Below are 115343 nucleotides of genomic sequence, written 5' to 3'. Positions count from 1 at the left end.
ACAGCAATACTGTGTTGAACTTCAGCTGCTTTTTCCCAATCTTCAGCCATCACTGCATCAAAAAAAGGGATCAGCTGGATAGCACAGGAATGAGCCTTAGCAATATGCGCTTGCATGGGCTGAAATGGAGATCGTGCAAACATCTGCAAAATCGGGTTATTAGTAACCATAAAACCACCGGCGTTAGTGCAAATTTTGCGCGAGTATACGTGGGCTTTACTTCTATTTGTAGTCAAAATGAAACATAAGTGTAACCATTGTAAGGTTAAGGGAAATAGTCACGCCCATGCTCAAGCTGCTATTTCTTTATAACTATTTGTTTTATCAGTTTTTTATCATTCGCCTTTGGCATTATTAATTTTTTATGACGCACTTATCGTTATTAAACCTATCGAGACAAAAAGTGCTTTTTGGTAAGCTGAAACGATCAATCGGTCACCGGACAGAGTACCTCGATTATGCTCAGCCAATTAATTCAACAACTTCCCCCTCTAATTCAAGCCAATACCGCGCTAAATCTCGACAAAGCCTCAGAGGCGGTGAAACAACTCCCAAATCAGAGTACTGACTTCTATAACGACCTAATACGGGTGCTGGCCGGGAGTGATTATGTAGCCGACCAGCTTAGCCGCACCCCTGCCCTGTTGACCGAATTACAGCAGACCAATGACCTTTATCGTGACTACGCCGATTCCGAGTATCCGCAGCAGCTCGCACAGCGCATCACCGGGGTCGACAATGAACCTCTGCTACATAGCATTCTAAGACAGTTTCGCCAGCGGGAAATGGTCCGCATTATTTGGCGTGACCTTACCCGATCGGCCGATATGTCTATGACCACCTCGGACCTATCCGCTTTAGCCGATGCCTGTATCGATCAAGCCTTAAAGTGGCTCTATAACGATTGTTGCGCAAAGTGGGGCACACCTCATGCATCACCGGAAGATGGCGCGCCAAAAAAACCACAGCAACTCGTGGTGCTGGGTATGGGCAAACTCGGTGCCCACGAACTCAATCTATCATCCGATATTGACCTGATTTTTGCCTATCCCGAAAAAGGCATGACCGAAGGTGGTCGGCGTGTACTGGCAAACCAGGATTTCTTTAGTCGTTTAGGCCAGAAACTGATCCAAGCACTAGATAACATCACTGCCGATGGCTTTGTGTTTCGTACTGATATGCGCTTGCGCCCCTACGGTGCTAGCGGCCCATTGGTCTGCAGCTTTCCCGCCATGGAAGATTACTATCAAACCCAAGGCCGGGATTGGGAACGTTATGCCATGATTAAAGCGAGGGTGGTCGCGGGTGACCAACAGGCCGGCGCCGAACTACAGGAAATGCTGCGCCCCTTCGTGTATCGCAAATATATCGATTTCAGTGCCTTCGACTCCCTCCGCTCAATGAAGGAGATGATCAATAAAGAGGTGCGCCGCAAAGGCCTACAAGGCAATGTGAAATTAGGTGCCGGCGGGATCCGTGAAGTGGAGTTTATCGGCCAAGCCTTTCAGCTTATCCGTGGCGGACGAGACCCGCGTTTACAGCAACGGGAGCTGCTAACAATTTTACCGCTACTGCCGGAAACCGTTGGCATCCCGGAACAGGCGGTCGCAGAGTTAGCCGAAGCCTATACCTTTTTACGTAATGCCGAGCATGTGATTCAGGCGGTGGCCGATCGCCAAACCCAAGAACTACCGATGGATACCATCGACCAGGCGCGTATGGCTTATAGCATGGGCTTTGACGACTGGGATACTTTTATGGCCGCATTACAACGGCAGCGTGACCGAGTCACGGAGCATTTTGCAGATGTTATTGCACCCGCAGAGACGCACCTACAACAGGACGACCATCACAGTGACTGGCTGCTGCTATGGAACAGTGAGTTCGAAGCCGAAGAAGGTGAAGCCTTCTTCGCCAAGCATGGCTTAGATAACCCGCAGCAGGCGTGGCAAGCGTTCAACCACCTAAAATCAAGCCGTTCGGTTCAGGTGATGCAAGCGGTTGGCCACGAACGCCTCTTAGCGGTGTTGCCGAAGCTGATGAGCGAAGTCTCGACAGTGGATAACGCCAGCGAAACCCTCGAGCGGGTATTACTGCTAATTCAAGCGATCATTCGCCGCTCATCCTATTTGGTATTGCTAGCAGAAAATCCCGATGCGATGAAACAGCTGGTGCGACTCTGTTCGGCGAGCGCTTGGTTCAGTGAAACGCTGACAAAACAGCCGGTGCTGCTAGATGAGTTAATCGATCAGCGCAGCCTCTACTCCCCGCCCTCGAAAGACACTCTACAATCTGACCTACGGCAACAGCTGCTACGTATTCCCGAAGAGGATGAAGAGCAACTAATGGATACCCTGCGTTATTTCAAGAGTGCTCATGTGTTAAGCGTGGCAGCATCAGATATTACCGGCGCGCTACCGCTCATGAAGGTCAGTGACTATCTCACCTGGCTGGCGGAGGTGATTTTGGATGTCGTCCTCGACATCGCATGGCGGCAGTTATCGGAAAAGCATGGCGTACCGTTGAAATCACCGGGCATTGCCTGTGATCCTGACTTTATTATTGTCGGTTACGGCAAGCTGGGGGGCATTGAGCTATCCTACGGTTCGGATCTCGACCTAGTGTTCATACATGATGCCGATGCTAGCTTATACACCGAAGGTAAAAAGCCAATTGCTAACTCGGTCTTTTTCACCCGCTTAGGTCAAAAAATCATTCATATTCTCAACACCTTTACCACCGGTGGCGACCTCTACGAAGTGGATATGCGTCTACGCCCCTCCGGTAAGTCGGGGCTACTGGTCAGTTCGCTGAAAGCCTTTGCCGAATACCAAGAGAAGGAAGCCTGGACATGGGAACATCAGGCGCTTGTCCGAGCCCGGGTAATTACCGGATCCGCCTCATTAAAGGCTAAATTTGAACAGGTTCGCAGTGATATCCTCAGCCAGCCGCGAGATCTGACACGGTTATCCACAGAAGTGGTTCAAATGCGTGAAAAAATGCGCAACCACCTCGGCACCGCCGAAAAAGATAGCGATGCGTTGTTCAATTTAAAACAGGATCGCGGCGGTATTGTCGATATTGAATTTATTGTGCAGTACAGCGCCTTGGCCTTTGCACATCAATACCCTGAATTGATCGAATATACCGATAACATTCGTATTCTAGACGCCATGGAGAACACCGGTGTGATGGCTGAAGAGGATACCCAGATACTCCGAGAAGCCTATAAAGATTATCGTTCGGTGGGACACCGGCAGGTACTGCAAGGCCGAGCAAATAGTGTTAGCGCAAACGAATTAGAGGAGTATCGACAAGCGGTAACCCGTATCTGGACAGCACAGCTAAATCTCTGATACTCGCCAGAAAGGGCTCCCAGTACAAATGCAGCCCTAACAAAAAACCCCGCCTGATGGCGGGGTTTCAGTAACGCAAGCGCTATAAACCGCTATTACATCCCCTTAACATCGAGGATACCGTCATTCTGCAGGAAATCTTCATCATCTTGCAGGAAGAAGCCGGAATCTTCAGTACCGCCATCGAGTTCAGGGTTTGTTTCAGCGTTAAGCTTAATCATCAAGCGCAGATCGTTAGGTGAGTCCGCATGAGCAATCGCCACATCATAATTGATGGTGCCGGCTTTATACTCATTGAACAATGCCTGATCGAAGGTTTGCATACCTAAGTTAGTGGACTTGCTAATCACCTCTTTCAGCTCATGCACCTCACCTTTACGGATAAGATCCTGCATCAGCGGCGTATTGATCAACACTTCGACCACTGCCCGACGCCCCTTGCCATCTTTGGTCGGCAGCAACTGCTGAGCGACGATCGCTTTCAGGTTAAGCGACAGGTCCATCCAGATCTGGGCGTGATGCTCTGGCGGGAAGAAGCTAATAATACGGTCTAACGCTTGGTTAGCATTATTAGCGTGCAGCGTTGCCATACATAGATGACCGGTCTCAGCGAAGGTCAAGCCGTAACCCATGGTGTCGGAACTACGAATCTCACCCATCAAAATCACATCGGGAGCCTGACGCAGGGTATTCTTCAGAGCTATCTCGAATGATTCCGTATCCAAGCCCACTTCTCGCTGGGTAATCACACTCTGCTTATGCTCGTGGATATACTCAATCGGGTCTTCAATGGTAATAATATGACCGGCGCTGTTGGTATTACGATAATCGATCATCGACGCCAAGGAGGTCGATTTACCGGTACTGGTGCCACCCACAAACAGGATCAGCCCCCGCTTGGTCATGGATAGATCTTTCAACACCTGTGGCAGATTAAGCTCTTCCATTGATGGAATATTGGTATTAATACGTCGCAATACCATGCCAGGCGAGTTTCGTTGGAAAAAGGCGCTAACCCGAAAACGGCCAATGCCATGGGCACTAATAGCAAAGTTACACTCGTGTGTGCCTTCATATTCAGCCAGCTGCTTATCATTCATGGTGCTATACGTCAGCGCCCGTGCCTGAGCAGGCTTCAATGCTTCTTTGGTTAATGGCTTCATTGTGCCATCAACCTTAATACTAGGACGTGCTCCGGCAGTAATAAACAGATCGGAGGCCTCCCGATCGGTCATAACCTTAAGTAGCTGGGTAATATCCACAATAACAGCCCCGTGTTAGAAATTCTTAGAGTTCATGGCTTTAACACGCGCAGTTTCGCGAGTAATGATACCTTTTTTAACTAGGTCGGATAGGGACTGATCCAACGTCACCATACCAAAGCCAGCACCAGTCTGAATCGCGGAATACATTTGCGCGACCTTATCTTCACGGATGAGGTTACGTATCGCCGGTGTCCCCACCATAATTTCATGCGCTGCTACTCGGCCACCTTTGGGCTTTTTCAACAACGTTTGAGAGATAACCCCCTGTAGGGATTCCGACAGCATAGAACGCACCATCGATTTCTCTGCCGCCGGGAACACATCGATAATACGGTCAATGGTTTTAGCTGCTGAGGTGGTGTGCAGTGTACCAAATACCAAATGGCCGGTTTCGGCTGCGGTTAACGCCAGGCGGATGGTTTCCAAATCTCGCATCTCACCCACCAGAATAATATCCGGGTCTTCACGTAGCGCCGAACGCAGCGCTTCATCAAAGCCTAGGGTATCCCGATGCACTTCTCGCTGGTTAACCAGACACTTCTTGCTCTGATGGACAAATTCGATCGGGTCTTCAATGGTTAGAATATGTTCGTTGCGAGTGTCATTGATGTAATCCACCATCGCTGCCAGCGTGGTACTTTTACCGGAACCTGTCGGCCCCGTCACCAGCACCAATCCACGAGGATTATCGGCAAGGGTACGGAACACCTGTCCCATGCCCAGATCATCCATGGTCAGTACCCGACTAGGAATGGTCCGGAAGACGGCTGCGGCACCCCGGTTCTGGTTAAAGGCGTTAACACGAAAACGCGCCAGTCCGGGCACTTCAAATGAAAAGTCGGTTTCAAACCGTTCTTCATAGTCCTTACGCTGCTTATCGTTCATGATGTCGTAAATCAGCGTATGAACCTGCTTATGTTCCAGAGAAGGCAGCTTAATCCTACGGACTTCGCCATCAACCCGAATAACCGGGGGCATCCCCGCGGTGATATGGAGGTCGGATGCTCCCTGCTGAACAGTAAAAGATAAGAGTTCTGTAATATCCATGGCTTCTCAGGTGTTTAGGGAACCGACCAGCAGCTCCATTGGTTATCTGTAAGCGTCACAGCCTTAATATGAAAGGCTTAACAAACCGCGCATGACCCCTTTCCATAATAAAAGCACTCAGCAAGCTTATAAAGGCCTTATTCTGCCTATTTTGCTCAGTGGCGGGGATGATTTACCATAAAACCCTGAAAAAGCACCCCGATATTGATCTGAAAACCCTTTTCGCAACGGCAAATATTCGCGGGTTACGTTAGGTTCTCTGGTATTATAGACGCCTGACCCTAACGGGTTGCTCGCTATAATGAAACTATTGTAGTTCCATTGTAGTTCCGTTTTATCAGAATCATTCATTATAGCCAATCGCTAGTTTTACAATATGACACAGATAACAGACCGTCTCGACCAACTACGTGTACAAATTGCGACGGCGGCAGAACATGCCAAACGTCAACCTCAGAGTATAAACCTGCTGGCCGTAAGTAAAACACGGCAAGCCGATGAACTGCGTCAAGCGTGGTCGGCCAGGCAGCGAGATTTTGGCGAGAATTACCTCCAAGAAGCACTGGATAAGATCGATGCCCTCAGTGACTTGGATATTTGCTGGCACTTTATCGGCCCAATACAGTCGAACAAAACGCGGCCCATTGCTGAAAATTTTAGCTGGGTACACAGTGTTGACCGTTTTAAGGTCGCTCAACGGCTCAATGATCAACGTCCAGCGAGCCTGCCGCCATTAAACATCTGTTTACAGGTCAACATTAGCGAAGAAGCGAGTAAGTCCGGCGTCCTTCCCGCAGAGTTAACCGCGCTGGCCACCGAGGTCGCTAGCCTGCCTAACATTCGCTTACGAGGACTCATGGCGATTCCGGCCAGTGATGCTGACCCGCAGCGCCAACGCGCTCCCTTTGCGCAGCTCAATGCACTCCTGCAAGGTTTGCAACAACAGCTGCCCAATACCCCCCTCGATACGCTGTCGATGGGTATGTCAGGTGATATGGAGGCCGCTATTTTAGAAGGCGCTACTATCGTGCGAATAGGCACCGCGCTGTTTGGCCCTCGCGACTATAGCCAGCAGCAGTGAAAATTGACAGACTAACTTTGATAACTCTTTTTAAGATTAGGAATGTAACGTGAGCACACAACCAACACTGGCATTTATCGGCACAGGTAACATGGCTCGGGCGATCATCGGCGGACTCCTCAGCAACGGCTACCCGGCCGCTAGTATCTGGACCACCGGCACTCAGCTGGAAAAACTGGCTGACCTTAAACAGCAGGGGTTGCATACCACAACCGATAACAACGCCGCCGTCGCCGCTGCAGATATCGTCATTCTCGCCGTTAAGCCGCAGATCTTAAAAACCGTCGCTCAGTCAATGGCTGAAGCAGTACAGCAACATCAACCACTGATCGTGTCAGTAGCCGCAGGTGTGCTTTGTAACAGCTTAGAACAATGGCTCGGCGGCAACATTGCACTGGTACGCTGCATGCCAAATACGCCGTCACTGGTACAAAAAGGCGCCTGTGGTCTCTATGCTAACCCACAGGTTTCAGATAGTCAGCGTCAACAGACTGAACAGGTGATGCAAGCGACTGGGCTGGCCCTATGGGTTGATAACGAACCGCAACTGGATGCGGTGACAGCGGTTTCCGGTAGCGGCCCGGCTTACTACTTCTTAATCATGGAAGCGATGGCTGCTGCCGGCGAAAAACTCGGACTTAGCCGCGAAGTTGCACAACAGCTGACGATTCAGACCGCCTTAGGTGCCGCAGAGATGGCGCGCCAAAGCGATGTTGAGCCCGCCGAGTTACGCCGCCGAGTCTGCTCACCGAACGGCACCACTGAACAAGCCATTAAAACCTTCATCGAGCAAGGACTGCCAGAGATCATCGATAACGGCATGCAAGCCTGTAGCAATAGAGCACAAGAGATGGCTGAAGAACTGGGTAAATAACCAGATGATATAAAAAGCCTTTCTTCGGTTCATAGTCACCGGGAAAGGCTCTATACTCTGGGTCAGTCTTATTGCGGCCCAGAGCCCATAAAAATTCAACTAGATACAGGTAACAGGAACAGAGACAATGGGATCCGATCCGCTCAGTTCAATCATTCAGCTGTTCGGCCAGCTATATGCGTTTATTGTAGTGCTACGCTTTTTACTACAGGTCGCGAAAGCCGACTATTACAACCCGATTTGTCAGGCTGTCGTTAAAATTACGGCAGTGCCATTAGCGCCGTTGCATCGTATCTTGCCACGCCCAGCGAATATCGACATGTCACCGCTGGTGCTGGCATTTGTTATCAACATCGCTACTTGGGCCGCTATCCTGCTGTTTAAGGGCCAGAGTATTGGCGATAACTTCACCGCTATGTTGGTGCTGTCAGGTGTTGGCGTGCTAGACACCATCTTAACCATCTATTTTTATGCGGTAATCGGTTCCGTGATTATCAGCTGGGTTGCTCCAGGAAGTTACCATCCAGGGCCACAACTGATTACGCAACTGACCGAGCCGGTATTTGGTCTGGCCCGTAGGGTTATCCCCTCGCTGGGCGGCCTTGATCTATCACCGATTTTGATCTTTTTCGTGATTCAGATCGCCCGTTCACAGCTCAGCAGCCTGACCCACTTCCTACTCTGAGGTCAGTCATGGCAGACTTTTATAGCTGGCAGGATGATAGCTTAATTCTTCGCTGTCACCTGCAACCGAAAGCCAGTAATGATGCGATTGTTGGCCTACACGATGATAGTGTTAAAATACGCATCACGGCACCGCCGATAGAGGGCAAAGCCAATGCTCATCTGATAAAATTCCTCGCGAAACAGTTTGGCGTAGCAAAGAGTTCTGTCACCATCCTCAAAGGTGAGCTGGGCCGGCAGAAGCGGGTAAAGATCGAACAACCTAAAAAATTCCCTGAAACACTAACGATTGAGCACCACTGAAGTGATACTGATATCTCTGCATAATGACCGCCCGACAGGCTATCTGATCTTGGATAGCAAAGCGCTGTTGTACGAAATGTGAAGCTCGACCAGGTCTGTCAGCAACATTTTTTCAGTTATCTGCGTTAAGAGAACATTATGCCTCAATCATTTCCTGAAGATTCTGTCGGTATCGTCACACCGCAAACGATCTGTTTTGACCAACCGTTACCATTAGCCTGTGGTCGCCAACTCGACCGCTATGAACTCATCATCGAAACCTACGGCAGCCTCAATGCCGATGCTTCCAACGCTATTTTGGTCTGTCATGCACTGTCCGGCAATCAACATCTAGCCGGCTATAACAGCGCCGACGAAAGTAAACCCGGCTGGTGGGATTCGGCGATTGGACCGGGCAAACCGATCGATACCAACACCTTTTTTGTTATCGGCCTGAATAACCTTGGCGGCTGTCATGGCTCCACCGGCCCTCAGAGTATCAACCCAGAAACAGGCAAACCCTTTGGGCCTGATTTTCCCATTATGACCGTTCCCGATTGGGTCGAGAGCCAAGCCCGCCTTGCCGATCACTTCGGTATCAAACAGTGGGCCGCCGTCGTCGGCGGCAGTCTCGGCGGTATGCAGGCGCTCCAATGGGCAATCAACTACCCAAAGCGGTTACGTCACTGCCTGATTATTGCCGCAGCGCCTAAACTCAGCGCCCAGAATATCGCTTTTAATGAAGTTGCCCGGCAAGCGATCACCCGTGATCCCGATTTTAACAATGGCCACTTCTATGAAAACGGCAAGGTACCCAAAACCGGTCTGATGCTGGCGCGCATGCTCGGACACATCACCTATCTGTCCGATGATGGCATGCGGGAGAAATTTGGCCGGGAACTGAGAGAGGGGAAACTCAGCTACGACTTTAACCCTCAGTTTGAAGTGGAAACCTACCTGCACTATCAGGGGGAACGTTTCTCCACCGCGTTTGACGCCAATACTTATCTGCTGATGACCAAGGCGCTGGATTACTTCGATCCCGCCGCCGATTATGGTGATGATCTGGCCGAAGCCGTCCGCAACGCCCGCTGTAAATTTATGCTCATTGCGTTTACCTCTGACTGGCGCTTTGCCCCTCAACGCTCGCGCGAAATTGTCGATGCACTGGTGGCCGCCGAAAAACAGGTAAGCTATGCCGAAGTAGACTCCGATCACGGCCATGATGCGTTTTTGATTCCAACCCCTCGCTATATGGATATTTACGCCGCCTATATGAAACAGGTCGCAAACGATATTCCCAGCACCGCTAAGGAGAACAACTAATGCGCGCTGATCTGGAAATTATTCAAGAGTGGGTCAAGCCCGGCAGTAAAGTACTCGACCTTGGCTGTGGTGACGGTGAACTGCTGTCCTACCTGCACCAGCAGAAACAAACGCGCGGCTATGGCGTGGAAGTGGATCATGACAATATCACTGCCTGCCTCGAAAAAGGGGTCAATGTTATCGAGATCAATATCGACGACGGCCTTGCCAGTATCGATGACCATAGCTTCGACACCGTCATTATGACCCAAGCGCTACAGGTGATGACCCGCCCAGATCAGATAGTCGATGAAATGCTGCGAATTGGTAAAGAGTGCATTGTCACCTTTCCTAATTTTGGTCACTGGCGCGCCCGAGGCTATCTGGCATTTCGCGGCAGAATGCCGGTTTCAAAGTTCCTGCCCTATACTTGGTACAACACGCCCAACATCCATTTCTGTACCTTTAAAGATTTTGAACAACTGTGCGTCGAACGAAACGTCCATATCCTTGACCGCACCGTTGTGGATAATCAACATAAACATCACTGGTCGATCCGACTCTGGCCCAACATGCTAGGCGAAGTCGCCATTTACCGGATCACCCGCTAGGGAGAATGACAATGCAACAACGCTTCAATCACAGAATTTTTACCAAGCTATCAGCCGCTCTGATTATGATGGCGGCGCTATTAAGTACCACGATGAGCAGCACCGCCAGTGCCGAGCAGATGGTCACCCATGGTGACTATATGATTCACTACAACGCCTTTAACAGCAGTTTTATCCAGCCAGATATCGCCGCGTCCTATGGCATTCAGCGCAGTAAAACCAAGGGGTTATTGAATATCTCTGTGCTGCAAAAACAAGCGGATGGCAGCACCAAGCCGGTAACAGCCGTAGTCGCTGGCGATGTGATCAGTCTGACCTCACAAAAGCAGACACTGAATTTTCAAACGATCAAAGAAACCGGCGCGCTGTACTATATCGGTGAGTTTGTCTTTACTGATGATCAAGTACTGCGATTTGACCTGAAAGTGCAGCCAGATCCTAATCTGCCGGCTTACAGCATCAAATTTGAGCAACGTTTTTATATCGACTAAACCGTCGGCTCATCTATTTACAGCATCTACATAAAAAGGTTTTCCATGACCCGCCAAATCGTTCTTGCCAGTGGTAATAAAGGCAAACTGAAAGAGTTTAATCAGGTATTGGGCGACTTAGGGGTTGAAGTCGTCCCTCAATCACAATTCAATGTGCCGGATGCCGACGAAACCGGCCTCAGCTTTGTTGAAAACGCCATTATTAAAGCCCGCCATGCTTGTCAGCTAACCGGACTGCCGGCGCTAGCTGACGATTCTGGGCTTGAAGTAGATGCCCTTAATGGCGCACCGGGCATCTATTCCGCCCGCTTTGCTGGCCTCGGTGCGAGTGACGCCGACAATAATCAAAAACTGTTACAGCAACTAGAAGGTACATCACCCGAGCAGCGTAGCGCCCGGTTTCGCTGTGTCCTCGTGTTTATGCGCCATGCGGAAGACCCAACACCGCTCATCTGTCAGGGTAGCTGGGAAGGACAGATCCTGCCGCTGCCTCAGGGCGATAATGGCTTCGGTTATGACCCTCTGTTTTTAGTGCCAGGGCTGGATATCGCTTCGGCTCAGCTGCCCCCTGAGCAGAAAAACAAAATTAGTCACCGAGGACAAGCCGTACAGCAACTTATCCAGCTAATCCCGGCCTACCTCTAAGATGCTCAGCCTGCCGCCGCTATCGCTCTACATCCATATTCCTTGGTGTGTACGCAAATGTCCCTATTGTGACTTCAACTCCCACGCGGTAACGGGCGAAATTCCGCAGCAGCTTTACATCGATGCGTTGATGCGCGATCTCGATCAAGAACTCCCCGGGGTGCAGGGGCGAGAGATCGAAACCATTTTTATCGGCGGCGGTACCCCCAGCCTCTTTGATGCCGCGGGGATTCAACAGATCCTTAGCGGCATTGCCGCACGCACGCCCCTCGCGGCCAATGCCGAAATCACCATGGAAGCCAACCCTGGCACCTTCGAACAGCAACGCTTTGCCGGCTTTCGAGCCGCCGGCGTCAACCGCTTATCCATCGGTGTACAGAGCTTTGATAGTGCCCGCTTGCAACAACTAGGACGAATTCATAACAGCCAAGATGCCATTCTCGCAGCCAGCAAAGCACGGGAGATCGGCTTTGATAATTTCAATCTCGATCTGATGCATGGTTTGCCACAGCAAACACCCGAAGCGGCACTGGCCGACCTACAGCAGGCGATCGATCTACAGCCAACCCATCTCTCTTGGTATCAACTGACGATCGAGCCGAATACCGAGTTTTTCAGCAAGCCACCAAACCTGCCTGAAGATGAAGCCCTCTGGGCCATACAGGAACAGGGTCAAGCGCTGCTACAGCAACACGGCTACCACCAATACGAGATCTCCGCTTACAGTCAACCGAACCGACAGTCGCGCCATAATATGAATTACTGGCAGTTTGGTGATTACCTCGGCATCGGTGCCGGTGCCCATGGTAAAATCAGCTGGGCCGATCAAAACCGTATTACACGACGCTGGAAACAGCGTCAGCCTAAGGCCTATATGAACGCCCTTGAGCCACTCTCCGGTGAACAAGATATTAGCCTGCAGGAACGTCCGTTTGAGTTTATGATGAACGCGCTACGACTCACTGACGGGGTCGCCGCCGAACTATTTAGCCAACGTACCGGGTTAGCATTAGATAGCATCGCGCCCTTGTTACAACAAGCCCACCATCAGGGTTTGTTGCTAGACGAAACCGAGCAACTAGCCCCTTCTCCCCGGGGCCGACTTTTCCTGAATGACCTACTCGAACTATTTCTCGACGACTAAACACCTCGATTACCGTTAATCACTCAGCAGCGCAAGAATCGGGTAGCCTCCACAAGAAAAATCACCGACACTAAGTTGACCAAGCAATGATGTAACCGGAACTTACCGAATTGCTAAGCCTCGGGCACTTCTCGCCACGGCATTAGCCCTCGCGTTTTACGGGGTTAACCCAGCGAATCAGCGAACTAAACGATGGTGAAACATGGATAAGGCATATGCCACTTAAGAGTTTACTGCAACTACTGTTGCTCGCCGCCCTTTGGGGAGGCTCCTTTCTGTTTATGCGAATTGCTGCACCGGTCATCGGTCCCGCCGTTATGATTGAACTGCGGTTATTCTTAGCTGCGCTGTTTCTCTTACTGATCGCCCGGTTATTGCGTCGTCACCTGCAAGCAGGCCAGCACTGGAAGCATTTTTGTATGCTCGGCTGGTTTAACACCGCCCTGCCGTTTCTGCTGTTGGGGTTTGCCGCGCAGACATTATCCGCCTCACTCTTATCCATTCTCAACGCTACCGCGCCTATCTGGGGCAACCTACTGATTTCGCTACGTTATCGTAAGCCCTTAACGATCAAGACCCTCTGCGGCCTGAGCGCTGGGATAACCGGAGTCGGCCTGATCCTTGGCTTTGATCCGGTGCTGGTTCAAGAAGGTTCCACTGTGGCTATTATCGCTGTTTTGGCCGCAGCGCTCTGTTATGGTATCGCTAGCTGTTATGCACAGGGGGCCGATCATGTTGAGCCTTTTACTAATGCCCATGGCAGCATGTGGGCAGCGACTTTTCTGCTGTTACCACTGCTGCCCTTTTTCCCGGCCCAAGCAAGCGGAGATCCACAGGTTATCGGTGCAGTTCTATTGTTGGGCATCTTCTGTACCGGCTGCGCTTATCTACTGTATTTCAGACTGATCGCCGATGTTGGCGCATCCTCAGCCATCACCGTGGTCTTTCTCGTACCAGCGTTTGGTGTTTTATGGGGCCACCTCTTTCTTGATGAGCAGATCGGCTGGCACACTATTGTCGGCGCCTCGATAGTGCTCTGTGGGGTCGCCCTGGTGACGAACTTTAATCCGCTCGCACTGCTGCGCAAGAGGCGACCTACCGATGTCTAGTCCCCTGTCTACTGAGAATACCCGCACCTATGAGACGATTGCTGCAGCAATTCGCTATATCCGCCAGCATGCCAAACATCAGCCATCGTTGACTGAGGTCGCAACAGCGGTCGATTTAAGCGAACATCACCTACAGCGGGTATTCAGTGCTTGGGCAGGTATCTCTCCTAAGCGCTTCCTGCAATACCTGACCAAAGAACACGCCCTGCAATCCCTAAAAAGCTCTGCCGACAGCCTGACCGCCGCTTACACTGCGGGCTTATCCGGTGGTAGCCGATTACACGATCTGATGATCAGTTGCGAAGCGCTAACTCCCGGCGAGATTAAAGCCGGAGGTGCCGGCGTCGAGCTACGTTATGGCGTAGCTCTTTCGCCCTTTGGGCTGACACTGCTCGGCTGGACCCAGCGAGGCTTGTGCTATTTAGCATTTCTCGATGATGATGCCACCGAGCGCTATACCGAGCTCTGCCAGCAATGGCCTAACGCGATTATGCTGCAGGATAAACCGGGCGCTGATGCGTTATTAAAGAGGATCTTTCCCTCCCACCCACAACCGCAAAAACTGCATCTGCTGTTACGGGGTACTAACTTTCAAATTAAGGTATGGGAAGCATTATTAAATACCCGTTCAGGGCAGTTTTATTCATACTCGCAACTGGCTACCGCGACAGGTTCGCCGAAAGCACAACGGGCGGTGGGCAGTGCCGTAGGGGCAAACAATATCGGCTATCTAATCCCCTGCCATCGAGTGATCCGTGAAAGTGGCGAAAGTGGTCACTACCGCTGGGGGGCTGAACGTAAGCAGGCGATACATGGCTGGGAATATGCTAAAGCGATGCGAGAGTCAGAAGATGATGAAAAGCAAAGCCCTTAATCACTTCGCTCTTAATATAGCTACCTAATGATCAGCAGCTAACTTTAAGCCGTTGATCCTAAACATTAGATGCAAGGGTTACTGATCGGCATAGCCACTCATTAAACCAAGACTGATTGCCATCTGAATGAGTTCCGACAGTGATTGTGCCGCCATCTTACTCATCAGATTTGCCCGATGACCCTCAACGGTTTTACGACTAATGCCCAACACATCGGCAATATCCTGATTACCCAACCCTTGAGCGACCTGTTCGAACACCTGCCGCTCACGCTTAGTCAACGCCGCATAATGCTGCTGTACCGCTTGGCGTTTCTGTTGACTGCTGCGCTGGGCGAGATCCTGCGCCAAGGCTTGCTGCACATGATCGAGCAATAACTGATCATTAAAGGGTTTTTCGATAAAGGTGCGGGCTCCTTGGGTCATGGCAGTAACGGCCATATTCACGCTGCCATGACCCGAGATCATAATGAGGGGAAGATCGACCTGATAATCGGGCAGTTGTTTCTGCGCACTGATACCGCTCAAGCCCGGCATCCGTACATCCATCACAATACAACCACTGGTACCGGGCACAAAGCTATCGAAAAACGCTTGAGCATTGTCAAACGCGGCGACTGTCAGCCCGACAGATTCGAGTAACCATTGCAGTGAATCTCGCACGTCGACATCATCATCGACTACATATACCGTCTGTTTAGCCATATTGCTCTTATCATCGATTCATCATATTGTGACAGGGTTCTACTCGGCGGCTGGCAGTGTAAAACTAAATTTTGCGCCACCCGCCGGACGGTTTTCCGCTTGTAGTTGGCCACCATGACGCTCTATCAGGGTTCGGCTGATCGCCAAACCCATACCGAGCCCATCCGCCTTGGTAGTAAAAAACTGCTCAAATAACTGTTCTGGATCGGCGGGTAAACCCGGCCCCTGATCCAGCACCGAGATTATAACCTGACCCGCTTGATCCGTTGAAGCCTCCAGCCACACCTTGAGTGGTGACTGATGACCTTCACGATGGCAAGCTTCGATGCCATTGAGCAGCAGGTTAAGTAGTATCTGTTCCAACTGAATCCGATCGGCATAAACCTCCGGAAGCGCCCTCGGCAGATTATTTTCCAGCTGCACATGGTGTTTTTTCGCCGCGCTGGCACAAAAACCAAGCAGATCATTCACTAAAGTAGTGAGCGACAGCAACTCCCGCTCTGGTTCGCTTTTGCGAGTAAAATCCATCACCTGTCGGACAATCTCACCGGCCCGCAGCGCAGTATTGGCAATTTTCTCCAGAGGTTGTTCAATCGCCTCCAAGGCGGATTCTCGATCCGTCTGCAGGCGTCGCTGAATCCCGCGCACGTAATTAACCACCGCGGTTAAAGGTTGGTTGATCTCATGGGCCAGCCCCGTGGCCATCTCACCCATGGTAATCAGCCGGGCGGCATGATCGATCTCTTGCTGATACTGCTGCTGTTTGGCTTCGGCCTGTTTAATTACCGTCATATCACGTGCGACGGTAGAGAAATATTCCAGCTGGTTATCCAGTGTGCGATGTGCCAGCACCTCTAGCATGACGGGAATCGCCCGCTGCTGTCGCCGACTAAACATCTGCGCCTCACCTCGCCAACTGCCCCGATCCCGCGCTTGCGGCAAAGCTTGTTGCTGTAACACCGCATAACTATCGGGGGTAAAGAGCCGGTTTAAGGGCAGATCATAGTCATCGACCTCTAATCCTAAGGCATCTCTGGCAGCTTCATTTAATTGGCTAACCCGGTGATCCGGCGTCACGAAGGCGACTAAATCACTACTGTGTTCCAGCACTCGCGCCAAGCGGCGATTCGCTTGTTCGGTATTAATACGCTGACTCACATCCCGCGAGACCACTAAGATCTCTTTTAGCTCATCGGTGTGCGGATCACGAATCGTGCGGCTGGTGCTTTCTAGCCAGGTATAATGGCCATCTTTACAGCGGAACCGGTAGGTATGGGTATATAAGCCCCGCTCATAACTCACACTGGGCGCGCGACGTTTAAAATTTTCGACATCGTCGGGGTGATATAGCTCATAGGCCGACATCCCGACAATTTCATCGACACTGTAGCCCAGCAAATGAGTGACTGCGGGGGAAACATCGATAAAACACCAATCGTCTGGGCTATGCCGCGAGATCATATCGGTCGACTGTTCCGCCATCTCGGCCAAAAGCCGGTTCCGCTCGACCTCCGCCGGCGACATCAGGATCTCCGACGCAGGCTTATGACGATCTGTGATTTTCATCCCGACAGGCTCCGATAGTTGTTAGACATATGATCGCTACCTGACCAAGCCCTACCGAACCCGGCCAATCTGGTAGCAATACAAGATAGACGCTGAATTAGCGTAAGAACTTCATGCTAAAGTCTTTAAATTCAGGCACATCCGAACGCCTCATCCACTCGAAACCAACCATCTCCCGCGTCACGATTTTAACCCCCTCATCGCGCATCCGAGCAATCGCATATTCAGTATCCACAGGATTACGGGCGGAGATTGCATCGGCAACAACATAAACAGTTTTACCTAGCTCCCGTAAGCGCAGTGCGCTCTGCATCACGCAGGCATGGGCTTCCATACCGCAGATCACAAACGTGTCGCAATCCATCGCATCGATACGAGCGCTGCACTCCGGTGAGTCTACACAGGAGAAAAAAGTCTTGGCGATAAAATCATCCGCAGGCAGTAGTGCTTTCAACTCTTCAGTGGTTGGCCCCACGCCCCGTGGATATTGCTCTGTGCCCAACACCGGCACATCAACCAATTGCGCCAATTCCATTAACCAACGACAGTTTTTCACCAACGCTTCACTCTGATGTACACCCGGCAACAATTTAGCCTGAACATCAATAACCAACAGAGCGCATTTTTCTTTATTAATCAGCATCTTGTTTATCCTTTTTGAACTGGACGACGATCGACCATATTAGTCGCCACGCCTTCAGCAACCACCTTGCCTTTGACACTACAGACCGTTTCCATCACCACTCGGCGACGCGCCTCATTGATCTCTATTACCGTTGCCGTTGCCGTCACCGTGTCCCCAATATAGACCGGTGCTTTAAATTTTAACTGCTGATCCACATAGATTGCACCCGGTCCTGGCATGCGCGTCCCCAGTACTGCAGAGATCAGAGCCGCACTAAACATACCATGGACAATACGCTGACCAAACATCGTTTGAGCAGCATACTCGGCGTTAATATGCACCGGGTTATCATCGCCAGACACGCCTGCAAACAGCACCACATCCGCTTCAGTCACGGTTTTGGCATAGCTCGCCGTTTGTCCTACCACTAAGTCTTCCAAGTAAAACCCGTGTAAATCATCCATCGTTTCATCCTCAATCATTGTTATTCTGGCCTTTAAAACAGGCGATGAGATAGCTCTCTGGACCCAACAGTAATGGTTTTCACTTATAAAACCAAGTAGAAACCCTTGGTTTTATTATTCAATCCTGCTACTTTTACTCGAAACAGACCCTGATGCACCGTTAAAAACACAGCGCCCTTAACAATATTAGCGCCGGGAGAAAACGATAATGACCCAGACCACGCTCACCTCAGAGGAAGCTCCATCATTGCTGGGACGCACTATTGGCCACCTGCGACGCATTTGGCGAACCTCCTCGAGTAACGCCCTCGCTGATGAGCTACAACTCAGTCCCGCATTAGAGCCGGGCGACTCTGAACAGCTAATTCAATGGATGGATAGTTGCCTTCGCCAAGAATGCAATGAGATCACCGCCCGCAGCCGTGCCGTCATCCTTGGGCGCAGCTACCTAAGGCTTAACCAACAGGGCCGCAGTCGCTTTTTACTGCTCCTCGCCGAGCACTACGGAATCAATAACGAACAGGTCGAAACCTGTTTCCAACAGTGGCAAAACGCACCGGCAGAACAACGTGCCGAAGCCGTGCAACAATTAAGAGAGTCACTGGACCCACCTCGATTACGCCTACTAACCCAGTTTAATGGTTTACCAGAGGGGGTTAAATTTCTGGTGGATATGCGCGCCGAACTCCTGACGCTGAAAAAAACTTATCCACAGCTAGCCGAATTAGAAGGCGATCTAAAACGCTTACTGATCGGCTGGTTTGATATTGGTTTACTGCAGCTAGAGGAAATTAACTGGCAATCCAGTGCCGAACGGCTAGAAAAACTGATCGCCTATGAAGCAGTACACGAAATTCAAAGCTGGGATGACCTGAAAAACCGACTCGATTCCGACCGTCGCTGCTTTGCATTCTTTCACCCCAACATGCCCAACGAGCCACTGATCTTCGTTGAGGTTGCACTGGTGCAAGGCTTAGCCGATAACATTCAAACATTATTAGATGAAAGCGCGCCTTTACAGGATATACAGCAGGCCGACACCGCGATTTTCTACTCTATCTCGAATGCTCAACAGGGATTAGCCGGTATCAGTTTCGGCAACTTTCTGATCAAGCGAGTAGTTGCCAGACTGCAACAGGAATACCCTCAGCTAACACAGTTTTCAACCCTTTCACCTATGCCCGGCTTCTGTCGCTGGCTAGCTAAACAGGATAGCGCCGAACTCGAACAGCTGCCCGGCGGTAAACAATGGCTACAGCTCAGCACCGATCTCGATATCACCGTTGATGAACCACCCGCTGAAGCCCGCGAGCCCTTATTGAATCTGGCCTGCTACTACCTTAGCCAAGCCAAAAAAAGAGGTCACTTTAGTGCTGATCCTGTGGCCCATTTTCATCTGACCAATGGTGCTCAGATCGCCCAGTTGAACTGGCTGGCTGATTCCTCTGCAAAAGGCTTACAGCAATCCGGCGGCATCATGGTCAATTATCTCTACCAATTACCGCATATTGAATCGCGCAGTCAGGATTACAACCAGCAAGGTTCGGTCGCACTGGCTCAGAACCTGAAATCAAGACTCAAGCGATAACCTCAATACGCAGCCATAACCAATAAATATAATATCGATAGGAGAACAACATGACCCAACGTATAGCAGTCGTCACCGGAGCCAACGGTGGTTTAGGCGAAGCCATGTGTAAAGCGATGTCCGATCAGGGCCATAAAGTAGTGGGAAGCTACTTACCGGGCACCGATAGTGACGCCAAAACTTGGCAACAAGCGATGCAGACAGCGGGCTATGACATCACAATCTATCCCGTTGATGTCACCGATTACGATAGCTGCTGCAATTTTGTCGCGCAGGTGGAACGCGAACTTGGACCGATCGATATTCTGGTGAACAACGCCGGTATCACCCGTGATGCTCCGCTCAAACGTATGCAGCCAGAGCAATGGCAGGCAGTATTGCGCACCAATCTCGATTCCATGTACAACATGTGTCAGCCGGTGTTTGACGCCATGTGCAACCGCGGTTTTGGTCGTATCGTCAATATCTCATCGCTTAACGGTGAACAGGGTCAGTTCGGTCAAGCAAACTATTCTGCCGCTAAAGCAGGTATCTACGGCTTCACCAAGGCAATTGCCAAAGAAGGTGCCCGCAAAGGCGTTACCGTTAACGCGGTATCACCGGGCTTTATCGACACTCCGATGGTGCGCCAAATTCCGGCAAATGTATTAGAGTCTATTGTCGCTGGCATCCCTGTCGGTCGTCTTGGACAGCCGGAAGAGATTTCCCGCGCGGTGGCATTTTTAACCGCTGAGGAAGCTGGCTATATCACCGGGACGAATCTCTCGGTCAATGGCGGCGAGTATATGAGCTAACCTCAAACCACTAAATTAAGGCGTTCCGCTCAGCTGTAAGGCTGTTACAATTCGCGCATGATATCGTCGAATAAACACCTTACGCTGGACCTACGCAGTTACAGCGCTGAGACTAACCGCCACCAGCATGATTACCATCAGTTGGTGCTACCGGTTGCGGGGTTGTTGGAAATGACCGTTGGTCACCGAGCTGGCAAGGTTTCGTCCCAGTCTGCTGCGATTATTGCGGCGGGAGAGGATCATGGCTTTGCGGCCTCGGATGATAACTGCTTTGTGGTCGCGGATATTCCTGCGGCCTTAGCGCCTGAGCTGGAACGCTTGCCCGCCTTTATTCACCTCACACCGGCGTTAATCCAATATGTCGGTTTCCTGCAGCTGCAATTACAACAATCGAACTCCGCCACCAGCCAACGGCAGATGTTGCTCCTATTGATACAGTTATTGCATGAGCAACAGAACGAACCACTCAACCTTGACCGACGTATCACCACCGCACGCCGCTATCTAGATGAACACTATTGTGAAGCCGTCAGTTTGGCCCAGTTAGCGAGCATCGCAAACCTTAGTCCACGTCAGTTAAGCCAACTGTTTCGACAACAATTGGGCATGACGCCGACGCAATACCTGATCGAAAAACGGATGCAACGGGCGTGGCAACTGCTGGAACAACAAAGCCTCAGTATCCAACAGGTCGCCGATGCCACCGGTTATAGCAATCTCGCAGCCTTTAGCGACCGGTTTCGCAAGCACTTCGACATCCCGCCGAGCTACTTCCGCCGTTTCGGCAAATAAAAACGCCATCCGAACAAAGCCTCTCACCAACGAAGCCGCTATGCTAGTGTCATCCTTTACTGAGTGTTCCTTATGCAAAGCAAAACGATACGTGCCACCCTTATTGGCTCAATCTCCATTTTCCTCTGGGGTACCCTTGCCCTATTGACCCGTTTAACCGAAGGCCGAATACCGCCTTTTCAATTAATGGCGATGACCTTTACCTTGGCATTTCTACTGATGTCCGCTAATTGGTGGCGTCAAGGCCATGTTGGACTGCGCCACCTACGACAGCCTGTATTGGCGTGGGTCTTAGGTGTGGGCGGCTATTTTGGATATCACTTTTGCTATTTCCTCGCCATGACCAAGGCACCTGCGGTGAGCGTTAGTCTGCTTGCCTACCTATGGCCGTTACTGATCGTGTTACTGGCGGGACTACTGCCCGGTGAAAACCTGCTCAAACGGCATATGATCGGCGCAGTCATTGCGCTTTTCGGCTGTTGGTTACTCATCGGCCAGGGTGCTGGTGGCTTTAACCCGCAATATCTTGGTGGCTATCTATTGGCCCTGACCTGTGCCTTCATATGGTCGGGTTATTCGGTACTCAGCCGCTTGGTCAAACAGGTATCCACCGATGCCGCTGGCTGGTTCTGCGCCGCCACCGCACTGCTGGCATTGCTCTGTCATTGGCTCTGGGAAACGACGGTTTGGCCGGCATCGACAAGCCAATGGGTCGGTGTCATAGGGTTAGGGGTCGGCCCGGTAGGCATCGCATTCTTTACTTGGGATTACGGTATCAAACATGGCAACTTGCAGTTGCTCGGGGTATTAGCCTATTCGGCGCCGCTGATCTCGGCGCTGCTACTAGTGCTCGCTGGACTCGCCCCAGCGGATATCACCTTAGTGCTGTCCTGCCTAGCAATCGTGATCGGTTCATTGATTGCCGGATATCGCCGCAGCCAACCATAATGCTTATTCTCAGTGGGCTTGAATCGGTTTTTCCGGTACGCCCGCACTATCGTCGGGCTTATCCGGCACCCAGTTAGCAGCCACCATGACCCGTTGCAACATATGCTCGAATGAATAGCGTTGTCCTGGCGGCAAGCTGAGGGTCATACCCTCACCTTCCGCTGGAAGCATCACTAACATCACTAACTTATCGACCGTTTTAATATCGATGCGCTGCACCAAAATACCGTTTTCACCGAGGGGGTAATCGGCAGCATCGGACTGGAACGGCGTCGAAAAATCCGCCTGCTGAACCGCACCATGCTTTTCAATATCACCGAGGTTCTGGCGCTGCTCCGGCTGCAGATGGCTAGCGCTATTTTCGGTGGGAAAAGTATGCTCATTGAATAAGTTATGAATCCGTAACGCCAGACGGCGCGTCCACCAAGCCCGATACTCTTTGCCATTTTCATGTGCGCGAATCAAAATCCGATCTTCGACGGAGTTGTAGCTCAGGTTTATCTGATTCTGCGTCACCGGCGTCGTCTGGCTAGAGTCGGTCATATAGGCTCCTATAGGGTTGCTCGATGATGAGCGTTAGCGGCAATCTGAGCGATACACTCAGGAATATCCCGTAAACAGGTGACATCACCATCCGCCGGATCGGCCTCGGGCCAGATTCGCTGAGTCAGGTTAACCCAGATCGTCCAAAGCCCAGCGTTTTTTGCGCCAACAATATCGTGATGAGGGTTATCACCAATGTGAATCACTTGCTCTGGACGCAGTTGCTGTTGATGCAGCATCTGCTCAAACATCAAAGGGTGTGGCTTCTCTTTACCAACGCCATCGGCATTGAGCGCAAAATCGAAGATGTCCCCTAAGCCGACCCGATTAACATCGGCATTACCATTGCTCAGTGCCCCGATCAGATAACCACTCGCTTTTAACTGCTCCAGCATCGAGCGGGCATGTTCAAACAACTCAACCTGATTACGGGCTTCAATAAAAACGTCGAAGGCCTGATGGGATAGCGCCACCGCTTGTTCGGCGCTATAGCCGGCCTCTATTAGACCAATCTCAAGCTGTTTTAACCGTATCTGAGTCACACTGTGGCTGATGTCGGGAAACACCTCTAAGGCCCGATGCTTTAGCTGCTCGAAATCGCTCAACTGATAGCATTTAACGAACAGTTCTGCGTGTTCAGCCAGCCACTGATACAGTGTTTTATTGGCTTCCACAATAACCGGATCAACCGCCCATAGGGTGTCATCCAGGTCGAAGGTTATGCATTTAATCATCGTCTTGTTGCGCCTTCTTTGTTGACTGTTTATGCGCCCTAGGATGGGCCTTATCGTAAACATCCATTAGGTGTCTAAAATCAAGATGGGTATAGATCTGCGTGGTTGAGATATCGGCATGCCCCAATAGTTCCTGCACCGCGCGCAGATCACCACTGGATTCCAACATATGGCTAGCAAAGGAGTGGCGTAAACGGTGTGGATAAACCTTACCTTGGGTATGTTGCTGTTTTGCCCGCTGGTCGATACGCAGTTGCACACTGCGGCTGCTAATACGGCTGCCTCGCTTACTCACAAACAATGCCATCTCTTCCGGGTGGGCCATGTTGTCACGCAGATCAAGCCAACGATCCAGCGCCTGCATCGCTTGACGACCAATCGGCAGCAGTCGCTCTTTCGAGCCCTTACCCACCACCCGCAAACTCGCATCCTGCCAATCGATGCTGTGCAGATCCAGACTGACTAGTTCGGATAAACGCAGCCCTGATGAGTACAGTAACTCCAGCATCGCCTGATCTCTGCAGGCCAACGGATCAGTGCTATCCGTATCACTTTCCAGCAGATGATTAAGCTGATCAACATCCAATGTTTGTGGTAATCGACGCGGACTTTTCGGGGCTTGAATACCCAATGCAGGGTTTTGCTGTACACGCCCTTCACGATGGAGGTATTTATAGAAACTGCGAATCGCCGAGAGTAGCCGCTGAATACTTTTGCCGCCAAGCCCTTCACGATGAACCCAGGCGACAAAGTTGCGAATATGTTTAGCCTCGATGCGGGCCCAGTCGACCCGGCCATCAGGAAACATAGTGCTGTGTTGCAGATAATCCAGCAGACGCGCTAGATCGCGCTGATAATTGCTGAGAGTGTGGCGCGAGTACTGCCGTTCGCTACTCAGATAGGTATAAAACCCATCTAAGTCAGCGTTACCTGAACTCATGGATCAGGCCTTTCGTCCTTGCAACAGCGGCGAGACGACACGATTTAGCGCTTGGCCAATATAATCCAGAAACAGAGTGCCCTGATTACTCTGGAAATAGCTGGCATCGTAACTGCCGATCGCTAAGATTCCCAGCGTTTCGCCTTTCACCAGAGGAACCGCTGCCGCCGATTTCACTCGGAACGCCTGATCACGAAACAGAAACTGGTTTTGCAGTTCGGTCAGATTGCCACAGCGGGTCTGTGATTGATCTAATAAAGCATCGATCGCCGCTGCGTCAGCGCGCGGTAGTAAGCGCAGGTTGTTCTGCTCTTCCCGTTGCTCGCTGAACAGCACCAATGCCGTGGTATCACTATTGAAATCCTGACAGAGGCTTTCATCGATCGCCACCGCGACATCATCGAGGGTTTCCGCATCCATCAGCGCCAAAATCATCTTTTTGGTTTTACTGAATTGAATATCGTTTTCCCGGGCAACGCCGAGCATATCGCCGAGATAATCGTGTAACTCCCGATTTTTCTCCCGCAACAGGCTGGTCTGACGTTCAACCAATGACACCGTAGAACCCCGCTGATGGGGCACATAGAGTTTTTCGAGTAGGTATTCATTACCACTAAAAAAATCAGGGTGTTGCTTTAAATAGTCCGCCACCTGCTCGGCAGTGATTGCCGAAGCATTAACATCGGTCGCTTGATCGAGCTTAGGCTCGACAGAGTTAGAGTCGCTCATATGAAAATCTGTCCTTCATATACCGTTGTTGCCGGGCCGGTCATCAATAGCGGTTCACCTTCACCGGCCCACTCAATCTGAAGTGTGCCACCGGGTAGGTGGACGGTCACTTTATCATCTAACAAGCCACGCAAACGGCCTGCAACAACCGCCGCACAGGCTCCCGTACCGCAGGCTTTGGTTTCACCCGCACCTCGTTCATAAACCCGTAGACGGATCTCGGCACCGCTAATTACTTCCATAAAACCGATATTCGCTTTTGCAGGAAAGTGTGGATCTGACTCCAGTACCGGCCCCCAGGATTCAACCGGCGCTTTATCCACCGCATCGACCACCAGCACGCCGTGCGGGTTGCCCATGGATACCGCGCTTACCTGCACAGTTTGGCCGTCAACGTCGATGGGATAAGTTACCGCCCGCTGGTCCGCGTTAAACGGAATAGCCTGTGGCTCAAGCACTGGCACGCCCATATCCACAACCACCTGCTTATCATCGGTGATGGTGAGATAGATCGGCCCTTTCTGAGTTTCCACCGCCACGGTTGCTTTAGCTGTCAGGCGCTTATCCCGGACAAACTTAGCAAAACAGCGGGCACCGTTGCCACAATGTTCAACTTCACTGCCATCGGCATTGAAGATGCGGTAACGGAAATCCATATCCGGATTGGTGGGCGGCTCGACCAGCAAGAGCTGATCAAAACCCACGCCAAAATTACGGTCGGCCAAACGGCTCACGATCGCTGAGTTCACCTTCACTTTCTGGGTCACCGTATCGAGCACCAGAAAGTCATTGCCCAGGCCATGCATTTTTGTAAATCTAACTAGCATATTCATCTCGTCAGGCGCACTGTTCGGACAGTGCTTTGCCTCATCTGTCGGGCTGCTCAGCTGATCTTATCCGTTAACCGGTTAAGACCTGAGAATTAGCCCGGTAAAACCGCTTCACCGCGAAGCTGATCAACAATGGTCTCTCGCTTACGAATTAGGTGAATCTGATTATCGTCGACCATCACTTCGGCGGCCCGGTTACGGGTGTTGTAGTTTGAGCTCATACCAAAACCATACGCACCGGCGGAACAAACCGCCAGCAGATCACCGGCTTCAATATTTAAGGCGCGATCTTTACCCAGAAAATCCCCCGATTCGCAGACCGGTCCAACCAGATCAAAACGACGGGCCTCGCCTTCCTCACGCACATCCACCGGAATAATGTCCATATAAGCACTATAAAGCGCTGGACGGATCAAATCATTCATCGCCCCATCAATAATGGCAAAGTTTTTGTGCTCAGTGCATTTCAAAAACTCGACTCGGGTGATCAGAATACCCGCATTCGCGGCAATCGAACGACCCGGCTCAAAGATCAACTTCAGTGGACGGTCGCCCAGCTTATCAATCACCGCCGCAATATAAGCCTGAGGGGTTGGTGGCACTTCATCGGTGTAGCAAACACCCAAGCCGCCACCCAAATCGAGGTGCTTAATAGTAATGCCTTGCTCGGCAAGGTTGTCAATCAACAGCAGTAAACGATCTAAGGCGTCGAGGAACGGCGCAATTTCAGTGAGCTGTGAGCCGATATGGCAATCAACACCCTGCACATCAAGATGGCTCAGACTATGGGCATAGGTATAGATCCGTGCGGCATCATCAATGGCCACACCAAATTTATTATCCTTCAGGCCTGTGGAGATATACGGATGCGTACCGGCATCCACATCGGGATTAACCCGTAACGAGATCGCAGCGACTTTATCCAGCTCGCTAGCGACTTTATTCAGTCGATCCAGCTCCGCTTCGGATTCGACGTTAAAGCAGTGGATACCCAGTTCTAATGCACGACGCATCTCATCTTCACGTTTCGCGACACCCGAAAAAACAACTTTTTTAGGGTCGCCACCGGCCTTAATGACCCGCTCCAATTCACCGAGCGAAACAATATCAAAGCCGGCACCTAAGCGGGCCAGCACATTGAGTACGCCAATATTCGCGTTCGCCTTAACCGCATAGCAGACCAATGCATCGCGCCCTTCCAGCGCTTGTGCATAATCCAAATAGGCACGTTCCAGCGCATCCCGAGAATAGATGTAAGTGGGTGTCCCATACTGTTCGGCAATGCGGCTTACCAGGACTTCTTCGGCACATAGATGGCCGTTCAGGTATTGAAAATTATCCATTGTCTACTATCTGCATTAAATAGGGTTACTGCTCAGCAGTGCTGAGCCTGTTTTAACAGCGTTATAACCGCAGTCATAACACCCCGATGATGGGACTGTGACTGAAGTAACGTAATAGCCGTTACTGCTGCGCCTGTTTGGGCGCTTGATCGGGCAGATAAAGCTTACCTTTCTGGCCGCAACCACTGATTAACAGGGCACTGAAAAAAATGGCAATCCAACAGGCTTTCACGGTGTTTATTCCTGATCTTAAGTTAATCGTCCGATTATACAGCGCTGTTGCCTTGATGAGTACCTGAACGAACTGCTATATACTCTGTCCTAATGATAAATTTCGCCTAAGAGTACAACACTGTGAACGAATCTGAATTTAGCCAGAAAGTTGATGACACCCTCGAACAGATTGAAGAGGTTTTAGATACGGCGGAAACCGATATCGATTTTATGAATAACGGCGGCGTGCTCACGGTTGTCTGTGAAAACAAAACCCAAGTCATTTTCACCCGCCAAACACCGGTTAAACAGCTCTGGCTAGCGGCTCGCAGCGGTGGTTTTCACTTCGACTTCAATGGTGAGACCTGGGCCCGCGACAGTGACGGCGCACTGCTGAATGATGTGCTAACCACTATTTTCTCAGAACAAGCTGGCGAACAATTCAGCTTTGACCTGTAAGGATCTAAATCATGTCATTTGAAAGCGCGCTGCAACGTCATATGCAAACGTTTAACCGCATGCCGGAAATCAAAGCCGATATGCAAACCCTAGCCGACCAAGTCGCGGCAACCTTCACCGCCGGCGGTAAACTACTGTTTATGGGTAACGGCGGTAGTGCCGCCGACAGTCAGCATCTAGCGGCCGAATTTGTGGTGCGTTATAAAGCGGAACGGCGCGCGCTGCCCGCTATCGCACTAACGGTGGATAGCTCAATACTAACCGCCCATTCAAATGACTACAGTTTCGATTCGGTGTTTACTCGGCAGATCGAAGCCCTCTGTCAGCCAAAGGATCTGGTTATTGGCCTGTCCACCTCAGGCAATAGCGCGAATGTGATCAACGCTATCGAAGCGGCACAAAAAATCGGTGCCACTTGCTGGGCTTGGACCGGCGAGAGTGGTGGACAATTAAACGCCATCGCGGATCATCTAATTAAGGCGCCTAGCAGCGAAACGGCAAGAATTCAGGAAGCCCATATCTTTGTTGGCCACTGGCTCTGTGAAGAGATGGATAGACTACTCAGTACCGATTAGGCTGAGCTTGTTGACACGATATCAGCTCAACATAGCTAAACGAAAGTGCTTAAACGAAAGCTGCTTAAACCAAGCCTAGCAGAAAGCGGACTATGATTTAAACGTGGCCGCTCACTGAATCCCCGCTTGTTGCTTAAGCAAGGCCAATTGCTGATCCAGCGCCCCGCGATTAGCATCAATATAGTTGCGCCCTCGCACCCCCATCGCCCGGGCATGTTCCGGGTGATCCAGCAGTTCGGCCAACACCTGTTGCAACCCTTGCGCGTCGCTAACTACCTGTAGCGCTAACTCTTGCTCCATAGTCGCAACGATATGCTGGAAATTATACACATGCGGCCCCATCAGCACCGGCTTAGCTAACACGGCAGGTTCCAGTGGATTATGGCCGCCTCGCTCGATCAAACTACCACCGACAAATACGATATCCGCGGCACTATAGAGCATCATTAACTCGCCCATGGTATCGCCCAAATAGACCTCGCAATCAACACTAGGCGCCGACACACTGCGCCGATAGGTGCGAAAACCCGCTTTAACACTCTGATCATAGATCGTCGTAAAACGCTCGGGATGACGGGGCACCAAAATTAATAACAGATTATGATAACGGGACTGTAGGTTAGTAAAAACCTCGAGCAACTGAGCCTCTTCATCCTCATGGGTGCTAGCGCCAATGATCACCGGTCGATCAGCTCCCCAAGCAGCCCGTAGTGTTTCCGCCTCATCCATATGCTCCGACACAGCGATATCAAACTTAATACTGCCGGTCACCTGCAATGCTTTATCGGCAACACCCAGCGCCATAAAACGCGCACTATCGGTCTGATTTTGCACCGCAATCACGCTGATCTCTTGCAGCATGGGTTTGGTCAGCCATTTAAAGCGCTGATAACCCACCGCCGAGCGCTCCGATAAGCGCGCATTAGTCACCAACACCGGCACCGCTCGTGTTGCACAACTGTGGATAAGATTGGGCCAGAGTTCGGTTTCGACAATCACACAACTGCGGGGTTGGACACGACGATGAAAGCGACTTAGCGCATCAGGCAGATCATAGGGACAATATGCATGGCCGACCCGATCGCCAAAATGAGTCGTGACACACTCACTACCGGTGGGCGTCATACTGGTGATAAAGACCGGTATCTGTGGATTCTCCGCCAGTAGCCTTTCAACTAGCGGAATAATCGCCATGGTTTCGCCAAAGGACACCGCATGGACCCAGATCGGCCGTTCGCCGATGCAACGGGGCACAAAGCCAAATCGCTCCCTCCAGCGACGACGATAAGCCGGACTCTGACGTCCACGCTGCCAAAGCTTCAGCAAGATAAGCGGTGTCAGGCAGTAAAATAATAGCGAATATAACAATCGGGCCATGGAGATAAACGAATTCCAGACATAAAACATCAGTTTACCATTATCAGCCTGTGATACCGAAGGTATAATGACCGCTGTTAACCGGCGGAATACTTCATGCAAACGATAAAGACAGATCTAGTCATTCTGGGGGGCGGTATCGCTGGCCTGTGGCTACTCAACCGCGCTCAGCAACAGGGATTTGACGCGCTATTGCTGGAAACCGGCGACCTCGGCGGCGCTCAGTCGGTTCGTTCCCAAGGTATTATTCATGGCGGTACAAAATATGCGCTCAATGGAGTGCTGACTCAAGCCTCCAGCAGTATTGCCGATATGCCCTCCCGTTGGCGCGCCTGTATTGACGGACAAGGAGAGCTGGACCTAAGTGCCGCCAAGATTCTCTCTGAAGCGCATTATATGTGGTCTAAAGCCTCCTTAGGCTCAAAAATGACTACTTTCTTTGCCAGCAAGGCCCTAAAAGGTCGGGTGGAAACCATCAGCGCCGATGAACGCCCGCTGGTTTTCAAGGACCCTAAGTTTCGCGGCAACCTCTATAAACTGAATGAGATTGTGCTGGATGTGCCATCGGTCATCGACGCGCTGGCAAAACCACTGTTGCAACGTATTATCAAAGTCACGGCTGAGGATATTCAGTTTGACTCGACAGATAACGGTATCCAAGCGCTCCAACTGCCACAGTTACGTATCGAAGCCCAACGCTATATCACCACCGCCGGAGAAGGCACCGAGGCGCTCCTGCAACAGTTACAGATAGACCAACCGCAGATGCAGCGCCGACCGTTACACATGGTAATGGTACGTCATGAAAGCCCGCTGCCCACCTTTGCCCACTGTATCAGCACCGGTAGTAAGCCAGTGGTCACTATCACCACACACCCGACAAACAATGGTGAACAGGTATGGTATCTCGGGGGCGATATCGCGGAAACCGGGGTTAACCTACCAGCGGCACAACAGATTCAAAAAGCCGAGAAGTTAATCGCAGAACTACTCCCTTGGATAAAATTGAAAAACCCTCGCTGGGCTAGTTTCCATATTAACCGAGCAGAACCCAAGCAATCATCCCTCACCCGCCCCGATTCTGCCTTTGCCCAAGCGAGAGAAAACTGCATTGTCAGTTGGCCTACTAAACTGGCTCTGGCCCCCGATCTTGCCGATCAGATTCTTGCCATGCTGAACCAGCAGCAGATTACCCCTCAGTACTGCGCCGATACCGCCATACTTGAGCAACTGCCTCGTCCCGCTATCGCACAGCCGGTCTGGGAGACGCTATTTTGCTAAGCCTTAGACAGATTGCCGGCACCGACTTACAGGTCAGCCCCATTGGACTTGGCACGGTCAAACTCGGGCGTGATAAAGGCGTTAAATATCCAGATCAGTTTACTATTCCCGATGACACTGCCGCACGTTATCTGCTGGATATCAGCAAAGCGCTTGGCATCAACCTGCTGGATACCGCACCGGCCTACGGCAATAGCGAGATACGGCTAGGCCAACTGTTAAAAAATCAGCGAAATGATTGGCTCATCTGCAGCAAAGTAGGGGAAGAATTTGACCCGCATACCGGTCAGTCACACTTTGACTTTAGCCCCGAACATATCCGTTTCAGCGTCGAGCGAAGCCTACAACGACTCAACACCGATGTGATCGATATCCTGTTAGTGCATTCTGACGGCAACGATCTAAAACTTATTCAGCAGGACGGCGTGCTGCAACAGCTTGAACAACTCAAAGCTGAGGGCAAAATTCGGGCGGGGGGAATGTCGACCAAGACGGTAGAGGGAGGGATTGAAACCCTAAAACAGTCGGATATCGCGATGATCACTTACAACTTAAATCAGCAAGAAGAGCTGCCGGTTATCGACTATGCCTTAGCACAACAAAAAGGGATTTTTATCAAAAAAGCGCTGGCCTCAGGACATATCACTCAGGGGCTAACAACAGATCCGGTGCGCGCCAGCTTTGATTTAGTGCTAGGACACCCCGGCGTGAGCAGTGCCATTATCGGTACGATAAATCCCGATCACCTGCGGGCTAACGTCAGCGCGGTGGCCGACTGCCTAGCCCGCCACACCGTTTTAGTTTAAGCAAATAAGACAGGACTCAGTGTTGGTTTAGTGGCCCTGAATCTTCTCCACGATCGCCGTGGTGGAGCAGTTATCGAGAAAGGACAACACCTTCACCTCGCCGCCATAGCTGCGCACAAACTCGCCACCGACCACACCATCAAGACCATAGTCGCCGCCCTTCACCAGAATTTCTGGACGAACCTGCTCCAGTAAACGCTCGGGGGTATCCTCAGCAAAGCTGACCACCCAATCGACCGCTTCAAGCCCCGCTAGCACCGCTTTACGGCGCTCGACGGGATTAATCGGACGACCTTCCCCTTTCAGTCGTCGCACCGATTCATCATCGTTAATCGCTAATACCAGCCGATCTCCCTGAGCCCTTGCCTGCTCAAGATAGCCGACATGCCCAGCATGTAAGATATCAAAACAACCATTGGTGAAAACGATCTTTTCACCGGCCGCTCGGGCATCAGCCAACGCAATTAAAAGTTGTTCGTCGGTCACTACACCCCGTTCGGAGCCCTGCGCCTGATTCACGGCCCGCCGTAGTTCCGGCCCACTGATCGCCGCCGTTCCCAACTTACCCACCACAATAGCCGCGGCAATATTGGCCAAACCGGTTGCGACCTCAAGACTTTCACCGGCCGCCAGCGCGGTGGCCAACGTAGAGATCACCGTATCGCCTGCACCGGTAACATCAAAGACCTCACGGGCATGGGCAGGAAAATGGATTTCATTCTGGCCCGGTTTAATCAGGGTCATACCCTTCTCACTGCGCGTCACCAGTATGGCCTCGAGCCCAAGCTGTTGCACCAACAACTGAGCCTTTTCGACCAATTCCTGTTCCAATTGACAGACTCCAACCACCGCTTCGAACTCACCCATATTCGGCGTCAACAATGTCGCCCCACGGTAGCGTTCAAAATCGGTTCCCTTAGGATCGACTAGCACCGGCACACCGACCTTGCGGGCAGCATGGATCAGGCTTTGAGGATCACTGAGTGTGCCCTTATCGTAATCGGATAATACCAACACGCCGACGTTCCCTAACAACGCTTCGACCTGCTGCTGTACTAACGCTCTATGATCGGCACTAAAGCGCTCTTCAAAATCCAGCCGAATCAATTGTTGATGGCGACTCAGCACCCGCAATTTAGTGATCGTAGGCTCTTGCTGGCTATGACAGAACTGGCAATTCACCCGCGCCGACTCTAGCTGCTGCTGTAATGCCTGCCCGGCTTCATCCTCTCCCACAATACCTACTAATGACACACCACCACCGAGGGCGGTGATATTCAATGCCACGTTGGCCGCGCCGCCTGGACGATCCTCCCGTTGATCGACTTTTACCACCGGCACCGGCGCTTCCGGAGAGATGCGCGATGTCGGTCCGTGCCAATAGCGGTCCAGCATCAGATCGCCCACCACCAACACCTGTGCTGTATTTAATCGAGGCATTACCAATTTCATTGTGCGGGCTCCTGATCGGAAGATTGTTCTATCTCTGTGTCGGTGACTACAGCGGCTTCAGAAAACTGTAACCGGTGCAAATTGGCATAGATGCCTTGTTGCAGTAATAACTCGGCATGCGAACCTTGCTCGACAATCCGGCCCGCTTCCATCACCAAAATACGGTCAGCATTCTCAATGGTCGACAAGCGGTGAGCGATCACCAAGGTGGTACGCCCCTGCATCACATTTTCCAAGGCATCCTGAATATGACGCTCAGATTCGGTATCCAGCGCTGAAGTTGCCTCATCGAGAATTAAAATCGGTGCATCTTTAAGAATCGCACGGGCGATCGCAATTCGCTGTCGTTGTCCGCCGGACAATAACACGCCATTCTCACCGACCATGGTGTCCAAGCCATCCGGCAGGTGTTGCACAAACTCCGCCACGTGGGCGGCTTCTGCTGCCGCTTCAATCATATCTCGGGAGCAGCCAGCCATGCTGCCGTAGGCAATATTTTCGGCGATGGTGCCATTAAACAAAATCACCTGCTGATTCACTAGCGCGATCTGACGCCGTAAACTGGTCAATTTATACTCTTGTATATTTTGCCCATCGAGGAGGATTTCCCCCTCAGTAACATCATAAAAGCGCGGCAATAACCCGGCCAGAGTCGACTTGCCACTGCCGGACTTGCCTACCAAGGCAATGGTTTCACCCGGTTGAATATTCAGATTAATATTATCGAGTACTTTCTGGCCATCGGCCTCGTAACTAAACCCTAGATCTCTTATTTCCAGCGCACCCTTAACGCTATCAGGATCATGTAACCCAGTATCTTTTTCCGGCGGAGTATCGACAACCTCAAAGACACTTTCAGAGGCCGCGAGCCCCTGCTGCACCATACTGCTGATCTCGGTTAATGAGCGCACCGGTTTTGCCATCAATGCCGCCGCTGAGATAAAGGCAATAAACTGCCCCGTGGACATCTCTTTGATCAACTCAGGGTCCATTGCTAAAAAGGTCATTAGCGCAATGACACCCGCCACCATCATTTGCACTACCGGCGTAGTGACTGACTGAGTCACCACCATTTTCATCACTTGGCGACGATTCTGCTGACTGACTTTCGTAAAGCGATCAATTTCTAGGTCCGTCGCACCAAAGATCCGTACAACCTGATAGCCTTTGATCGCTTCTGAAGCCGACGAGGTAATATCCCCCACGCTTTTCTGTACATGCCCACTAATACCACGCATACGGCGGGCAGCAAAACCCACCACCACTCCCACCACAGGCCCGATCACCAAGAACAATAGGGTTAATTTCCAATTGAGGTAAAGCATATAGCCAAACAAGCCAAGTACCGTAAACCCTTCACGGATCGCCACTTTAAGCGCATTGGTTGCCGCCCCTGTCACCTGCTCAACGTTGTAGGTCAGTTTAGCCAGTAATTCACCACTGGAGTGCTGATGGAAGTAACTGCTAGGTAGAAGTAATAGATGTTTGAACAGATCGGTGCGTAAATCATGCACTACAAACCGGGCAACATAGGACAGGCCATAGTTGCCTAAGAAGGTGCCTAAGCCCCGAATAAAGAAGATCCCTAACACCGCCAACGCCAGCACGCCGCGGTTGTCTAACTGTCCCGAGCCAACGGTGTCAACAAACGCCTCAAGCCACTTAGCCGAAGCTGTCTGTGAGCCGGCATAAATAGCGAAACCGACCACACTGACCAGAAAGGGCGCCCAATACTTTTTGACATACTGCAGCAGGCGTAGATAAACCTGTACGCTGTTATCTTTTTTCACAAATAAGAAAGCTCTTATTGATTCACTATCACCCCCGAAACAAACACCATCAAGCCTCACAACCAGTAAAGCTGATCCGACTAGATGCTAGTGTTCCTTGAGCACGAACATTATAATTGCCTGATTTTACAGTATCTGGATACATTTGGGATATAAAGATGTCTTTGTAGGTGTGGCTAGCGCCGCCATAAAGATATCAATCGATAGAGGCTGAAGAATATTATGGTTCATCAAAGCATAACGCCCAGCTAAGATGAGCTAAGGTTACCGAACCCAACGTTAAATGATCAGAGTATCTCATGGCAACGATTCGCATATTTCAAAACGAAGGTAACTTAAACTTACTAAAGCACCTTCCTAGCTACCAGCGTTCGTCTACAACAAACACCGGGAACTGGAACGAACACACCTTCATATGTGAAGAAGATGGCCCCTGTGACTATGCGATAGTATTTAACCGAGTGGGTAAAAAAAGCCGCTATATTCATTGTGCGAAAGAAAATGTCTGGCAGGTTACTCAAGAGCCTTTCGTTTTCCATAGCCATGATTGGATGATTGATAACCAAGAGCAGTACAGCCGCGTCTACACGCATTACTTGACCAACGATGCAGCAAAATATGTCAGGTCCTATCCAATGCTAACCTGGCATGTGGATAAAACCTACGATGAACTCAGCTCAATGGAAATACCTGAAAAAGCCAATGATATCTCATGGATAACCAGCACGAAAAGCAGTTATCCAGGACATAAGCGCAGACTTGAGTTTCTTGATTTCATCAGGGCATCAAACTTAGAACTCTCACTTTTTGGTTCCGGTATTCAATATATCGAGGACAAATGGGATGCATTAGTAGGCCATCGATACTCTTTAGCCGTAGAAAACGAATCTCAAGATGATTACTGGACTGAAAAACTAGCCGATTGCTTTCTTGCTTATACTTTGCCCATTTATTACGGTTGCACAAATATTGATAGTTACTTCCCTGCTGAATCTTACATACTTATCGATATCAACAAACCTGAAGAAGCCTTAGACATCATTCAAAAAGCAATCGAAAGCAATGAATGGGAAAAAAGACTGCCCGCGATAATTGAAGCTCGAAATTTAGTACTTAATAAATACAACCCAGCAGCAAATATTGTCAAAGAGATAGAGCGTTCAGCAAACTCACCGTCTAGCCCACAGGTCGATATAGAACTCCGACCGTACAAAAGAACACTAAAACGAAGGCTCGCCAATAAGTGCCAGCAACTATGTGCTCTGCTAAGAGCTTAAGAGCCTATCATTGTTCAGCATTGAGACAAGATCACTTTAGGAGCACTCTTGAATTCAAGTAAAAACACGCAGTCCTGGTCTGATTTTCTAGCGCCTAAGTACTGGCTTATTTGGGTTAGTATCGGCCTTTTACGTTTTTTTTCTGCGCTGCCATTCCCTTGGGGACTCGGGTTGGGGAAAAAAATTGGTCGTTTGTTATACCGTCTTATGAAGACCCGCAGACACATCACCGAAGTCAATATACGCCTCTGTTTTCCAGAACTCTCGCCAGAACAACAGAACCAACGAGTTATCGAGGTTTTTGAAAACAATGGCATAGGACTTATTGAAACCGGTTGGGCCTATTGGAAAGATGTGGATTTTTTTCGCCAACGAACAGAATTTCGTAACTTTGAACTATTAGATCAACAACTGGCGAAAGGTAACGGCGTCATATTGATGGGCTGGCATTTCTCCTGCCTTGACCTTGCGGGGCTGCTTTTCTCGCTGCATGGAACCCCCTGCAGTACCCTTTACAGAAAGCATGATAACCCCATGCTCGAGTGGTTCTTCACCCGAGGCCGACAACGCTTCAGCTTCCCGGTTGAGCGGAAGAAAACCCGGCAAATGCTGCGGGCCATGCGCAATAATCACTGTATCTGGTATGCACCCGATCAAGACTTAGGACGAAGAAACGCTACTTTTGCACCCTTTTTTGGTCAACCTGCCGCCACAACGCTGGCGACGACAAAGATGCATAGCTTGAATGGATCACCCTTGATTAAACTCGACTGCTGGCGAAAACCAGACAACTCAGGTTATATTCTCGAATGTAGCGAGGTTGCAGGATTCCCGTCGGGCTCTGAAGAAGTTGATGCCGCTTTAATTAACGAAGCCATTGAAGCAGGCATACGAAAAGCCCCATCACAATATATGTGGGTTCATAAGCGTTTTAAAACAGCGCCGGTTCGTGGTGATAATATTTACAAAAGATCAAAATAGATAACCGCATCAGCCAATAAGCCCTATGCATTCTTAACATGGGCTTTATTAACACACACTTTTGGTATTTAACACTAAACTTAAGCGTTCAATCTAGCCCATTTACCCAAGATATAATGTTTAACTCGATATTTAAGTACAATATCCATATGGCTAAATAAAGATGATGATCGTAACTCATCATAAGCAACGTAGCCTAGCTTACCTAAATTCAGCTTATACAGTTCATATAAGACATAGGCACATGAGGAGATAAAATGCTCCTCAACAAACTTGCCCGTAGTGCTATTTTTCTCGAGTAACTGACTAACAATAGATATAAAAATTTTAAATTCAGCAAGCCCTTTAAAGCGATAGTCGACATCAAAAAGATCTTTTATATCAAAACCATTATCAAGAAAGCTCTTCTGAATAAGCATAATTTTATGTCTATACATCTCTTCACGCTTTTTAGAAAGGTTGTTCCCATGCTTGCGATAATAAAGCAGAATTTCATCCACATTTGAGACTTTAGCGACTTGGCTCATTCGATACCAAAGATCCCAGTCCTCACTCACTTTGAGTGTTTCATTGAAGAGTAGGTTATGGTCATTCAAAACAGCGGTACGCATCATCGCTGAAGGGCAGCAGATAACACTTTGAAATGGCAACCGGGCAGCGATGTAATCGGAGTCGAGAGGAACCTTTTTAACGCTCTGCTTGCCCGTCTTCAGATCCTCTTCAAAGGTGATGAAATGAGAGCTAACCAAGCCAACATCAGGATGCTTTTCTAAGAGGTTAACCTGTGCGGATAACCGATTAGGAAAGCTCACATCGTCACCATCCATCAAGGCAATATATTTCCCCTCAGCCGCTTTTAATCCTCTATTTCTTGTAGCAGCAAGACCGATATTACATTCATTGACAATAATTTTAATCTTATCCGAACAGAAACCCTTAACAATATCGAGACTATTATCAGTAGAGCCATCATTAATGATAATGATTTCTATATTTTCATACGTCTGACTCAGTATAGACTCTACCGCTTCAGCAATATACGCGGCGCCGTTATAGACAGGAATTATCACTGACACTAGAGGAGAACTTACCATATTCATTACCTAAACCTGAACCCAGTCACGAGGAATCATCATTTTACTTAAATACTGTTTCTGTTCATCGGCATACCAATTTTTGGGTGCCACGATGAGTTTATCTACATGCGTGTTGAGCCAAGCGCCCCACCAACTAAAAGAGCTATTCGCTATCACATTATGATCGCACTGACTCATCAAAAACACATCTTCACCGGAAAAACGTTCTTCTTCTGAGTCAATATAGAAAGCATTATCAATAATAAGATTGTTTTTAACCCAACCAATATCATCAGAAAAAATATAATATGAGACATTATCAAACTTAGCATTAACTAACGCTACCGCCTGTTGATAATAATCTAAAGAACATACACCATGGGTTTTAAGTGCTTCAGCGTTAGTAACATAATCACCTCGACGAATATGAACAGACACACTAACTTCAGATTTATTTATACTATCAAGTGTTTGTTTTGTGTAATCTGAAAGAGATTCCTGTAACACCAGAGACTCTAATAACTCACCTCTTATTTTTTGAAAGTATCTCTCACTCTGAAAATAACCGACCAAATAATGATTATCCTCAGGAGATAGCATTTTCTCATCAAATGCGGAGTTTGCTTCCTTGGTAACAGGCCGGCTCTTCTTGCCTTGCAACTGTCGCATCAACTTTTTACCAAAGCCGATATGAGTCATTGCTGTCACCTCTTCCGAAGAGGCATTATCAACCAGCTTATTATAATGGTTAAGACTGTAGCCACCATGCAATGTATAGGTATCAAATGCTGATGTATCCAACTTTACATCGTAGCCCTTCTTAACTAAAGACAACGCATACGCATACTGAAAGAGTTGGTTACCAAGACCTCCAATCAAACGAACAATAACCATACCAACTCCATCAAAAAAACCATATAAATTCTCAGAAAAACCATCGATAATTAGACACTTTGTCACATTCGACCTAACCTATATCTGACGACCTTTCTACACTATTTTTAGTTAATGAAATTAGCGGCCACTACTGCTAATTAACGTCTGCAATGCCTGCCAAATAACATCACCCGGTAAACTGCCGTAACAAGGGGGAACACCATTTTCAGGACGAGGACAAACTTTCTCTCTACAAGGAGAGCACTCAAACTTAGCTTGTAAGTTTGTCACGTTTTTCCCCTGTGCACCGGTCAGAGCAACGCTGGTACTTCCAAAGATCGACACGGTTGGAACCTCCATTGCCGCTGCGACATGCATTAAGCCGGTATCAACACCAACAGCCCCGCGACTTCTTGCAATAATACCGCATAGTTCCCATAGCGGCATTTTGGGCAATACTTCACCCCAGCGAGCCTGACGAACAACTCTCTCGGCACGACTTTTTTCTTCTTCGTTCGCCCAGGGTAACAACACCCCCTGACGCTTATCTCTTGCAAGCTCAAGAAGACGAATCCATTCGCTCTCTGGCCAATGCTTTGATTGCCAGGTAGTGCCATGTAAGAAAATATACTGCCCCTGCCATTGCTCAGGGCATGGAGCTAGCTTCTCAGCATCAATGCCGAATTGAGCGGGGCCAGAGAGCTCATAACCTAAAGACTTAGCAAAAAGCAGACGGACTTTATCAACCGCATTATCAACCGATTGAGTTGCCACCCCCTGCTTATAAAACATTCTTGTTTCTGAATCGGTGGCACTATTTTTATCAGGCCCGTAAACCGGAGCACCGGATAACCAAGCTACTCGTGCAGACTTAATTCGCCCCTGAGCATCGATCACAAGATCATAACGCTGCTGTCTCAATGACTTATAAAACAACCACTGCTCTTTCAGCGTTGCAAAAGCCAAGCGACGTTTCTTCCAACGCAATCGGCCATGAGGGACAACCCTCACGCCAGGGTGCAACCGGGCAATATCAACAAAAGGTTCTTCACAAAGCCAATCAATCTGCAAACCATCGACATTCTCTAAAGCATCACTCACCGCAGGCATCGTATGCAGCAGATCTCCCAAAGAGGACATTTTTACCACGAGTATTTTCTTTATCATCATATAACTTCTATGCAGCAAGGCCGATGGAAGAACAATAAGTATTATCAGAATAGCCTATCAGTTCTCTGATTTATTAGTTTAAGCGGCTTTGGTTATTGTTCGGCAATTATTTTTTCAAGTTCAGCTAAGCGTACATGGCGTCGTTTCAGCAACTCTTCTTTACTAACTTTTAGACCGAAAAACTTCTTAAGTTTGTTTTTAAAACCACCCATTTCATTGCGGCAATATATTTCTCGACTCGCCTGAAGGTGTTCAATAATAGGTTTATCTACCTCATCATACTGCCGGTCAAATATATAGGTATATGCAGAAGACATACGATGAATTTTTAAACCGTGGTCATAATCCTCAACCGCTTTCTGTAAGTTTTGCTGATCGATAAGTTCAGGATTACGCTCAATCAAGCTAATCCACAACTCAATAAATTCAATAACTTTATCATTGTAATCGAAATAAATTGTGCCGGAGAGAAGCTCTTCACCCCCTTCTTTTTTATCGATAAAGTTAACCGCCATATCACACGCCATGCTACTGAAGTGCTCATCAAGGTTTTCATGCACAAAAGCATCAGCATCGATATACAAAACAGGCTCTTTATACTTGTTAAGACTTTCCAATATGATTCTTGGTTTCAAATCAGTCATCGTTTTCCACTCGCTTGGTGGGAAACTATGAAAATCGTACTTATGCCCTAGCCGATCCAATGAACGAGCCAGTAATTTATAAGCTGAGCTATAGACGGGATCTGTTGTATAAAAACCAATAACAATCATATTATGCTCTCATAATTTCTAACAAGCTCACTATAACCTTCATGCCGTATAAAGAGTGCCAGCCTCACGGATTAAAGCACTTCAATATTAAGATCATGGAACAACTGTTCAAACTTCTTGTTCTCGGTGCCATTACGATAGGAGACAGTCTTAATCTCCGGCCTCAACCACCGGGTTAACAACAGGGTTGAGGAAACATCACCCACCACCGTAACGTCACTACTTAATAAAGGCAGAATCGCTTCATAACTAATTGATGACGGTAACAACTTTATGCCTAAGGGCTGCAAATTAAGCGCATCTTCACCACTATTACGAGGGTGATACTTAACGGCAATGCTACCTTCTAGACCGTCAATAAGCGCTAAAATCTTGTCTCTGTAACCGGTGTTTTTTTCAAACAACGATTCATGAGGAAGCGTGATTAGCACATCCAGCCCATGAATCTGTTCTTTAGTAACACCGTTCACCTGTAACATCATCTGTGATAACTGCTGCAGCGCATCCGCTTGAAAGCTCGCGGCGGAAAGACAATGCTTTTCTTTGGCATGAAGACGGCTATCTATTAGCTCGGGAAAAGCCACATGGATCTCGTTTATCCAACCGGAAGCCCCTACCGTAACGGGATTCCGCCACCACAGACCATAAAACATTTTTTTCAGCAGGTTATCGACTATAACATCACCCACGCCACTAGAGGCTTCTCGACCAACATAGGTAAAAGTACCCTCATCCATATAATGCCCGGTCACCGTTTTACCCTGTGAGCTAGCAATATGCATGGCGTACTGAAACTCGATGCGACGATCATTACCAACAAAAAGATGATCCGGCGCTAAACGTTCAATCAACGCTTTAAGATTATGAAAAAGACGCCGTCGCTTTTTAAGCTTACTCAGTCCTCCTTTTAGACGGCCAAAAAACAGGTGTTGTTCAGCAAAAGGGGATAGTTTCCATTGTTGAACTAGCGTCACAATTTGCGGCGTTGCTCCTTCGGGCTGATCAATAAACACCAAGACCGCTGTTTCATTTTTACGCTCGCCGGCAATGGCGGTCGCGGTAAACAGGTGCAACAGAGTAGAGACGAAATACACAGAGCAGGGCACAGACTAATCCTCAGAGTAAAAACATTGTGAGGTCAGCGTCTGCCACACAATATCTGGCGTAAGGTCGGCAAACACAGCGGGCTCAACCATTCGACCGCTCGACTGTTGCTGGGACGCTTCGAGGCAAATTTGATCTTTACCATAGCCGCCAACAAGCCCAGGATCGGTAGGACCAAAGAGGATCACGTTAGGGCGATCAAGGGCTGCTGCCATATGAGATAAACCAGTATCAACGGAAACACAGGCCGCCGCGCCGGCTAATACCTGAGTCACCTGAGCAAGATTAAGTTTAGCTAACACCTCAACGCCACTTTGACCTTGGGCCAGCCTTTCTGCCCGCGCCTTCTCGTTAGCATTACCCCAAGGTAACTTAATAATCCAACCAGCCGCAGTCGCTTTAGCGATCAGTTCCAACCAATACGCTTCTGGCCAGTGCTTATCAAAACGGGTAGTGCTATGTAAAAACACCAGATAATTCGTCCCGTCATGCTGATCAGCCATAAAGTGCTGACGAATCGCAAAATCACCACGACCTTCAAGTTCATAACCCAATGCTTGCGCAAATAACTGCCGAGTGCGCTCCACCGCATGCTGCTGTTTATCAACATGATAGCGACGCTGATAAAAATGGGCGGCCAGCAACTCTCTCACCGAAGCTTTATCATAACCACAGCTCACACCTCGACTATAGCGAGTCACCAACATCGCACTTTTTAACAACCCTTGCGCATCAATCACCAAATCGTAGTTTGTCGCCGATAGCGACTGACGATAGCGTTGCCACTCACCGCTGGTAAAGGTTTGCCAAAGATTTTTACGCCAACGGCGAATAGCCACCGGAATAACGCGATCGACCGCCGCATGCCAGCTCGGAATTTCCGCAAAGGCTTCTTCCACCACCCAATCAAAACGGATTCCCGGAATCGCCTTAACCGCATCGGTCAATGCGGGCAGCGTGTGGATAACATCCCCCATGGATGAGGTTTTCACAATCAGAACTTTCAAGGGATCCCTGTCGGCCAAAGAGGATATTTTATAAAGGCGCAGTATAGCATTTCTCGTTAACACGTCACCCATCGGCTGCTTTCGCTTAGCACCCGCAGACAGCAGAATCGCCTCATTTATATCAACATAGAGTAACTTTTCTGCCCTTTCACTGATTTTATTATTGGGTAGCCGATTCCCTTTTTCGCGTTTGCTGATTACAATCGTTAGCCTGAAAATTCTCTGAATCACGCTGCGTGCAACAGATCAATCTACTCAGACCCATCAATTTTTATATGTTCGAGGTAACCAATGGCAGCTTTTGGAACTGTGTTTGTACCGGAAATGGCAATCTCCTGGTTTGACGGCAATAGCTGGAGCAAATCAGAGATCGTCAGTAGCGAAAGCCTACAACTGCACCCTGGGGCTCATGTACTGCACTATTCCAGCACCTGCTTTGAGGGCCTTAAAGCATTCCGTCATGCAGACGGATCGATCAATATCTTCCGTATGGACCGTAATATCGCGCGATTCACACAAAGCAGTGAGCTACTGGCACTGCCGGCAATCGACAAAGCGGCAACGGAACAGATGATCATCGATATCGTAAGCCGCTATAAAGACGAAGTGCCCGAGCCTCCAGGTTCGATGTATATCCGTCCGACTCACTTCGGTACCGAGCCGGCTATTGGTAAAGCAGCCTCCCCATCCGTGACCTCGTGCCAATATATTTTATTGTCCCCGGTTGGCGATTACTTTGCAGGGGGCGATACCACCCTACGCCTGTTGCTGGAAGAAAATGGCGCTCGTTGCGCGGCCCATATGGGTATGATCAAGAGTGGCGGCAACTACGCCAGTGCTCTGCGTCCCATCATGAAAGCCAAACAAGAGTTCAATGCGGATCAGGTGCTGTTCTGCCCCAATGGTGATGTACAGGAAACCGGTGCCGCCAACTTCCTGTTAATTGATGGCAATCAGGTCATTACCAAAGCACTGGACGAAAGCTTTTTGCACGGCGTAACTCGTGATTCAATCTTGACTCTTGCTCGGGATCTCGGCATGGACGTTCAAGAACGCCAACTCACCATCGATGAATTGCTTGAGCGGGCCGCTAAGCCCGGTTGTGAAGCAGCACTGTCCGGCACCGCCGCCGTACTGACGCCTGTTGGCACACTGATTCATAATGGCAAAGACTATCCCGTGGGTGACGGCGGCATTGGTGCGACAACGGTTAAATTGCGCCAAGCCCTGAACGACATCCAGTGGGGCAAAGCTGAAGATAAGCATGGCTGGCTAACACGGATCTAATTCGTGTCTGTCGATGAGGGACAATCGGGTTGCAGCAAACCCGCTCGATAACCTCGGTTACCTAAAACCATCCAGTTAGACAAACGTACAAACCCCGCAAATTGCGGGGTTTTCTTTTTAAAAGCCCACCGATATTACCGTCTTTTATATTGCCCTTAAAAGCTGCACAATAACCGCATAACTTAATAATAAACGGATATTGCCATGCGCCCTGCCACGCCCGAGTTGCTCACCATGCTGACCGAACTGATCGCTACCCCCTCTGTGAGCTGTACGGCGGCACATTGGGATCAGAGCAATTTGGCCGTGATTGAAAAGCTCGAGCAATGGTTGTCAGGCTTAGGATTTCACACCGAGATTATGCCGCTCCCCGGACACCCCGAAAAAGCGAATCTTATCGCCACCCTCGGCAGCGGCCCCGGTGGTTTAGTGCTAGCAGGGCATACCGATACCGTGCCATTTAATGCGGAACGATGGAGCAGCGATCCCTTTAAACTGACTGAAAAAAACAATCGTTTCTACGGCCTCGGTACCTGTGACATGAAAGGGTTCTTTCCCATCGCTATTGAAGCCGCACGCAAATTCGTTGATCAAACATTGCAACACCCTCTCATCATCTTGGCGACCGCCGATGAAGAAAGCTCCATGAATGGCGCACGAGCGCTAGCCGAAGCTGGCCGTCCTAAAGCACGCTATGCCGTGATTGGCGAACCCACCAGCTTACGACCGATCTATATGCATAAAGGCATTATGATGGAGCAGGTTAAAATAAAAGGCACCGCCGGTCACTCATCCGATCCGGCATTGGGCGCCAGTGCACTCGAAGCGATGCATTCGGTGCTGGGCCAATTAATCAGCTTTCGGCAGGAACTCCAGCGAGATTATCAAAACAGCGATTTCAAAGTATCGGTACCGACCCTCAATCTCGGCTGCATTCATGGCGGTGATAACCCCAATCGTATCTGCGGTGCCTGCGAACTCGAATTTGATCTGCGCCCATTACCCGGCATGTCTGCCGATCTGTTACGAGAAGCCATTAGTCAACGCTTACAACCGCTGGAAAACCAGTTTGGCGTCTCTATTTCGACCTCTCCTTTGTTCCCCGAAGTGCGCCCGTTTAGCAACGATAAACATTCGGAGCTGGTTCGTAGCGCTGAAAAGTTAACTGGCTATCAGGCTGAGGCAGTGGCTTTCGGCACGGAAGCGCCGTTTATGCAGGATTTAGGCATGGATACCATTGTGATGGGGCCCGGTTCAATCGATCAAGCCCACCAGCCGGATGAATATTTGGCTTTTGATCAGATTAAGCCTACAGTAGCGGTATTAGAACAACTGATTGCAAGGTACTGTTTTTAATCGTGAATAATGATAGCAACCAATACGTAAACTGGTTCCGTCACAGCTCCCCCTATATCAACGCTCACCGGGGGAAAACTTTCGTTCTGATGTTAGGAGGAGAAGCGCTCGCCGATCCTAATTTTGCCAACATCATTCACGATATCGCTCTGCTCAACAGCCTCGGGGTCAAGCTAGTTTTGATCCATGGTTCACGACCTCAAATCGGGGCGCGCCTAGAAGAACAAAACATAGTCGACCGAGTTCATCACCACCTGCGCGTCACCGATACTGAGACCTTACGTTATGTCATCGAATCAGCCGCCAGCCTGCGTACCGAAATAGAAGCCAAGCTCTCCATGGGCCTTGCTAATTCGCCGATGCATGGTGCAAAGATTCGTGTTTGTAGCGGCAATTTCGTCACCGCGCGCCCATTTGGGGTCTATAACGGTGTTGACCTTTGCCATACCGGCGAAGTGCGACGGATTGATCAAGAAGCGATCCGCCAGCAACTCAGCATGAATAATATCGTGCTGTTGTCACATCTCGGCTATTCACCCACCGGGGAGATTTTCAATCTAGCCGTTGAAGATGTAGCGACTCAAGTAGCCATCAGCCTTGATGCTGATAAGCTAATCCTGTTCGGCGAAAATGGTGGGGTACGTGACAGCACTGAAGTCCTGCGATCAGAGCTACTGGCCGATACGGCAGAACGGCTGGTAAGCCAGTATATGACTAAACATAGCGCTCCGGATCAAGTCCCCTCAGAACTTTGTCGTCACCTTCAGGCGGCGGTTAAAGCCTCCCGCCACGGTGTCGCCCGCAGCCACTTAATTAGTTATCGTGAAGACGGCGCATTAGTATCAGAACTGTTCAGCCGTAACGGTATCGGCACCATGGTGATCGAGCAGTCTTACGAACAAGTAAGGCCTGCCACCATTGAAGATGTGGGCGGTATTTTGGAACTTATCCGCCCCATGGAGGAAGCCGGCATTCTGGTTCGTCGCTCTCGGGAATTACTGGAAGCAGAGATCAATCAATTTACCGTGGTCGCCCTCGATGGCGCCATTGTCGGCTGCGCCGCCCTCTATCCATTTCATGAGGAACAGATAGGAGAACTGGCCTGCGTTGCGATATCGCCGGAGTATCGGGGTGGTGAACGCGGAGAATCCCTACTACACGCGATCGAAGCGGCTGCTCGGGCACAACAGCTTAACCGCTTGTTTGTCTTAACAACCCGGACCGCCCACTGGTTTATCGAACGCGGCTTTGAGCCAACCGAGATCAGCAGCCTGCCCAACCGCAAACAAGAGATGTATAACTTTCAGCGCAACTCTAAAGCGTTCTCTAAGCCGCTTTAATCATCATCCAAAGCGGCTATTCAGGGGCGAAACGCTAATTTAATGGCATTCTGATCGAAAACAACGCGCCACCTAATATTGATTCACCTATTGCCAGCTCGCCGTCGTAGCTACTGAGAATATCCACCGCCACCGATAAACCAATCCCTTGTCCCGGTGCGGAGGTATCCGCCCGCTCGCCCCGCTTAAGAATCGTTTGGCGCAGTTCCGGGGAGACTCCCTCGCCATCATCGGCAATATCGATCTGCAGCATCCCGCCGCCGTTACTGAAGCTAACAGCCACTTGATGATGCCCATACTTAAAGGCGTTCTCGAGAATATTGCCCAGCAACTCCATCAGGTCACGCTCATCCGCCGGTAGCTGGTAATCGCCCTCGAGCTGAAGTGTTATCTCGATCTGCTTATCACGATAGACCTTATTCAAAGCCGCCGTCATGCGCTCAATCAAGGGCGCGACCGGCGTTTTTTGCGCCAAGGTTCGTCCCTGGCTCTTAACCGCTCGGGAAAGTTGATATTGAACAATTTGATCCATCCGGTCGGCTTGTTCAGTCACTAAGGCCTGATAGTCATCAAAGCTCAGCTTCTCTTGACTAGCGCCCCGGATAACCGCTAATGGCGTTTTAAGACTGTGGGCCAAATCACCTAAAGTATTGCGATAGCGTTCTCGTTGCAGCCGCTCATTAACAATCAACAGGTTAAGGTTATCGGTAACCGCCTGTACTTCGCTGGGATATTCGCCGGTGAGCTTATCACTCTGCCCAAGCTCAATGCGCTTAAGATCCCCAGCCAAGCGAGTTAAAGGCTTAAGCCCCCAACGAATAAGTGCCGTTTCCACCAGTAAAAAAAGGAAAATCGCAGCACTGAGCCAGCCCCATAAGCGGGTATTGAAGGCATGTTGTTCCGTTTTGACGGCGCTATCGGATTCCAGCACGGTGAATACATAGTTATGTTCGCGCCCGGCGATCTCCCATAACAATGCAAACTGATAGACAAACATATTGTGCTCGGGCAATCGATAGAAGCGTGACTCACCAGTACTCAAGCCTTCGGCATCAAGCTTCTCAAGCAACGCATCGGTGATGAGCTTGGCCGATTCGGAATACCACACCAGCATGTCATTGCCGTCATTCAGAAAACCATAGAGCCCCGACTCAACTTGGTTATAGCGCGGCTCCTGCAAATCGTCAGGGATCATAATCCGATCCCCTCGCAACTCGGCGGCCCCCAGAATCAAATAGACCTGTAGCTTTAGTCTCTCCTCTTCCGCCGCCTCTAAGCTATGGTGAAACGCCTGCTGCAAAGCAAAACCAGTGAGTCCAAAAAACACCGGAAGTAACAGCAAAGAGGCCAGCATTAGACGGGCGCGAAGCGCTCTAGGCATCATACGGTGTCAACAGCTCCAGCGGGAAGATCGAAGCGATAGCCAAGCCCACGCACAGTCGCAATCGGTTGCAAAGACTGCTGTGGATCAAGTTTCTGTCGCAAACGGCGAATAAAAACCTCTAAAACATTACTGTCCCGGTCAAAATCCTGATGATACAGATGCTCAGTCAACTCACTCTTGGAGATCACTTTTCCGGCATTCAGCATCAAATATTCGAGGGTACGATATTCATAGCTGGTGAGCTTAACCGTAACTTCATTGAGATAAACATTACGACCACTGCTATCGAGCTTTAAAGGGCCAAACTCGAGCATCGGTTTCGCATGCCCCGCCGCCCGACGCAGCAGCGCATTCAAACGCGCCATAAGCTCTTCGATATGAAACGGCTTAACGAGATAGTCATCAGCTCCCGCCTCTAAACCTTCGACCTTATCTTGCCAGTCACCCCGAGCCGTTAAAATAATGACAGGGAAGTTAATACTGCCCTTACGCCAACGGCGAATAACATCAACCCCAGACATTTTCGGCAAACCGATATCCACTACAGCGAGATCATAAGGAAACTCACTCCCCAGATAGAGCCCCTCTTCTCCATCTTCGGCTTCTTCAACGGTGTACCCACTGTCCTGCAGCGTTGTAACCAACTGCCGACGCAGATCACTATCATCTTCTATAACCAGTATTTTCATTCATTTACTCCATGTCCACCGAGGGTGAGGCCACCCTATGGGGATATCTCCTGACCGGTATTTGCATCAATCAGCACTGTTTTAACACGGCCACTATTAATCAACCGGATATGATGCACTAATCGGCCATTACGGTTTTGTGTTTCCGCCTTTACCACTTTGCCCCCGTGATTCTGCTTTGCCATCTTTGCCGCTTGCTGTAACGACACAACATTGCCGGCCAGCATCATCGAGGCAACGCTGAATTCAGGCTTTATCTCAGCCACTCCTGCCGTTGCAATACCGCCTGCCGTCATCGTCAGCAGCAGTGCTAAGAGTGTATATGAGAACGCTCTGAACATTATTATCACCCATTATTTACAACGTAGATTGATCGCTTCTTAAGAAACTGGACTTACATTAACCCGCACAGGAATCCGCTTACCCGGATGATGATCCATACGAGTATTATAGGTGCGGCCATTATAGCGGTATGTCACGTTATAACCGGTGACCGTTTCATAATATTCCACATCGTGCTGCACGTTGCACCGGGTTTCCGTACGATAGCTCACATTATTGCCGCGTGGCTGGTTATGAGAGATATCATTGCCAATCGATGCACCGAGCACCGCGCCGACGACAGCCCCCACCTTTTTATTGTCCTGCCCATGACCTAAGCCATTACCGATGGCTCCGCCGATAATACCGCCAAGTATCGGTGCGGTGTAGGATTTTCGCTGATGCCGAGGGGTTTCATAACGTACCTCTTCTTCCCAGCATTCCCGCCGAGGAGTGCGCCGTTCAGATTGCACCACGATGGGCTTCACCTTGATGACCTGAGCATAATCCTGGTGATGGCGGTTCTCTTTATAACGAGAGTCGGCCTCCACTGAGGTGGCAAAAAGCCCAAGGGCCATCAGGCTGCATGCAATTATCTTTTTCATGATTACTCTCCTTCTCTATGACTGGAGTCTGGCTTCCATTGTCGTGTCATAGGACTGAACCGATCCTGAACTAGATTTACAGGTGTGGGGCTTTACCTATCTTTACAAACACTATAAATATAACCTATTGAATCACAATGAATTTATCTTCAGCACTGAAACGATTATCTGATTAAATAACTTAAGCCTAACCTGTAAAGACAAAAACTCAGGCGAAAAAAAACCGACTTTGTGAGCCGGTTTTCTTCATTCGCGTGTTATCCACGCCGTATCTAAATATTATTTAGAGTCACATTTTTTGCAGCTGCTGATTCCTAAAACACGGTATAACGGACACCAGCCAAACAGTGCAATCGCGATGATAGGCACACCGATCCAACCCCACGGGGTTTGAGGACCAACAAATACCAACGCAATCAGGATGAGACCTACGACAATGCGTACGACTTTATCCACAGATCCTATATTCTTATCCATTTTCCTATCCTCTCATCAATCAGGTTTGGATAAAGTATGGTCAGTCCTACGCTTAAAGTCTGTGACAAAGTCACACAGCCCGATGATTGTGTCACTTTAATGATCTAGGGCAGTATTTCGCAGCGCACCTTTATTAAGAAACAGTACCTGATTACGCCCTAGCGCGACCCACTCTTTCTGTTCAAACGCTTTTAGCTGTCGACTGATGACCTCCCGAGCGGTACCCAGCTCGTCCGCGATCTCTTGATGAGAACGTAATAACACGGACCCTGGACCCACATGCTCAATCAGATAACGAGCCAACCGCTTCTCTATTCGCTCGAAAGCGATCTCCTGTACGAGGGTAATCAGTTTAGCCAACCGCTCTCCATAGGAATCAAAGATAAATTGCCGCAGCCCGGAAGAATCCGTCATTGCTCGCTGAAAATCAGACAAGGGCAGTAAAAACGCCGTCACATCTGTTTCAGTAATGCCTTCAGCAGGATAGGCTTCACCACCAAGTAAGCAGGACGTGGTTAACACACAGGTACCCTGATTTTCGATACGGTACAGGATCAACTCCCGGCCATTGGCATTACGCCCCAAGACCTTCACCACACCCGAGGTTACGATAATAAAGTGATGACAAGCATTACCCTGCTGAAACACCACCTGACCGGCGGGGAGATCCACCCGCTTTGCTTGGCTCAGAATCTTAACCCCGGCATCGTCTAGCTGTTCTAAGAGCGGAAACGATGCCGTTAGTTGGCTAACATCATTCATGCTCGGTCGACTTATCCACCGCTTGACGTCGTGCCCGCACCGCCAACATTACATAACGAATGTTGTAACTAAAACCAATCACCAGCGCGATAGGCATCGTCACTAAAAATACGCTACCCAGTGCCGGAGATGCCATCAGCTGACCCAACCACAGGCACAAAATGCTGACTATCGCCACGGGAACCCCAGTTCGCATCATCCTCTTCAGCCAACGGTCAGAACGTATCTGTTTTCTATCGATTTCCATTATTGCCTCCACGGATGTTAATCCGTTAAGAATACGATGTTATAAAGCGAAACAATAGTACTGCTTAGGCTTGTATTCATGCTTCAGACTAAAGAATCGCTGCCGCCCAATAGCCCCATAGTCGATCAGGATACTCGCCACCCGATTCAATCAACCCGGCCGGATATGGGCTAATCAGATCCATTTTCCTGAAACAGACGCACTTATTGTCAGGATTGTTAGGTATTACCGCGCAGAGTTTTGCTATAATCGGCGGTCTTATAGACATACCCACTTCAACCGCAGAGGATCTGTGCATGCCACAATATCGCTCCAAGACCTCCACCGCAGGTCGTAATATGGCCGGTGCCCGCGCACTTTGGCGCGCCACGGGGATGAAGGATGACGATTTTCAAAAGCCCATTATCGCTATCGCCAACTCATTCACGCAGTTTGTTCCGGGCCACGTTCACCTGAAAGATATGGGTCAGCTGGTCGCCCGTGAAATCGAAAAGGCGGGCGGGGTCGCGAAAGAATTTAATACCATCGCCATCGATGATGGTATCGCCATGGGTCATGATGGCATGCTCTATTCTCTGCCATCCCGAGATATCATTGCAGATTCCGTTGAATATATGGTCAATGCCCACTGTGCCGACGCACTGGTGTGTATCTCCAACTGCGACAAAATCACACCGGGGATGCTGATGGCTGCTATGCGCCTCAATATTCCGGTCATTTTTGTCTCGGGTGGCCCAATGGAAGCGGGCAAAACCAAACTATCCGAGCACAAGCTGGATCTGGTTGATGCCATGGTGCTAGCGGTTGATCCAAACAGCACTGACGAAATGGTCGATGCAGTTGAACGTTCAGCCTGCCCAACCTGTGGTTCATGCTCTGGTATGTTTACCGCTAACTCAATGAACTGTCTTGCCGAGGCCTTGGGCCTTGCCCTGCCGGGTAATGGCACCGTTGTGGCGACCCATGCCGACCGGGAACGACTGTTCTTGGAAGCGGGCCGTAGCATCGTTGAGATGGCGAAACGCTATTACGAGCAGGATGACGACTCGCTACTGCCTCGCTCAATGGGCTTCAAAGCGTTTGAAAACGCGATGACCCTCGATATTGCTATGGGTGGCTCAACCAACACCATTCTGCACCTATTGGCGATTGCGCAAGAAGCCAATATCGACTTCACCATGAGCGATATTGACCGCCTCTCACGCACTGTACCTCAGCTGTGTAAGGTAGCCCCGAATACGCCGAAATATCATGTTGAAGACGTACACCGTGCGGGCGGCATCATGGCGATTCTCGGTGAACTCGACCGGGCTGGCAAACTGCACACAGATACCCCAACCGTTCACGCACCGACGATGAAAGATGCGCTGGATAAATGGGATATTATGCGCAACCCATCACCTGAAGTGATGGAGTTCTATAAAGCAGGCCCTGCCGGCATTCCAACTCAAGTAGCCTTTAGTCAAGCGACTCGCTGGCCAACACTGGATGGCGATCGTGAGCATGGCTGTATCCGCTCTATCGAGAACGCCTATTCACTAGAGGGCGGCTTAGCGGTATTACACGGCAACATTGCGGTCGATGGCTGCGTAGTCAAGTCTGCCGGTGTCGATGAATCTATTCTGGTCTTTGAAGGCCCAGCCCATATTACTGAATCTCAGGATGAGGCGGTTGCCAATATTCTTGACGATAAAGTTAAAGCGGGTGATGTGGTTATCGTGCGCTATGAAGGCCCTAAAGGTGGTCCGGGTATGCAAGAAATGCTTTACCCAACCTCTTACATCAAGTCTAAAGGCTTGGGTAAAGAGTGTGCCCTACTCACCGATGGTCGTTTCTCCGGCGGCACTTCTGGTCTATCTATCGGCCATGTGTCTCCTGAAGCAGCAGCTGGCGGCGCGATCGGCTTAGTCCGTAATGGTGACCGTATCCGTATCGATATCCCTAACCGAACCATCGATGTATTGCTGTCCGATGAAGAACTGGCACAACGCCGTGCTGAACAGGATGCCATTGGCTGGAAGCCCGTCGAGTTCCGTCCTCGCAAGGTATCTGCAGCACTGAAAGCCTATGCGCTGCTAGCAACTTCAGCAGACAAGGGCGCCGTGCGCGACCTCAGCAAGCTAGACTAAGCCAAAAAGGTTAATACCTTGGATCAAAAAAGCAGCCATCTCGGCTGCTTTTTAGTATCCACAGGGCGTCATTAAACGCCGCTATAAACTTGCCAAACCAACCGTAGCGCCAGCGCGGTCACCAACAACCGAAAAATCAGCTGAAACCGCTCAGCAGGTACTTTCTTCAAGATATGCAAGCCAATCCAAGTTCCTGCAAAACCGCCAGCGATCATCAAGATAATCAGCAGTAGCCAATCGCTAAAGGCAAAACCGATCAAACCAAAGACAAACATCTTCAACAGATGCTGGGCCGTCATACAGGCTGCAAAAGTCGCTACAACGCGATATTTCTCATATCCTAAGCGATGAACAAAGGCCGCTACTAATGGCCCCGTGGCGCCGACAAACATGGTTATTAATGTCGTTCCTGCACCGGCCAGCAGCAAACCTGCCGGGGGCATCTCTTGCTTGCCCAATTTCGGCCCCCAGACCAAGAATAAAATAAAACCCGCCACGCAAAGCTGAATCACCTCAACCGGTAGCTGCACAACCACAAAGTAGGCGATCACCGCACCAATAACGGCACCCGCGAAAAACAAACGAAGCAGTGACCAATCGATATGTTCCCGGGTGAGTATGGCTCGATTACCATTCGAGCCTAACTGCACTAAGCCATGCACCGGAATAAGCGCCGCCGGTGGCACAATAGTGGCCATCACGGCGAGTAACAGCACTCCACCACCAATCCCCATGGCGGCCGTCAACATTGAGGTAAGGGTACTGGTAAGAATGAGTAACAGTGCCGTATCGACACCCATAAGATCTGGCAACCCGATCACAATTATTCCTCAAACAGCTATTAATCAGTAAATCAGAAGAGACACCCAACCAGTGTCATGATTAACACCGCACTAAAACCTAAAACGCACGGTCATTACCGTGCGTTTATCTGCCATTGCGCATCACCTAACGCGGCTCACTTTTCTTCTAATGAGGCCAATACCTGATCGGCCCATTGCATACTGTGGCGATAAGCAACTTCGTAAAATGGTCGATCGAGCAGGTTACGCATATCATCCCACTCGCCTCGCTCGTAATGCTGCACTTCCGTTAAAATCTCACCTTTCTGGTTAATCTGCGACAAGATCGCATCCTTGATAGAATCATCCAGTGGGATCTGATCCAACAGCACACGCATATCGGTATCCATCATCGCATCAAGCTGCGATAACAGTCCGACCATAAAGAAATTGATTGTCTGTGGATAACTCAGCATCTCCGCCAACAGTTCGCACATACGCCCACGAATCAACATCACGCGTGTTAACTCTACCGGCTTATCGGATTGACCGCTTAGCAGAAACAGAGTGGCCCATTTCTTCACCTGATCCATGCCAATCAACGATATGGCGTGGGAGATCGACTCAATCTGTTTAGGTGTTCGGAACGCAGCCGAATTAACCAGTCGCAAGATCTTATAGGTCATTGCCGGATCATTGATAACAATCTGCTCGACCGACTCAGCCGTCGCAGCAGGATTATTCAGCTCAGAGAGCAACTCTAGAATCAAAACCTTCGAGCTGCCAAAGCTCTTACCTTTAATGGAAACAGGGCGGCAGAGAAAATAGCCCTGATACAGATTAAACCCTAACCCGATAGCCCGGCGAAAATCCTCTTGGCTCTCGACTTTATCCGCCAGGAGATGAACCCGATATGGTTTACAAAAAGTGACGAGCTGTTTCAGTTCGGCATCATCATGGCGTTGCAGGTCGATCTTTACCACATGCATCAGATCCAGTAGCGGTGTCTGAGCTTTATCACCAGTAAAGTGCGTCAGGGCAAACTTATAGCCTTGCTCTTTGCGTTTGCGTAACACCGCCAACAGCTCTTTAGATATACCATCCTCACGCAATAGTTCGAAGATGACACTGTCACGGGGCAGGTTCGGCAACATATCCGAAAGTAACATACTCTGGGTTAACTTCACGAACAGCGGCAAGCGCTTAGTTTTTCCACCATTTGAAGCAACCGCATAGTTATTAAGAATAACGGATGCAGTGGCCTGCTCATCGGAAAACTCTAAGGGCATCGTGCCATTATCGGAGCGATATAGCAGGCTGTAGGCTTGCACATCCTGACCTTTATTGAAAATAGGCTGGCGAGCTAACAGAACAGAGCCGTCAGCCAATACATCATCATCTAGCGCAATACTCACAAATTATCCCCTGATCAGATATTACCCCAGTATAACTCAACCTTTTACGGGGTAAGAGGTACCGGTAAAAAAACTACTAACTGTTTATACCATTTAACCCATGCGGGGGCATTTTTCATCTCCCAATTTAGGTACTGATTGTATTGACCCAACCACCTATCAGCCATAGTCTGATAGGTGGTTTAAACGGAAATGCTAAATTTTATACCCAAGTTTTGCACTAAACCCATCCAGCTAGGGATTGCGCCTAATATTTTTGACAAAAAGACGCTATGCCACTGAAACCATTTATTATGCTCTGTTTGTTGCTGCTAAGTATTGGACTGCCTCAAACAGTATTATCAGCCGAGCGGCTCGATGTCGAGATTCGCTCAACCGTTCTCAACATCAGACAATCCCGTTCAACAGATAGCCCTGTCGTGGGCATACTCCATAAAGGTGAACGCCTTTCGGTAATTACCACGGATGAACGAGACTGGGTCCTCCTTGAAGATAATCGCGGTTTTATCTCTATTCACTATGTCAACATTCTCTCGAGAAGCCCCACCGAGGCTGAAATAGCATTATCAACAACCACAGAACCGGATCAAGCGACGCAAACGACAAGCACCACCCTCGTCGACTCCCACATACCAGCATCGACACCCCTGACCAATAGCCAACCGCTAATCATTCACTCAGTTAGCAAAACTTGCCGTAAAAACCTGCAGACCCAAGGGTATGAACTCTGCCAGTTAATGTTCAAACTTCGGTTGACCGAGCGCAATAACACCTCCGAAACCGCTAAAATAACCTGCTATGCAGAAGCCCTAACAACTGATGACCGTAACATCGAGAAACGTTATGAACTGTCCAATACCCGCACAGTAAACTCCGCAACCTCGGACACTCAGGTTATCCTCGAATGGTTTCCCGCCATTGAACCCGTTGTCATGCAGATCATCCTTCGAGAAGGCACCTGCCACCTATTCCATTAAAATAATGGCCTAAATTCTAGTTCGAGGATTCAATTTTATTTCGGCGGCAGATATAATCCTCAAACAGTTGTTTGAATACATGGAGGTTATTCGTCAATGGAAAAGCAAAGGATTTGCAGCGATTGTTTTATGCTGGTGCAGAACAAACGAACATTCGCACACCCACATCTGGTGGAAATAAATCACGTCTATAACGATACGTTATTTGAATGCAATAACTGTCACAGCTTACTTCGCCTCACCCATGTACCTCATCAATGGCATTTGATCGAGGACGAACAACAAGAGCCAAAACCATCCCCCAAATTTTTTGTTGTCTAAGCCTGTACGCGAAACGACGCGCATACTTCCCGACAGCTGAGTCTCAAGCTGACTCTATCGAACAATGATGAGATTCACACCATGTTGGATCATTAAGAGCAATCCAAAAGACGGTAACCAGTGCCCGCTAGTCGAGTAAAATCCTGACATTTCTTTGCCTATAGGCTTCTGTTAAACTTAGGCCCAATCACGTACCGGCCGATTGCCGGACATTCAACCCGTCAGTCCGGAAATAAAGAATGCCCTCTGCGTCTTCCGTTTCAGCGTCCTCATCACTCTTTACTGCCCATCCATTCCGTTGGTTTCTAGCGCTATTAGCCGTGCTGTTTTTCTATCGTGAGTGGATCGTTATCAGCACCCCTATTACGCTATTTTATGATGAAGCTTACTATCTAGGCTGGGCGCAAACACTCGACTGGGGCTACTACTCCAAACCACCTATGGTGGGGTGGCTCATTGCGCTCACCACTTCGCTATTTGGCAATGCTGAGTGGGCAGTTAAGCTCGCAGCACCGGTACTCTACAGCGGCGCGGCTATCATTATCTATCGCACCGCAGAATATCTATCAGGAAGCCGGGCTGCCCTGATTAGCGGCGCCGTTTTTCTCTTAATGCCACTGGTCGGATTTAATAGTCTGTTTATCACCACCGATGCGCCACTTATCTTTTTCTGGTGCCTATGCTTCTATGCCTTTCTTCAGGCTAAAGACACCAATAACGGTCTTTGGTGGCTACTGGCAGGGGTTGCCGGCGGCCTCGGACTATTATCGAAATATACTTTTATTATACTCCCCAGCACCTTTCTGCTTTATGCCGCCTTAAGCCCCGTCGGGCGGCAATTGCTACTTAACCCTCGGTTTTGGTTCACCTGCCTATTAGCGCTTAGCTTTCTACTGCCTAACCTTTACTGGAATTATCAGCACGACTTCATCAGCTTTCAGCATACCGCTCAGATCTCGCACCAAAATAGCAGTTCAATAAGCCTCTCTCGATTGTTGGAGTTTTGGGGCGGGCAATTATTTGTCTTTAGCCCCGTATTACTGGTCTATATGCTACTACGAGGCATGCGCCGCCAGCCTCGTAGTGAAACTGAAAAGTTGCTTTGGAGCCTCTTCTGGCCCACCTTTGCGGTGCTATCCATACAGGCGCTTATGGCGAAGGCTAACGTCAACTGGGCAGGGCCTGCATATGTCGGCGCTTCGCTACTCACGGGTTATTACCTCAGTCAGGTTAAAGGTTATCGCCTGCTGCTGATCGGCCTATTCGCTAACCTGCTGCTATCCATGTCCTTCTATCATTATGGCGTTGTAACCGACGCCCTTGGTATCGAACGAAAAGCGGGAACAGATCCCTATAAACGTCTGCTTGGCTGGCCCGAATTTGTGCATCAGTTTCAGCCTTGGTTTGATGAATATCCAGACTATAAACTGGCGAGTGACTCACGCAAGCTGTTGGCGTATTTTGGCTATTACATTACCCCACAAGATTTCAAAGGGGTGGCGTTGAGTGACGATAGCTACATCGAAAACCACTACGAGCTTCAGTATCCATTGTCTAATAGTCCGGCGAAACAATTTCTCTTCGTCAGCGAACATGATGCACAAGCAAAATTGATGCGCTATTTCAGTGACGTTACCTTGCTCACCGAACAGGTTTACCCTCTATATAGCAACTTCTCCCGCACTGCACGACTCTATAAAGTCAGCGGTTTTAAAGGCATCCCGCAAGAGGCAACACAGCAAAATCATGAATAACTCATCCCGATTTGCACGGTTGCGCGGCTTTCGCTCATTGATCCTGTTCCTGCTCTGCATGGTCCTGTTTATCGGCTTTCCACAGATCGATTTGTTGGTCGCAGGCCTGTTTTACGACCCTAAGACCCACAGTTTCATTCACAATGACCACCTGCTGATTCAATTTTTCTATCGCCTGTTTGCCGTTATCCATATCCCTCTGCTACTTGGGCTGATCGTTGCCGGACTACTGATCAAGTTTAAAAAACTGAACTTCAAACACTATAAAAAGTGGAGCGTTACCTTCCTGCTCATCGCTCTTATAATCGGGCCGGGCTTGCTGGTTAACACCGTGATAAAAAACAACTCTATCGGCCGACCAAGACCGGTACATGTGGAAAACTTCGGGGGCGAGCAGCAATTCACAGCTGCTTTCGTCTATTCAGGCGCCTGTCGTACAAACTGCTCGTTTGTCAGTGGCCACGCAGCCATGGGATTCTACTTCATGATTCTCGGCTGGTTATTCTCTTCACGCCGAGCCTTCTGGGGCGGTTTTATGGTAGGCGTTGCACTGGGTATTACCCGTATTGTGCAGGGGGGACACTTTCTCAGTGATGTTGTCTTTGCATTCTGGGCAGTCTACTTCGTTATCTGGGCAACCGGCGCAAGACTAGGCTTCAAGCACCCTTTCAGCAGCCAACCAGAGAAGTAAGACTAAGATTCCTCATCCCTAGCGCTCCGGCACATGTGACAAAACGAGATTAATCACTCAACTTGTCACTAATTGATTTCGGCCAAGCCCTTTCGCCTGATACAGCGCTTGATCTGCCCGGTTCACTATCTGTTTGTTAACATCATCGGGCCGAATAGTCGTCATGCCCGCCGTTACACCCACCTCCAGCCCGTCAATTTTCAGATCGACGGCCAACGCGGCAACTTCGGCACGAAAGCGTTCATAAAACAGTATCGCCTGCTTCTTTTTGGTATAGGGCATCAACACAACAAACTCATCGCCGCCGATACGAATCAGCCAATCAGTGCGCCGTAAATGTCGTCGGCATAACCGGGTCATAGCCACCAATACCTCATCACCCTTAACATGACCAAAGGTATCGTTAACCCGCTTGAAACGATCAATATCCCAGATCAACACGGTCACTATCTCAGAATAGCGTTTCACACGATCGAGATACTCCGTTAGTAGTTGATTCAACTGACGCCGATTCGGCAACTGAGTTAATGGATCAGTCATGCTCAGTGCACGTAGCCGCTCTTGTAGTAAGTGCTGCTTAGTCCGATTCGTTGCCACCCAGAGCACCGCATCTTCATCATTCACCTTAAAGCTCAGCGAACTCACTCGCCCTTCAAACCAGATGGTTTCATTCGGCCCATCGCTGCTTTCAAGCCCTTTTATATCGCTATTCGACAGCTCATACTCGATCACCTGCATGCTATTTCGGTTCAACACCCTAGCGATCTCTTTCAGAAACCACTCGGCTTTATCCGGCACCAGTACATCATTAAGACGCTTGCCGATAAGATCTCGTCCATCGTGGTAATAACGTTCATCCCGCCCACCATAAATCGCCGCATAAAGCCCACTACGGGTCATTACAAAGGCCGGATCAGGCAACTGCTCTAGCAGCTCACTCAAATTAAGTTTATCAAAACTACTCATCCATATGTTCTCTCATAAAGCAGCTCTACATACAGAATAGGCGTTAATTTCAGGCGCAACCATGCTCCTAATACGCAAATAGCAGATCATCAGAAAAACAAACTAATACATTGTCTTGGGGCAAGTAGAGTGAGGTATTTAGTTTAACAGCACAGCAAAAAGCCTGAGGTTCTCAGGCATATTCAGCAATGCTGTGGTTATCAATTTAGCCCACTTAGGTATTGAAGCGCTGCACACTAACCCGCTGTTCAATCGGGACAACCGCCGGGCCATACTGATTAAAAATAGCCACATCCGCCGCATCACGGCCATAACCAATGGTGACGTAGCCACCTTTACGGTAGGTGTCGTATAGCTCGTGCTGGGTCGCATCGAAGGTATACCAGCGACCATCAATATAGGCCTCAAACCAAGCATGTAGATCCATCGGATATAGATCATGAAGATAGCCCACTACCATCCGGGCGGGAATGCATAAGCTGCGACAGAGGGCGATACCCAAATGAGCCAAATCACGACACACACCGGCAGGCTGTTGATTCACTTCCTGAGCCGATAACAGCAGATCACTGACACCCGGCTCATAACGAAACGTCGTGCGTAACCAAGTCTCAATAGCAGCGACCTGATCATAACCCGGTAAACAGTCGGCGGTTATCTGGCTGGCCATCTGGCCAAATCGATCTGATTCACAATAACGGCTAGGCAGTAAATAGCTCAGCACCGCATCCGGTAGCCATTGCACTTCAACAAAAGGGGCGCCGGGGGCACGGTCGAGGGTGTCCGCAATCATAACCCGAGAAGAGGTGTGAATAGAGAAATGCCCTTCCGGGGCCACCATGCGCTGACACAGATTGCCATAGCTATCGGTAAATTCAAACACCGGTACACTGGGCTCAATTTTATACTCTTCCCGGGCGATCCATTGCAGCGCACCACTGCGGGGACGCAGCATCAACACAAAAGGTGTCGGCACAGAAATATCAAAGACAAGATCACAGCTCGTTTGTAACCACATAAGTCCATCCTTGCGGTTGTATTAGCGAAACCTTCGCAGATCAATCACCCGCCCTTGAGCGATGGCTCAAGCACAGGACAGTAAACTATTAAGCCGGAGTGGGTAACCTTCTAACATCAACAGAAACACTTAATTTTTGCCCTTTACCACCGTCGAAGAAGACACCTTTTAGCGGCGATACGTCGCCATAATCCCTTCCCCAAGCGGTCGTAATGTGGTGTTCTGCCGGCATATTGTTATTGGTTGGATCAAACTCAAACCAGCCCTCACCCGGGGAGAAAACCGCAAACCAAGCATGGGACGCATCACTCCCCACCAGCTTTTCTTGTCCCGGCGGCGGCAATGTTTCCAAGTAACCGCTGATATACCGCGCCGGAAACCCTAGCGAACGTAGACAGCCTATCGCCAAATGGGCAAAATCCTGACATACACCACGCTTATTACGTAATACCTCATCGAGCGGTGTCGCAATGCTGGTGGACTCAGGATCATAGGTAAAGTCGGTGTAGATCCTGTGGGTCAGCTCTCGTACGGCAGATAATAACGGCCGGTTGCTCGCAAAAGAGGGCCGTGCATACTCTCTCAATGAGGTCGCCGTTTTAATCATCGGCGAGTTCAGCACAAACTCCCGAGCTTCTAATACCGGCAATTCTCGGCTTTGCTGCAACGCGACCAGCGCCTGGCCACAGGTATTACCAAGGTCGAGGTCTAGCTCACACTCATGAATATACTTACTATCATGTACCTGAATGTCGCTGACAACATCGATTTTCAGCTCTTTATGAGGCTGTTCCAAGGAAAAAAAGTACGCTTTATTACCAAAATAATCAGTCCGCTGCTGACCCAGTGTATGCGCAGGGTAGATCTCAATGCGACTCTCGGTACAGCTCTGATAACTGGTATTGCGGGGTAGCAAATAGGCGCGGTTGTAACACAGCGTTACCGGCTTCTCATATTCATAATGGGTGATATGACGAATACGGTAGTTCATAGTTCTTCATCCCAATCGGTCCGTACCAACTGTTGATGCACCTTAATCTGATCAAAGTATTTAGTACTAATTTGGTTCGATGTCTCATGCAGGAGATGCTGCAAACGAGACAATAACTGATCGAGCCCCACCCGTGTGCCCGCATCCTCATCTTCGGCCACTAGCTCTTCCAATTGACTCAACTGAATCGCAGAAGAGGCTTCCAACATATAGCGATCTTCATCTGCTAAGCCCGAACCATTTGTTGCCGATGGCAGCTCAGCCAAATGTTTACGTAATTGATCAACCTGATAGAACACAGAACGAGGATTACTGCTGTCTGATAACAACAGTCCTAAGCCTTGCGCCATATCGCTGCCGGAACGATCGCGACGACGGAAGGTGATCAACACTTCAGAGCTGAGCAGCACAGATTCTAAGACCTGCTGTTGCTGATATTTCGGCAAGACAGGCACCAACGAAGCGCGAATCAAAGACACTGCCTGCAATGCTTTCTCAACCCGCAGCCCCATATCAATAAAGCGCCAGCCTAATCCACGGACCATGCTTTCCTGCCAGAGACCCGACAGCGCTAACAGTGTGGTGACGAGTGGATCCAACGCCTCTTCAGGTGCAGCGGTAAGGCCCTGCTTCAGGGAGTCGGCCAAACCACCAAGTTCGTCCCGCAGGTCGTTAATGACTCGCTGGGTATCCGCCGACAGCATCTCACGCACCTGATCGGAACACTCCAATAGGGCATTCAAGTTGGCCGTAACACTACCCGCACGCTTGCCATCGAGTACGACCGATAACAACTCAGCTTCAGGCTGTGCCGATATAGGTGACCCTGACAAGGTAAAACCAGGATAGGTGGTGGTCAGTTGCGTCACGGTTTGTAACAGCACCTGCTCGGTCTCTTTCGGCATATGATAGGTACTGTTGATCTGAACAAAAACCGTCCGTAACAACCGTAGCGCCGCTTCAGCCCGCACCGCATAACGCCCCAGCCAATATAGGTTTTCCACAACCCGACAGGGGAACGCTATACGTGGTTGCGTAGGCGTCGGTACCGGCAACGGTTGTGACTCGAGTAACGAGACTTGTCTTTCAGGTTCTGAAGCCAAGATCCAAGTATCTTTACTGGTCGCGCCTCGAAGATTACTCAGGTTTAGGCTATCCGACTGACTGCCCACCCGCGTTAATCCACCTGGCATCACGTGATAAGAGGAGTCCATCGCGACAGAGAAGCCCCGCAATATCGATGGACGCGGTAGCAACTGACTGTCTTTCCACGACGGTGTCGTCGATGGGCGGATATATTCTTGAGCGGTATAATACAGCGGCTCTTGGCGTATTTTGTTAATCAACGCCAAGCGTTTAGGCTCATCAAGCTCGGAGCCAAAAATACTGTGTTCCGAAGGCCGACGAAAACACTTTTTAATCACTAGCTGATCAATATGCTCGATCACGTAGGTTAGATCCTGAGGATCACCACACCAATAGGTTTTGACGGATGAGAGCTGTGCTTCGCGTCCGAGAAAGTGATTAGCCACTTGCGGTAGATAGCGTAATAACGCGGGATTTTCCAAGAAGCCGGAACCCATCGGGTTAGCAACGATTACTCGTCCCGAACGCACCACTTCCAGTAAACCGGGCACCCCTAAACGGGAATCGCTTTTAAGCTCGACCGGATCACAGTAAAAATCATCCACCCGACGCAACACGACATCGACCCGCTCCAGACCACCGAGGGATTTCATCCACAGATAGCCTTTGCTCACCCGCAGGTCGCTCCCCTGAACCAGAGGAAACCCGAGATAATTAGCCAGATAGGTATGTTCGAAATAGGTTTCGTTATAAGAGCCCGGCGTCAAAATCACAATACGCGGCTGTTCTTGCGTAATTTGGCTCGCTAAGCTGTTGAGTTTTAGCCGTAACGACTGAAAAAATAACGATAAACGATGTACATGACTATCGCGAAATAACGAAGGCAGCACCCGCGACATCACCGTGCGGTTTTCTAACGCATAGCCGGAGCCACTGGGTGCTTGAGTACGGTCACCAATCACCAGCATATTGCCTTTATGATCTCGCACCATATCGGTGGCATGCATCACCAGTTGATGTTCACCGGGTAATGACAGGCCATCACAGGCGCGTAGAAAACCACCATGACTGAATAGCAGTTCCGGCGGTAAGACCCCGTGGCGAATCAGCTCGCGACCGCCATAGAGATCCTTTAATACCAGATCTAACAGCTCGGCACGTTCCTGCAGGCCCGATTCGATATCGGCCCACTCTTCACTCACGATCAGCGCAGGTACGGGATCAAGCTGCCAAGTGGCACTAGATGGGAAACCGCTATTATAGGTTGCACCATCATCCCGCAGAATACGCTCAGCCTTTTGCTGGCGCTCATGAATCCCTTGGGCACCCAAGGTTTTCAGACCGTCCAGCAAATATTGCCAATGCGGCTGGATTTCAGACTGGCTACCATAGACCTCATCGTATCCAGAGCCGACGGCTTTATAGTGCAACCCGTCAGGGCTTTCTGCGGCTCGAGTTTCCATTAAGTATCTATACCAACATTATTTCGGCTGCATAGTATGCCATGACTGCGCTAGGTTTCCATCTGTCTACGCAAATCAAGGGTATGTGGGTACTCATTTGTAGGCATCTCCTGCGGCGGTGCCATCGGCCGTGGTGGCGCATGATTGGCAAAGAACTCACGTAACCCATTGAATTCAGGCATATGCAGCTTAGTATCAAGGGTCGGCGTATGCTCAGTATTGCCAAAACGATTAATTCGGCGAGATTCAGCCTCAAATGCATTTACCGGGAAAGTTTCGTAGCTACGGCCACCAGGATGCACCACATGATAGCTACAACCACCAATGGTTTGTCCATTCCAAGTATCGATCAGATCGAAGATCAGTGGTGAATGCACGCCAATGGTCGGATGCAATGCCGATTGTGGCGCCCAAGCTTTATAACGCACCGCCGCTACAAATTCACCCTGCCGCCCAGTTGACCGCAGCGGCAAGCGACGCCCATTACAGGCTAGCACATAACGATCCGGCGTCAGCCCCTCGACTTTAACCTGTAGACGCTCCACCGATGAGTCGACAAATCGGGCGGTGCCAAAACTACCCACCTCTTCACCCAAAACATGCCAAGGCTCAATCGCCCAGCGCAGTTCGATTCGCACATCATCAATATTCACGCTGCCGTAATGAGGGAAGCGGAACTCTTCAAAGGGTGCCAACCACTCTTGCTGAAAAGGAATCCCGTGCTCTTGCAAATCCTTAACTACTTCACGAATGTCCGCCCAAACATAGTGCGGCATCATAAAGCGATCGTGCAGTTCGGTGCCCCAGCGAACCAATGGTTTTTTATACGGTTCTTGCCAGAAGCGTGTCATCAAACAACGAATTAATAACGCTTGTACCAATGCCATCTGCGGATGCGGCGGCATCTCGAAACCACGAAACTCGAGCAACCCCTGTCGTCCGGATGATAGTCCCGGCGAATAGAGTTTATCGATACAGAATTCTGAACGGTGAGTGTTACCGGTAATATCAACCAACAGGTTACGCATCAACCGATCGATTAGCCATGGCTGATCAACAATACCGTCGGGCATCAGGTCAAAAGCGGTTTCCAGCTCGTAAAGCATCTCTTCACGGCCTTCATCCACACGGGGTGCCTGACTGGTAGGGCCGATGAACATGCCGGAGAATAGATATGACAGCCCCGGATGATGCTGCCAATAGGTGACAAAGCTGCGCAGCAGATCGGGCCGCCGCAGGAATGGACTATCGGCCGCAGTCGCCGCACCCAAGGTGATATGGTTACCACCACCGGTGCCAGTATGTCGGCCATCAAGCATGAATTTTTCAGCCCCGAGTCGAGATAAGCGTGCCTCTTCATACAACATCTGCGTATTATCAGAAAGATCACGCCAGTTATCCGATGGATGAATATTCACCTCAATAACACCCGGATCAGGAGTGACCTTAAAGCAACGTAAACGATCATCTTTCGGGGCTTCATAGCCCTCAATAACAACCGGCAGCTCTAACTCCGCCGCAGTATCTTCAATCAGCTCGATCAGCGCAATATAATGCTCTAAATGTTCCAACGGCGGTAAGAAGAGATATAAACAACCATTACGTGGCTCAATACACAGCGTGGTGCGCACCACTTCTACAGGTTGAGTTACTCTATCCTCAGACTCGTCCACACAGGCCATCGTTGAACTTTGCCCCGACTCAGGAAGTTCTTCAGCAGGCGCAAAGGGGTCTCGCGCCTGATCTCGATGCAGCTCTTCATCGGTCATCACCGGCAATGAATTAAGCGGCAAACGCAAACCGATCGGTGAGTCACCGGGAATCAGCGTCAAGGTATCCCGACGCAGAGGCCAAGGACTAGAACGCCAATGCTGGGCACTATAATCCCAACCTAATGGCAGACAGAAGCCCACCGGTTTTTCTAACCCTTGAGATAATAGTTGCGCCAGCTTCTTGCGCTCTAGGTCATCTTTCAAATCCGCCTTAAGAGGATCAACATTATCCGGCAAGCTCTGCTCTTTCCACAGGTAATAAAGCGTATCTTCATAAGCAGGCATGACCCGCGAAGTCGGTAAACCCGCTTTTTTTGCCAAACTTTTCGCAAACTTTTTCGCTATCTTACGCGTAACACCATAATCTTTATCGACCCGCGCCAACAGCTTAGGCTCACGCCACAACGGCTGGCCATCGGTGCGCCAGAAACAGCCTAAGGCCCATCGAGGCACCTCTTCTCCGGGATACCACTTCCCTTGGCCGTAATGCAGCAGTCCACCGAGAGCAAACTTTTCTCGCAAGCGGAACAGCAGATCTTTCGCGAGGCTCAGCTTTTCATCGCCTAGCGCTTCCGTATTCCACTGAGCGCCATCCATATCATCGATAGACACAAAGGTCGGTTCACCACCCATGGTCAAACGTACATCTTGGTCAATCAGCTTCTGATCGACCGCCTCGCCGAGCGCTTCAATATAGGCCCATTGCTCCTCGCTGTAGGGTTTCGTCACCCGCGGATCTTCATGTATGCGAATAACTTCATTACTGAATGAGAACTCGACTTCACAAGGATCAATACCACCGGCAATGGGCGCCGCTGAACGAGGGGATGGAGTACAGGCCAACGGAATGTGGCCTTCGCCAGCGAACAATCCAGAGGTCGGATCTAGCCCGATCCAGCCAGCACCGGGAATAAACACCTCACACCACGCATGCAAATCGGTAAAATCGACCTCGGTTCCCGATGGCCCATCCAACGCTTTAACATCCGCTACCAGCTGCACCAGATAACCGGAAGCAAACCGTGCCGCCAAGCCTAAATGACGCAGGATCTGCACTAACAACCAAGCGGTATCACGGCAGGAACCCCGTTTAAGCTCTAGCGTCTCTTCTGCGCTCTGCACCCCCGGTTCCATCCGGATGTTGTAATCGATCTCTTGCTCCAGACGCTGGTTCAAATAAACCAAGAAATCATTGGTCGGCATCGGCTCACGGGGCACCGAACGAACCCATTCACTCACCAACGGGCCTTGATCGGCAACTTCTAGGTAGGGCTTGAGTTCAGAATGCAGTTCTTTTTCATACTTAAAGGGGAATTTTTCAGCGTACTCTTCTAAGAAAAAGTCGAACGGATTAATCACCGTCATATCGGCGATAACTTCAACCTCAACCCGCAAATGGTCACTTTTCTCGGGGAAAACGATCCGCGCCAAGAAATTACCAAAGGGATCCTGTTGCCAGTTTATAAAGTGATTTTCCGGGCTCACCTTCAACGAATAAGCCTTAATCGGCGTACGGCTGTGCGCCGCCGGTCGCAACCGGATCGTATGCGGAGACATTTCAACCGCCTTGTCGAAGCGATACTCGGTAATATGATGGATTGCGGTTCGTATAGCCATTCGGTACCCCGTAGATCGATATAAAACCAATGCTGAATAAAACAAAATAAAATAAGACTGGGTTCAACGACTGTCGCTTAAGTACTTATTTAGACAGACCTGAACCCTATCATCGCCATTCACTATGACAAACTATGTTGATTTACAGCATAGTGCTTCCCTTGAATATTAATAGCTCAGCCAACAAAGTAGCTGATTTCATGGCGCTCTGGTGACCTGCGCTCGGCGCTAACTGCACCAAAACAACGCAAACAAGCCACTCAAAAGCCCAAAAACATCACCGCTTTCGAACACACCGCCCTTAAACAGCGCATAAAACAGTGACGACTGATTCAATCTATAAGGTAGAGCAATAAGCAGGCCAGCGACAGTCATTTACGCTGCGGGCGAGAAGAACTTACCCCGTCCGTCTAGGCAGACCTTCAGTCGCAAATATCAGCGCGACAAATTCACCTCACCTGAGGACAGCTTTATCACTAAGTTGTATCATTCCCCGCCTGCGAACGCTATAAAACACATCGGCCTGCCAACGCTGCCCTAACTGGATCGACAATGAATCAACCCGCCACCCCTCTGTCATCGCCAGCCACCTCCGTCACCGGTTGGATATTACTGAGCCTATTAGTACTGGCACTAATCGCAGCACTCACCCAAGCGATCCCCGGTTATATTGCGGGCATTCCAGCGTGGGCCGCTGCTGCCGTGCTCTGCCGACAACAGAAACGTAATCAGATGATTCAGAGCGCCATACTCTTCATCATCGGCGTGTTGGGTCTTATCATCGGCTTGTTCAGCGGTGTCGATCACCGCTACCTCTTAAAAGCGCTTGAGGCGAACCAACTGGTGATCGCGATGCTCATTGGGGTTAGCTTTCTTCGCCTTGTTGCCGCCAATAATATCCGCTGTAACGAACAACTCCCTTTGGGCCGCAAAGCAATGCTACACACTCTTTTCGGTAGTCATCTCATTAGTGCCGTGATCAATATGTCAACGGTCATGATCGTCGGCGACCGACTCAGCAGCAAGCAACCACTAACGCCATTACAAGGGCTCACCCTGCTACGCGCGTTCAGCCTTTGCGCTGTTTGGTCACCTTTCTTTGCTTCGATGGGGGTTATTCTCATTAGTGCCCCCGGTTCTCAGCTCGGCACCCTTATGTTATTTGGCTTGCCCGTCGCGCTAATCGGTTTATTACTGAGTAGCTGGCAACTGGCTCGCCATCCGGAGGTAACGACAACGCAGGGCTATCCAATGCACTTTAAAGCCCTATGGATGCCCCTATTACTGGCCATCCTCGTTATGTTGGCACATTGGCGCTGGCCAACCCTGCCGGTAATGACCTTAGTCACACTGATTTCAGTCCTCTTTGTCTTAACCTACCTTGCCACTAAACAGAGAAGTAACGGTGTCCGTCTACTAACCCAGCATATCAACGAAGGCTTGCCAAAACTGGGGAGCGAAATCACCCTATTTCTGGCCGCCGCCGTAATGGCTGCAGGCGTTGCCGCCCTGTTGGAGTCACTACAAATACGCCTTGCCCCCGAGCATTTCACCGCCCCGGAAGCCTGCCTAACACTGCTCGCCTTGGTGGGCCTCGCCCTGATAGGCATGCACCCGGTCACCACCGCTGTACTCGCCGGTAGTATTCTGATGCCCAGCGTCAGCGATCCTAACCTTTTAGCGATTACCTTGCTGTTGAGCTGGTCAATTGGTGTGGGTGTTTCACCATTCTCCGGCGTGCAGCTAAGCCTGCAGTCCCGTTACGGCATTTCATCCCTAACATTGATGAAATTTAATCGTTACTACAGCCCAACCATGCTGACGGTGGGTTTTGCCGCCATCTGGCTCTATTCGGCAATAGCAGAGATCGCCTAAATAACCACAGAAGTGAGCTAAACTAAACCTTTGTTCATTTAGGCTGGTGGTGAAAAATCCGTCGCGGTAAAGAAGTGAATATTATTCCGCCCTTGGTTCTTCGCAGCATACATAGCCGTATCCGCATTTTTAATTAGATCTGTCGCCGTCTGCCCGTCGGTAGGATACATCGAGATACCGATGGACGCGCCGATATGAAGCACTTCACCACACACCTCAATTGGCTCATTAATAGAATGAATAACCCGCTTAGCAATATCTAAAATTTCCTCTTTGCCTTGTGAGTTACTCAGAATAAACATGAACTCATCACCTCCTAAGCGAGCCACAGTATCTGACTCACGCACCAACGCCTTGAGTCGCTTTGCGACCTCTTTTAACAGATAGTCACCGACATTATGACCAAATCGATCGTTAACCAGCTTAAATCCATCTAAATCGAGAAACATCAGCGCTAAATTACAGGTCTCACGACTCGAATTGATAAGTTTCTGATTGATCCGATCCATCAACAGGGTACGATTTGGCAAGTCGGTAAGGGCATCATGAAAGGCTAGATGCTTTATATGCTCATCTTTACGTCTCAATGCAGTAATATCACTAAAGACCGACACATAACGCACCGGTTCGCCATCCAAGTCACGCACCATACTGATGGTCATACGCTCTAAATAAAGATCACCATCTTTGCGGCGATTCCAAATCTCACCGTTCCAGCGACTGTTAGTGGTTATATCTTCCCACATCGCCTTATAAAAGGCCTTATCATGCCGGTTAGATTGCAATAAGCGAGGGGTCTGACCGACGGCCTCTTCCGCGGTATAACCCGTAATTTCTGTAAAGGCCGGGTTAACCGATAAAATAATCCCGTCGGTATCGGTAATCAGTACACCATCCAGTGTGTTATCAAACACGCAAGCGGCAAGCTTAAGCTTTTCGGCCGTCTCCTTAAGTACGGTGACCTCACTTGCCAAGATAGAAAAACCTTTAACCGTACCATCGGTATCAAAGTCTGGGATGTAATGCCCGATAATATGCCCTTCACTACCGTCGATTTTGCCCAGCGTTCGCTCAAAGCGTTGCGGCTCGCCGGCCAATACTCTGCGGATATAAGGCTCATTTAGTGTAAAGAGCTGCTCGCCCACCAAGTCCTCAAAAGCGAGACCAATGATGTCCTCAGGACCTTTGCCAAACCATTCATGATAAGCGTCGTTCGCTTCTCGACAGCGTAAGTCACGCCCCCAATAGCCGATCATACTTGGCACCGAGTTAATCACCGAACGAGTAAACGCCTCCCGCTCACGACTCCCCTGCGCGTCAAGTTCAGCCTGACTCAGCGCCTTGCGAGTCCGCCGCACAAGATCAATAAGGTAAAGGCTAAAACCACTGACAATAACAAACAAAACCATTTCCAGCAGGCCAAATCGATTTTCAATAGAGGAATCAAGCAGCAGTGAAGGCCAGAGCAAGGTAACTGCTAGACAAGCCAGCGCCGTAGTCATTAAACCCGCCGAAAGGCCGGCATAGAAACCCGCAACAACCACTGCGGGGTAAAATGTCAGCCAAGGCAGCTCTGATGCTAAGCCCGATAGTGGCCACAACCTTAACATTGCAGCCAAACCGACCAACAAAAGCGCTGTGAGTGAAAAGGCGATGAGACCTGAGTTATTTCCCGTTTTAACCTTCATCTAATGCCTATGAGCATGATGGCTTTTTCCAATATCCATAAATAGTCAGTAAAAACAGTATAAGTCAGTCTACGCTGTTTCCAAGGATTAAAGAATCATTCTCATTCGCAGAGTTCATTATCGATTAACACAATAAAGGCTGCCAACTTCATTCAAGCCTAATAGATTAGATTAAACAATCGATATTTAACAAAGAGTGAAAGTCTTCGCTTATTGGGAATCAAGTCAATCCAATTCAGCATCGAGCAGCACTCAATGAGAAAAAGATAAGACAGCCAGAAAGAGAAAGATAAAACCAGAAAAGAAATGGTGCCGCCACCAAGAGTCGAACTCGGGACCTACTGATTACAAGTCAGTTGCTCTACCAGCTGAGCTATAGCGGCTTAACAGACGGCTAACAATCGTTAACCGGATGAGATAACCGTTAATCAGACTAACAGTCTCTCTGAAAAGTGGCGGAATGGACGGGACTCGAACCCGCGACCCCCTGCGTGACAGGCAGGTATTCTAACCAACTGAACTACCACTCCGCAGTGGCTTACTGTACGGGAGTCAAACCCGCGACCATCACTCCCACAAGAGTGACAGACATACTAACCAAACTACCATTAGGCAATGGTTTGGCTTCAATTAAGAAACCAGATAAATGGTGCCGCCACCAAGAGTCGAACTCGGGACCTACTGATTACAAGTCAGTTGCTCTACCAGCTGAGCTATAGCGGCACTGGATTTGCCTAAAGAGTTAAACTCTTTGGGCTCTTTATTAAAGACTATGGATTAACTCGCAATCTATAGTGCTCAATAAATTGTGGCGCGCCTGGAGGGATTATACGGCTACGCCGTACCCTTCGGGCTATGCCTACGGCATGTTGTCTCGCTGCGCTCGGCTCAAACCCCATCGAGGGTTCTCACCCGCCAGGCGGACAATACCTTATTAAAAACTACCGATAAACACATAATCTGTAGTCTTTAATAAATTGTGGCGCGCCTGGAGGGATTCGAACCCCCGACCAACAGGATCGGAACCTGCTACTCTATCCAGCTGAGCTACAGGCGCGCAATTCATCAGTAAAGATGAGGGCGTGTATATTACCGATCTAGCGAAGTACTGTCTATCGCTAAAACATATTTTTCGAGCATTCTGTACGACAAAAATTGATGTTTTAAATCAACACCATTGCAGAACTGTTTAATCGGTAAACTGATGCTTTTCAAATTTAATGATAGGTACTTCACGTAGCTGATTTTCACCCGCATCAGGAATGAGTGTCCCCATCCGCTTTGCCCGCACCGCATGGCTAAAGTAAAACCCCTGAAACAGCTTACAGCCCCACTCTTCAAGATATTCCAGCTCTTCGCGTTTTTCGACGCCCTCAGCAACCACATTGATCCCCAATGTTCGCGCCATCGCTATGATGGTGGAAACAATAGCGGCATCATTACTATCTGTGGTGATATCACGCACAAAAGACTGATCGATCTTTAAGGTATCCAATGGCAGCTGTCTTAAATATTGCAGCGAAGAATAGCCGGTACCAAAGTCATCCAATGAGAAGCGAATGCCCAACTGGGAAAGGCGCTTCATCTTCTTCCTAACACCGTCGATATTGGTTAAAAGGATACCTTCCGTCAATTCAAATACTAGGTATTCAGCCCTTACACCGGTTCCCAAGACGATATCCTGTACCTGTTCGACAAAATCATTCTGCTGGAACTCTCTCGGACTAATATTAACCGATACAACCAGCTTTTTACCTCGTTCCTCCCACGCGGCCATCTGCTTGCAGACGTGAGTTAACACCCAGCGACCTAAATGACAGATTAAATCTGTCATCTCAGCAATCGGTATAAATGATGCAGGGTTGATCAACCCCTTCTCATCATCCGCCCAACGAACCAACGCCTCTGCGCCAACAATAGAGCCATCACTGCGCACTAACGGTTGATAACAAATGAAAAGCTTCTCGTCCTTGATAGCTTGACGTAAATTTTCTTCCAACTGCTGACGATGATCGGCATGTTCCTGCATCTGCTCAAGAAAGAACTGTACCCGGTTACGCCCCTCTTCTTTGGCCCGATACATAGCTAAATCAGCCTGCATCAACAGGTTTTCAAGTTGGTTATTTTTACCATCGAACAAGGCGATACCGATACTCGGCGTAACATGTAAAATCCGCCCACCGATTTCATGCGCTGTTGAGATCGCATATCGAATTTTTTCAGCAATACTGAGGGCATTATGGGTGGCTGAAGACTCAGTCCGCCCTAGTTCCGGCAGTAATACGACAAACTCATCACCACCCAGGCGAGCCGGTATATCTGCCTCTCTGACTGATTTTCGTATGCGGGCAGAGACGCTATTTAATACGTCATCACCAACATTGTGGCCCAGTGAGTCATTAATGGTTTTAAAATGATCCAAATCGAGATACACCAGCGCTCCGATCTGCCCTGAGCGCTTAGCCCGCACCACCTCCTGTTCCATACGCTGGATCAGCAAACGGCGATTCGCTAAGCCGGTCAGTGGGTCAAAGTAAACATGCTGTTCTATCGTCTTCTGGTGACTCTTCAGTTCCGATGCGTTTTTATTAATCTGCTCTAACATCCGATTAAAACCGGTGATCAGCTCGTGAAGCTCTCCGTGATGATCCCTGACCGGAATTTTTAAAGCATAGTTCTTCTGAACGGTGACCTTTTCCATAGCCTCTAAAATCAGATCAACCGGCTCAGAAATACCCCTCTGAATCCGCCTAGATAGCAAAGAGACTCCTAGCAGAGACAAGCAATAAATCATTAGACCAAACAATAGATAAAACAGCATCTGCCGCTCAATCGCGGCCAGCCCATATTGGAGATACAACTGCCCCACTAACTTCCCGTCATATCGAATCGGCACACTGTATTCAAACAGATCAAAACTAATCTGATGAAACTCTTTGAGCTGCGCACGGAGTTTAAATGAGGGTTTTGGCAGCGGCTGCTCAAGCTCATTTTTCACCGCACGAATAAATTCAGAACCATCCGTTCGATAAACATAGACACCTAACAGATCAGGCTCAGAGAAATAACTATCCAATAATAGCGTCGCCAAGACCGGCGATGAATCGGTCATCAAGACGTTAGCAAGGTGGGGAGAGGTGAGTTCGGAAAAAACATGGGCCCGATCGATCAAAAGATTTCGGTTGTTATAAAGCTCAAAACTCATTACGACAAAACCAGTGATCAATAATACCACGGCAACAGAGGTGACAAATAAACGATGCAGCCTGCGGGTAACAGACACAAAAGGTCGCGAGCTCATCAGAATATCCCGCTAGATCGACTATGACGGCATAGAGCAGTGGCAAGGAAAAGGAGCACTAGTGAAAAAACAAAACCCGTTACCATTATAAGTCCTTTTACGGTATGTAAGTAACGCGACATCTAGCTGACATTGCAGCCCTGCAGAACACGAGATAATAATAAAGACAACACCCCCTTAATAAAACACCAAAAACCGTATTCTAGCCACCTAAAACGCCTCTTTATTCATCTTTTGTCTCTTTTTAGCCCTCTATCACTAATTATTTAGTCCCGATAAGAGCAACACCCATTTTCGTTGTGGGTAATTACCGCTATAATGCCCGCCGAAAAGAATTTACAGACGCTGTATCAGGTCCATTAGAGACATCCCTGCAGCTACCCGTTTTTAAAATTAGCGATGATGAGGTCGTGACTGTGAGTAAATTTGCTGCCAAAGCTATTTCTACCCTGTTTGCTGTAGTACTGGGATTTCTGGCCACTTCAACAATGGCCAACACTGATAATGACGCCATTATCGAACGTATCCAAAAAGTTGGTTCCGTCTGCGTCGAAGGCGATGACTGTGCTAGTGCTCCCGCGCCTTCAGCCTCAGCCGGTGCACGTTCTGGATCAGACGTTTACAACGCTAGTTGTACTGCTTGTCACGCATCTGGCGTATTGGGCGCACCTAAGTTTGGTACTAGCGATTGGACTGACCGGGGCACCAAAGGCTTAGAAACACTGATGCAAAGCGCACTGAATGGCCTTAATGCAATGCCTCCTCGTGGCACTTGCGCTACCTGTTCTGACGATGAAATCCAAGCCGCTGTACAATACATGCTCGACAGCGCTAAATAATAGTTGAGCTGTCGCAAAAAAGGCCGCTGATGCGGCCTTTTTTATGCCTTAAATTTCGCCACTATAGATCATCTAATAAGCCACGCAAACCACTCAACGTGGCGTTACCACGGGCTTTATTGGTTGCCTCACAGACCTCGCCTCGCCCTTCATACTCGAGATCATCTTCTGGCAACTCATCCAAAAAGCGGCTGGGCTGACAATCAATCAATTCACCAAACTGCTTTCGCTTGCGCGCTAACGTCATGGTTAATGTCTTTTTTGCCCGCGTGATGCCAACATAGGCCAACCGTCGCTCCTCTTCAATATCGCCATTTTCGATACTGTTACGATGCGGCAGGATCTCTTCCTCCATCCCCATCAGATAAACATGATCAAACTCCAGCCCTTTGGATGCATGTAGCGTCATCAATTGCACTCGGTCAGAATCATCTTCCTCCTCCTGCCGCTCCATAATATCCATCAGAATCAACCGCGCAATCGCCTCCCGAATGCCCGCATCAGGGTCATCCTCCTGTAATCGCTCCAGCGTATTACGTAACGAATCAACCAAAATCCAAACATTTTGCATACGCCGATCTGCGACCGTATCACTGGAACTGTTTTGCGCTATCCAGCCCGCAAAATCGATATCCTCAATCATTTTACGCACGGCATCGATCGGGTCACCCTGCTCGCACTGCTGATAAATTCCTTCCAACCAATTTTTAAAGCGCCGCAAACGCTCAACCTGAGCGGGTTTTAAAATCTGCTCGAGCCCTAACTCACTACAGGCATTAAATAAGCTGGTATGCCGCTCCGAGGCGTACTCCCCTAACCCTTGCAAGGTTGTATGACCGATCTCTCGGCGAGGTAAGTTAATGATCCGCAAGAAGGCATTATCATCATCGGGGTTCACCAACACTTTCATATACGACATGATGTCTTTGATCTCGGCGCGGGCAAAAAACGAAGTACCCCCGTTGAGCTTATAGGGCACTTGATAACTTTGTAGCTTAAGTTCTAACAGGCGCGCCTGATGGTTACCCCGGTAAAGAATGGCGAAATCCTTAAACTGGTACCGCTTACGCAGATGCAGATCCAATATCTCGGTAGCAATCCGTTCACACTCGCCATCTTCGTTGCGGGTAAATACCACCCTCAATGGATCACCAAACCCCATGTCACTCCATAGCGTTTTATCAAACACGTGGGGGTTATTGGCGATCACCGTATTGGCCGCCTTTAGGATACGCCCGGTGGAACGATAATTTTGCTCCAGCTTCACGACTTTTAACGAAGGAAAATCTTCCTGTAACTGCACTAAGTTTTCCGGTCGAGCACCCCGCCAAGAATAGATCGACTGATCATCATCCCCGACCACCGTCAACATTCCTCGCGTACCCACCAGCATCTTAACCAGTAGGTATTGTGTCACGTTGGTGTCCTGATACTCATCAACGAGCAGATAACGGATCTTATTTTGCCAACGCTCTAAAATCTCATCATGCTGAATAAATAGCTGCACCGGCAACAAAATCAGATCATCAAAATCGACCGCATTATAAGCCTTGAGGCTCTTTTGATAAGCCTCATAAGCTCTGGCCGCCAGCACTTCGGCAGGCCCCTCAGCACTGGCTAACGCCTGCTCAGGCACCAACATATCGTTCTTCCAATTTGAGATCGTATGTTGAATAAAATCGACCTGATCAGTTTCTTCTTCTTGATGCAGCAGTAAGCTTTTTAGTAACGCTTTACTATCCTGATCATCAAACAGCGAAAAACCCGCTTTAAAGCCCAATGTTTTGTGCTCTTTGCGGATAATAGTGAGCCCAAGGTTATGAAATGTAGAGACCGTTAGTCCACGGGTCGCCTTACCTTTCACCAACGCATTGACCCGCTCTTTCATTTCCCGGGATGCTTTATTGGTAAAGGTTACCGCTGCAATATTGTGGGCTTTGATGCCACAAGCCTCAATCAGATAGGCGATCTTGCGGGTAATCACACTGGTCTTACCGGAACCCGCTCCGGCCAGAACCAATAATGGTCCGCTGATGTAATCGACAGCCTCGCGCTGCTTCGGATTAAGTCTCGACATTTTAAAATACTAACTCTTAAGGCTAAAGTTTTACCTGCAAGCAGCCGATAGCGTATTGTTAACGTTTCGATAAAACACCACAAAAACACGATAATTTATTGTTTTTCAAGCAATAATTCATCAAACAGATGTTTAACTATAAAATTTTGCATGCTACTCTTGATTGGCTTACAGGGGGACAATTATCGCATGGAATGAATTGTCTTATCAGTAGAAAACAGAGGGAATGGACATGGCGGTTTACTCTCTAGTGTATTTGATATGTTGTCTGTAGCTCCCAACAACCCAGAATGCCTGATCATTGATAGCTGTGGTATTGATACCTCCGGGATTGTCAATTTACTCGAACGGCATCAGTGCAAACTCCAACAATGTAACTTTGATCAAGCGTCTGAGCGATTGGCACAGCACGATTTTCAGCTGATTTTTTTGCATACCTGTTATACCGACACTAACGCCCTCTCCGAGCTACATTACCTGCGTCAGCAATGCTCCATGATCCCAATCATCCTATTTGATGACCATATAGACGCTGAACGGATCAATGAATCGATGCTCTGGCGCGCCAATGACTTTATCTCTATCTCTCAATGTACCGATGAGATACTGAAGCGGGTTCTCCGTTACAACCTCAAAGTCCACCAGTATCGCACTGAGCTCGATAGGCTTAATCTGCTCGACCCATTAACCGGCACAATGAACCGGCAGCAGTTTTATAAAGAGCTGGGGGAACAACTCTCACCGCTAAAAAAGTCCCAACCGGCCAAACACTTCGCACTAATCAGTGTCGACTTGGATGGCTTTAGACGGTTCAACAATCTCAATGGCTATTCTGCGGGCGACATCATTGTAAAAAAGATGAGCAAGCGGCTTGCTAAACTGTCTCCCGGACTTATCTCTCGACAGGGAAACGATGAGTTTATCATGTTGCAAGAAATTCCCGCTAATAACGACCTCACCGAACATACCACCGCACTTTGTAACCAGATTATCCATAGCCTAACCGAACCCTACAGATACCATGATTTGGAAGTTATCCTCCCCTGCAGTATCGGTGTAGCGCTCGCCCCAAAGCACAGTTGCGAAGCGGATACCCTGATCAATCAAACAACACAAGCAAGAATAAAGGCGAAAGAAAAAAGTTGCTGTAGCTATGTGGTGTTTGACCAAAAAAACCAATCTACCAACCAACCTCATATGGCCATCGAGCCTGAGTTGATTAATGCTATCCGCCGTAACGAGTTCGAACTCTTTTATCAGCCGCGGGTTGATATTATGTCCGGCGAAGTGATCGGTGCAGAAGGACTCATTCGCTGGCGACACCCCGATAAAGGGTTGATCTACCCAGACGAATTTATTCCAACCGCCGAACGAACCGGCTTAATTGTGCCCATCGGTTATTGGGTTATTCAACAAGCCGGGCTAGATATACAGCGCATCAAAGCCAGTGGACTGAGCGTCAAAAATCTAAGTATCAACCTTTCGTTCAGACAGTTCCAGGACAGCTATCTGTGCCGGACTATCCAGCGATTGATTAACAAATATGCCATCGATACCTCGATTCTCGAGTTTGAGCTAACCGAATCAGCCCTGTTCAACAATGAATTACATGTCCGCGAGGGCATTGAGGAGTTACACACCCTCGGTATCAATTTCTCGCTAGACGACTTCGGCACCGGCTATTCATCATTCTCGTTATTACAGAAACTGCCTATCAGCAGCCTAAAAATCGACCGTTCCTTTGTTTCTGGGGTTACCAAAAACGCCGATGATCGAGAGATCGTCAAGGCATTGATTCGCCTCGCCCACAGCCTCAACAAAGAAGTCATCGCCGAAGGCGTCGAGACAATCCAACAGCTTAACTTCCTTGCCAGCTATGGCTGTCATCAGGCGCAGGGATATCTTTACAGCAAACCAATCACCTACGAAGAGTTTGAATACATGCTAAAGCATGGCTATGAGCTCAAAGTGGAGAGCGCCGCAACCCTATAGCTTCCAGCAGAGCGGCACTACTAATACTCTCCTCTCCTTGCAAATCAGCGATGGTTCTAGAGACTTTTAATACCCGGTGTGTGGCCCTAGCAGATAAGCCCATCTGATTCATCGCCTGCATCAGTAACTGCTCTTGCTCCGCCCCCAGCGAGCAGTATTGCTCCAAGCCGGTGACATTCAGCTGATCATTAATACAGCCCTGTCGCTGCTGTTGAATGGCTCTAGCACTGATGACCCGTGCCCGAATCTGCGCGCTAGTTTCACTGCTTTCAACCGGCCCCATCAACTGCTCCGGCGTCAACCCCGGCACCCAGCTCTGAAGATCGATACGATCTAACAGCGGGCCGGAGATCCGCGCCTGATAACGCTGCACCTGATCCGGTGTACAGCGACAACGACCACTCTGATCCCCACGATAACCACAGGGACAAGGGTTCATTGCTGCAACTAATTGAAAGCGTGCTGGAAAACAGGTCTGTAGAGCCGCCCGAGAGATATTAATCACGCCGGACTCCAGCGGTTCACGCATCACCTCCAACACTTGCCGGCTGTACTCCGGCAGCTCATCGAGAAACAACACCCCTTGATGGGCCAATGAAATTTCCCCGGGACGGGGATTACTACCACCGCCGACCAACGCAACCGCCGAGGCAGTATGGTGTGGCGTGCGAAAGGGCCGAATGCCGGCAAATAAGCGGTTATCTTTCACCCCGGCAATGGAATAGATAGCGGCAACATCCAATAGCTCATCCGACACCAGTGGCGGCAAAATACCCGGCAACCGACTCGCCAACATGCTTTTACCGCTGCCCGGTGGCCCACAGAGCAGTAAATTATGTCCCCCTCCTGCAGCGATCTCGAGCGCCCTTTTTGCCTGATACTGCCCCCGGACATCCGCCATATCTGCACCGACAAAGCCATCAACCGCTCGCTCAGGCACTGTTGCAGGGGATAACAAGCTCGCACCGGCCAAGTGATTACTTACTTCCAGTAGAGATCTCGCTGCCCATAAATTCAACCCCGTGACTAATCCCGCTTCTTGTACATTATCTGCCGCTAGCCAGAGACTCCGACCAGCCTTACGGCAACTCAGGGCGACCGGTAAAACCCCAGCAACCGCGCGCAACTCTCCCGACAACGCAAGCTCAGCCAGAAACTCATACCCCTCGGCACATTGTTGCGGCAGCTGACCGCTGGCAATTAGAATGCCCACCGCAATCGCCAGATCATATCGCCCCCCTTCTTTAGGCAGATCCGCCGGTGCCAGATTCACCGTAATCCGTCGCGCAGGAAACTCAAAGCCGCAATTCAGCAACGAGCTACGCACCCGTTCACGGCTTTCTTTTACACCGGTTTCCGGCATACCTACGATAGAAAAGCTGGGCAGACCGCCCGAAAGGTGGACCTCTACCGCCACCAGCGGAGATTGGATACCCAGTTGAGCCCGGGTGTGTACGATTGCTAACGCCATAATCCATCCCTGGATCTGTTTGATAATAGGAATTTTAAACGCTATTAAGCATAGCCTATTCGGCAATATTACTCAGACTAACCATAAACCGGCACAAAGAGTTTCTGTGCCATTATTCACAATAAAACCGTCTCGCTTCCCGAGACCGTGCGAACATGGAAGCTCAGGCTAGGTCAAGACAGCTCATAGCGTGATCAGTTCTCCAGCTCTAATCGCTCGATTAGTTGCTTAATACTCAGGTCCGAGCCAACATATTTACCGCTCATCCGCAGGCAGCCTTGCTGAGTAAGCCGAGCCATCTGGCCAGTTGTGCGTACTCCTTCAGCCATCACCCCAAGATCGTTCTCTTGGGCTATGGTCAACAGCTTACTTACGGCGCGGATGGCATCATCATCGCGCATCTGCTGTTCCACCAGCGCGGCGTTCATTAACAACATATCGGGCAATAGCCGGGCAGGCAATCGATCGAGCGGGTGCTGCTGCGGGTCGAGTAAAATCAACACCCCCAGCGCTTTAAACTCGTCCACCTCTTCGGGAAAGAGTTGTAACTGTTCATAATTTAAGCTGATCATCAGCCGCTGGGGTGGAATCTCCGCTTTGACCATCTGACGGATGATCTGGGCGATAACATCAGCTGAAAAGAGTTCTTCATCTTGCAACCGAAGACAGAGATGATTAAAGGGCTCAAAACGATGCCAAAGGCTGATCAAGGGTAACAACTGCTGTTCTAGCTGTTCATGGTAATCATGTAACAAACCATAGCGGGACAACTGCGGGATAAACTGCTCGGGGGTCAAAATACCCTGCGTCGGATGATTCATCGTTAGCGCAACATCGGCGGCCACAAGGTGATGCCCCTGAAGCGAATAAAACGGATTAAAGCGCAGTTGCAACCAACCATCGGCCACTCCCTGGCTCAGAGTCTCCCGACTGAACACCGTACCACTGCCCAAGGTGGCATCATACATCCGAAAGCCGTTATGGCTATCGGGGGTACGTAATACCAATCGCGCCCGATCAAGCATTAATTCAGCACTCAGACTGCCGCCCTCCGCCAAGACACCACCCATAGCGTAATCTGCCAATGCCGGCTGTTCTGTTTCATCAACTCGTTCGAGCAGCACTCCCGACATACGTTCCGCAAACTGCTCAAGCACCATTTCATCCGAGCAATCATCCAGCACAAACACAAAGTTGCGCTCCTGATCTATCGCCAACAGATCGCCCTCTCGCACCTGAGCGCTCAACTTAGCCGCAATCGCCGCCGTCAACGATTCGCGGTCCTCCTCGACCACCTGCAGTTGTAAGAGGATAATGCCTCGCCCTCGATGCCCCAGACTATCGCGCAATAACTGCTGATTAAGCCGTTCGAGCAACATATATTCATCTGGCAAGCCGGTCAGAGAATCATAGCTAACATGACTAAAGCGGCTTTGATCACCATAAGCGCTACTGATATCGGAAAACTGAGCCACAAAACCATCGATCTCGCCACTTTCATCTCGCTGGGCCATCAGGCTGTACCAAGCGGGATAGCTATGACCATCTTTGTGGCGGTTCCATAACTCACCTTCCCAATAACCTTTCAACATCAGTTGCTGCCACAGATGGTCAAACATTTCTGCGGCGATATTCCGGTTTGTGACAATACCAGGGCCTTGACCAACAACATCCTCAAAGGCGTAGCCGCTAATTTCAGAAAAGCTCGCATTCACGCGATAGATACGGTTATCTTCATCCAGCAGCATAACCGCCTGCGGGGTATAGTCGAACAACCCCTGTTCCGGGTGCTGAGCAAACATCCGCCCGGCGGCTTGACCCGTGCGCATCGCATTAACGATAAACAGCTCAGCCACCGAGTTCCAGCAAATTTCTAGCTGTAACCATAACCCAGCATCTTCAACAAACGGCTGCCACGAGAGTGTAGCCGTGCCTTGAGAACGCGCCAACATCATGCCATGCTGGAGTTCAAAGAGGCTTTCTTCCCCATGCACTCGAGCCAAGGGAACGCCATTCAGCTCTCCCTGCCACCCCACCATGCCGGTGTATTCCTGAGTAGCAAACTGATAGCTGAGATCAGGCAAGATGCAGGCATACATGGGCAGATGCATAAAGACTCCTTAAAGCGGCGCGATAATATAGTGGCTTAAACGTATGTGATTGAGACGAGTGGATTTAACCGCCGGCTTGATTTAACTGCAGTTCCAGTCGCTCAATCTCTGACTGTAACTGCTCTAGTTTAGCGCGACTTCGAGCTAACACCGCACTTTGGGCGTCAAACTCTTCACGGGTGACCAGGTCCATCCGGTTGAACGCGCCCTGCAATAGCGCATGAAGCTGTTGCTGCCGTTCTGATTCAGCGGAACTTTGTCGGGTTTGCTCGAATAACTGCCCGATCTGCTCACTGATACCTTCCAGTATTTTATGATTAATCATATTTTATATGTCCACATAGTATCTGCTGATTATCGTCATAACACTATAACAATAAACGGAAAATTAGCCGACTCTCCGCTTTCTAAAGATTGATTTTTCGCACTTACGCACCAAAACAGGGCCTGCACAACAATTGTGCACCAGCACCTCCTCAATAAATACTACATTCCTCCGGAAAAACCGGCCAGACTCAAACAAATAACAACTAATACATTGTTTTACATAGGTATTTAAATTTATGGCACGTGCAGTGCTTTGTATCAGCCATACCGTTTATCGCTACGTTGATAACCAACGTGGCACTTTACAACAGTTTTATTTAGTGGAGATCAGATCCCATGAAACTCATCTCAGCAATTATCAAACCATTCAAACTGGATGACGTGCGTGAAGCACTTTCCGAAATCGGCGTACAGGGTATTACTGTCACCGAGGTGAAAGGCTTCGGCCGTCAGAAAGGTCATACAGAACTCTACCGTGGCGCAGAATATGTTGTCGATTTTCTGCCCAAAGTAAAGGTCGACGCGGCTGTGGAGGACGGCATCGTTGATCAGGTAGTTGAAGCGATTAGCAAAACGGCGCAAACCGGAAAAATCGGCGACGGTAAGATTTTCGTTATGCCAGTTGAAGAAGTGATCCGGATTCGTACCGGTGAAACAGGCAACAGCGCTCTGTAAGCAACCTTTTTACAACCGAAAACAACTCTAAGCATAGGCTTCAGGGGGAAGTGATGGAAAACCAAATTTTTGAATTACAATATGCAATGGACACCTTTTATTTCTTGGTGTGTGGTGCATTAGTTATGTGGATGGCGGCAGGTTTCGCCATGCTCGAAGCCGGTCTAGTACGTTCGAAGAACACCACTGAGATCCTTACCAAAAACGTAGCCTTGTTTGCTATCGCTTGTATCATGTACTTGGTCTGCGGTTATGAACTGATGTACGGCGGCGGTATCTTCCTGAGCGGCATTGAAGAAGTTGATGTCACTCAAGTATTAGCTGACTCAGCTGAAGAAGGTTTTGATGGCGGCGCAGTATACTCCAGTGCTTCTGACTTCTTCTTCCAGGTGGTATTTGTTGCTACCGCAATGTCGATTGTCTCTGGTGCGGTTGCCGAGCGTATGAAGCTCTGGGCTTTCCTCGCATTCGCAGTAGTCATGACCGGTGTCATCTACCCTATGGAAGGTGCATGGACTTGGAACGGCGATGACGTTTTCGGCATGTACAACCTAGGTGACCTTGGTTTCTCTGACTTTGCCGGTTCTGGTATCGTTCACATGGCCGGTGCTGCTGCAGCGCTTGCTGGTGTACTACTGCTAGGCGCTCGTAAAGGCAAATATACTGCTAACGGCGTGAGTGCTATCCCTGGTGCCAACCTACCATTAGCGACACTGGGTACATTCATCTTGTGGATGGGTTGGTTCGGTTTCAACGGTGGTTCTGTACTGAAACTCGGTGATGTCGCTAGTGCACACTCTGTTGCCATGGTATTCCTTAACACCAATACGGCTGCTGCCGGTGGTGCTATCGCAGCACTGATTACCGCTCGCCTACTGTTCGGTAAAGCAGATTTGACCATGCTACTGAACGGCGCGTTAGCCGGTTTGGTGGCTATCACCGCTGAGCCTTCTACCCCAACCGCACTGCAAGCAACGCTGTTTGGCGCGATCGGTGGTGTACTGGTTGTGTTCGCTATCATTACTCTGGATAAACTGCGCATCGATGATCCTGTAGGTGCCATCTCTGTTCACGGTGTTTGTGGTCTACTGGGTCTGCTGCTAGTACCTGTCACCAATGGTGATTCAAGCTTCAGCGGTCAGTTGATCGGCGCAGCCACTATCTTTGCCTGGGTATTCGGTACCAGCCTGATCGTTTGGGCCATCATTAAAGCGGTTATCGGTCTGCGTGTGACTGAAGAAGAAGAGTATGAAGGTGTCGATATCGCTGAATGCGGTATGGAAGCTTACCCTGAATTTACCAACGGTAAATAAAACCGACGGTCGAAAATAAAAATAATACGGTATAAGGGGAGCCTCGGCTCCCCTTCTGACGTTTTATTAACTTATTGATTCTGGGTATACTAGGCTCAAGATTGATCTCCAACCGTCTGAGGCCTGCAGGAATACCCTGTCAGAACAACAGATCCAAGCGAGGATATAAATGATGAAACTGGTAAGTGCGGTAATAAAACCGTTCAAACTGGATGATGTACGTGAAGCCCTGTCAGAAATTGGCATTCAGGGTGTCACTGTCACAGAAGTAAAAGGCTTTGGACGTCAAAAGGGGCATACCGAGCTTTACCGCGGAGCAGAGTACGTTGTAGATTTTCTCCCTAAAGTGAAAATTGAAGCGGCTATCGCGGATGACTTGGTTGATCAAGTAATTGAAGCGATCGCCTCAACCGCCAATACCGGCAAAATTGGTGATGGCAAAATTTTTGTCACACCCCTTGAGCAAGCGATCCGTATCCGTACAGGTGAAACCGGTACTGACGCGCTTTAAACCGCCCGATAAAATGATCTTTTAAAGGCACTCATTGAGTGCCTTTTTTACGTCTGAAAAATAAAATTTCCGCCCCATTCGCCGCCAGCGTCTAAAATGAAAGGTAAGTCTCTGACAAGCGAGGGGGATGGATACAATGATTAACCGTAAAATGTTTGCTGATGTGATGGTGCCCAACTATTCGCCAAGCCAGATGATTCCGGTTAAAGGCGTCGGTTCACGGGTTTGGGACCAAGCCGGCAAAGAGTACATCGATTTCGCCGGCGGTATCGCGGTTAACGCATTAGGCCACTGCCACCCAGAAATAGTGAAAACATTAAAACAGCAGGGCCAAACACTCTGGCACCTGAGCAATGTATGGACCAATGAACCCGCACTAACACTCGCCCAGCAGCTATGCGATGCCACCTTCGCCGAACAGATTCTATTTGCCAACTCAGGGGCAGAAGCCAATGAAGCCGCGCTAAAATTGGCCCGCATCTACGCCAAACAGCACTTTAGTCGCGATAAAACCAACATCATTGCATTCGTCAACAGCTTTCACGGTCGCACTCTGTTTACCGTCACCGCTGGGGGACAAGCGAAATATACCGAAGGCTTCGAGCCTCTCCCGGGGGATATTACCCACCTCCCCTTCAATGACCTCGCCGCACTTAATGCCCACATATCAGAAAAAACCTGCGCCGTGATTGTCGAACCGATTCAAGGTGAAGGTGGAATTATCCGGGCTCAGCCGGCTTTTCTCGAAGGCTTACGGACACTCTGCTCCCAACATAACGCGCTGTTGATTTTTGATGAGATTCAAACCGGCATGGGCCGTACTGGCGAACTATTTGCCTATCAGGGTTATAACGTTACACCCGACATCCTCACCTCTGCCAAAGCATTAGGCGCCGGCTTCCCTATCGCGGCGATGCTCACCACCCGAGAAATCGCCGCCAGTTTTACCGTGGGTACCCATGGAAGCACCTATGGCGGTAACCCGCTGGCCTGCGCCGTCGCGTCTAAAGCATTGGAACTCATTAATAACCCCACCCTGTTAGAGGGGGTAAAGCAACGACAGCAACTATTTGCTAATGGCCTGCAGCAGTTGAATAACAAAATCGGGCTGTTCCAAGATATTCGCGCAGAAGGCTTACTCGTCGGTTGTGAGCTGAAACAAACTTGGCATGGTAGAGCCCGGGATTTGCTAACACTCGCAGAAGAGCAAGGGGTGCTTATCCTCACCGCCGGGCCTAATGTGGTGCGGCTAACCCCTTCGCTTATCATTCCCTATCCCGATATCAGCAACGGCCTAAAACAATTGGCCCAAGCAATGCTAGCCATGAAAGTAGGTTATTAAACCGACTCACTGACAGCCCCGATCAGGTAACGATGATGAATACCCGACTCAGCTCTCTGATACAGCCATTAACGCAACAGCAACCGGCATTAACCGCGTCGCTCATTGAGCTGGCGCAGATCAATTCTCACACCCTTAACCCTGCCGGAGTGGACCAAGTTGGGCAGCTATTGAGTCAACGCTTCTGCCAACAATTAGATTGCGACCATCAGCAGATTAGCCTGCCGCCCTATCAGCTCTACCGCACCGATGGCAGCGTCATGGAACACCCTTTGGGTCATCTTCAACTTTTCAAGAAACGCCCCGATGCGCCACTACAACTATTGCTCACCGGCCATCTGGACACCGTATTCCCCGTTGATTCAGGGTTCCAACAATGCCGTTGGCTAGATGATTACACCCTAAATGGCCCCGGGGTAAGTGATATGAAGGGAGGTCTACTGGTGATGTTGACGGCCTTGAGCACTTTTGAGCAATCTCCTCAAGCCCAACAGGTCGGTTGGACCGTCATACTTAACCCCGACGAAGAGATAGGCTCCCCCAGTTCTGCCGCTTTACTGGCAGAGCAGGCCGCGCAACATGATCTAGGCATGATCTACGAACCCGCCCTGCCCGATGGCCAACTCGCTGGCGAACGTAAAGGCAGCGGCAACTTCACCGCTATTATTCAGGGTGTCGCCGCCCATGCCGGACGAGAGCATCACCTCGGTCGTAATGCAATCTGCGCAATGGCGGAATTCATCACCTCCGTCGATCAGCTAAATGGTGTGCGTGAAGGTGTCACGGTGAATGTCGGCGTGATGGACGGTGGCATGACCACCAATCAAGTACCGGATCAGGCCCGCTGTCGCTTTAATATTCGTACCCGAATCACAGCAGATGAACACTGGTGCCAACAAAAGCTAACAGAGATTGAAGCCAAAATTAATCAAAAAGAGGGGATATCCCTTAGCTTACACGGCCACTTTGGCCGCAGCCCTAAATCATTAGATACGGCGCATCTCGCCCTTTATCAACTGGTATCCACCTGTTCGGCGCAACTTGGCATACCGCTGCAGTGGCAGGCCACCGGCGGGTGCTGCGATGGTAATAACTTATCCACAGCCGGATTACCCAATGTCGATACCCTCGGCGCACTCGGCGGCAATATTCATAGTGACAAGGAGTTTATCAATATCAGCAGCCTCGTCACCCGCGCCCAACTCAGTACGCTGATATTACTAACACTGGCAGAGCAGGCCGAACGCTGGCGTAGAACACGCTAACCTATCCACTAAAAAGGATTCCGCCGTGCCATTAAATCAATCATGAGGAGAGTAGGGATGAACGATATCAATATAATTCGCCCGATCAGACGATCAGATCTGGATCGCCTCTATGAAATGGCCAACAACAGCGGTCCGGGGTTCACCTCACTACCCGCTAACCGAGACCTCTTGGAAGCCAAAATTCTAGCCTCAGAAAAATCCTTTCAACAACCCGTCGCTGACCCTCTCGGTGACAGCTATCTGTTTGTCCTAGAAGACTGTTCGCAGCAGCGAGTCATCGGTGTTTGCGGTATTGAGTCGGCCGTGGGTTTAAGAGAACCTTTCTATCACTACCGCATCGGCACCGTGGTTCATGCATCGCGCGAACTCGGCGTGCATAATAGCTTTAAAACTCTCTATCTATGCAATGACTACACCGGCTGCACCGAGGTCTGCACGCTTTATTTAGAGCCACAATACCGACAGGATAATAACGGCGCCTTACTGTCTCGCTGCCGCTTCCTCTTTATCGCTCAATTTAAAGAGCGCTTTGCGGCAAAGGTAATCGCTGAAATGCGCGGCGTTAGCGATCCTCAGGGGCGCTCGCCTTTTTGGGAAGGATTAGGGCAACACTTTTTCAGCATGGCATTCTCTGAGGCTGACTATCTCACTGGCATCGGTAATAAGGTCTTTATAGCCGAGCTGATGCCCAAGCATTCTATCTATATTCACCTGCTGCCAGAGAACGCCCGTAAGGTGATTGGTGAGGTACACGAGAACACCGTGCCCGCGCGTAAAATGCTAGAAAGTGAAGGTTTTCGCTACGAGGAATATATCGATATTTTTGATGCGGGGCCGACGCTTGCCTGCAAACCAAAAGATATAAGAGTGATCCGCAAAAGCCATTATGCCGAGGTCGCTAGCGATTCCTATCATGCCGGTAACACGCCCTACCTAATCAGTAATACATCCCGGCAAGCCTTTCGCTGCGCCATCGTTTATAGCACCCCAGTTGCCGGCAAAATCCCCCTCCCAACAACACTAGCCCAGCAACTACAGGTCGCCCAAGGCGACCAAGTTCGGGTTGTGCCTCTCAAGCGCAGGAGTTGAACCATGAAAACCCAGGCATCACTCTATATCGGCGGGCGCTGGATAGCCGGTGACGGGCCATTGTTAACCTCTAACAGCCCCACCTCCGATGAACCGCTCTGGCAGGGCCGCGGTGCCTCAGTCTCACAGGTGAATAATGCCGTAAACGCTGCCCGAGCCGCCTCAATGCATTGGCGCGAACTCACACTGTCGCAACGACAACACTATATCCTCCGCTTTACAGAGCTATTGCAACAGCACTCAGAGTTACTCGCAGACAGCATCGGGCAGGAAACCGGTAAACCCCTGTGGGAAAGCCGCACTGAAATTAGCGCAATGATCAGTAAAACCGAGATCTCCTTTCAGGCGTATGCCGAGCGCTGCCCCACACGGCGCGAACAAGGGCCACAGGGGGAGCAGGTATTACGGCATAAACCCCACGGGGTCGTGGCGATATTCGGCCCCTACAATTTTCCCATGCATCTACCCAATGGGCATATCATTCCCGCGCTATTGGCGGGCAATACCGTAGTATTTAAGCCCAGCGAATTAACTCCTCGATGCGCTGAACTCATGGTTCATCTATGGCAAAAAGCGGCGCTTCCCGATGGTGTGCTCAACCTAATTCAAGGTGACAGCGAAACCGGTAAAGCACTCGCCGCCTCAGCGGACATCGACGGACTCTTTTTTACGGGCAGTGCTACCACCGGCCAACTGTTGCACCGTCAGTTTGGCGGACATCCCGAAAAGATCCTAGCACTGGAAATGGGTGGCAATAACCCCTTGGTAATCACCCCCGTCGAGAACTTGAAAGCCGCCCTGCATGACACGATTATGTCCGCTTTTATCAGCGCCGGGCAACGCTGTACCTGCGCCCGACGCTTACTGCTACCCGCATCCCCTTGGGGGGATCGTTTCCTTGAACAGTTAATCCACGCCTGTCGCAAACTCAAGGTCGGTTTATACAATGCCGATCCGCAGCCCTTTATGGGTAGCCTAATCAATCAAGCTGCGGCCGATAATATCCTTGATGCACAACATCACTTACATCAGCACGGGGCTAGCATACTACTCGAAGCACAGCTGTTGAATGACAGCGGCACTCTGCTGTCACCCGCCATTATCGACACCACGGCGATGACTCAGAGACCGGATGAAGAGTATTTCGGACCACTCTTACAAGTAATCCGCTACGACCATTTTACCACGGCCATCACTCTGGCGAATCACACCGCTTACGGCCTATCAGCTGGCTTATTCAGTGATGACCCTGTGCAATATGCATATTTTCAACGCCATATTCGTGCCGGCATTATCAACTGGAACCGTCCGCTCACCGGTGCCAGCAGTGCACTCCCTTTTGGCGGCTGCGGTAGCAGTGGCAACCACCGCCCTTCAGCCTACTATGCGGCGGATTACTGCGCCTATGCGGTGGCTTCCATCGAAAGCAGCGAACCCAAGCTCCCGGCGAATCTCAGCCCAGGCTTAACCCTATAGCGACTCATGGAGGTTGTATGCCGTATCAGGAAGTTAACTTTGATGGCTTAATTGGCCCTAGTCATAACTATGCGGGGCTATCGCCTGGCAACCTCGCATCTAACCAGCATAAAGGTCAAATCGCTTCGCCCCGTCAGGCGGCCCTTCAGGGGCTGGAGAAAATGTGGCGTTTAGTGCAGTTGGGGCAAACCCAAGGCGTATTGCCACCCGCTTGCCGCCCAGATTTTGATACTCTTAGACGTCTAGGCTTTCACGGCAACAGCGAACAGGTTCTCAGCCAAGCCCACCGTCAGGCACCACATCTATTAGCGGCTTGTTATTCCGCCTCTTCGATGTGGGCGGCAAATGCGGCAACCGTATCCAGCAGTCTTGATAGCCCAGACAAACGCATACATTTTACCCCGGCCAACCTGATAACCACCTTCCACCGTGCCATTGAAACAACCTCCAGCGGCACGCTATTACAACGAATTTTTCCCAACCCGAAACATTTCTACCATCATCCATCACTGCCTGCACAAAGCCACTTTGCCGATGAAGGCGCTGCCAATCACACCTGCCTTTGCCCGACTCACAGACATCCGGGCCTGACATTGCTGGTTTATGGCCGCGGCAATCAGACCGCCACACCTCAACGCTTTCCGGCGCGGCAAACCCAGGCCGCCTGTGAAGCGTTGATTCGGCAGCATAACTTATCTACATCCCATGTATTACTGGCACAGCAAAACCCAAAGGTGATCGATCAGGGCGTTTTTCATCATGATGTTATCGGTGTCGGACAGCGTAACCTATTATTGCTACACCAAGACGCTTGGGTTAATCAGGCATCCCTCTTGTATCGCTTACAGCAGCAGTGGCAACGCCTAGAAAGCGATACGCCGCTGATTATTCATCAAATCAACCGTCAAGATCTAAGCGTTAAGAATGCCGTCGATAGCTACTTATTTAATAGCCAACTAATTAGCCTTGCAGATCAAACTATGCTGTTACTCGCCCCCGCCAACTGTCTCGCATCGCCTCAGGCACAAAATGCCATAGATCAGTTAATTGACGGCCCTAATCCGGTTAATGCGGTAGAGTATATCGACCTGACACAAAGCATGAATAACGGTGGAGGACCTGCCTGTCTGCGCTTACGCGTGCCGATGAGTGAAACAGAACTGGCCGCCGTTCATTCCCCAGTATTACTCAATGAACCGCTATATCAGCAGTTGAAAAACTGGATTAACCGTCACTACCGGGATCAATTAGCACCGGAAGACCTTGCCGACCCTCATCTAGCGAATGAGATCTGCACCGCACTGGAGCAACTCACAGAAATCCTCGCCTTGCCGCATTTGTACTCGTTTCAGGTATAGGAGTAATAACTTTTGTTGCAATTCTACCTATACTCTCACTATGACATTTAAAACGACTAACAAAGTATATCTCGCCGTCCTGATCTATATTATCTGGGTTGCGATCTACGTCGTTTGGGGTTATTCACAGGAACATGACCGAATTTACCAACAGATTGATACCGATCTAGTCCTCAGTGCCAGAACCGCACCATTAATATTACCGCCGGATTTTCATCACAAAGACATGAAGCCCGGCGATATTGACCACGCCACTGATCTAAATAACACCATAAAACTATCGCGTTTTACCCGAAATATAGATGTTATCTACGTCTATACGCTAATAAAGCAGGAGGATACGATATTTTTTACCAGTTCTGGTAGCACTAATGATGAGCTTCAATCAGGCAAATACCTCTACAATTATTTTTTACCCTATGACGATGCCGACCCTCGTATAGATCAGGTCTTCACCGAAAGAACACAACAGTTCTTCGAAATAACGGACGCCTGGGGGCACTTTCGTAGCGTATTTATCCCGCAACTCTCCTCTGATGGCCGCCTGTTTGTCACCGCGGCTGATATCGAAATCAGCCACATTCATTCACTGTTAACCCAATACCTCATACAACAGATAACGATCGCAACGATCTTTTTACTCTTTTTATTACCGATCCTGTTCACCTTCTCTGCCGCTCAACGTCGCTGGGCGAGAGAGCTTGAGTGCAGTGTCAAAGAACGCACCGAAGAGTTGCATAACAGTGAAGCCCGCCTCTCCTCAATTGTCGAGCACTCACCGGTGGGCATTTTTCACTATGATCAGGCGAGTAATATCACCATGATCAATCAGCGTTTTACCGATATTATCGGCTCCCCTAGCTCAGCCATTGTTGGCCTTAATTTACGTGAAAAACTGACTAACCAGCAGGTTATCGCCGCGTTAAACGAAGCACTGGAAGGTAATATTGGTTATTTCGAAGGCCCCTATGTGTCCATTATGGGCCATCGTTCCATGTACCTGATGGCTGAGTTTGTTCCCCTACGAGACCATACCGGCGCAGTGAATGGTGGCGTAGGCGTATTTAATGACATTACTGAACAGCAGGCGGCCACCAGCACCCTGAAGAAATTATCACGGGCGGTCGAACAAAGCCCCAATATGGTGGTCATCACCGACCTTAGCGGCAATATCGAGTATATTAACCCGCGTTTCACCGACATTACTGGCTATTCGGCCGATGAGGTCATGGGCAAGAATTCTCGTTTACTCAATTCCGGCGAAACCTCCAAAGAGGTCTACCATGACCTGTGGAAAACCCTGTTATCCGGCCAAGAATGGCGCGGTGTGTTTCATAATAAAAAGAAGAACGGCGAGCTATATTGGGCCGAAGAGATCATTTCACCTATTACCAATAACCTCGGCGAAATTACCCATTTCGTGGCCCTACAGGATGATATTACCGAAGTCCGTAAGATCAACGACCAGATCGATTTCCAAACCACCCATGATTCACTAACCGGTTTGCTCAATCGACAACAGTTTGAAAATGAACTCACCCAAACCATCGAACATGCCCATAAATACCTCTCCCACCATGTACTCTGCTTTATCGATATTGATCAATTTAAGATCATCAATGATACCTGCGGCCATATGGCCGGGGATGACATGCTACGACAGGTCAGCAACCTCATTCGCGATAAACTACGCAGCCGCGATACCTTGGCCCGCCCCGGTGGCGATGAATTCCTCTTGCTACTAGAAAACGCCAGCCTAGCCAGAGGAGAACATGTCATCCAGATGATTATGGCCGACCTTAAACAGTTCCGTTTCCAGTGGGAAGAACACACCTTTAAGGTCGAAATCAGCGCAGGTATCACGATCGTTGACCATCATACGAACAGCGCTGTTGCGGCCCTTCAAGATGTTGATACGGCCTGTTATACCGCCAAAGATGCCGGCCGTAATCGTATCCATATTTACAATGACCATGATGAACAGCAACTGATTCGTAAGGGCTATATTCAGTGGGCCACAGAGATCCATCGCGCCCTAGAAGAAAACGCCTTTAAGCTCTATGCACAGCCGATAGTGCCGCTACAAAGCGACCAGAAAATTGGTTATGAAATTTTGCTCCGACTGCAATCTGACACCGGGAAGATCATCGCTCCGGATGCCTTTCTACCCGCCGCTGAACGTTACAATATCGCCCCTCAAATCGATCGTTGGGTCATTCGTAATAGCTTGCAGTGGATGGCGAACAATATTGATAACCTAGATCATATTTCCAGTTTAGCGATCAACCTATCCGGTCAATCTCTCGGGGACGATTCTTTATTGGGATTCATTATCCGCAGTATTCAGCAAGGCCCTGTGCCGGCGAACATGATCAAGTTCGAAATCACCGAAACCGCAGCGATTGCTAACCTTAAAAATGCGCAAATATTTATCCGCTCGTTGAAAAACCTTGGCTGCCGCTTTGCCCTCGATGACTTTGGTAGCGGCCTGTCGTCCTTTGCCTACCTGAAAAACTTGCCGGTCGACCTCCTGAAAATCGACGGTATGTTCGTGCGCAATATACTGACCGACCCCATTGATGAAGCGATGGTCCGCTCCATTAACGAGGTGGGTCATATTATGGGAATGAAGACTATCGCTGAGTTTGTCGAAACCGATGAGATGATGGCTCGCCTTAAGAGTATCGGGGTCGATTATGCACAGGGCTATGCCATTAGCCGCCCAGTGCCGATCGATACTATCTTGCAGCAAAGTCCGCAGACGAGCTCAACCACTTCATAACTCTTTAAGCGACCTCGCAGATCACTCATAACCTGTCAGCCCGTATACCTCAAGCTTTGGGGAAACTCAGAATCAACTCGAGCCCCTCCCCCGTAGGGCTGCGCGCGGTAAGCGTGCCGCCTAACAACTGAGTTGCACGCTGCGCAATACTCAAGCCGAGGCCATAACCGTTCTGCTGCCCGGTAAAGCGTACAAAGGGTTTAAACATCCGTGCTAACTGCTCCTCATTGAGGCCAGGACCTTTATCGGCTACCCGAATTAACACCTTGCCGGCCACTAACTCAGCTGAAATACGAATCTGCGTCCCCGTTGGCGTGTGTTTCACCGCATTACCGAGAATATTACTCAAGGCCCGCTCCAATAGCACTGGGTTACCTTTTATCCGGTAATCCACAGGCTGCCATTGCAGCGGGTGCTGTGGCGCACTAAAGCTAAAATCGTCCACCAAGGTATCGATCACGCTATTAAGCGCAAAGGGCTGATCTGACAGCTCCATTTGCTCCAGCCGAGATAAGCGCAGAATCTCATCGATCAACCGATTAATACGATCACATTCCTGATTAATCCGCTCAATATATTGCTGATCCGCATCCGACATCTTCTGCCCGGCCAACCCCGCTGCCATCTGCAGCCTTGCTAAAGGCGCTCGCAGCTCATGAGAGACATCCTGTAATAAATGGGTATTCGATTGCAGCGTTTGCTCAACATATTCCGCCATCTGATTGAATTCACGACTCAGTTCACCAATCTCATCGCCTCGGCGACTGAGACGATCATCGGTGCGGGCGCTCAAGTCGCCGTTATACAGATCACGGGCATACTGCCGTAAACGGTTCACCGGACGCACCACCATCAGACTAATCAACAACGCGGCAATACCCGCCACTACCATTAACAGCGCCACTTGAACCGAGAGAAAGAAACCAAACAGTTTGCCAACTAAATCAGGTGGTAGGTGGGTTTCAGCCACTACCCTATATTCACGATTACTATCAGAAATAACCTTAAAAATCATAGGCTCACGGAATTTTCGTAGATCACTACGGCCAAAAATAACCTTGCCGTTGGGCAACTCAGCAATTTGAATTTGAACCGGAAACGGCCGCTTTTCTTTGTGATCATCATGAATTCGTCGCCATTCCTTTATCGAAGGTAGTCGACCATTTCGTTCATAACGATCAATCAATAGCTCCGCCTGCCCCAATGCTTTGGCACTCAGCACATCACGATCACGCTCTTGCTCTGAAAGATGCCCAATAACAAAGGCCGTCAGTGTAATCACCAGAAAACTGGTAACCCACACGGTCACAAATATTTTCAGAAACAATCGTTTATACCAGCGAATCGCCATTAACCTACTACCTGCCTTAATTTTGCTCTGTACGAGACGTTATTCGTTGACCAACATATAGCCCGCACCACGTACGGTTTTAATCAGTTCACTACCGGGGATCGCCGCCGCCAGTTTTTGGCGTACCCGGCTCACGTGGACATCGATCGCCCGATCATAAGCGGTCAACTTACGGTGTAACACTTTCTCGGTCAGCTCATCTTTACTGATAATAGAGCCTACGCCACGCATCAACTCAGCCAAGACATTAAACTCGGCACTGGTTAATTCGATCTCGCTGCCAGCCACCAGCACGCGGCGCTTGCCGGGATCCAACTGGATATTGTGTAGGCTCAGCATATCCGAACGACTGTCTTCCGGTTCTGGGGAGTGAACACTGCGCCGTAATACCGCACGAATACGAGCCACTAATTCACGGGGGTTGCAAGGCTTGCCCAAATAATCATCGGCGCCCATTTCTAAACCGATAATCCGATCGATATCATCGCCCCGCCCGGTGAGCATTATCACCGGGGTTTTAATTCGAGGCCGTACCTGTTGTAACAGTTCGAGGCCCGTCTGCCCCGGCATCATAATGTCAAAAATCAGCAGGTCGTAACGGCCATCTTGCTGTAGTAACGGTAATGCTTGCTCAACACTGTGGGCAAAACTGACCTCAAAGCCTTCGGACTGGAGGTACTGTCCCATCAGTTCACAAAGTTCCTGATCGTCATCGACTAATAGTAGCTTCACGTTCTCACTCATAAATAGATCTCTTTCTGGATGAACCGCTTCAATATGAACCACTTCAAGATAATGCCAGAGTAATCAAGCCACCGAGTAATTTCATCTGTCTTAAACACCCTTTACCAAACTTTACACCTCCTTTACCCAACTTAGCAGGGGGGCAGGACATACTGTATCCATCAAAACAAACAACGCTTTCGGAGAACGACCATGCGTAAACAAATCATTATAGGAATTACCGCTGCTATCATTGGTGCAGGTGCACTTACCGCAGGTATCGCTTCAGCTCACGATAAAGACCGTTGCGGTGATCGTGAAGAAGGCCATCACGGCAAACATGAACAGATGGAAGACGGTAAGCATGCCGGCAAACGTCTGCACGCTATGGTCAAAAAATTAGACCTGAGCGAAGCGCAAGAAACGCAGGTGAAAGAACTGTTCAAAGATCGTCGCGACGAGATGCGTGATCAGCGTGATCAAATGAAAGAGATGTATACCGCGATGCGGGATCTGGATGTCAATGCCGCCGATTATGATCAGCAGGTCGCTGACCTTGTCGCTACCGCACAGGAAAATACAGCTAAGATGATCACCATGCGTGCCGAACAGAAAAAAGAGCTATTCGCGATCCTTACTCCTGAGCAACAGGAGAAATTTATGGAGATGCGCCCAGACAAACCACGTCACGGTGATAAAAAACCCCGTCACGACGACTAATATCGATTCAACCCCGTTGATCGGGTCGGCTGATTCAGGCTCCAGCCGGCCCACCTAAACCCCGTTACATCGATTTATCGCTATTCACCATCGCCTTTAAACAGGCTTCTTACCCTGCCCTTGTGCAGGGCTTTTTTTGTCTTACAAAACAACTTAGCTCATAGCTGTGAACGTAGATCGGCTTCCAATGTGGTGAGATAACGCGCTTCCCTATCCACCTCATGCTGTTGTTGCATAATATGTAAGGCACGCAAATGAATGGCTCGGTCCAACCCTCGAACCTCATTAAGTAACAAAGCACGCCTGCTAGGCTCAAGTTTATCCGCCAATAATGCATCCCGAGCTTGGTTAAGCTGATGTCTATCGGCATGTTGCGCAGCTTTCAACGCCGTTAACCGCTCCTTAGCATCGGCCAACCGCTCTACTTGCCGATGAGCCTCGACACCTAGCTCAAAACCATACGCAAACGCTGGACGCAGGTCACCACTACAAACGGCATTGAACACCTTCCCTGCGCGGGCGGTTGCATAGCCATTAACAGCAGTGCAGTAGCGTATCACTCCGCGATCGTAGCCTTGCAAATAATCATCGATCTGTGGCACCACACCATATTCAGCACAGGCGTCTCGATGCTGCTCTAAACGCTTAGTTTCATATCCTGCCGCACCATCATTAAAGCCAATCAATTGCCAATCCGCCGACAAACAATCATCTTTATCGAGCGTGGCACAGCTTGCCAACCCCACACTTAGCAAGACCACTAACGATCGCCTTATCATGTACATCGCTCCCTCTTTTGATTAAGTGGGCATTGTGCCCAATCGTCGCTGAATACCAACCGAACATGCCGCTAGTATCGGATTATTCAGCATCCAGCGCATCGATCATTGCCGCGCAAATAAAATCATTTTCAGACAAACCACCCAGAACATGAGTGGTGTAACGTACCCGGCAGCGGGCATAACTCACCTCGAGATCGGGATGATGGTTTTCTCGCTGGGCGATCCACGCCAATGCATTGACGAATGCCATCGTGTGATGAAAATCGTTAAACTGGAATAGTTTGTGGATAACTTTAGCCCCATCACCGATAGACCAGCCAGACGCTAGTTGCCCTAAGCGCTGCTGCGCCTCTTCTGGACTCAGCTCAGCTAACCCTTGGTAGGGAAGACAATGACGTGTTTTTAAACCACTCGACTGGTGCATAGGCCACTCCAAAAATTAAACATCGATGAGTCAGTATAAACACCTATCCGCTAACGTCGTGTATATTGATTACCTCCGCCGAAAAACCATGCTAAGGTTCGGCCTCGGAAAGGCAGAAACGACAAGGAAAGAGATTATGCCAACTTATGATTATCGCTGCGAAACAACCGGCGAGATTTTTACGGTGCGCCACCCAATGGCACTCAAGCTCTCAACCTGGGCTGATCTATGTGATATCGGCGGCTTTGACGAGGGTAATACCCCCATTAATGCCGCCATCACCAAACTACTTAATACCGGTGGTGTCATTCGTCATAAAACCCTTAACGACCCCGAAGCCCCTCCCTGCCTGGGTAGCGCGGGCTGCTCCGGCCATTGTGGAAGCTAATATGTTGTTCAAAAAGCTGTATAAAACTCCTATATTCGTATTACTCATCAGCCTGCTATTGATTAACACCGTTAGCGCCGGGCCGCTCAAGCCCACCATGAAAGAGATGCGCCTGCATTATAAGCAAGCCGTCGACACTCAAGATCCAACTATTTTTAACGCTAAAATCGCACTGTTTTTAACCGAGTTGCAAACCGCTCGGGCATACAAATTTTCACCCGAGCGCAAAGAACTATCACTGGAAGGCCTTAATAAGGTACAAAACATAGTTAGCAGCCTACCAACAGCCACCGATGCCAACCTTGCTGAGCTACAAGGCCAACTAAAAGAGGTGGATCAGCTACGTTTGGAATACCATAAAAAAGTAAAGCCGGGGGTGTTTGATTTACTCCTCGACACGTTTAAAAAAGCACTAAATCTGTAGCACAATCTATGTATCAGTTTTAACCGAAACCGCTGTCGACATTTCATCTATCTGTGGTATAGATATTATTCATCATTCACATAGACAGCGGCGTTATATGTCCGGCAAAATTGTTACCCTGTTATGCACAACCTTCATATTACTCTCCGGGTGCGAACAACAGCCTAGTGGAAAAGCGCGTCAAGCGAAGCCTCACCTGGTTGAGGTCATGCAGGCAGCCCCCGCCGATATTGAACTAGAGCGGATTCGAACCGGCACCCTTGAAGCCTTTCAAACCATCAATATCTATACCCAAGAAGAGGGTATCGTCAAACAGATATTGCCCCGTGAAGGCGACCGGGTGACACGCGATCAGCTGTTAGTCACATTGGATGATCAGCTACTCAAGGCGCAGTTACAACGGGCCCGAGCTGTTCGCCAGCAGGCCGAGACCGAATTAGCCCGTATCAAAGGGCTTATTAAGCGCAACCTCACTGCCCGTTCAGAGCTCACCAGCCGAGAAACCGATCTCGCCGTTGCCCAAGCCGATGAAAAAGTGATCGCCACGCGGCTTGGCTATACCCGTATACGCTCTCCCATTGACGGTGTCATCACTGGCCGACATACCGAACCGGGAAATCTGGCGGAGCAGTCCTCTCACCTGTTAACCGTTGCTGATATCAATAGTCTAAGGCTGAAGGTCGATGTCTCTGAACTGCTCATCAATCAACTAACGATCGGTATGCCGGTCGACATTCAGATCGATGCTCTACAAACAAGCCAACAACGGCAGCCCTTTGCGGTGCCCGGTAAAATCAGCCGAGTCTACCCCACCATCGATCCGGCGACCCGCAGTGGCACCCTTGAAATCAGCCTGAATCCTGCACCAGAGGGCGCACGCCCGGGCCAGTTTGCACGAGTCAAATTCAGTATCGCCCGCCAACAGGTACTGCTGTTACCTTTCGGCAGCCTGCGACAATCCGCCAACGGCAGTTATGTCTTCATAACCGACAGCGAGAATAAGGTGCAGATACGGCCACTCGAAACCGGTCTAAAAACCGGCGAACAGATCGAAATTATCGCCGGACTTCAGCCAGGAGAGCGGGTCATTACCCGGGGCTTCACCAACCTCAAACCGGGGATGCCGGTGACTATCGTTAACCGGACAACGGACTGAGGCTAACCCATGAGACACTCCAAAGGGTTAGCCAACTGGTCTATCCGCCACCCCGTTGGGGTGATCATGCTGGCTCTATCCGTGATTGTGATCGGCTCTTTTGCCCTCAACCGTCTATCGGTCGATCTATTACCCCATATTATCTACCCTGAGATTCGTGTCAGAGTGCTAGACAGTGGCGTCCCACCCACGGTGATGGAAGACCGGGTCACCCGTAAATTAGAAGAGCAGTTGGCGATCACCGAAGATGCCATCCATGTGCAATCAACCACCACTCAAGGCACCACCACCGTCGATCTAGCCTTTGAATATGGTAAAGATATTGATATCGCCCTGCGGGATGCCAGTACTCGACTCGATCGCGCGCGGCGTACCCTGCCAGACTCGATCGACTCCCCCGTGATCTATAAACTTGACCCCGCCCAAATTCCGGTGATGGAATTTGTTATCAGTTCTCAGATTCTTGATAGTGCGGCACTACGGCAGTGGGCCGATGATGTGATCGCCAAATGGTTGATCAACTTGCCTGGGGTGGCAGCCGCCGAAGTGGGCGGTGGGGTGGTGCGCGAGGTGCACATTATTCCGGATCAACAACGGATGGCCGCCTACGATATCAGCTATAGTACCCTGACCGATGCGGTAACAGAGGGCAACGGCGATCAAGCGGCCGGGCGCATCACGATGCCTGGCAATGAACTCAATAGCCGCATCAGTGGCCGGCTCATCTCGCTCGAACAACTACGCCAACTACCCGTTGCCCGCCGAGGGGATACCAGTCTAACCCTAGCAGACCTCGCCAGTGTCGAGTTCAGCACCGAAGATGAGCGCATCCTGATCCGGGCCGACGGTGTGCAGGGCATCAAGCTATCGATTCAAAAACAGCCCGCCGCCAACACCACTTATGTGGCCGATCAAGTCAAAGCGCGCTTAGCATGGCTCAAGCAACAGCAGATTATTCCCGCCGATATCAGCGTCACCCAAGTATCCGATCAATCCATCTATGTTAAACAGTCCCTCAATAATGCCACCACAGCAGCAATCAGCGGGGCGCTACTGGCAATGGCCGTGGTCTACCTGTTCTTAGGTAACCTGCGCCATACACTAATTATCGGTAGTGCGATCCCGATTGCGATTATGTTTACCTGTGTATTGATGGGGCTTGGCGGCCTAACGCTTAATATCATGACCCTCGGAGGGTTGGCATTAGGTATCGGCATGTTGGTGGATAACACCATCGTGATGCTGGAAAACATCAGCCGCCATCAGCAAAATCATGAATATCCCCTCGCGGCGGCCAACAATGCCGCCACCGAGGTTAATAGTGCGATTATCGCCTCCACCTCGACCAACCTCTGCGCCATACTGCCCTTCCTGTTTATCGGCGGGCTAACAGGCTTACTGTTTCAAGAACTGATTATCACCATCTCTGCGGCTATTTTTGCCTCGATGGTGATCGCCCTGACCCTCGTGCCGGCACTCGCCGCCTCGACCAAGCCTTCTCGAAGTGGCGGCATCCGTCGGTTAACCGACCGCGCGGTAAAAGGCCTACAACGAATTTATAGCGCCATCCTCAAACGTTTTTTACAGCACAGGCTGCTCACCCTGTTCGCTTTTATTCTGGCGCTGTTTCTCTCCATGCCGGTTTTCACCAGTGGCAAACAGATCTTTCTACCGCCACTCGATGATGGTCGAATTACCATCAGGATCACCGCCGATACTGGTATATCCCTGAGCGAAATGGACGCCAAGGTCAGTCAACTGGAAGCGCTTTTTGCCCAGCAACCCGAAACTGAAACGGTGTTTACTCTGGTCGGCGGCTCGGTATTTGGCCGCTCGCAACGGGAGCAATCCAATCGCTCAACCGTAGTAGTACAACTCAAATCGGTAGCTGAACGCCAACTATCCAGCCATCAGTGGATAGAGAAGCTACAGCGGCAAATAGCCGCCCTACAACTGGCCGGGTTTACCGTGAGAATGACCCAACGCGGTATCCGCGGTATCCGTACTAACAGTGGTAGCGAAGATATCAGCCTGCGATTGCAAGGACCGGATAATAAAACGCTGATCAGTCTAGCGGATGAATTAACCGCCGAACTCAAGTCACTACCTCAACTGCGTAACCTGAGTCACTCGGCAGAAGACCGACTGAACGAACTATCCATTAGTCTAGACCGAATACGTGCGAATCAGCTCGGCATAGACCTGGCCGATCTTATAGAGGCCACCCAGATCGCACTGCAGGGCAAAATCATCAGCGAATACATTACCGATGATCACGCCTACGATATCCGCCTGCGTCTGGCAGAGCAGCATTTCAATACCCCACAATCGATGGAAACCTTACTGCTGTTTCCCGGCAACGGTGCATCACCCCCGGTACATCTGTCGGATGTTGCCAGCATTCAACTGATTGAGTCGCCAGCCAGTATTCAGCGGGATAACCAGATGCGTATCGTTGAGATATCCGCCTCCCTCGCGCCGAATATGACCCTCGGGGAGGCCTTGAGCGCAATTAAAAGCGTGCGTGATGAACTGTCCCTGCCTGAGGGCTATACCGTCTATGATGGTGGTTCAGAAAAGGTGCTGGCAGAGCAGAGCAAACTCACTACGATGTTGCTGGGATTAGCGCTGTTTTTGGTGTTTGTGGTGATGGCGATTCAGTATGAATCACTGCGCAACCCGTTGATCATTATCTTTGGCGTGCCCTTTGCTGCTATCGGCGTGGCCGGCGGGCTTTGGCTAACCGCCATTCCCCTGTCGATGCCGGTCTGGCTAGGTATGATTATGCTAACCGGTATCGTGGTGAATAACGCGATTCTGTTGGTGGAATATGTCGAGATCGCCCGCGATAAAGGCAGCGATCTCTCTGCAGCGATTCTCGAAGCGGCCAGACTCCGGTTGCGGCCGATTATTATGACCACGCTGAGTACCGTTGCCGGCATGTTGCCCCTTGCTCTCGGCTGGGGTGATGGTGCTGAGATGTTGCAACCCTTGGCGATCACCGTCATCTGGGGGCTCAGTTTCTCAATGCTGGTCAGCCTCGTTTTGATTCCCGTGACCTACCATCTGGTCAATCATCGCCGCTCATCTAAGGCGTAAAAGCCTAGGCCGTAAACGTTAAACCGGCAGAATCCGGTTTAACTTAATTTTTTTAGCGATGACTTATGTTTGCGGCCATTCTCAACATACTTATCCGCATTATTATGCATATTCGCGATAACATCGGCACTCAGCTCTTTAACCACCTTCGCCGGCACACCCAGAATCAGTGAATTATCAGGAAAGACCTTGCCTTCGGTCACAACCGCACCGGCTCCGACCAAGCAGTTTTTGCCAATCACCGCGCCGTTTAGCACAACCGCCTGAATCCCGATCAACGACCCCGTTCCGATATGACAACCGTGCAACATCGCCTGATGGCCAATGGTCACCCGTTCTTCAACCATCAACGGATAACCCGGATCGGTATGCAGCACCGCACCTTCCTGCACGTTGCTCCCCTGACTGATCACGATCGGTTCGTTATCCCCTCGCAATACCGCCTGCGGCCAAATACTCGCCCCCGCCTCTAAGGTGACATTACCAATAACCGTCGCCTGATCGGCCACATAGGTATCCGCATCCACTTGCGGCTGCTGACCGTCTAATTCATAAATTGCCATCGTTATTCTCTCCTGTTGTTATGTTATTACACTGGTACTATATTACGTTACGGCTACTCACTTTAAACTTAGTTTCATGCGTGTATTAGTACTGCCAGTAAAAGAATTTTATACTTTTTTAGGTAGAGTATTCTTATCATGAGTGATTTAATTAAACCTACATCGCTGGTGAGTGAAGATAAAAATCAGACGAGAGATCTGTATGCTTTAAGATACCACATAGTGGAATAAAAAGAGGTCAATTAAATGGATGTTAGAATGTCTCTTGATAAATTCGAAAAAAACATTATCCCATCAACTTCAAATAAAGATTCATTAAAAACTTTAAAGAAATCAAACGTCATTAATCTATTAATGGAAGATGAAATACCAAAATCAATCACAAATGGGACGAGAAAAGGAAATGAAGCACTCTTAATTGTAACGAACATTCGCATAATTTTTATTTTTAAAAGTACTTTTTTAAGAAAGTCAGAAATTACAGAGATCCCTCTAGAAACCATTACCTCCTGTCGAATAAAAAATGGAATTTTATTTAGTGATTTTTTCATAAGCACAGCAAAAGAGGAGTTTTTCATCAATAATGTTCAAAAAAAACCTCTGAAGCTATCAGAGAACTGATAAATAACCTAAGACAAAAAAGAAAAGAAGCGCCGAGCACAGACAACTCTAATTTAATTGATCAGCTTGATCGACTTGCAGCATTATATGAAAAAGGTTATTTACCCAAAGAAGAATTCGAAAAACAAAAAACAATAATCCTAGATAAAAGCAATTCAAACAACATTAACAGCCCTGCAGCTATAACTGAAGAGTTCGAGCTAATCGATGATGACGTTAATGACCAAAAAGAATATTTAAAACCAAATTCAAGAGATAATAAAAAACCACTAGAATGTTCTAATACTAAGCCTCACAGAGAGTCTATCTTTTCATTTCTTCATACTGACAAGAAGGGAACTGGTCTTGGGCGAACAGAGTTTGGTTTATCCATATACGCCGATGGGTACGCATACCCCATAAGATACTTAGTATCTCTTATCTTGCTGATAATATCAGCAGGTTTCTTTCTACTATTGCTAGCAACCATCTTTATTAACATTTTCACATCAAACGGCAGGGATGATTATAATAGAAATTCCAAGAATAACTTTTCAGATATTAATATATGTAAATCAACAATTTCAGCAATGATGGGAAGGCCAGTATCTATAATCAACTACGACGGAAAAAGTGGTGATGTAATACATGTATCATACACAAGAAGTATGGATGGAACTAATTGGTCTCAAAAATGTAAAGTTAATAACAATTCAGTACTATGGGGAACCACTGATGGCAGGTGGAGAAATCATAAACTTGACACCAAAATAAAATATAAAATCCACTCGGATATTCTTGAAATACATCTAATTTTTAGTGATGGTTCAAGTACGATCAAAAAATATTATTCAAGCCATTTCTGAAAACATATCAAGGAATAATTTAAAAATTAATTCATATGAACATTCTATTACAAAATAAAGTTCGACGACCTATAGCAGTAGATAGCTTCCATGACCCCTTAATTAAAATCTATATTATTTTTTAACAGTCAAACCATATCGGCAGTTAAAATATAGATAAAACAGCTTAACTCTTCTGCTCAATGGAGGCCCGGTTCATCTCCCCGCGCCAATTCCCCGTCAGGTGCTCTTGGTACGCACAGGCTTTAATCAGCTCAATCACTTTGAGGGTGATATTTCGCACCGGGCGCTCATGATTAATGGCCAGATACACATTGCGGGTCATTGCCGGTTCAATAATTTTTAATGCTTTCAATTGTCCGGCCTGCTCTAGATGAAAAAAAGCCGAGGATGGCAAAATCATATTGCAGTGCCCCTCACAGACAAACCGCAGGCTGGTGAGTAACTGCCCATAGGGCATTTTTTTCTTTAGCTCGATTCCTTCACGCTTTTCATACTCGCGAATCTTACGCCCTAGGGATTCTTTTTCTGAGGTAGTGACTATTTCATAGTCGACCAGATCTTTAAAACGAATCGTATCGAGATCTCGGTTTTGATCATTCAGCTGGGTAGTGAAATAAAGGTCTTCGCGGATCAAGAGTTCGCGGGAGATACTCTTATTATCCGCCCCCTCCTCATAGGTGATCGCCAGATCCGCTTCACCACTGGCAAGCTGTTCAACCACCTGATAAGACAACCCCATGCGCAGATCTAGCTCAACATTGGGGAAGGCCTTCTCAATCACCTGAGACACCGGCATCGCCAGCAGGTTAACCCCTGCCTGATTCATCACGATCACCAGTTTGCCTTTGGGGCTGCCCTCAAGCTCTGAAATATCGCTGACCGCCCGGTTGAGCTGCCCAACCACTATCTGCACATGTTTTTCAAATAATAGGCCCGACTCCGTGAGCTGCACCCCTTTAATGCCGCGAGAAAAAAGCTGCGATTTCACTTCATGTTCTAACTTAGAGATCTGCAAGCTTAACGCTGGTTGGGCGATATCCAGTTGTCGAGCCGCCGCCGCGATACTCTTCATCTCTGCCACTTTGAGAAAATACTGCAGCTGTTTAATATTCATAACGGACCCAAGATCGGTTTTACACCGGCTAATAACGACAACTAAACGCCTTATCTATAACGAATTAATTATAGCCTATAAATATTATCTATAGTTTTATTATAGCTATAGCTTTTCTACTATCTTGTTAAAGCAACTAATTATAAGAAGCCGACAAGATGAGCAACGCGACAGATACAACTCGAATGAGCGGCGGCGAAGCAATTATTGCTGCCGCTGCAGCCAACGGAACAGAAACTATTTTTGGCATCCCCGGCGCACAGATCTATCCCCTATTTGATGGCATTTATAACAGTTCCATCGATCTGATCGTTCCCCGCCATGAGCAGAGCGCCGCTTATATGGCCATGGGTTATGCCAAATCGACCGGTAAAACCGGTGTCTTTTCGGTGGTGCCGGGGCCCGGTATTCTGAATACCACGGCGGCATTATGTACCGCCATGGGTAACTGTAGCTCTATTGTCGGCTTGACCGGTCAGGTGCCTAGCTCATTTATGGGACAGGGACGCGGCCATCTGCATGAACTGTCAGACCAAGCGGGTACACTCAAAACGATTATCAAAGATGCGATCACCATCCATCAGCAGGACAGTGTGTCCGACAAGGTCAATCAGGCCTTTGCCACCTCACGCAGTGGCCGCCCCGGCCCCGTGACCGTTGAGATGTGCTGGGATGTGATGGCAGAACAACAGGATGCCAGCATCACGGTTCCCAATACCACTCCCAACGCGCCAACCATCAACCTCGACGCCATTCAAGAAGCCGTTAAGCTGATCAGCGCAGCGAAGAAGCCGATGATTATGTGCGGTGCCGGCGCCCAACATGCGTCCGTCGAAGTGCAGGCGCTGGCTGAACTCCTGAATGCACCGGTGACCGGCTTCCGTAGTGGCCGAGGTGTGGTCGCTGAAGACCATCCATTAGGTGTCGGGCCGGTTGCCGCCCGCGAACTCTGGGATGATACCGATCTGCTAATTGGTATCGGTTCCCGCCTAGAGATGCCCTATATGCGCTGGGGCAACTATATGGAATATCAGCAAGTGCCGACTTCCGGCCCGAAACTGATCCGTATCGATATCGACCCCGCGCAGATGGAGATTTTTGCTCCAGACCTGGGCATCATTGCCGATTCCGCCGCCGCTTGCCGCTTGCTGATCGAACAATTAGAAACACGGGTATCCCCTGATAAAAACCGCCTCGATGAGATCGCCACCGCTAAAGTTGTCGCTTGGCAGGCGATCCAAAAGGTGCAGCCACAGATGTCCTACCTCTCGGTTATCCGAGATGTGCTGCCACGCGATGGATTCTATGTGCCGGAACTGTCACAAATGGGTTTCACCACTTGGATTGGTGGCTTGCCGGTACTCGCACCACGCACCTACATCGAAGGCGGCTTTCAGGGCACCCTCGGTTATGGCTTCCCCACCGCCCTTGGCGTCAAGGTCGCCAACCCGGATAAAGCCGTGGTGTCTGTCTGTGGTGATGGCGGTTTTATGTTTGGCGTACAAGAACTGATTACCGCCGCCGAACATAATATCGGTCTGGTCACCTTGGTCTTCAACAACAATGCCTATGGCAATGTACGCCGAGATCAGGATATGCACTATAACAGCCGTTACAGCGGCTCCGAGTTACTCACCCCCGACTTTATTAAACTGGCTGAAAGCTGCCATGTGAACGCCTACCGCGTGACTTCTCCGGCAGAATTAAAGCCCGTGCTAGAAAAATGCATCAATAACAACGCACCGGCTCTGATCGAAGTCGTATGTGAACGGGGTGAAGAGACCTCACCTTGGGAGTTTATCCACATGCAACAACGACTATCCCAGCCACAACGCTGACACGGTGACCTTCAGCACTTGGGCGTTAATCAGTTGACGTCCCGGTGTTACTGGCCAATGATGAAACAAAAAAATAAGTAAGGAAGCTCTATGTCCGAATTCAATCTCACCATCGATGGTGCTGCCATCAACACCGGCGAAACACTCGATGTGATTAACCCATCAAACGGCGAACCTTTTGCCCAATGCCCATTGGCCAACCCCGCGTTAGTCGATCAAGCCGTCAATGCTGCCCGACGCGCCTTTCCTCAGTGGAGCGCCACCTCAGATGAAGCCCGCAACGGGCTGATCCATCAGTTAGGTCAGTTATTGGAGCAACATCAAGAAGAACTGGAAACGCTCATCTGTCAGGAAACCGGCAAGCCCCGTGGCGGCCTGAATTTTGTCGGCGCAACAATGGAATTGATGGGTTCGATTGGCTGGACCCACGTCACCGCTGATATCACCTTAGCCGACGAGATCATTCAGGATGACGACGAACTATTCGTCAAAGCCTACCGCAAGCCGCTGGGTGTTGTTGCATCGATAACCCCTTGGAACTGGCCGCTGATGATTGCCATTTGGCATGTTATCCCCGCTCTGCGGGCCGGCAACACCGTAGTGATCAAACCATCGGAGAAAACGCCATTAGCCACCTTGCGCTTCGTCGAGCTGGCCAATACAGTGCTACCTAAAGGCGTTCTGAATATCGTGACCGGTTATGGTGATGTGGGTGGTGCACTGGTCGCCCACCCCGAAGTGAACAAGATCATTTTCACCGGCTCGACACCAACGGGCAAAGCAATCATGGCCTCGGCGGCCACTAGCCTAAAACGACTCACCCTCGAACTCGGCGGTAACGATGCGGCTATCGTGCTGCCAGATATCGATATTAATAGCGTAGTGCCACAGCTGTTTGGCGCGGCCTTCCACAACAACGGCCAAACCTGCGCCTGCCTAAAGCGCCTTTATGTGCATGAATCCATCTATGATGAGGTCTGTCAGGCATTAGCAGAGCAGGCCAAAGCCGTGGTGGTTGGCGATGCACTCAACGCTGACAGTCAATTGGGCCCGCTACAGAACGAAGAGCAACTCAACATTGTTGTTAAGCTTGCCGCCAGTGCCACCAAAGCTGGCGGACAGATTCTCGCTGGCGGCAAACGTATCGGTACTCAAGGGTTTTTCTTTGAGCCTACTATCGTTGCTGGACTGAGTAATGGTGATGAACTGGTGGATGAGGAACAGTTCGGGCCGATTCTGCCGGTGATTAAATACACCGATATCGACAGCGCCATTGCCCTAGCCAATGATAATCCAAATGGTTTAGGCGGCTCGGTCTGGTCTGCCGATATTCAACAAGCCGAGGCGATAGCACAGCAGTTAGAGTGCGGCACCTCTTGGGTTAACACCCACGGTGCAGTACAACCGGATGCGCCCTTTGGTGGGACAAAGCAATCGGGGTTCGGAGTTGAGTTCGGTGCCCATGGCTTAGCAGAATACACCTCACTGCACACTCTTAAAATCCAGAAATAAGTATCCTAACTGACACTCCCGATATCCACTTTAAGGGATATCGGGAGTCTATTATCATTAAGCCCGTAACACCGAGAACAGAAGGGGATGTCTCGGTTAACAGTTGCTATTAATCAGCCAAAGACGCTCAGAAATGCCACTTAAGCAATAGTGCAGGGTTCCGCTCATCGGCACCATCAATGCCATACTTGTTGCTCCAATGAGAATACTCGATACCCACATAAACCGGCGACGCTGTACCGATCAACTTGCCCGCATTCCATTTCAACTGTGAAGTAAAGTTGGTTTCTGATGCGTGATCATCTTCTTCGCTAGACCAGTCGATAAAACCATCGTAGAGAAAATCCGCATTGCCGATGCTAAACGGCACGCCCCATGTCAGGGTGACCATAATATCGTCGTCAGTATTTTCATTATTCACTTGATAGATATTCGCGTTGGCATACTGGAAGCCGGGCAGATCTAAACCTACACCCAGGCCTGCCATATAATTATCGAAACCTTCACCACTCTCCCAAGTACCAGCAAGATAGACATCATTGACCAAGCCAAACGAGAGGTCTGCACCTGTTACATAACCAAGGCTTAAACGGGGTGACAACTCAAAATAGGTGGATGTATCACCATCATCGGATTTCTGACGGTCGACGAAGAAAAAGGTATCACCCCAATCATGGCCGCTGGCATGTTCGACAGTAATGGTCTGCTGATCCGGATCAACCACTTCAAAGTTATTTCCTTTTACATAGCTCAGACTAAAGTCGCTCCACTGCTGTTTAGCGGATACCCCGGTTGAAACTAAAGCACAGCATAACGTGCACATTATTTTAATTTTCATCTATGACCTCTATCTTTATTTTTATGCGTCAATTTACACATCGAAGCATCGATACTAGAGGTTTTTTTACCGACCGGTAAACACATCTTTATAACCAAAAACCTACCTAATTACTTAACTAACGCACTTGAGGTTAAGCAAAAAAAAGCCTGGATATATCCAGGCAATTATGATGTAAACAAGCAGGTGATTTATTAACTAAGCGGCAGCATCAAGATCATCGACCCGACCAGCGATGACTGAAGAAAGATATTTTTCTGGCAAGTTTTTATATTGTGGATAGATTGCCAATCGCTCTTTAAGTCGGTAGCCACATTCAGAGGATTTAAACTCCAAAGATTGGATCTTCGGCCATGCTCTTTCCGGATTAATATGGTCAATGGTTACCGGAGACACACCTCCCCAGTCATTAATACCAGAGTGGAGATAGTCCCGATAATATTCCTGCAGATTTGGCGGTGCCTGAATACTAATCGTATGATCAAGAATTAATCGAGCGACCGCGAGGGTTTTTAACATCTCCTCATGGCTCGGCTCTGGTGCATCCGCCATCGCCGTTCCGGGCTTCGCTTTAAAGTTTTGAATAATTACTTCTTGAATATGACCATACTTTTTATGGATCTCATTAATCGCAACTAAGCTATCAATGCGTTCCTGCCAAGTTTCGCCGATACCGATCAGAATCCCGGTTGTGAATGGTACATTATGCTTGCCGGTCAATTCGAGGGTGCGCAACCGCTGCAGCGGCACTTTATCAGGACAGGCGTAGTGCGCTTCTCCCTGCTCCATCAGGCGACGGCTAACATTTTCGAGCATCATCCCCATACTGGCCGACACCGGGCGCAGCTTGATAACGTCCTGCTCGGATAGGGTGCCAGCATTCACATGCGGTAGCATACTGGTGTTCTCAATCACCATCAGGCACATATCATAGAGATAATCGATAATGGTGTTATAGCCCCGCTCCGCGAGAAATTTACGTGCTTCGGGATAGGTTTTTTCCGGCTTTTCACCTAGGCTAAACAACACCTCTTTGCAGCCCATTTTTTCACCCTGATAGACCACTTCCATGACCTCTTCCGGCGTCATAATATTCGCTTCAGGCGAGCCTGGTGCTTTGACAAAGGTGCAGTAACCGCAAGTATCGCGACACATATTCGTCAAAGGCACAAACACTTTTCGGGAATAGGTAACAACATCTCCCCAATGCAGATCACGTAACGCGGATGCCTGATTTCTGAGTAACTGAATCTGGTGACTATCAGCATGTTCAAGATTATATGCTTGCTCAACAGAGATCATTTGAACGTCTCCCGGTTTATTTTTTTATTTATAATCAGGCGAGATGACAACGCCGCTAAACAATAAGTAACTTCAATATAGAATAATTTTACCACTTGGTCAATTTTATTATAAAAACAATTATTATATTATTTTCAATAACTTAAGCTAACAGCTAACTGAGTTCTGTTTTGTACTCGAAGTTTTTTAAAGATATCTGACACATGCCGCTTAACTGTCGACTCACAAATCCCCATCTCAAAAGCGATCTCTTTATTCATCAAGCCAACTTTCAGATAGTCGAGCACATCCCGTTGCCGGCCGGTTAAATAATCGAGTTTTGTTTTAACACCAACATCTTCCAAGGGGAGGTGTGGCGCAGAAAAACCGGTCGGATAAGGACTAATCGAGCAGCTTCGATTTAAGCCACTATCGACATCGGTCAGTAAATCAGCGATGCGCTTGGCGATAATATCGACCGGTTCAGTCTGTTGAATCACGCCCGAAATATTGAAAAATTTCAGCTTTACTTGCAGCTTTTCACTGACCTGATCACAAATAACCGCAATCGGATTCTGCGTTTTATACAGATGGGATAAAATCAGCCCACGATCGCCAATAGAGAGAAAGCTTTCATGCACCAAGATAAGGTCGAACTCTTTCTGTTGCCGTAACCCCTGAACAAAGGCGTAATCACTCCCGGCATCAGTAAAATCGATAGCATCAAGTGTTAAGTTCAGCACGCTCTTCAAGCCTTCTCGACATAGAGGCCTGGCATCAATAATCAAAATTTGCTTACGTCGCATGGGATCACCTTTGTTGTTATAAGAAAACGGTGTCTTGCTAGTAGGTAGGACAATCATCAATCGAAATAGATAGGCAGGCTCGCCAGCGTTAAACCGACCAAGCCTGCGTTGCAACCGGAAAGGCTAATCTGCAGAGATCAGCCTCGGTTAACTGTATCGTTAGCTTGGGAAGGCGAATGAAACACCTTCACGTACACCACTGGAAGGCCAGCGCTGAGTGATAGTTTTACGTTTGGTGTAGAAGCGCACGGCATCTGGACCATAAGCGTGTAGATCACCAAACAATGAACGCTTCCAACCACCAAAGCTGTGGTACGCCACCGG

101 protein-coding genes, 4 tRNA genes, 1 other RNA gene and 1 pseudogene (1 of these 107 running past the window's edge) are annotated in these 115343 nt (G+C 49.4%); 49 read left to right on the top strand and 58 right to left on the bottom strand.

Annotation, left to right across the window (positions count from 1 at the left end):
* Positions 1–170: the 5' portion of a TIGR00153 family protein gene (locus tag ACN0T0_RS13185; protein WP_417226796.1), read on the bottom strand. Its footprint begins 511 nt before the window's first position; 170 of the gene's 681 nt are visible here — the first part of the coding sequence; the start codon lies at positions 168–170; its stop codon lies beyond the left edge, outside the window.
* A gap of 288 nt (positions 171–458) precedes the next feature.
* On the opposite strand from ACN0T0_RS13185, the gene glnE reads away from it, so the two are divergent.
* Positions 459–3356 carry a bifunctional [glutamate--ammonia ligase]-adenylyl-L-tyrosine phosphorylase/[glutamate--ammonia-ligase] adenylyltransferase gene (glnE, locus tag ACN0T0_RS13180; protein ID WP_417226794.1) on the top strand — a complete coding sequence of 966 codons (2898 nt, stop codon included), beginning with the start codon at positions 459–461 and terminating at the stop codon, positions 3354–3356.
* Between the two features lie 95 nt (positions 3357–3451).
* On the opposite strand, the gene ACN0T0_RS13175 is transcribed toward glnE, so the two are convergent.
* On the bottom strand, positions 3452–4618 hold the full coding sequence (locus ACN0T0_RS13175; protein WP_417226792.1) for a PilT/PilU family type 4a pilus ATPase: 1167 nt from the start codon (positions 4616–4618) through the stop codon (positions 3452–3454).
* 15 nt (positions 4619–4633) lie between these two features.
* Positions 4634–5668: a type IV pilus twitching motility protein PilT gene (locus ACN0T0_RS13170; protein WP_417226790.1), complete on the bottom strand. Its 1035-nt coding sequence runs from the start codon at positions 5666–5668 to the stop codon at positions 4634–4636.
* A 376-nt stretch (positions 5669–6044) separates the two neighbouring features.
* Between ACN0T0_RS13170 and ACN0T0_RS13165 the strand changes: the two genes are divergently transcribed.
* From ACN0T0_RS13165 to ACN0T0_RS13115, 11 genes are all read left to right on the top strand, one after another.
* Positions 6045–6749 (top strand): YggS family pyridoxal phosphate-dependent enzyme, encoded by a 705-nt coding sequence (locus ACN0T0_RS13165; protein WP_417226788.1) that lies wholly within the window; start codon positions 6045–6047, stop codon positions 6747–6749.
* A 49-nt stretch (positions 6750–6798) separates the two neighbouring features.
* A complete protein-coding gene (proC, locus tag ACN0T0_RS13160; RefSeq protein WP_417226786.1) occupies positions 6799–7623 on the top strand; it encodes a pyrroline-5-carboxylate reductase in 825 nt (274 codons plus the stop codon).
* Positions 7624–7750: 127 nt separating this feature from the next.
* Positions 7751–8308, top strand: a complete 558-nt coding sequence (locus tag ACN0T0_RS13155; RefSeq protein WP_417226784.1) for a YggT family protein — start codon at positions 7751–7753, stop codon at positions 8306–8308.
* Positions 8309–8316: 8 nt separating this feature from the next.
* The gene (locus ACN0T0_RS13150) at positions 8317–8610 is read left to right on the top strand and encodes a DUF167 domain-containing protein (protein WP_215952080.1); all 294 of its coding nucleotides are present in this window, start codon (positions 8317–8319) and stop codon (positions 8608–8610) included.
* 138 nt (positions 8611–8748) lie between these two features.
* Positions 8749–9915: a homoserine O-succinyltransferase MetX gene (gene metX / locus ACN0T0_RS13145; RefSeq protein ID WP_417226782.1), complete on the top strand. Its 1167-nt coding sequence runs from the start codon at positions 8749–8751 to the stop codon at positions 9913–9915.
* Complete coding sequence (gene metW, locus ACN0T0_RS13140; RefSeq protein ID WP_215952078.1) at positions 9915–10505, top strand: methionine biosynthesis protein MetW; 591 nt, start codon at positions 9915–9917, stop codon at positions 10503–10505. The genes metX and metW overlap by 1 nt, the downstream gene beginning before the upstream one ends.
* Before the next feature lie 11 nt (positions 10506–10516).
* A complete protein-coding gene (locus ACN0T0_RS13135) occupies positions 10517–10996 on the top strand; it encodes a DUF4426 domain-containing protein (RefSeq protein WP_417226780.1) in 480 nt (159 codons plus the stop codon).
* A gap of 45 nt (positions 10997–11041) precedes the next feature.
* Positions 11042–11641 (top strand): RdgB/HAM1 family non-canonical purine NTP pyrophosphatase, encoded by a 600-nt coding sequence (gene rdgB, locus ACN0T0_RS13130; RefSeq protein ID WP_417226778.1) that lies wholly within the window; start codon positions 11042–11044, stop codon positions 11639–11641.
* Position 11642: 1 nt separating this feature from the next.
* A complete protein-coding gene (gene hemW / locus ACN0T0_RS13125) occupies positions 11643–12785 on the top strand; it encodes a radical SAM family heme chaperone HemW (RefSeq protein ID WP_417226776.1) in 1143 nt (380 codons plus the stop codon).
* 215 nt (positions 12786–13000) lie between these two features.
* A complete protein-coding gene (locus ACN0T0_RS13120; protein WP_417226774.1) occupies positions 13001–13894 on the top strand; it encodes a DMT family transporter in 894 nt (297 codons plus the stop codon).
* Positions 13887–14768: a methylated-DNA--[protein]-cysteine S-methyltransferase gene (locus tag ACN0T0_RS13115; RefSeq protein WP_417226773.1), complete on the top strand. Its 882-nt coding sequence runs from the start codon at positions 13887–13889 to the stop codon at positions 14766–14768. The genes ACN0T0_RS13120 and ACN0T0_RS13115 overlap by 8 nt, the downstream gene beginning before the upstream one ends.
* 78 nt (positions 14769–14846) lie before the next feature.
* Here ACN0T0_RS13115 and ACN0T0_RS13110 read toward each other — a convergent pair whose 3' ends face one another.
* The 4 genes from ACN0T0_RS13110 to ACN0T0_RS13095 all read right to left on the bottom strand — a co-directional run bounded on the left by ACN0T0_RS13110 (position 14847) and on the right by ACN0T0_RS13095 (position 18128).
* Entirely contained in the window at positions 14847–15473 is a 627-nt protein-coding gene (locus ACN0T0_RS13110; protein WP_417226771.1) for a response regulator transcription factor, read from the bottom strand.
* Between the two features lie 39 nt (positions 15474–15512).
* Positions 15513–17039 carry a PAS domain S-box protein gene (locus tag ACN0T0_RS13105; protein ID WP_417226770.1) on the bottom strand — a complete coding sequence of 509 codons (1527 nt, stop codon included), beginning with the start codon at positions 17037–17039 and terminating at the stop codon, positions 15513–15515.
* 97 nt (positions 17040–17136) lie between these two features.
* Positions 17137–17682, bottom strand: a complete 546-nt coding sequence (locus ACN0T0_RS13100; protein ID WP_417226768.1) for a hydrolase — start codon at positions 17680–17682, stop codon at positions 17137–17139.
* Between the two features lie 5 nt (positions 17683–17687).
* Positions 17688–18128, bottom strand: a complete 441-nt coding sequence (locus ACN0T0_RS13095; RefSeq protein ID WP_417226766.1) for a MaoC family dehydratase — start codon at positions 18126–18128, stop codon at positions 17688–17690.
* Between the two features lie 208 nt (positions 18129–18336).
* Here ACN0T0_RS13095 and ACN0T0_RS13090 point away from each other — a divergent pair, with 208 nt between their 5' ends.
* The 4 genes from ACN0T0_RS13090 (at position 18337) to ACN0T0_RS13075 (ending at position 22250) form a co-directional block, all read left to right on the top strand.
* A complete protein-coding gene (locus ACN0T0_RS13090) occupies positions 18337–19716 on the top strand; it encodes a malonyl-CoA decarboxylase (protein ID WP_417226764.1) in 1380 nt (459 codons plus the stop codon).
* A 50-nt stretch (positions 19717–19766) separates the two neighbouring features.
* Positions 19767–20510: an acetoacetyl-CoA reductase gene (phbB, locus tag ACN0T0_RS13085; protein ID WP_417226762.1), complete on the top strand. Its 744-nt coding sequence runs from the start codon at positions 19767–19769 to the stop codon at positions 20508–20510.
* 57 nt (positions 20511–20567) lie between these two features.
* Positions 20568–21302 carry a helix-turn-helix domain-containing protein gene (locus ACN0T0_RS13080; protein ID WP_417226760.1) on the top strand — a complete coding sequence of 245 codons (735 nt, stop codon included), beginning with the start codon at positions 20568–20570 and terminating at the stop codon, positions 21300–21302.
* 72 nt (positions 21303–21374) lie between these two features.
* Positions 21375–22250: a DMT family transporter gene (locus tag ACN0T0_RS13075; protein ID WP_417226758.1), complete on the top strand. Its 876-nt coding sequence runs from the start codon at positions 21375–21377 to the stop codon at positions 22248–22250.
* 9 nt (positions 22251–22259) lie between these two features.
* Here the strand turns inward: ACN0T0_RS13075 and ACN0T0_RS13070 are convergent, their stop codons facing one another.
* The 7 genes from ACN0T0_RS13070 to lptM all read right to left on the bottom strand — a co-directional run bounded on the left by ACN0T0_RS13070 (position 22260) and on the right by lptM (position 27601).
* Positions 22260–22793, bottom strand: coding sequence for a hypothetical protein (locus tag ACN0T0_RS13070; RefSeq protein ID WP_417226756.1), 534 nt, complete (start codon positions 22791–22793; stop codon positions 22260–22262).
* A gap of 8 nt (positions 22794–22801) precedes the next feature.
* Positions 22802–23527: an HAD family hydrolase gene (locus ACN0T0_RS13065; RefSeq protein ID WP_417226754.1), complete on the bottom strand. Its 726-nt coding sequence runs from the start codon at positions 23525–23527 to the stop codon at positions 22802–22804.
* On the bottom strand, positions 23520–24467 hold the full coding sequence (gene xerC / locus ACN0T0_RS13060; protein WP_417226752.1) for a tyrosine recombinase XerC: 948 nt from the start codon (positions 24465–24467) through the stop codon (positions 23520–23522). Before xerC ends, ACN0T0_RS13065 begins: the two co-directional genes overlap by 8 nt.
* Positions 24468–24470: 3 nt before the next feature.
* Positions 24471–25196: a DUF484 family protein gene (locus tag ACN0T0_RS13055; RefSeq protein ID WP_417226750.1), complete on the bottom strand. Its 726-nt coding sequence runs from the start codon at positions 25194–25196 to the stop codon at positions 24471–24473.
* Positions 25193–26023: a diaminopimelate epimerase gene (dapF, locus tag ACN0T0_RS13050; RefSeq protein ID WP_417226748.1), complete on the bottom strand. Its 831-nt coding sequence runs from the start codon at positions 26021–26023 to the stop codon at positions 25193–25195. The genes ACN0T0_RS13055 and dapF overlap by 4 nt, the downstream gene beginning before the upstream one ends.
* Before the next feature lie 95 nt (positions 26024–26118).
* The gene (gene lysA, locus ACN0T0_RS13045; protein ID WP_417226746.1) at positions 26119–27369 is read right to left on the bottom strand and encodes a diaminopimelate decarboxylase; all 1251 of its coding nucleotides are present in this window, start codon (positions 27367–27369) and stop codon (positions 26119–26121) included.
* Between the two features lie 121 nt (positions 27370–27490).
* Positions 27491–27601: an LPS translocon maturation chaperone LptM gene (lptM, locus tag ACN0T0_RS13040; RefSeq protein ID WP_417226744.1), complete on the bottom strand. Its 111-nt coding sequence runs from the start codon at positions 27599–27601 to the stop codon at positions 27491–27493.
* 122 nt (positions 27602–27723) lie between these two features.
* Between lptM and cyaY the strand changes: the two genes are divergently transcribed.
* Together cyaY and ACN0T0_RS13030 are read left to right on the top strand one after the other, a co-directional pair.
* Positions 27724–28041 carry an iron donor protein CyaY gene (cyaY, locus tag ACN0T0_RS13035; RefSeq protein WP_417226742.1) on the top strand — a complete coding sequence of 106 codons (318 nt, stop codon included), beginning with the start codon at positions 27724–27726 and terminating at the stop codon, positions 28039–28041.
* 11 nt (positions 28042–28052) lie between these two features.
* Complete coding sequence (locus ACN0T0_RS13030) at positions 28053–28616, top strand: D-sedoheptulose-7-phosphate isomerase (RefSeq protein WP_417226740.1); 564 nt, start codon at positions 28053–28055, stop codon at positions 28614–28616.
* A 111-nt stretch (positions 28617–28727) separates the two neighbouring features.
* Here ACN0T0_RS13030 and waaA read toward each other — a convergent pair whose 3' ends face one another.
* Positions 28728–30023, bottom strand: a complete 1296-nt coding sequence (gene waaA, locus ACN0T0_RS13025; RefSeq protein WP_417226738.1) for a lipid IV(A) 3-deoxy-D-manno-octulosonic acid transferase — start codon at positions 30021–30023, stop codon at positions 28728–28730.
* 66 nt (positions 30024–30089) lie between these two features.
* On the opposite strand from waaA, the gene ACN0T0_RS13020 reads away from it, so the two are divergent.
* On the top strand, positions 30090–31274 hold the full coding sequence (locus tag ACN0T0_RS13020) for an NAD(P)/FAD-dependent oxidoreductase (protein ID WP_417226736.1): 1185 nt from the start codon (positions 30090–30092) through the stop codon (positions 31272–31274).
* The gene (locus ACN0T0_RS13015) at positions 31268–32080 is read left to right on the top strand and encodes an aldo/keto reductase (RefSeq protein WP_417226734.1); all 813 of its coding nucleotides are present in this window, start codon (positions 31268–31270) and stop codon (positions 32078–32080) included. Before ACN0T0_RS13020 ends, ACN0T0_RS13015 begins: the two co-directional genes overlap by 7 nt.
* Positions 32081–32107: 27 nt before the next feature.
* Here ACN0T0_RS13015 and hldE read toward each other — a convergent pair whose 3' ends face one another.
* Complete coding sequence (gene hldE / locus ACN0T0_RS13010) at positions 32108–33532, bottom strand: bifunctional D-glycero-beta-D-manno-heptose-7-phosphate kinase/D-glycero-beta-D-manno-heptose 1-phosphate adenylyltransferase HldE (RefSeq protein WP_417226732.1); 1425 nt, start codon at positions 33530–33532, stop codon at positions 32108–32110.
* Positions 33529–35322, bottom strand: coding sequence for a lipid A export permease/ATP-binding protein MsbA (gene msbA / locus ACN0T0_RS13005; RefSeq protein WP_417226730.1), 1794 nt, complete (start codon positions 35320–35322; stop codon positions 33529–33531). Before msbA ends, hldE begins: the two co-directional genes overlap by 4 nt.
* A 299-nt stretch (positions 35323–35621) precedes the next feature.
* On the opposite strand from msbA, the gene ACN0T0_RS13000 reads away from it, so the two are divergent.
* A complete protein-coding gene (locus ACN0T0_RS13000; RefSeq protein ID WP_417226728.1) occupies positions 35622–36599 on the top strand; it encodes a glycosyltransferase family 10 domain-containing protein in 978 nt (325 codons plus the stop codon).
* Positions 36600–36647: 48 nt separating this feature from the next.
* A complete protein-coding gene (locus tag ACN0T0_RS12995) occupies positions 36648–37580 on the top strand; it encodes a lysophospholipid acyltransferase family protein (protein ID WP_417226726.1) in 933 nt (310 codons plus the stop codon).
* Between the two features lie 80 nt (positions 37581–37660).
* Here ACN0T0_RS12995 and ACN0T0_RS12990 read toward each other — a convergent pair whose 3' ends face one another.
* The 6 genes from ACN0T0_RS12990 to rfaC all read right to left on the bottom strand — a co-directional run bounded on the left by ACN0T0_RS12990 (position 37661) and on the right by rfaC (position 43586).
* Positions 37661–38680, bottom strand: a complete 1020-nt coding sequence (locus tag ACN0T0_RS12990; protein WP_417226724.1) for a glycosyltransferase family 2 protein — start codon at positions 38678–38680, stop codon at positions 37661–37663.
* Positions 38681–38683: 3 nt separating this feature from the next.
* Complete coding sequence (locus tag ACN0T0_RS12985; protein ID WP_417226722.1) at positions 38684–39550, bottom strand: alpha-1,2-fucosyltransferase; 867 nt, start codon at positions 39548–39550, stop codon at positions 38684–38686.
* A 120-nt stretch (positions 39551–39670) separates the two neighbouring features.
* Positions 39671–40702 (bottom strand): lipopolysaccharide heptosyltransferase I, encoded by a 1032-nt coding sequence (waaC, locus tag ACN0T0_RS12980; protein ID WP_417226720.1) that lies wholly within the window; start codon positions 40700–40702, stop codon positions 39671–39673.
* Positions 40703–40794: 92 nt separating this feature from the next.
* Entirely contained in the window at positions 40795–41475 is a 681-nt protein-coding gene (locus tag ACN0T0_RS12975; RefSeq protein ID WP_417226718.1) for a putative nucleotide-diphospho-sugar transferase, read from the bottom strand.
* Between the two features lie 71 nt (positions 41476–41546).
* Positions 41547–42581 carry a polysialyltransferase family glycosyltransferase gene (locus tag ACN0T0_RS12970; RefSeq protein WP_417226716.1) on the bottom strand — a complete coding sequence of 345 codons (1035 nt, stop codon included), beginning with the start codon at positions 42579–42581 and terminating at the stop codon, positions 41547–41549.
* Between the two features lie 3 nt (positions 42582–42584).
* Positions 42585–43586 (bottom strand): lipopolysaccharide heptosyltransferase RfaC, encoded by a 1002-nt coding sequence (gene rfaC, locus ACN0T0_RS12965; protein WP_417226714.1) that lies wholly within the window; start codon positions 43584–43586, stop codon positions 42585–42587.
* Positions 43587–43877: 291 nt separating this feature from the next.
* On the opposite strand from rfaC, the gene ACN0T0_RS12960 reads away from it, so the two are divergent.
* The 3 genes from ACN0T0_RS12960 (at position 43878) to argA (ending at position 47569) form a co-directional block, all read left to right on the top strand.
* Entirely contained in the window at positions 43878–44873 is a 996-nt protein-coding gene (locus tag ACN0T0_RS12960; protein WP_417226712.1) for a branched-chain amino acid aminotransferase, read from the top strand.
* Between the two features lie 204 nt (positions 44874–45077).
* Positions 45078–46229 carry an acetylornithine deacetylase gene (gene argE, locus ACN0T0_RS12955; RefSeq protein ID WP_417226710.1) on the top strand — a complete coding sequence of 384 codons (1152 nt, stop codon included), beginning with the start codon at positions 45078–45080 and terminating at the stop codon, positions 46227–46229.
* Between the two features lie 2 nt (positions 46230–46231).
* Complete coding sequence (gene argA, locus ACN0T0_RS12950) at positions 46232–47569, top strand: amino-acid N-acetyltransferase (RefSeq protein ID WP_417226708.1); 1338 nt, start codon at positions 46232–46234, stop codon at positions 47567–47569.
* A gap of 34 nt (positions 47570–47603) precedes the next feature.
* On the opposite strand, the gene ACN0T0_RS12945 is transcribed toward argA, so the two are convergent.
* The 7 genes from ACN0T0_RS12945 to ACN0T0_RS12915 form a co-directional block, all read right to left on the bottom strand.
* Positions 47604–48953, bottom strand: a complete 1350-nt coding sequence (locus ACN0T0_RS12945) for an ATP-binding protein (protein WP_417226706.1) — start codon at positions 48951–48953, stop codon at positions 47604–47606.
* A complete protein-coding gene (locus ACN0T0_RS12940) occupies positions 48950–49642 on the bottom strand; it encodes a response regulator transcription factor (protein WP_417226704.1) in 693 nt (230 codons plus the stop codon). The genes ACN0T0_RS12945 and ACN0T0_RS12940 overlap by 4 nt, the downstream gene beginning before the upstream one ends.
* A 35-nt stretch (positions 49643–49677) precedes the next feature.
* Positions 49678–49983, bottom strand: coding sequence for a PepSY domain-containing protein (locus ACN0T0_RS12935; protein WP_417226702.1), 306 nt, complete (start codon positions 49981–49983; stop codon positions 49678–49680).
* A gap of 39 nt (positions 49984–50022) precedes the next feature.
* On the bottom strand, positions 50023–50568 hold the full coding sequence (locus ACN0T0_RS12930) for a glycine zipper 2TM domain-containing protein (RefSeq protein ID WP_417226700.1): 546 nt from the start codon (positions 50566–50568) through the stop codon (positions 50023–50025).
* 279 nt (positions 50569–50847) lie between these two features.
* A complete protein-coding gene (locus tag ACN0T0_RS12925; protein WP_417226698.1) occupies positions 50848–51045 on the bottom strand; it encodes a DUF2892 domain-containing protein in 198 nt (65 codons plus the stop codon).
* A gap of 96 nt (positions 51046–51141) precedes the next feature.
* Complete coding sequence (locus ACN0T0_RS12920) at positions 51142–51807, bottom strand: Crp/Fnr family transcriptional regulator (RefSeq protein WP_417226697.1); 666 nt, start codon at positions 51805–51807, stop codon at positions 51142–51144.
* On the bottom strand, positions 51800–52054 hold the full coding sequence (locus ACN0T0_RS12915; RefSeq protein WP_417226695.1) for a hypothetical protein: 255 nt from the start codon (positions 52052–52054) through the stop codon (positions 51800–51802). Before ACN0T0_RS12915 ends, ACN0T0_RS12920 begins: the two co-directional genes overlap by 8 nt.
* A gap of 296 nt (positions 52055–52350) precedes the next feature.
* Between ACN0T0_RS12915 and ilvD the strand changes: the two genes are divergently transcribed.
* Complete coding sequence (ilvD, locus tag ACN0T0_RS12910; protein ID WP_417226693.1) at positions 52351–54183, top strand: dihydroxy-acid dehydratase; 1833 nt, start codon at positions 52351–52353, stop codon at positions 54181–54183.
* A gap of 71 nt (positions 54184–54254) precedes the next feature.
* On the opposite strand, the gene ACN0T0_RS12905 is transcribed toward ilvD, so the two are convergent.
* Positions 54255–55004: a sulfite exporter TauE/SafE family protein gene (locus tag ACN0T0_RS12905; RefSeq protein ID WP_417226691.1), complete on the bottom strand. Its 750-nt coding sequence runs from the start codon at positions 55002–55004 to the stop codon at positions 54255–54257.
* Between the two features lie 137 nt (positions 55005–55141).
* A complete protein-coding gene (locus ACN0T0_RS12900) occupies positions 55142–56380 on the bottom strand; it encodes an EAL and HDOD domain-containing protein (protein WP_417226689.1) in 1239 nt (412 codons plus the stop codon).
* Positions 56381–56652: 272 nt separating this feature from the next.
* On the opposite strand from ACN0T0_RS12900, the gene ACN0T0_RS12895 reads away from it, so the two are divergent.
* From ACN0T0_RS12895 to ACN0T0_RS12885, 3 genes are all read left to right on the top strand, one after another.
* A complete protein-coding gene (locus ACN0T0_RS12895) occupies positions 56653–57357 on the top strand; it encodes an SH3 domain-containing protein (RefSeq protein WP_417226687.1) in 705 nt (234 codons plus the stop codon).
* Between the two features lie 560 nt (positions 57358–57917).
* Positions 57918–59432 carry an ArnT family glycosyltransferase gene (locus ACN0T0_RS12890; protein WP_417226686.1) on the top strand — a complete coding sequence of 505 codons (1515 nt, stop codon included), beginning with the start codon at positions 57918–57920 and terminating at the stop codon, positions 59430–59432.
* Entirely contained in the window at positions 59425–60123 is a 699-nt protein-coding gene (locus ACN0T0_RS12885) for a phosphatase PAP2 family protein (RefSeq protein ID WP_417226685.1), read from the top strand. The genes ACN0T0_RS12890 and ACN0T0_RS12885 overlap by 8 nt, the downstream gene beginning before the upstream one ends.
* Positions 60124–60180: 57 nt before the next feature.
* Here ACN0T0_RS12885 and ACN0T0_RS12880 read toward each other — a convergent pair whose 3' ends face one another.
* The 5 genes from ACN0T0_RS12880 to ACN0T0_RS12860 form a co-directional block, all read right to left on the bottom strand.
* Positions 60181–61089 (bottom strand): diguanylate cyclase, encoded by a 909-nt coding sequence (locus tag ACN0T0_RS12880; RefSeq protein ID WP_417226684.1) that lies wholly within the window; start codon positions 61087–61089, stop codon positions 60181–60183.
* 214 nt (positions 61090–61303) lie between these two features.
* Positions 61304–62107, bottom strand: a complete 804-nt coding sequence (locus ACN0T0_RS12875; RefSeq protein WP_417226683.1) for a transglutaminase family protein — start codon at positions 62105–62107, stop codon at positions 61304–61306.
* A gap of 88 nt (positions 62108–62195) precedes the next feature.
* Positions 62196–63098, bottom strand: a complete 903-nt coding sequence (locus ACN0T0_RS12870; protein WP_417226682.1) for a transglutaminase family protein — start codon at positions 63096–63098, stop codon at positions 62196–62198.
* Entirely contained in the window at positions 63095–65647 is a 2553-nt protein-coding gene (locus tag ACN0T0_RS12865; protein ID WP_417226681.1) for a circularly permuted type 2 ATP-grasp protein, read from the bottom strand. The genes ACN0T0_RS12870 and ACN0T0_RS12865 overlap by 4 nt, the downstream gene beginning before the upstream one ends.
* 50 nt (positions 65648–65697) lie before the next feature.
* Positions 65698–69036, bottom strand: a complete 3339-nt coding sequence (locus tag ACN0T0_RS12860) for a DUF2126 domain-containing protein (protein ID WP_417226679.1) — start codon at positions 69034–69036, stop codon at positions 65698–65700.
* Positions 69037–69588: 552 nt separating this feature from the next.
* On the opposite strand from ACN0T0_RS12860, the gene ACN0T0_RS12855 reads away from it, so the two are divergent.
* Positions 69589–70911, top strand: coding sequence for a hypothetical protein (locus ACN0T0_RS12855; protein ID WP_417226677.1), 1323 nt, complete (start codon positions 69589–69591; stop codon positions 70909–70911).
* A 38-nt stretch (positions 70912–70949) separates the two neighbouring features.
* On the opposite strand, the gene ACN0T0_RS12850 is transcribed toward ACN0T0_RS12855, so the two are convergent.
* The 7 genes from ACN0T0_RS12850 to ACN0T0_RS12820 all read right to left on the bottom strand — a co-directional run bounded on the left by ACN0T0_RS12850 (position 70950) and on the right by ACN0T0_RS12820 (position 75900).
* Positions 70950–72599, bottom strand: coding sequence for a diguanylate cyclase domain-containing protein (locus ACN0T0_RS12850; RefSeq protein WP_417226675.1), 1650 nt, complete (start codon positions 72597–72599; stop codon positions 70950–70952).
* Between the two features lie 307 nt (positions 72600–72906).
* Positions 72907–72982 (bottom strand) — tRNA-Thr (locus ACN0T0_RS12845).
* A gap of 70 nt (positions 72983–73052) precedes the next feature.
* Positions 73053–73129 (bottom strand) — tRNA-Asp (locus tag ACN0T0_RS12840).
* Between the two features lie 117 nt (positions 73130–73246).
* Positions 73247–73322, bottom strand: a tRNA-Thr gene (locus tag ACN0T0_RS12835).
* Positions 73323–73408: 86 nt separating this feature from the next.
* Positions 73409–73531, bottom strand: a non-coding RNA gene (locus tag ACN0T0_RS12830) — RtT sRNA.
* Between the two features lie 48 nt (positions 73532–73579).
* Positions 73580–73656: transfer RNA gene (locus tag ACN0T0_RS12825), tRNA-Arg, on the bottom strand.
* Positions 73657–73788: 132 nt separating this feature from the next.
* Positions 73789–75900, bottom strand: a complete 2112-nt coding sequence (locus ACN0T0_RS12820) for a putative bifunctional diguanylate cyclase/phosphodiesterase (RefSeq protein WP_417226673.1) — start codon at positions 75898–75900, stop codon at positions 73789–73791.
* Between the two features lie 416 nt (positions 75901–76316).
* Between ACN0T0_RS12820 and ACN0T0_RS12815 the strand changes: the two genes are divergently transcribed.
* The gene (locus ACN0T0_RS12815; protein ID WP_417226672.1) at positions 76317–76739 is read left to right on the top strand and encodes a c-type cytochrome; all 423 of its coding nucleotides are present in this window, start codon (positions 76317–76319) and stop codon (positions 76737–76739) included.
* A 61-nt stretch (positions 76740–76800) separates the two neighbouring features.
* On the opposite strand, the gene rep is transcribed toward ACN0T0_RS12815, so the two are convergent.
* Entirely contained in the window at positions 76801–78816 is a 2016-nt protein-coding gene (rep, locus tag ACN0T0_RS12810; protein ID WP_417226671.1) for a DNA helicase Rep, read from the bottom strand.
* A gap of 261 nt (positions 78817–79077) precedes the next feature.
* Here rep and ACN0T0_RS12805 point away from each other — a divergent pair, with 261 nt between their 5' ends.
* Positions 79078–80808 carry an EAL domain-containing protein gene (locus ACN0T0_RS12805; protein ID WP_417226669.1) on the top strand — a complete coding sequence of 577 codons (1731 nt, stop codon included), beginning with the start codon at positions 79078–79080 and terminating at the stop codon, positions 80806–80808.
* Here the strand turns inward: ACN0T0_RS12805 and ACN0T0_RS12800 are convergent.
* From ACN0T0_RS12800 to ACN0T0_RS12790, 3 genes are all read right to left on the bottom strand, one after another.
* Positions 80780–82279, bottom strand: coding sequence for a YifB family Mg chelatase-like AAA ATPase (locus ACN0T0_RS12800; protein WP_417226667.1), 1500 nt, complete (start codon positions 82277–82279; stop codon positions 80780–80782). The two genes, ACN0T0_RS12805 and ACN0T0_RS12800, sit on opposite strands and share 29 nt — an antisense overlap.
* 194 nt (positions 82280–82473) lie before the next feature.
* Positions 82474–84390, bottom strand: a complete 1917-nt coding sequence (locus ACN0T0_RS12795; protein ID WP_417226665.1) for an EAL domain-containing protein — start codon at positions 84388–84390, stop codon at positions 82474–82476.
* A 64-nt stretch (positions 84391–84454) separates the two neighbouring features.
* The gene (locus tag ACN0T0_RS12790) at positions 84455–84715 is read right to left on the bottom strand and encodes an accessory factor UbiK family protein (RefSeq protein ID WP_417226663.1); all 261 of its coding nucleotides are present in this window, start codon (positions 84713–84715) and stop codon (positions 84455–84457) included.
* A gap of 338 nt (positions 84716–85053) precedes the next feature.
* Between ACN0T0_RS12790 and glnK (ACN0T0_RS12785) the strand changes: the two genes are divergently transcribed.
* The 9 genes from glnK (ACN0T0_RS12785) (at position 85054) to ACN0T0_RS12745 (ending at position 96531) form a co-directional block, all read left to right on the top strand.
* Entirely contained in the window at positions 85054–85392 is a 339-nt protein-coding gene (gene glnK, locus ACN0T0_RS12785; RefSeq protein WP_417226661.1) for a P-II family nitrogen regulator, read from the top strand.
* Between the two features lie 53 nt (positions 85393–85445).
* Entirely contained in the window at positions 85446–86705 is a 1260-nt protein-coding gene (locus tag ACN0T0_RS12780; protein ID WP_417226659.1) for an ammonium transporter, read from the top strand.
* A gap of 172 nt (positions 86706–86877) precedes the next feature.
* Complete coding sequence (gene glnK / locus ACN0T0_RS12775; protein WP_299197554.1) at positions 86878–87216, top strand: P-II family nitrogen regulator; 339 nt, start codon at positions 86878–86880, stop codon at positions 87214–87216.
* A gap of 127 nt (positions 87217–87343) precedes the next feature.
* Entirely contained in the window at positions 87344–88558 is a 1215-nt protein-coding gene (locus ACN0T0_RS12770) for an aspartate aminotransferase family protein (RefSeq protein ID WP_417226657.1), read from the top strand.
* A gap of 35 nt (positions 88559–88593) precedes the next feature.
* Positions 88594–89823 carry a hydrolase gene (locus ACN0T0_RS12765; protein WP_417226655.1) on the top strand — a complete coding sequence of 410 codons (1230 nt, stop codon included), beginning with the start codon at positions 88594–88596 and terminating at the stop codon, positions 89821–89823.
* Between the two features lie 57 nt (positions 89824–89880).
* On the top strand, positions 89881–90915 hold the full coding sequence (gene astA / locus ACN0T0_RS12760) for an arginine N-succinyltransferase (RefSeq protein ID WP_417226654.1): 1035 nt from the start codon (positions 89881–89883) through the stop codon (positions 90913–90915).
* Between the two features lie 3 nt (positions 90916–90918).
* Positions 90919–92391: a succinylglutamate-semialdehyde dehydrogenase gene (gene astD, locus ACN0T0_RS12755; RefSeq protein WP_417226652.1), complete on the top strand. Its 1473-nt coding sequence runs from the start codon at positions 90919–90921 to the stop codon at positions 92389–92391.
* Between the two features lie 17 nt (positions 92392–92408).
* Positions 92409–93749, top strand: coding sequence for an N-succinylarginine dihydrolase (gene astB, locus ACN0T0_RS12750; RefSeq protein ID WP_417226650.1), 1341 nt, complete (start codon positions 92409–92411; stop codon positions 93747–93749).
* 40 nt (positions 93750–93789) lie between these two features.
* Positions 93790–96531, top strand: a complete 2742-nt coding sequence (locus tag ACN0T0_RS12745) for an EAL domain-containing protein (protein WP_417226648.1) — start codon at positions 93790–93792, stop codon at positions 96529–96531.
* Between the two features lie 49 nt (positions 96532–96580).
* Here ACN0T0_RS12745 and ACN0T0_RS12740 read toward each other — a convergent pair whose 3' ends face one another.
* Together ACN0T0_RS12740 and ACN0T0_RS12735 are read right to left on the bottom strand one after the other, a co-directional pair.
* The gene (locus ACN0T0_RS12740) at positions 96581–97882 is read right to left on the bottom strand and encodes a sensor histidine kinase (protein WP_417226646.1); all 1302 of its coding nucleotides are present in this window, start codon (positions 97880–97882) and stop codon (positions 96581–96583) included.
* Between the two features lie 39 nt (positions 97883–97921).
* Positions 97922–98626 carry a response regulator gene (locus tag ACN0T0_RS12735; RefSeq protein WP_417226644.1) on the bottom strand — a complete coding sequence of 235 codons (705 nt, stop codon included), beginning with the start codon at positions 98624–98626 and terminating at the stop codon, positions 97922–97924.
* A gap of 192 nt (positions 98627–98818) precedes the next feature.
* Here ACN0T0_RS12735 and ACN0T0_RS12730 point away from each other — a divergent pair, with 192 nt between their 5' ends.
* Entirely contained in the window at positions 98819–99325 is a 507-nt protein-coding gene (locus ACN0T0_RS12730) for a Spy/CpxP family protein refolding chaperone (RefSeq protein ID WP_417226642.1), read from the top strand.
* 158 nt (positions 99326–99483) lie between these two features.
* Here the strand turns inward: ACN0T0_RS12730 and ACN0T0_RS12725 are convergent, their stop codons facing one another.
* Entirely contained in the window at positions 99484–100110 is a 627-nt protein-coding gene (locus ACN0T0_RS12725) for a DUF2799 domain-containing protein (protein WP_417226640.1), read from the bottom strand.
* A gap of 76 nt (positions 100111–100186) precedes the next feature.
* A complete protein-coding gene (locus ACN0T0_RS12720; protein WP_417226638.1) occupies positions 100187–100531 on the bottom strand; it encodes a 4a-hydroxytetrahydrobiopterin dehydratase in 345 nt (114 codons plus the stop codon).
* A gap of 136 nt (positions 100532–100667) precedes the next feature.
* Here ACN0T0_RS12720 and ACN0T0_RS12715 point away from each other — a divergent pair, with 136 nt between their 5' ends.
* The 4 genes from ACN0T0_RS12715 (at position 100668) to ACN0T0_RS12700 (ending at position 105598) form a co-directional block, all read left to right on the top strand.
* Complete coding sequence (locus ACN0T0_RS12715; protein WP_417226636.1) at positions 100668–100919, top strand: zinc ribbon domain-containing protein; 252 nt, start codon at positions 100668–100670, stop codon at positions 100917–100919.
* 1 nt (position 100920) lies between these two features.
* Positions 100921–101343 (top strand): cytochrome b562, encoded by a 423-nt coding sequence (locus tag ACN0T0_RS12710; RefSeq protein ID WP_417226634.1) that lies wholly within the window; start codon positions 100921–100923, stop codon positions 101341–101343.
* A 97-nt stretch (positions 101344–101440) separates the two neighbouring features.
* The gene (locus ACN0T0_RS12705; protein WP_417226632.1) at positions 101441–102499 is read left to right on the top strand and encodes an efflux RND transporter periplasmic adaptor subunit; all 1059 of its coding nucleotides are present in this window, start codon (positions 101441–101443) and stop codon (positions 102497–102499) included.
* A 9-nt stretch (positions 102500–102508) separates the two neighbouring features.
* Positions 102509–105598 (top strand): efflux RND transporter permease subunit, encoded by a 3090-nt coding sequence (locus ACN0T0_RS12700; protein ID WP_417226630.1) that lies wholly within the window; start codon positions 102509–102511, stop codon positions 105596–105598.
* Positions 105599–105636: 38 nt separating this feature from the next.
* On the opposite strand, the gene ACN0T0_RS12695 is transcribed toward ACN0T0_RS12700, so the two are convergent.
* Complete coding sequence (locus ACN0T0_RS12695; protein WP_417226628.1) at positions 105637–106161, bottom strand: gamma carbonic anhydrase family protein; 525 nt, start codon at positions 106159–106161, stop codon at positions 105637–105639.
* A gap of 258 nt (positions 106162–106419) precedes the next feature.
* Between ACN0T0_RS12695 and ACN0T0_RS12690 the strand changes: the two genes are divergently transcribed.
* Entirely contained in the window at positions 106420–106782 is a 363-nt protein-coding gene (locus tag ACN0T0_RS12690; protein WP_417226626.1) for a PH domain-containing protein, read from the top strand.
* Positions 106783–107793: 1011 nt separating this feature from the next.
* Here ACN0T0_RS12690 and ACN0T0_RS12685 read toward each other — a convergent pair.
* Positions 107794–108744 (bottom strand): LysR family transcriptional regulator, encoded by a 951-nt coding sequence (locus tag ACN0T0_RS12685; RefSeq protein ID WP_417226624.1) that lies wholly within the window; start codon positions 108742–108744, stop codon positions 107794–107796.
* A 158-nt stretch (positions 108745–108902) separates the two neighbouring features.
* Between ACN0T0_RS12685 and ACN0T0_RS12680 the strand changes: the two genes are divergently transcribed.
* Entirely contained in the window at positions 108903–110582 is a 1680-nt protein-coding gene (locus ACN0T0_RS12680; RefSeq protein ID WP_417226622.1) for a thiamine pyrophosphate-dependent enzyme, read from the top strand.
* Positions 110583–110672: 90 nt separating this feature from the next.
* Entirely contained in the window at positions 110673–112094 is a 1422-nt protein-coding gene (locus ACN0T0_RS12675; protein WP_417226620.1) for an aldehyde dehydrogenase family protein, read from the top strand.
* A 127-nt stretch (positions 112095–112221) separates the two neighbouring features.
* Here ACN0T0_RS12675 and ACN0T0_RS12670 read toward each other — a convergent pair whose 3' ends face one another.
* The 4 genes and pseudogenes from ACN0T0_RS12670 to ACN0T0_RS12655 form a co-directional block, all read right to left on the bottom strand.
* The gene (locus ACN0T0_RS12670; RefSeq protein WP_417226618.1) at positions 112222–112932 is read right to left on the bottom strand and encodes a DUF5020 family protein; all 711 of its coding nucleotides are present in this window, start codon (positions 112930–112932) and stop codon (positions 112222–112224) included.
* Between the two features lie 198 nt (positions 112933–113130).
* Positions 113131–114234: a 7,8-didemethyl-8-hydroxy-5-deazariboflavin synthase CofG gene (cofG, locus tag ACN0T0_RS12665; RefSeq protein WP_417226616.1), complete on the bottom strand. Its 1104-nt coding sequence runs from the start codon at positions 114232–114234 to the stop codon at positions 113131–113133.
* Positions 114235–114368: 134 nt separating this feature from the next.
* Positions 114369–115019, bottom strand: coding sequence for a LuxR C-terminal-related transcriptional regulator (locus ACN0T0_RS12660; protein ID WP_417226614.1), 651 nt, complete (start codon positions 115017–115019; stop codon positions 114369–114371).
* A 159-nt stretch (positions 115020–115178) separates the two neighbouring features.
* Positions 115179–115343: pseudogene (locus ACN0T0_RS12655) on the bottom strand (methylmalonate-semialdehyde dehydrogenase (CoA acylating)); the annotation flags it as partial.

Source organism: Amphritea sp. (assembly GCF_048266285.1).
Lineage (GTDB): Bacteria > Pseudomonadota > Gammaproteobacteria > Pseudomonadales > Balneatricaceae > Amphritea.
This window is presented reverse-complemented; position numbering and strand designations above follow the sequence as displayed.

Bases quoted from the DNA above. Each gene is read 5' to 3' on its own strand.
- glnE (WP_417226794.1), top strand. From the start codon at position 459: ATGCTCAGCCAATTAATTCAACAACTTCCCCCTCTAATTCAAGCCAAT.
- ACN0T0_RS13170 (WP_417226790.1), bottom strand. From the start codon at position 5,668: ATGGATATTACAGAACTCTTATCTTTTACTGTTCAGCAGGGAGCATCC.
- ACN0T0_RS13165 (WP_417226788.1), top strand. From the start codon at position 6,045: ATGACACAGATAACAGACCGTCTCGACCAACTACGTGTACAAATTGCG.
- ACN0T0_RS13155 (WP_417226784.1), top strand. From the start codon at position 7,751: ATGGGATCCGATCCGCTCAGTTCAATCATTCAGCTGTTCGGCCAGCTA.
- ACN0T0_RS13150 (WP_215952080.1), top strand. From the start codon at position 8,317: ATGGCAGACTTTTATAGCTGGCAGGATGATAGCTTAATTCTTCGCTGT.
- metX (WP_417226782.1), top strand. From the start codon at position 8,749: ATGCCTCAATCATTTCCTGAAGATTCTGTCGGTATCGTCACACCGCAA.
- metW (WP_215952078.1), top strand. From the start codon at position 9,915: ATGCGCGCTGATCTGGAAATTATTCAAGAGTGGGTCAAGCCCGGCAGT.
- ACN0T0_RS13135 (WP_417226780.1), top strand. From the start codon at position 10,517: ATGCAACAACGCTTCAATCACAGAATTTTTACCAAGCTATCAGCCGCT.
- rdgB (WP_417226778.1), top strand. From the start codon at position 11,042: ATGACCCGCCAAATCGTTCTTGCCAGTGGTAATAAAGGCAAACTGAAA.
- hemW (WP_417226776.1), top strand. From the start codon at position 11,643: ATGCTCAGCCTGCCGCCGCTATCGCTCTACATCCATATTCCTTGGTGT.
- ACN0T0_RS13120 (WP_417226774.1), top strand. From the start codon at position 13,001: ATGCCACTTAAGAGTTTACTGCAACTACTGTTGCTCGCCGCCCTTTGG.
- ACN0T0_RS13115 (WP_417226773.1), top strand. From the start codon at position 13,887: ATGTCTAGTCCCCTGTCTACTGAGAATACCCGCACCTATGAGACGATT.
- ACN0T0_RS13110 (WP_417226771.1), bottom strand. From the start codon at position 15,473: ATGGCTAAACAGACGGTATATGTAGTCGATGATGATGTCGACGTGCGA.
- ACN0T0_RS13105 (WP_417226770.1), bottom strand. From the start codon at position 17,039: ATGAAAATCACAGATCGTCATAAGCCTGCGTCGGAGATCCTGATGTCG.
- ACN0T0_RS13100 (WP_417226768.1), bottom strand. From the start codon at position 17,682: ATGCTGATTAATAAAGAAAAATGCGCTCTGTTGGTTATTGATGTTCAG.
- ACN0T0_RS13095 (WP_417226766.1), bottom strand. From the start codon at position 18,128: ATGGATGATTTACACGGGTTTTACTTGGAAGACTTAGTGGTAGGACAA.
- ACN0T0_RS13090 (WP_417226764.1), top strand. From the start codon at position 18,337: ATGACCCAGACCACGCTCACCTCAGAGGAAGCTCCATCATTGCTGGGA.
- phbB (WP_417226762.1), top strand. From the start codon at position 19,767: ATGACCCAACGTATAGCAGTCGTCACCGGAGCCAACGGTGGTTTAGGC.
- ACN0T0_RS13080 (WP_417226760.1), top strand. From the start codon at position 20,568: ATGATATCGTCGAATAAACACCTTACGCTGGACCTACGCAGTTACAGC.
- ACN0T0_RS13075 (WP_417226758.1), top strand. From the start codon at position 21,375: ATGCAAAGCAAAACGATACGTGCCACCCTTATTGGCTCAATCTCCATT.
- ACN0T0_RS13070 (WP_417226756.1), bottom strand. From the start codon at position 22,793: ATGACCGACTCTAGCCAGACGACGCCGGTGACGCAGAATCAGATAAAC.
- ACN0T0_RS13065 (WP_417226754.1), bottom strand. From the start codon at position 23,527: ATGATTAAATGCATAACCTTCGACCTGGATGACACCCTATGGGCGGTT.
- xerC (WP_417226752.1), bottom strand. From the start codon at position 24,467: ATGAGTTCAGGTAACGCTGACTTAGATGGGTTTTATACCTATCTGAGT.
- ACN0T0_RS13055 (WP_417226750.1), bottom strand. From the start codon at position 25,196: ATGAGCGACTCTAACTCTGTCGAGCCTAAGCTCGATCAAGCGACCGAT.
- dapF (WP_417226748.1), bottom strand. From the start codon at position 26,023: ATGCTAGTTAGATTTACAAAAATGCATGGCCTGGGCAATGACTTTCTG.
- lysA (WP_417226746.1), bottom strand. From the start codon at position 27,369: ATGGATAATTTTCAATACCTGAACGGCCATCTATGTGCCGAAGAAGTC.
- ACN0T0_RS13030 (WP_417226740.1), top strand. From the start codon at position 28,053: ATGTCATTTGAAAGCGCGCTGCAACGTCATATGCAAACGTTTAACCGC.
- waaA (WP_417226738.1), bottom strand. From the start codon at position 30,023: ATGTTTTATGTCTGGAATTCGTTTATCTCCATGGCCCGATTGTTATAT.
- ACN0T0_RS13020 (WP_417226736.1), top strand. From the start codon at position 30,090: ATGCAAACGATAAAGACAGATCTAGTCATTCTGGGGGGCGGTATCGCT.
- hldE (WP_417226732.1), bottom strand. From the start codon at position 33,532: ATGAAATTGGTAATGCCTCGATTAAATACAGCACAGGTGTTGGTGGTG.
- ACN0T0_RS13000 (WP_417226728.1), top strand. From the start codon at position 35,622: ATGGCAACGATTCGCATATTTCAAAACGAAGGTAACTTAAACTTACTA.
- ACN0T0_RS12990 (WP_417226724.1), bottom strand. From the start codon at position 38,680: ATGAATATGGTAAGTTCTCCTCTAGTGTCAGTGATAATTCCTGTCTAT.
- ACN0T0_RS12985 (WP_417226722.1), bottom strand. From the start codon at position 39,550: ATGGTTATTGTTCGTTTGATTGGAGGTCTTGGTAACCAACTCTTTCAG.
- waaC (WP_417226720.1), bottom strand. From the start codon at position 40,702: ATGATGATAAAGAAAATACTCGTGGTAAAAATGTCCTCTTTGGGAGAT.
- ACN0T0_RS12975 (WP_417226718.1), bottom strand. From the start codon at position 41,475: ATGATTGTTATTGGTTTTTATACAACAGATCCCGTCTATAGCTCAGCT.
- ACN0T0_RS12960 (WP_417226712.1), top strand. From the start codon at position 43,878: ATGGCAGCTTTTGGAACTGTGTTTGTACCGGAAATGGCAATCTCCTGG.
- argE (WP_417226710.1), top strand. From the start codon at position 45,078: ATGCGCCCTGCCACGCCCGAGTTGCTCACCATGCTGACCGAACTGATC.
- ACN0T0_RS12945 (WP_417226706.1), bottom strand. From the start codon at position 48,953: ATGATGCCTAGAGCGCTTCGCGCCCGTCTAATGCTGGCCTCTTTGCTG.
- ACN0T0_RS12940 (WP_417226704.1), bottom strand. From the start codon at position 49,642: ATGAAAATACTGGTTATAGAAGATGATAGTGATCTGCGTCGGCAGTTG.
- ACN0T0_RS12935 (WP_417226702.1), bottom strand. From the start codon at position 49,983: ATGTTCAGAGCGTTCTCATATACACTCTTAGCACTGCTGCTGACGATG.
- ACN0T0_RS12930 (WP_417226700.1), bottom strand. From the start codon at position 50,568: ATGAAAAAGATAATTGCATGCAGCCTGATGGCCCTTGGGCTTTTTGCC.
- ACN0T0_RS12925 (WP_417226698.1), bottom strand. From the start codon at position 51,045: ATGGATAAGAATATAGGATCTGTGGATAAAGTCGTACGCATTGTCGTA.
- ACN0T0_RS12920 (WP_417226697.1), bottom strand. From the start codon at position 51,807: ATGAATGATGTTAGCCAACTAACGGCATCGTTTCCGCTCTTAGAACAG.
- ACN0T0_RS12915 (WP_417226695.1), bottom strand. From the start codon at position 52,054: ATGGAAATCGATAGAAAACAGATACGTTCTGACCGTTGGCTGAAGAGG.
- ilvD (WP_417226693.1), top strand. From the start codon at position 52,351: ATGCCACAATATCGCTCCAAGACCTCCACCGCAGGTCGTAATATGGCC.
- ACN0T0_RS12895 (WP_417226687.1), top strand. From the start codon at position 56,653: ATGCCACTGAAACCATTTATTATGCTCTGTTTGTTGCTGCTAAGTATT.
- ACN0T0_RS12890 (WP_417226686.1), top strand. From the start codon at position 57,918: ATGCCCTCTGCGTCTTCCGTTTCAGCGTCCTCATCACTCTTTACTGCC.
- ACN0T0_RS12885 (WP_417226685.1), top strand. From the start codon at position 59,425: ATGAATAACTCATCCCGATTTGCACGGTTGCGCGGCTTTCGCTCATTG.
- ACN0T0_RS12880 (WP_417226684.1), bottom strand. From the start codon at position 61,089: ATGAGTAGTTTTGATAAACTTAATTTGAGTGAGCTGCTAGAGCAGTTG.
- ACN0T0_RS12875 (WP_417226683.1), bottom strand. From the start codon at position 62,107: ATGTGGTTACAAACGAGCTGTGATCTTGTCTTTGATATTTCTGTGCCG.
- ACN0T0_RS12870 (WP_417226682.1), bottom strand. From the start codon at position 63,098: ATGAACTACCGTATTCGTCATATCACCCATTATGAATATGAGAAGCCG.
- ACN0T0_RS12865 (WP_417226681.1), bottom strand. From the start codon at position 65,647: ATGGAAACTCGAGCCGCAGAAAGCCCTGACGGGTTGCACTATAAAGCC.
- ACN0T0_RS12860 (WP_417226679.1), bottom strand. From the start codon at position 69,036: ATGGCTATACGAACCGCAATCCATCATATTACCGAGTATCGCTTCGAC.
- ACN0T0_RS12855 (WP_417226677.1), top strand. From the start codon at position 69,589: ATGAATCAACCCGCCACCCCTCTGTCATCGCCAGCCACCTCCGTCACC.
- ACN0T0_RS12850 (WP_417226675.1), bottom strand. From the start codon at position 72,599: ATGAAGGTTAAAACGGGAAATAACTCAGGTCTCATCGCCTTTTCACTC.
- ACN0T0_RS12820 (WP_417226673.1), bottom strand. From the start codon at position 75,900: ATGAGCTCGCGACCTTTTGTGTCTGTTACCCGCAGGCTGCATCGTTTA.
- rep (WP_417226671.1), bottom strand. From the start codon at position 78,816: ATGTCGAGACTTAATCCGAAGCAGCGCGAGGCTGTCGATTACATCAGC.
- ACN0T0_RS12805 (WP_417226669.1), top strand. From the start codon at position 79,078: ATGTTGTCTGTAGCTCCCAACAACCCAGAATGCCTGATCATTGATAGC.
- ACN0T0_RS12800 (WP_417226667.1), bottom strand. From the start codon at position 82,279: ATGGCGTTAGCAATCGTACACACCCGGGCTCAACTGGGTATCCAATCT.
- ACN0T0_RS12795 (WP_417226665.1), bottom strand. From the start codon at position 84,390: ATGCATCTGCCCATGTATGCCTGCATCTTGCCTGATCTCAGCTATCAG.
- ACN0T0_RS12790 (WP_417226663.1), bottom strand. From the start codon at position 84,715: ATGATTAATCATAAAATACTGGAAGGTATCAGTGAGCAGATCGGGCAG.
- glnK (WP_417226661.1), top strand. From the start codon at position 85,054: ATGAAACTCATCTCAGCAATTATCAAACCATTCAAACTGGATGACGTG.
- ACN0T0_RS12780 (WP_417226659.1), top strand. From the start codon at position 85,446: ATGGAAAACCAAATTTTTGAATTACAATATGCAATGGACACCTTTTAT.
- glnK (WP_299197554.1), top strand. From the start codon at position 86,878: ATGAAACTGGTAAGTGCGGTAATAAAACCGTTCAAACTGGATGATGTA.
- ACN0T0_RS12770 (WP_417226657.1), top strand. From the start codon at position 87,344: ATGGATACAATGATTAACCGTAAAATGTTTGCTGATGTGATGGTGCCC.
- ACN0T0_RS12765 (WP_417226655.1), top strand. From the start codon at position 88,594: ATGAATACCCGACTCAGCTCTCTGATACAGCCATTAACGCAACAGCAA.
- astA (WP_417226654.1), top strand. From the start codon at position 89,881: ATGAACGATATCAATATAATTCGCCCGATCAGACGATCAGATCTGGAT.
- astD (WP_417226652.1), top strand. From the start codon at position 90,919: ATGAAAACCCAGGCATCACTCTATATCGGCGGGCGCTGGATAGCCGGT.
- astB (WP_417226650.1), top strand. From the start codon at position 92,409: ATGCCGTATCAGGAAGTTAACTTTGATGGCTTAATTGGCCCTAGTCAT.
- ACN0T0_RS12745 (WP_417226648.1), top strand. From the start codon at position 93,790: ATGACATTTAAAACGACTAACAAAGTATATCTCGCCGTCCTGATCTAT.
- ACN0T0_RS12740 (WP_417226646.1), bottom strand. From the start codon at position 97,882: ATGGCGATTCGCTGGTATAAACGATTGTTTCTGAAAATATTTGTGACC.
- ACN0T0_RS12735 (WP_417226644.1), bottom strand. From the start codon at position 98,626: ATGAGTGAGAACGTGAAGCTACTATTAGTCGATGACGATCAGGAACTT.
- ACN0T0_RS12730 (WP_417226642.1), top strand. From the start codon at position 98,819: ATGCGTAAACAAATCATTATAGGAATTACCGCTGCTATCATTGGTGCA.
- ACN0T0_RS12725 (WP_417226640.1), bottom strand. From the start codon at position 100,110: ATGTACATGATAAGGCGATCGTTAGTGGTCTTGCTAAGTGTGGGGTTG.
- ACN0T0_RS12720 (WP_417226638.1), bottom strand. From the start codon at position 100,531: ATGCACCAGTCGAGTGGTTTAAAAACACGTCATTGTCTTCCCTACCAA.
- ACN0T0_RS12715 (WP_417226636.1), top strand. From the start codon at position 100,668: ATGCCAACTTATGATTATCGCTGCGAAACAACCGGCGAGATTTTTACG.
- ACN0T0_RS12710 (WP_417226634.1), top strand. From the start codon at position 100,921: ATGTTGTTCAAAAAGCTGTATAAAACTCCTATATTCGTATTACTCATC.
- ACN0T0_RS12705 (WP_417226632.1), top strand. From the start codon at position 101,441: ATGTCCGGCAAAATTGTTACCCTGTTATGCACAACCTTCATATTACTC.
- ACN0T0_RS12700 (WP_417226630.1), top strand. From the start codon at position 102,509: ATGAGACACTCCAAAGGGTTAGCCAACTGGTCTATCCGCCACCCCGTT.
- ACN0T0_RS12695 (WP_417226628.1), bottom strand. From the start codon at position 106,161: ATGGCAATTTATGAATTAGACGGTCAGCAGCCGCAAGTGGATGCGGAT.
- ACN0T0_RS12690 (WP_417226626.1), top strand. From the start codon at position 106,420: ATGTCTCTTGATAAATTCGAAAAAAACATTATCCCATCAACTTCAAAT.
- ACN0T0_RS12685 (WP_417226624.1), bottom strand. From the start codon at position 108,744: ATGAATATTAAACAGCTGCAGTATTTTCTCAAAGTGGCAGAGATGAAG.
- ACN0T0_RS12680 (WP_417226622.1), top strand. From the start codon at position 108,903: ATGAGCAACGCGACAGATACAACTCGAATGAGCGGCGGCGAAGCAATT.
- ACN0T0_RS12675 (WP_417226620.1), top strand. From the start codon at position 110,673: ATGTCCGAATTCAATCTCACCATCGATGGTGCTGCCATCAACACCGGC.
- ACN0T0_RS12670 (WP_417226618.1), bottom strand. From the start codon at position 112,932: ATGAAAATTAAAATAATGTGCACGTTATGCTGTGCTTTAGTTTCAACC.
- cofG (WP_417226616.1), bottom strand. From the start codon at position 114,234: ATGATCTCTGTTGAGCAAGCATATAATCTTGAACATGCTGATAGTCAC.
- ACN0T0_RS12660 (WP_417226614.1), bottom strand. From the start codon at position 115,019: ATGCGACGTAAGCAAATTTTGATTATTGATGCCAGGCCTCTATGTCGA.